The organism is Corynebacterium sp. HMSC077G07 (assembly GCF_001809225.1).
In the GTDB taxonomy this organism is placed as follows: Bacteria; Actinomycetota; Actinomycetes; order Mycobacteriales; family Mycobacteriaceae; genus Corynebacterium; species Corynebacterium jeikeium_D.
Genome location: NZ_KV796550.1, coordinates 110,767 through 226,109, shown reverse-complemented (window position 1 = coordinate 226,109; position 115,343 = coordinate 110,767). Strand labels below are relative to the sequence as shown.

The 115,343-nt window shown below is 59.3% G+C and carries 97 protein-coding genes, 1 tRNA gene and 1 pseudogene (1 of these 99 running past the window's edge); 43 read left to right on the top strand and 56 right to left on the bottom strand.

Annotation, left to right across the window (positions count from 1 at the left end):
• A protein-coding gene (locus HMPREF2562_RS10645; RefSeq protein WP_070429048.1) for a dipeptidase crosses the window boundary here: on the top strand, nt 1–471 show its 3' end. It extends 915 nt beyond the left edge of the window; only the last 471 of its 1,386 coding nucleotides appear in the window; its start codon lies beyond the left edge, outside the window; its stop codon occupies nt 469–471.
• Nucleotides 472–710: 239 nt separating this feature from the next.
• Nucleotides 711–1,265 carry a 2-isopropylmalate synthase gene (locus HMPREF2562_RS10640; RefSeq protein ID WP_048731724.1) on the top strand — a complete coding sequence of 185 codons (555 nt, stop codon included), beginning with the start codon at nt 711–713 and terminating at the stop codon, nt 1,263–1,265.
• A 151-nt stretch (nt 1,266–1,416) separates the two neighbouring features.
• On the opposite strand, the gene HMPREF2562_RS10635 is transcribed toward HMPREF2562_RS10640, so the two are convergent.
• The 3 genes from HMPREF2562_RS10635 to HMPREF2562_RS10625 form a co-directional block, all read right to left on the bottom strand.
• A complete protein-coding gene (locus HMPREF2562_RS10635; RefSeq protein ID WP_011273191.1) occupies nt 1,417–2,628 on the bottom strand; it encodes an IS110 family RNA-guided transposase in 1,212 nt (403 codons plus the stop codon).
• 293 nt (nt 2,629–2,921) lie between these two features.
• Nucleotides 2,922–4,688 carry a metal ABC transporter solute-binding protein, Zn/Mn family gene (locus tag HMPREF2562_RS10630; RefSeq protein WP_222865187.1) on the bottom strand — a complete coding sequence of 589 codons (1,767 nt, stop codon included), beginning with the start codon at nt 4,686–4,688 and terminating at the stop codon, nt 2,922–2,924.
• Nucleotides 4,685–5,494, bottom strand: a complete 810-nt coding sequence (locus tag HMPREF2562_RS10625; protein ID WP_035006260.1) for a metal ABC transporter ATP-binding protein — start codon at nt 5,492–5,494, stop codon at nt 4,685–4,687. Before HMPREF2562_RS10625 ends, HMPREF2562_RS10630 begins: the two co-directional genes overlap by 4 nt.
• Before the next feature lie 283 nt (nt 5,495–5,777).
• On the opposite strand from HMPREF2562_RS10625, the gene HMPREF2562_RS10620 reads away from it, so the two are divergent.
• Genes HMPREF2562_RS10620 through HMPREF2562_RS10595 form a run of 6 tightly spaced genes read left to right on the top strand, consistent with a single transcriptional unit; the run spans nt 5,778 to nt 12,479 of the window.
• Nucleotides 5,778–8,915: a Na+/H+ antiporter subunit A gene (locus tag HMPREF2562_RS10620; protein WP_083276335.1), complete on the top strand. Its 3,138-nt coding sequence runs from the start codon at nt 5,778–5,780 to the stop codon at nt 8,913–8,915.
• Nucleotides 8,912–9,427, top strand: coding sequence for a Na(+)/H(+) antiporter subunit C (locus tag HMPREF2562_RS10615; RefSeq protein WP_048760372.1), 516 nt, complete (start codon nt 8,912–8,914; stop codon nt 9,425–9,427). Before HMPREF2562_RS10620 ends, HMPREF2562_RS10615 begins: the two co-directional genes overlap by 4 nt.
• Complete coding sequence (locus HMPREF2562_RS10610) at nt 9,417–11,120, top strand: Na+/H+ antiporter subunit D (protein ID WP_049193797.1); 1,704 nt, start codon at nt 9,417–9,419, stop codon at nt 11,118–11,120. Before HMPREF2562_RS10615 ends, HMPREF2562_RS10610 begins: the two co-directional genes overlap by 11 nt.
• Nucleotides 11,120–11,725: a Na+/H+ antiporter subunit E gene (locus tag HMPREF2562_RS10605; protein ID WP_070429375.1), complete on the top strand. Its 606-nt coding sequence runs from the start codon at nt 11,120–11,122 to the stop codon at nt 11,723–11,725. Before HMPREF2562_RS10610 ends, HMPREF2562_RS10605 begins: the two co-directional genes overlap by 1 nt.
• On the top strand, nt 11,722–12,132 hold the full coding sequence (locus HMPREF2562_RS10600) for a monovalent cation/H+ antiporter complex subunit F (protein ID WP_069358944.1): 411 nt from the start codon (nt 11,722–11,724) through the stop codon (nt 12,130–12,132). Before HMPREF2562_RS10605 ends, HMPREF2562_RS10600 begins: the two co-directional genes overlap by 4 nt.
• Nucleotides 12,129–12,479, top strand: a complete 351-nt coding sequence (locus HMPREF2562_RS10595) for a monovalent cation/H(+) antiporter subunit G (protein WP_069358945.1) — start codon at nt 12,129–12,131, stop codon at nt 12,477–12,479. The genes HMPREF2562_RS10600 and HMPREF2562_RS10595 overlap by 4 nt, the downstream gene beginning before the upstream one ends.
• A 122-nt stretch (nt 12,480–12,601) precedes the next feature.
• On the opposite strand, the gene HMPREF2562_RS10590 is transcribed toward HMPREF2562_RS10595, so the two are convergent.
• The 4 genes from HMPREF2562_RS10590 to HMPREF2562_RS10575 form a co-directional block, all read right to left on the bottom strand.
• Entirely contained in the window at nt 12,602–13,825 is a 1,224-nt protein-coding gene (locus tag HMPREF2562_RS10590) for a glutamate--cysteine ligase (protein ID WP_069358946.1), read from the bottom strand.
• Between the two features lie 17 nt (nt 13,826–13,842).
• Nucleotides 13,843–14,400, bottom strand: coding sequence for a hypothetical protein (locus tag HMPREF2562_RS10585; RefSeq protein ID WP_070549995.1), 558 nt, complete (start codon nt 14,398–14,400; stop codon nt 13,843–13,845).
• 224 nt (nt 14,401–14,624) lie between these two features.
• A complete protein-coding gene (locus tag HMPREF2562_RS10580; RefSeq protein ID WP_222865233.1) occupies nt 14,625–15,551 on the bottom strand; it encodes a LytR C-terminal domain-containing protein in 927 nt (308 codons plus the stop codon).
• 42 nt (nt 15,552–15,593) lie between these two features.
• Nucleotides 15,594–15,941 (bottom strand): DUF3263 domain-containing protein, encoded by a 348-nt coding sequence (locus tag HMPREF2562_RS10575; RefSeq protein WP_224783754.1) that lies wholly within the window; start codon nt 15,939–15,941, stop codon nt 15,594–15,596.
• 195 nt (nt 15,942–16,136) lie between these two features.
• Here HMPREF2562_RS10575 and HMPREF2562_RS10570 point away from each other — a divergent pair, with 195 nt between their 5' ends.
• Both HMPREF2562_RS10570 and HMPREF2562_RS10565 read left to right on the top strand, forming a co-directional pair.
• Nucleotides 16,137–16,718 carry a peptide deformylase gene (locus tag HMPREF2562_RS10570; RefSeq protein ID WP_070429378.1) on the top strand — a complete coding sequence of 194 codons (582 nt, stop codon included), beginning with the start codon at nt 16,137–16,139 and terminating at the stop codon, nt 16,716–16,718.
• Between the two features lie 3 nt (nt 16,719–16,721).
• A complete protein-coding gene (locus tag HMPREF2562_RS10565) occupies nt 16,722–17,894 on the top strand; it encodes an N-acetylglutamate synthase, CG3035 family (protein WP_049193790.1) in 1,173 nt (390 codons plus the stop codon).
• Between the two features lie 46 nt (nt 17,895–17,940).
• Here HMPREF2562_RS10565 and HMPREF2562_RS10560 read toward each other — a convergent pair whose 3' ends face one another.
• Entirely contained in the window at nt 17,941–18,768 is an 828-nt protein-coding gene (locus HMPREF2562_RS10560; protein WP_222865185.1) for an RDD family protein, read from the bottom strand.
• A 121-nt stretch (nt 18,769–18,889) separates the two neighbouring features.
• On the opposite strand from HMPREF2562_RS10560, the gene HMPREF2562_RS10555 reads away from it, so the two are divergent.
• The 3 genes from HMPREF2562_RS10555 to HMPREF2562_RS10545 all read left to right on the top strand — a co-directional run bounded on the left by HMPREF2562_RS10555 (nt 18,890) and on the right by HMPREF2562_RS10545 (nt 20,853).
• A complete protein-coding gene (locus HMPREF2562_RS10555; protein WP_038626705.1) occupies nt 18,890–19,687 on the top strand; it encodes an exodeoxyribonuclease III in 798 nt (265 codons plus the stop codon).
• A gap of 242 nt (nt 19,688–19,929) precedes the next feature.
• Nucleotides 19,930–20,493, top strand: coding sequence for a MarR family winged helix-turn-helix transcriptional regulator (locus HMPREF2562_RS10550; protein WP_016421518.1), 564 nt, complete (start codon nt 19,930–19,932; stop codon nt 20,491–20,493).
• Between the two features lie 42 nt (nt 20,494–20,535).
• Nucleotides 20,536–20,853 (top strand): hypothetical protein, encoded by a 318-nt coding sequence (locus HMPREF2562_RS10545; RefSeq protein ID WP_210384456.1) that lies wholly within the window; start codon nt 20,536–20,538, stop codon nt 20,851–20,853.
• Nucleotides 20,854–20,890: 37 nt separating this feature from the next.
• Here the strand turns inward: HMPREF2562_RS10545 and HMPREF2562_RS10540 are convergent, their stop codons facing one another.
• Nucleotides 20,891–21,394: an NUDIX domain-containing protein gene (locus HMPREF2562_RS10540; protein WP_049189483.1), complete on the bottom strand. Its 504-nt coding sequence runs from the start codon at nt 21,392–21,394 to the stop codon at nt 20,891–20,893.
• 135 nt (nt 21,395–21,529) lie between these two features.
• Here HMPREF2562_RS10540 and HMPREF2562_RS10535 point away from each other — a divergent pair, with 135 nt between their 5' ends.
• The 4 genes from HMPREF2562_RS10535 to HMPREF2562_RS10520 all read left to right on the top strand — a co-directional run bounded on the left by HMPREF2562_RS10535 (nt 21,530) and on the right by HMPREF2562_RS10520 (nt 27,700).
• A complete protein-coding gene (locus HMPREF2562_RS10535) occupies nt 21,530–23,188 on the top strand; it encodes a hypothetical protein (RefSeq protein ID WP_070429380.1) in 1,659 nt (552 codons plus the stop codon).
• A complete protein-coding gene (locus HMPREF2562_RS10530) occupies nt 23,185–24,264 on the top strand; it encodes a glutamate ABC transporter substrate-binding protein (RefSeq protein WP_070429381.1) in 1,080 nt (359 codons plus the stop codon). The genes HMPREF2562_RS10535 and HMPREF2562_RS10530 overlap by 4 nt, the downstream gene beginning before the upstream one ends.
• Nucleotides 24,261–26,735 carry a serine/threonine protein kinase gene (locus tag HMPREF2562_RS10525; protein ID WP_070429382.1) on the top strand — a complete coding sequence of 825 codons (2,475 nt, stop codon included), beginning with the start codon at nt 24,261–24,263 and terminating at the stop codon, nt 26,733–26,735. Before HMPREF2562_RS10530 ends, HMPREF2562_RS10525 begins: the two co-directional genes overlap by 4 nt.
• 113 nt (nt 26,736–26,848) lie before the next feature.
• Nucleotides 26,849–27,700, top strand: a complete 852-nt coding sequence (locus HMPREF2562_RS10520) for a L,D-transpeptidase (protein ID WP_070429383.1) — start codon at nt 26,849–26,851, stop codon at nt 27,698–27,700.
• A gap of 251 nt (nt 27,701–27,951) precedes the next feature.
• On the opposite strand, the gene HMPREF2562_RS10515 is transcribed toward HMPREF2562_RS10520, so the two are convergent.
• Nucleotides 27,952–29,148 carry an acetate kinase gene (locus HMPREF2562_RS10515; protein WP_049193781.1) on the bottom strand — a complete coding sequence of 399 codons (1,197 nt, stop codon included), beginning with the start codon at nt 29,146–29,148 and terminating at the stop codon, nt 27,952–27,954.
• A 5-nt stretch (nt 29,149–29,153) separates the two neighbouring features.
• Nucleotides 29,154–30,479, bottom strand: coding sequence for a phosphate acetyltransferase (gene pta / locus HMPREF2562_RS10510; protein WP_224783755.1), 1,326 nt, complete (start codon nt 30,477–30,479; stop codon nt 29,154–29,156).
• Nucleotides 30,480–31,206: 727 nt separating this feature from the next.
• On the opposite strand from pta, the gene HMPREF2562_RS10505 reads away from it, so the two are divergent.
• On the top strand, nt 31,207–32,595 hold the full coding sequence (locus tag HMPREF2562_RS10505; RefSeq protein WP_049169886.1) for an FAD-dependent oxidoreductase: 1,389 nt from the start codon (nt 31,207–31,209) through the stop codon (nt 32,593–32,595).
• A 33-nt stretch (nt 32,596–32,628) separates the two neighbouring features.
• On the opposite strand, the gene HMPREF2562_RS10500 is transcribed toward HMPREF2562_RS10505, so the two are convergent.
• From HMPREF2562_RS10500 to HMPREF2562_RS10475, 6 genes are all read right to left on the bottom strand, one after another.
• Nucleotides 32,629–33,399 carry a sirohydrochlorin chelatase gene (locus HMPREF2562_RS10500; protein WP_049169883.1) on the bottom strand — a complete coding sequence of 257 codons (771 nt, stop codon included), beginning with the start codon at nt 33,397–33,399 and terminating at the stop codon, nt 32,629–32,631.
• Nucleotides 33,400–33,454: 55 nt separating this feature from the next.
• Nucleotides 33,455–34,756, bottom strand: a complete 1,302-nt coding sequence (locus HMPREF2562_RS10495) for a sulfate adenylyltransferase subunit 1 (protein ID WP_070549993.1) — start codon at nt 34,754–34,756, stop codon at nt 33,455–33,457.
• Complete coding sequence (gene cysD / locus HMPREF2562_RS10490; protein ID WP_070429385.1) at nt 34,756–35,682, bottom strand: sulfate adenylyltransferase subunit CysD; 927 nt, start codon at nt 35,680–35,682, stop codon at nt 34,756–34,758. The genes HMPREF2562_RS10495 and cysD overlap by 1 nt, the downstream gene beginning before the upstream one ends.
• A gap of 119 nt (nt 35,683–35,801) precedes the next feature.
• Nucleotides 35,802–36,566 (bottom strand): phosphoadenylyl-sulfate reductase, encoded by a 765-nt coding sequence (locus HMPREF2562_RS10485; RefSeq protein ID WP_048734528.1) that lies wholly within the window; start codon nt 36,564–36,566, stop codon nt 35,802–35,804.
• A gap of 250 nt (nt 36,567–36,816) precedes the next feature.
• The gene (locus tag HMPREF2562_RS10480) at nt 36,817–38,523 is read right to left on the bottom strand and encodes a nitrite/sulfite reductase (RefSeq protein WP_016421533.1); all 1,707 of its coding nucleotides are present in this window, start codon (nt 38,521–38,523) and stop codon (nt 36,817–36,819) included.
• 143 nt (nt 38,524–38,666) lie between these two features.
• Nucleotides 38,667–39,692, bottom strand: coding sequence for a sulfite exporter TauE/SafE family protein (locus HMPREF2562_RS10475; protein ID WP_049193775.1), 1,026 nt, complete (start codon nt 39,690–39,692; stop codon nt 38,667–38,669).
• A 253-nt stretch (nt 39,693–39,945) separates the two neighbouring features.
• Between HMPREF2562_RS10475 and HMPREF2562_RS10470 the strand changes: the two genes are divergently transcribed.
• Both HMPREF2562_RS10470 and HMPREF2562_RS10465 read left to right on the top strand, forming a co-directional pair.
• A complete protein-coding gene (locus tag HMPREF2562_RS10470; protein WP_049189473.1) occupies nt 39,946–41,451 on the top strand; it encodes an FAD-dependent oxidoreductase in 1,506 nt (501 codons plus the stop codon).
• A 64-nt stretch (nt 41,452–41,515) separates the two neighbouring features.
• Nucleotides 41,516–42,019, top strand: a complete 504-nt coding sequence (locus HMPREF2562_RS10465) for a phosphoribosyltransferase (RefSeq protein ID WP_048734520.1) — start codon at nt 41,516–41,518, stop codon at nt 42,017–42,019.
• Between the two features lie 93 nt (nt 42,020–42,112).
• On the opposite strand, the gene purT is transcribed toward HMPREF2562_RS10465, so the two are convergent.
• The 6 genes from purT to HMPREF2562_RS10435 form a co-directional block, all read right to left on the bottom strand.
• Nucleotides 42,113–43,333 carry a formate-dependent phosphoribosylglycinamide formyltransferase gene (gene purT, locus HMPREF2562_RS10460; RefSeq protein ID WP_070429386.1) on the bottom strand — a complete coding sequence of 407 codons (1,221 nt, stop codon included), beginning with the start codon at nt 43,331–43,333 and terminating at the stop codon, nt 42,113–42,115.
• Between the two features lie 116 nt (nt 43,334–43,449).
• Nucleotides 43,450–44,481, bottom strand: coding sequence for a nucleoside hydrolase (locus HMPREF2562_RS10455; protein WP_049189472.1), 1,032 nt, complete (start codon nt 44,479–44,481; stop codon nt 43,450–43,452).
• A gap of 96 nt (nt 44,482–44,577) precedes the next feature.
• Entirely contained in the window at nt 44,578–45,834 is a 1,257-nt protein-coding gene (locus HMPREF2562_RS10450) for a glycerophosphodiester phosphodiesterase family protein (protein ID WP_070429387.1), read from the bottom strand.
• 192 nt (nt 45,835–46,026) lie between these two features.
• Nucleotides 46,027–46,665: an LppP/LprE family lipoprotein gene (locus tag HMPREF2562_RS10445; RefSeq protein WP_048734507.1), complete on the bottom strand. Its 639-nt coding sequence runs from the start codon at nt 46,663–46,665 to the stop codon at nt 46,027–46,029.
• A gap of 162 nt (nt 46,666–46,827) precedes the next feature.
• A complete protein-coding gene (locus HMPREF2562_RS10440; RefSeq protein ID WP_069358963.1) occupies nt 46,828–47,412 on the bottom strand; it encodes an LppP/LprE family lipoprotein in 585 nt (194 codons plus the stop codon).
• A gap of 272 nt (nt 47,413–47,684) precedes the next feature.
• Nucleotides 47,685–48,974, bottom strand: a complete 1,290-nt coding sequence (locus tag HMPREF2562_RS10435) for an adenylosuccinate synthase (RefSeq protein WP_016421542.1) — start codon at nt 48,972–48,974, stop codon at nt 47,685–47,687.
• A 51-nt stretch (nt 48,975–49,025) separates the two neighbouring features.
• On the opposite strand from HMPREF2562_RS10435, the gene HMPREF2562_RS10430 reads away from it, so the two are divergent.
• Together HMPREF2562_RS10430 and HMPREF2562_RS10425 are read left to right on the top strand one after the other, a co-directional pair.
• Entirely contained in the window at nt 49,026–49,970 is a 945-nt protein-coding gene (locus HMPREF2562_RS10430; RefSeq protein ID WP_224433541.1) for a hypothetical protein, read from the top strand.
• Nucleotides 49,971–50,103: 133 nt separating this feature from the next.
• Entirely contained in the window at nt 50,104–50,796 is a 693-nt protein-coding gene (locus HMPREF2562_RS10425; RefSeq protein ID WP_070549992.1) for a DUF1707 SHOCT-like domain-containing protein, read from the top strand.
• 57 nt (nt 50,797–50,853) lie between these two features.
• Here the strand turns inward: HMPREF2562_RS10425 and HMPREF2562_RS10420 are convergent, their stop codons facing one another.
• The 11 genes from HMPREF2562_RS10420 to clpB all read right to left on the bottom strand — a co-directional run bounded on the left by HMPREF2562_RS10420 (nt 50,854) and on the right by clpB (nt 64,892).
• Nucleotides 50,854–52,257 (bottom strand): FUSC family protein, encoded by a 1,404-nt coding sequence (locus HMPREF2562_RS10420; RefSeq protein WP_070549991.1) that lies wholly within the window; start codon nt 52,255–52,257, stop codon nt 50,854–50,856.
• 97 nt (nt 52,258–52,354) lie between these two features.
• A complete protein-coding gene (locus tag HMPREF2562_RS10415) occupies nt 52,355–52,765 on the bottom strand; it encodes a DUF3151 domain-containing protein (protein WP_016421545.1) in 411 nt (136 codons plus the stop codon).
• A 132-nt stretch (nt 52,766–52,897) separates the two neighbouring features.
• Complete coding sequence (locus HMPREF2562_RS10410; protein ID WP_049169856.1) at nt 52,898–54,115, bottom strand: glycoside hydrolase family 76 protein; 1,218 nt, start codon at nt 54,113–54,115, stop codon at nt 52,898–52,900.
• A 69-nt stretch (nt 54,116–54,184) separates the two neighbouring features.
• Nucleotides 54,185–54,856 carry a TrmH family RNA methyltransferase gene (locus HMPREF2562_RS10405; protein ID WP_038626765.1) on the bottom strand — a complete coding sequence of 224 codons (672 nt, stop codon included), beginning with the start codon at nt 54,854–54,856 and terminating at the stop codon, nt 54,185–54,187.
• The gene (locus HMPREF2562_RS10400) at nt 54,843–55,688 is read right to left on the bottom strand and encodes a lysoplasmalogenase family protein (protein ID WP_070549990.1); all 846 of its coding nucleotides are present in this window, start codon (nt 55,686–55,688) and stop codon (nt 54,843–54,845) included. Before HMPREF2562_RS10400 ends, HMPREF2562_RS10405 begins: the two co-directional genes overlap by 14 nt.
• 98 nt (nt 55,689–55,786) lie before the next feature.
• On the bottom strand, nt 55,787–56,347 hold the full coding sequence (pyrE, locus tag HMPREF2562_RS10395) for an orotate phosphoribosyltransferase (RefSeq protein WP_049169851.1): 561 nt from the start codon (nt 56,345–56,347) through the stop codon (nt 55,787–55,789).
• A 51-nt stretch (nt 56,348–56,398) separates the two neighbouring features.
• Nucleotides 56,399–58,429: a type III secretion system chaperone family protein gene (locus HMPREF2562_RS10390; protein ID WP_070549989.1), complete on the bottom strand. Its 2,031-nt coding sequence runs from the start codon at nt 58,427–58,429 to the stop codon at nt 56,399–56,401.
• 188 nt (nt 58,430–58,617) lie between these two features.
• Entirely contained in the window at nt 58,618–59,448 is an 831-nt protein-coding gene (locus tag HMPREF2562_RS10385) for a sulfurtransferase (RefSeq protein ID WP_049169848.1), read from the bottom strand.
• Nucleotides 59,449–59,713: 265 nt separating this feature from the next.
• Entirely contained in the window at nt 59,714–61,252 is a 1,539-nt protein-coding gene (locus HMPREF2562_RS10380) for an HNH endonuclease signature motif containing protein (protein ID WP_070429391.1), read from the bottom strand.
• A 226-nt stretch (nt 61,253–61,478) separates the two neighbouring features.
• A complete protein-coding gene (locus HMPREF2562_RS10375; RefSeq protein WP_048734476.1) occupies nt 61,479–62,126 on the bottom strand; it encodes a GNAT family N-acetyltransferase in 648 nt (215 codons plus the stop codon).
• Between the two features lie 186 nt (nt 62,127–62,312).
• Nucleotides 62,313–64,892: an ATP-dependent chaperone ClpB gene (gene clpB / locus HMPREF2562_RS10370; protein WP_070549988.1), complete on the bottom strand. Its 2,580-nt coding sequence runs from the start codon at nt 64,890–64,892 to the stop codon at nt 62,313–62,315.
• A 360-nt stretch (nt 64,893–65,252) separates the two neighbouring features.
• Here clpB and HMPREF2562_RS10365 point away from each other — a divergent pair, with 360 nt between their 5' ends.
• Nucleotides 65,253–66,140 carry a fructose bisphosphate aldolase gene (locus HMPREF2562_RS10365; protein ID WP_038626781.1) on the top strand — a complete coding sequence of 296 codons (888 nt, stop codon included), beginning with the start codon at nt 65,253–65,255 and terminating at the stop codon, nt 66,138–66,140.
• Nucleotides 66,141–66,271: 131 nt separating this feature from the next.
• On the opposite strand, the gene HMPREF2562_RS10360 is transcribed toward HMPREF2562_RS10365, so the two are convergent.
• The 3 genes from HMPREF2562_RS10360 to HMPREF2562_RS10350 all read right to left on the bottom strand — a co-directional run bounded on the left by HMPREF2562_RS10360 (nt 66,272) and on the right by HMPREF2562_RS10350 (nt 68,558).
• Complete coding sequence (locus HMPREF2562_RS10360; RefSeq protein WP_070549987.1) at nt 66,272–66,883, bottom strand: DedA family protein; 612 nt, start codon at nt 66,881–66,883, stop codon at nt 66,272–66,274.
• Between the two features lie 109 nt (nt 66,884–66,992).
• Nucleotides 66,993–67,610, bottom strand: coding sequence for a trimeric intracellular cation channel family protein (locus HMPREF2562_RS10355; RefSeq protein ID WP_016421558.1), 618 nt, complete (start codon nt 67,608–67,610; stop codon nt 66,993–66,995).
• Nucleotides 67,611–67,715: 105 nt separating this feature from the next.
• Nucleotides 67,716–68,558: a nitrilase-related carbon-nitrogen hydrolase gene (locus HMPREF2562_RS10350; protein WP_070549986.1), complete on the bottom strand. Its 843-nt coding sequence runs from the start codon at nt 68,556–68,558 to the stop codon at nt 67,716–67,718.
• A 143-nt stretch (nt 68,559–68,701) separates the two neighbouring features.
• Between HMPREF2562_RS10350 and HMPREF2562_RS10345 the strand changes: the two genes are divergently transcribed.
• The gene (locus tag HMPREF2562_RS10345) at nt 68,702–69,019 is read left to right on the top strand and encodes a hypothetical protein (protein ID WP_070549985.1); all 318 of its coding nucleotides are present in this window, start codon (nt 68,702–68,704) and stop codon (nt 69,017–69,019) included.
• Nucleotides 69,007–70,569, top strand: a complete 1,563-nt coding sequence (locus tag HMPREF2562_RS10340) for an alpha/beta hydrolase (RefSeq protein ID WP_070549984.1) — start codon at nt 69,007–69,009, stop codon at nt 70,567–70,569. Before HMPREF2562_RS10345 ends, HMPREF2562_RS10340 begins: the two co-directional genes overlap by 13 nt.
• Nucleotides 70,570–70,677: 108 nt before the next feature.
• On the opposite strand, the gene HMPREF2562_RS10335 is transcribed toward HMPREF2562_RS10340, so the two are convergent.
• From HMPREF2562_RS10335 to dnaK, 4 genes are read right to left on the bottom strand one after another with little or no spacing between them, the layout of a single operon-like run.
• Nucleotides 70,678–71,088, bottom strand: coding sequence for a heat shock protein transcriptional repressor HspR (locus tag HMPREF2562_RS10335; RefSeq protein ID WP_016421562.1), 411 nt, complete (start codon nt 71,086–71,088; stop codon nt 70,678–70,680).
• On the bottom strand, nt 71,088–72,284 hold the full coding sequence (gene dnaJ / locus HMPREF2562_RS10330; protein WP_005511752.1) for a molecular chaperone DnaJ: 1,197 nt from the start codon (nt 72,282–72,284) through the stop codon (nt 71,088–71,090). Before dnaJ ends, HMPREF2562_RS10335 begins: the two co-directional genes overlap by 1 nt.
• A 59-nt stretch (nt 72,285–72,343) precedes the next feature.
• A complete protein-coding gene (grpE, locus tag HMPREF2562_RS10325) occupies nt 72,344–72,931 on the bottom strand; it encodes a nucleotide exchange factor GrpE (protein ID WP_070549983.1) in 588 nt (195 codons plus the stop codon).
• A gap of 2 nt (nt 72,932–72,933) precedes the next feature.
• The gene (dnaK, locus tag HMPREF2562_RS10320; protein WP_016421564.1) at nt 72,934–74,775 is read right to left on the bottom strand and encodes a molecular chaperone DnaK; all 1,842 of its coding nucleotides are present in this window, start codon (nt 74,773–74,775) and stop codon (nt 72,934–72,936) included.
• A 516-nt stretch (nt 74,776–75,291) separates the two neighbouring features.
• On the opposite strand from dnaK, the gene HMPREF2562_RS10315 reads away from it, so the two are divergent.
• Complete coding sequence (locus tag HMPREF2562_RS10315) at nt 75,292–76,041, top strand: YcnI family protein (protein ID WP_070549982.1); 750 nt, start codon at nt 75,292–75,294, stop codon at nt 76,039–76,041.
• Nucleotides 76,042–76,264: 223 nt separating this feature from the next.
• Here the strand turns inward: HMPREF2562_RS10315 and HMPREF2562_RS10310 are convergent, their stop codons facing one another.
• A complete protein-coding gene (locus tag HMPREF2562_RS10310; protein WP_070550000.1) occupies nt 76,265–77,323 on the bottom strand; it encodes a chymotrypsin family serine protease in 1,059 nt (352 codons plus the stop codon).
• A 379-nt stretch (nt 77,324–77,702) separates the two neighbouring features.
• On the opposite strand from HMPREF2562_RS10310, the gene HMPREF2562_RS10305 reads away from it, so the two are divergent.
• Nucleotides 77,703–78,479 (top strand): enoyl-CoA hydratase, encoded by a 777-nt coding sequence (locus HMPREF2562_RS10305; RefSeq protein ID WP_070549981.1) that lies wholly within the window; start codon nt 77,703–77,705, stop codon nt 78,477–78,479.
• A gap of 268 nt (nt 78,480–78,747) precedes the next feature.
• Here the strand turns inward: HMPREF2562_RS10305 and HMPREF2562_RS10300 are convergent.
• Nucleotides 78,748–78,978: pseudogene (locus HMPREF2562_RS10300) on the bottom strand (AMP-dependent synthetase); the annotation flags it as partial.
• Between HMPREF2562_RS10300 and HMPREF2562_RS10925 the strand changes: the two are divergent.
• Nucleotides 78,944–79,342, top strand: a complete 399-nt coding sequence (locus tag HMPREF2562_RS10925) for an NAD(P)-binding domain-containing protein (protein WP_070549979.1) — start codon at nt 78,944–78,946, stop codon at nt 79,340–79,342. The pseudogene HMPREF2562_RS10300 and the gene HMPREF2562_RS10925 sit on opposite strands and share 35 nt — an antisense overlap.
• 22 nt (nt 79,343–79,364) lie before the next feature.
• Here HMPREF2562_RS10925 and adhP read toward each other — a convergent pair whose 3' ends face one another.
• Entirely contained in the window at nt 79,365–80,426 is a 1,062-nt protein-coding gene (adhP, locus tag HMPREF2562_RS10290) for an alcohol dehydrogenase AdhP (protein ID WP_070549978.1), read from the bottom strand.
• A gap of 373 nt (nt 80,427–80,799) precedes the next feature.
• Between adhP and HMPREF2562_RS10285 the strand changes: the two genes are divergently transcribed.
• The 3 genes from HMPREF2562_RS10285 to HMPREF2562_RS10275 all read left to right on the top strand — a co-directional run bounded on the left by HMPREF2562_RS10285 (nt 80,800) and on the right by HMPREF2562_RS10275 (nt 86,340).
• Entirely contained in the window at nt 80,800–84,183 is a 3,384-nt protein-coding gene (locus tag HMPREF2562_RS10285; protein ID WP_070549977.1) for a heterodisulfide reductase-related iron-sulfur binding cluster, read from the top strand.
• A 263-nt stretch (nt 84,184–84,446) separates the two neighbouring features.
• Entirely contained in the window at nt 84,447–85,553 is a 1,107-nt protein-coding gene (locus HMPREF2562_RS10280) for a histidine kinase (RefSeq protein ID WP_246819349.1), read from the top strand.
• Nucleotides 85,554–85,686: 133 nt separating this feature from the next.
• Nucleotides 85,687–86,340: a response regulator transcription factor gene (locus tag HMPREF2562_RS10275; RefSeq protein WP_016421571.1), complete on the top strand. Its 654-nt coding sequence runs from the start codon at nt 85,687–85,689 to the stop codon at nt 86,338–86,340.
• A gap of 140 nt (nt 86,341–86,480) precedes the next feature.
• Here HMPREF2562_RS10275 and HMPREF2562_RS10270 read toward each other — a convergent pair whose 3' ends face one another.
• From HMPREF2562_RS10270 to HMPREF2562_RS10260, 3 genes are read right to left on the bottom strand one after another with little or no spacing between them, the layout of a single operon-like run.
• Nucleotides 86,481–87,080 (bottom strand): hypothetical protein, encoded by a 600-nt coding sequence (locus tag HMPREF2562_RS10270; protein ID WP_016421572.1) that lies wholly within the window; start codon nt 87,078–87,080, stop codon nt 86,481–86,483.
• 8 nt (nt 87,081–87,088) lie between these two features.
• Nucleotides 87,089–87,763, bottom strand: coding sequence for a hypothetical protein (locus HMPREF2562_RS10265; RefSeq protein WP_005511744.1), 675 nt, complete (start codon nt 87,761–87,763; stop codon nt 87,089–87,091).
• Nucleotides 87,764–87,808: 45 nt separating this feature from the next.
• Nucleotides 87,809–88,402 carry a hypothetical protein gene (locus HMPREF2562_RS10260; protein ID WP_016421574.1) on the bottom strand — a complete coding sequence of 198 codons (594 nt, stop codon included), beginning with the start codon at nt 88,400–88,402 and terminating at the stop codon, nt 87,809–87,811.
• A 518-nt stretch (nt 88,403–88,920) separates the two neighbouring features.
• On the opposite strand from HMPREF2562_RS10260, the gene HMPREF2562_RS10255 reads away from it, so the two are divergent.
• Complete coding sequence (locus HMPREF2562_RS10255; protein ID WP_049191052.1) at nt 88,921–89,112, top strand: hypothetical protein; 192 nt, start codon at nt 88,921–88,923, stop codon at nt 89,110–89,112.
• A 50-nt stretch (nt 89,113–89,162) separates the two neighbouring features.
• On the opposite strand, the gene HMPREF2562_RS10250 is transcribed toward HMPREF2562_RS10255, so the two are convergent.
• On the bottom strand, nt 89,163–89,930 hold the full coding sequence (locus tag HMPREF2562_RS10250) for an FMN reductase (protein ID WP_049171746.1): 768 nt from the start codon (nt 89,928–89,930) through the stop codon (nt 89,163–89,165).
• Nucleotides 89,930–91,051, bottom strand: coding sequence for a CE1758 family FMN-dependent luciferase-like monooxygenase (locus HMPREF2562_RS10245; RefSeq protein WP_070546015.1), 1,122 nt, complete (start codon nt 91,049–91,051; stop codon nt 89,930–89,932). Before HMPREF2562_RS10245 ends, HMPREF2562_RS10250 begins: the two co-directional genes overlap by 1 nt.
• Before the next feature lie 303 nt (nt 91,052–91,354).
• Between HMPREF2562_RS10245 and HMPREF2562_RS10240 the strand changes: the two genes are divergently transcribed.
• The 3 genes from HMPREF2562_RS10240 to HMPREF2562_RS10230 all read left to right on the top strand — a co-directional run bounded on the left by HMPREF2562_RS10240 (nt 91,355) and on the right by HMPREF2562_RS10230 (nt 95,394).
• Complete coding sequence (locus HMPREF2562_RS10240; protein WP_016421578.1) at nt 91,355–91,891, top strand: YceI family protein; 537 nt, start codon at nt 91,355–91,357, stop codon at nt 91,889–91,891.
• A gap of 148 nt (nt 91,892–92,039) precedes the next feature.
• Nucleotides 92,040–93,410: a pyridoxal phosphate-dependent aminotransferase gene (locus HMPREF2562_RS10235; RefSeq protein ID WP_370449407.1), complete on the top strand. Its 1,371-nt coding sequence runs from the start codon at nt 92,040–92,042 to the stop codon at nt 93,408–93,410.
• Nucleotides 93,411–93,954: 544 nt separating this feature from the next.
• Nucleotides 93,955–95,394: a YibE/F family protein gene (locus HMPREF2562_RS10230; protein WP_070549975.1), complete on the top strand. Its 1,440-nt coding sequence runs from the start codon at nt 93,955–93,957 to the stop codon at nt 95,392–95,394.
• On the opposite strand, the gene HMPREF2562_RS10225 is transcribed toward HMPREF2562_RS10230, so the two are convergent.
• Both HMPREF2562_RS10225 and dcd read right to left on the bottom strand, forming a co-directional pair.
• Nucleotides 95,391–96,773 carry a UDP-glucose dehydrogenase family protein gene (locus HMPREF2562_RS10225; RefSeq protein ID WP_049171751.1) on the bottom strand — a complete coding sequence of 461 codons (1,383 nt, stop codon included), beginning with the start codon at nt 96,771–96,773 and terminating at the stop codon, nt 95,391–95,393. The two genes, HMPREF2562_RS10230 and HMPREF2562_RS10225, sit on opposite strands and share 4 nt — an antisense overlap.
• Before the next feature lie 201 nt (nt 96,774–96,974).
• On the bottom strand, nt 96,975–97,556 hold the full coding sequence (gene dcd, locus HMPREF2562_RS10220; protein ID WP_005511764.1) for a dCTP deaminase: 582 nt from the start codon (nt 97,554–97,556) through the stop codon (nt 96,975–96,977).
• Nucleotides 97,557–97,822: 266 nt separating this feature from the next.
• Here dcd and HMPREF2562_RS10215 point away from each other — a divergent pair.
• Together HMPREF2562_RS10215 and HMPREF2562_RS10210 are read left to right on the top strand one after the other, a co-directional pair.
• Nucleotides 97,823–97,893, top strand: a tRNA-Gly gene (locus HMPREF2562_RS10215).
• A 173-nt stretch (nt 97,894–98,066) separates the two neighbouring features.
• Nucleotides 98,067–100,457: an MMPL family transporter gene (locus HMPREF2562_RS10210; protein WP_049171753.1), complete on the top strand. Its 2,391-nt coding sequence runs from the start codon at nt 98,067–98,069 to the stop codon at nt 100,455–100,457.
• 121 nt (nt 100,458–100,578) lie between these two features.
• Here HMPREF2562_RS10210 and HMPREF2562_RS10205 read toward each other — a convergent pair whose 3' ends face one another.
• From HMPREF2562_RS10205 to HMPREF2562_RS10195, 3 genes are read right to left on the bottom strand one after another with little or no spacing between them, the layout of a single operon-like run.
• Nucleotides 100,579–101,220, bottom strand: a complete 642-nt coding sequence (locus HMPREF2562_RS10205; RefSeq protein WP_070549974.1) for a response regulator transcription factor — start codon at nt 101,218–101,220, stop codon at nt 100,579–100,581.
• Nucleotides 101,217–102,386 carry a sensor histidine kinase gene (locus tag HMPREF2562_RS10200; protein WP_049171757.1) on the bottom strand — a complete coding sequence of 390 codons (1,170 nt, stop codon included), beginning with the start codon at nt 102,384–102,386 and terminating at the stop codon, nt 101,217–101,219. Before HMPREF2562_RS10200 ends, HMPREF2562_RS10205 begins: the two co-directional genes overlap by 4 nt.
• A 56-nt stretch (nt 102,387–102,442) precedes the next feature.
• The gene (locus HMPREF2562_RS10195) at nt 102,443–103,774 is read right to left on the bottom strand and encodes an MFS transporter (RefSeq protein ID WP_083295732.1); all 1,332 of its coding nucleotides are present in this window, start codon (nt 103,772–103,774) and stop codon (nt 102,443–102,445) included.
• A 184-nt stretch (nt 103,775–103,958) separates the two neighbouring features.
• On the opposite strand from HMPREF2562_RS10195, the gene HMPREF2562_RS10190 reads away from it, so the two are divergent.
• From HMPREF2562_RS10190 to HMPREF2562_RS10180, 3 genes are all read left to right on the top strand, one after another.
• The gene (locus HMPREF2562_RS10190; RefSeq protein WP_005510532.1) at nt 103,959–104,438 is read left to right on the top strand and encodes a universal stress protein; all 480 of its coding nucleotides are present in this window, start codon (nt 103,959–103,961) and stop codon (nt 104,436–104,438) included.
• A 196-nt stretch (nt 104,439–104,634) separates the two neighbouring features.
• Nucleotides 104,635–104,829: a DUF2613 domain-containing protein gene (locus HMPREF2562_RS10185; RefSeq protein ID WP_005510537.1), complete on the top strand. Its 195-nt coding sequence runs from the start codon at nt 104,635–104,637 to the stop codon at nt 104,827–104,829.
• Between the two features lie 29 nt (nt 104,830–104,858).
• Entirely contained in the window at nt 104,859–108,470 is a 3,612-nt protein-coding gene (locus tag HMPREF2562_RS10180) for an alpha-(1->3)-arabinofuranosyltransferase domain-containing protein (RefSeq protein ID WP_070549973.1), read from the top strand.
• 6 nt (nt 108,471–108,476) lie between these two features.
• Here HMPREF2562_RS10180 and HMPREF2562_RS10175 read toward each other — a convergent pair whose 3' ends face one another.
• On the bottom strand, nt 108,477–109,757 hold the full coding sequence (locus HMPREF2562_RS10175; protein WP_049171762.1) for an acyltransferase family protein: 1,281 nt from the start codon (nt 109,755–109,757) through the stop codon (nt 108,477–108,479).
• Between the two features lie 196 nt (nt 109,758–109,953).
• Here HMPREF2562_RS10175 and HMPREF2562_RS10170 point away from each other — a divergent pair, with 196 nt between their 5' ends.
• A complete protein-coding gene (locus tag HMPREF2562_RS10170) occupies nt 109,954–111,114 on the top strand; it encodes a cell envelope lipid trafficking protein PgfA (RefSeq protein WP_048734381.1) in 1,161 nt (386 codons plus the stop codon).
• 82 nt (nt 111,115–111,196) lie between these two features.
• Nucleotides 111,197–113,029 (top strand): MmpA family trehalose lipid delivery protein, encoded by a 1,833-nt coding sequence (locus tag HMPREF2562_RS10165; protein ID WP_070549972.1) that lies wholly within the window; start codon nt 111,197–111,199, stop codon nt 113,027–113,029.
• Here HMPREF2562_RS10165 and HMPREF2562_RS10160 read toward each other — a convergent pair.
• Complete coding sequence (locus HMPREF2562_RS10160) at nt 113,009–114,187, bottom strand: glycosyltransferase family 4 protein (RefSeq protein WP_070549971.1); 1,179 nt, start codon at nt 114,185–114,187, stop codon at nt 113,009–113,011. The two genes, HMPREF2562_RS10165 and HMPREF2562_RS10160, sit on opposite strands and share 21 nt — an antisense overlap.
• A gap of 93 nt (nt 114,188–114,280) precedes the next feature.
• Between HMPREF2562_RS10160 and HMPREF2562_RS10155 the strand changes: the two genes are divergently transcribed.
• Nucleotides 114,281–115,144: a class I SAM-dependent methyltransferase gene (locus tag HMPREF2562_RS10155; protein WP_224783725.1), complete on the top strand. Its 864-nt coding sequence runs from the start codon at nt 114,281–114,283 to the stop codon at nt 115,142–115,144.
• Nucleotides 115,145–115,343: the final 199 nt, after the last annotated feature.

Below are 115,343 nucleotides of genomic sequence, written 5' to 3'. Positions count from 1 at the left end.
ATTGTGACCGGAATCGACTGCCCACCAGCGACCAATGCTGTCAACGCAATTTCATCGACTGCTATGGCGCACATCAACTTCCGCATCCCAAGCGGCGTCGACCCGGCCGAAGCACAGGAGGCACTGGAGAATCACCTGCGCGCGCATGCTCCGTGGGGCGTGAAGGTGACGGTCGAGCGCGACGAGCTAGCGAACCCATTCCGGGCCAATGTTGAGGGCAAGGTTGTGCAGCTGGTTGCCGACAGCCTGTCGGCCGCCTACGGCAAGGAGACGGCAAGCATGGGCGAGGGAGCCTCGATTCCGCTGTGCGCCACTTTGCTGGAGGCCGTACCAGGTGCTGACATCGCACTCTACGGTGTGGAAGAGCCACAGGCCCGCATTCACTCGGCTGATGAATCGGTCGACCCGAACGAGATTCGCGACATCGCTATTGGCGAGGCGGTTTTCCTGGCCTCTGTCAACGGAATTTAACGGGGACAGCAAAGAATCCACCAAAGATATTGATTGAATGACTTGTGTCACATCTTTTACCTGTAGTAAGGTTCCACCCATGCAGCAGAACATTCTTATTCGAGTAGCGAAGGCTACGAACCCCGGTGGAGGCCGACAGGACTGACCCCTCCACACGGGGTCTCTGGCCGCAACTTCTCAAAGCACTTGGTTGGTCCGCCACTCACAGCAAAAGCAACTAAGCAAAGGACCAGAAAAGAATGTTTCCCACTCGCACCCAGAAGAACATGTCCACTTCGACGACGTTCACGGGCAAGCGCCCTTCGTTGGAGCACCAGGACGACGGCAATGTGCGAACTTATTCCGACGATCCATTTAGGGCTCGATTCGGACATCGCCTGCCTCGAGGCTTAAGGCAAGAAGCTCGTGGCATGAACTGGCAGAAGTTCAAGGACACCTACTCCCCCACGAGCGGCCCGGTTCAGATCAAGAATTTCGAGGCAACCCGCGGCACCCTGGGGCGCTGGAATTTCAACGCTGACTTAACACTGACCGACAAGGACGACCACACCCACACCTTCACCCAGGAGATTACCGCTATGGGGCCGGTGTCGGCTTGCACTAATCTGCTGGCTGATGCAGGTTACCGCGTGGAAATCGTGGAATTCCACCAGTTCGAAATCTTCGAAGCTACCGCTACCTTTGTCTATGCAGGCCACAACAATGACCATGTGTGGACCATGGGCTTCGGCCAGACTCCGGAGGCTTCCGTGCTCTCCGCTTTGGTCTGCGCTGCTAACCGCCTGCATGGGTAGGACGCGGATGCTGCTCGTTTAGTAAACGGGGGGTGTCCCTATGTTTTTGTCAAGTGCCAGACCGATGTTGACGAGCACAGTCTTGGGAGTAGTTTCTTAGGCGTGCCTAGGAGCCGGCCAGCGTGTGCTGGTCGGCTTCGTCTTTGGGGCTTTATGCGGCGACGGGGCGTGGCGGGATTTCGCGGAAGAACTCCTTGTTTTTCAGCATCGCGTAGATGACATTGCATCGGCGTCGTGCCAGGCAGATGACTGCTGCGTTGTGGCGTTTTCCTTCAGCGCGTTTGCGTTCGTAATACCGCCGTGACGGTTCGTGGCTGCGGATAACTGCGAATGCGGAGTAGAACAAGGCGTTTTTCAGTCGTTTATTGCCTGACCGTGCCGGGAATTCACCTCTGATCGACGAACCGGATCGTCTAGTCACGGGTGCTATTCCAGCATAAGCAGCTAAGTGGCCAGCACTAGCGAAGTCGGAGCCATCACCGATCGCAAGAAGGATCTGCGCTGCGGTCTTGATGCCGACTCCGGGCATACTCATCAAGACCTCACAAAGAGGGAAATCAGCGAGCATCTCTTCAACCTGCTCAGCAATGGTGTTTCGTTGCTCTTTGAGGGCCTGGATGTTTGCAGCCAGTTGAGGAATTACTAACTCGGCGGCATCGCTTCCAGGCACGGTGACTGTTTGAGCTTTCAGCGCTGTAAAAATGTCGTCTACCAGCGGGGTGGGGTCTTTACGTGTGCGCTTGATCATCCAGTTCAACACTCGTTGGTATCCGGCTCTTTTTAGCCCCTGCGGTCCCTTGTAATGGATCAATAATTCCAGGATCGGCGTGCGAGTCAGGGTGCTACCAGCAAAAACTCGTTCCAGGCTGGGGTAGATCTGGGTGAGGACACTGCGAAGCCGATTGACAGTGCGAGTGCAATCGCGGGCGATGTCATCATCGAAGCCGGACAGCATCTTTAGGGCGGAGAGTACCTCATCATTGCGGTCGACGGCACGTAGCGTGTGGGGCATTGTGCGGGCGGTGTCGGCGATGATGAATGCGTCGCGTTTGTCTGTTTTTGCACGTCCCGGATAGAGATCTGCAGCTTTGCGCATCGCAAGACCTGGCAGGTATCCGACTTCGCAACCGCAGTCCCGGGCTACAGCAATCGGTAGTGCGCCGATGGTGTTGGGTTGGTCGACGATCACGAGCACGGTGCCAAGCTTCTGAAGCTGGTGAAAAACGCCTGCTAGTTCGGATTCGAGTTGAGGCAACGGTTTGTCGAAGACCTTGTTGCCATCACGGTCTAAGGCGCAGGCGTGGTGTTCAGATTTGCCGACGTCTAACCCAAGGAATATGTCGATGGAATGCTCCGGAGACATGATGAGCTCCTAGAAAACGAGATGGGTATGGCGTTGTTCCAGTCGCTGGTGTCATGACCTTCGTTGCAAGCACCCACGTTACAAAGAGACCTAGTTTAAAACTGGCCGTGTCCCTATCAGCTGTCATCGAAGTCCTGGCACCCGGCGGCAACACCCCCCCCCGGATTATGGAAACTACAGGGCAGGTAAGCCATACCGGGACCAGCGACTATCCCCATTATCGGGGACACTCACAAGGTAACGGGAATGCGACCGGGGAAGCCCAACGCATGTGGGCCTCGAGCATTCGCGTTTTAGCGCTTCAGCCCCGCGATCATGGTCTTCAAGTTGCTGCGCAGGAAATCCTCGTAGGTTCCCGCGACCGTGCCCGGCTTGCCGAGCTCATCGGAGTGCAGTGGCTCGTCGAAGATCGGAATCCCGGCCTCCTTCGAGACGGTCTTCATGGGGCGCGTATCCACGTTCGACTCCACGAACAGGTGCTTCGGGCGCTTGTCCTTCAGCTGGCGCACGAGGTGTCCGATCTGCGCGGGGGAGCCGTTTTCATCCGTGTCGATCTGCCAGATATACAGCTGCTCCATGCCGTAGGTGTCGACCATGTATTGGAAGGCATGTTCACTGGCCACGAGCACACGATCCTCCTTCGGCAGCGCACCGATCTGCTCGCGGTAGTCGGCGTCGATGCTCTCCAGCATGGCCTTGTACTCCGCCCCCTTCTCCTCGATGTGCTCGGCACGCTCGGGCAGGGCCTCGGCCAGCGCCGCGGTCACGTTCTCGGCCATCGCGATGCCGACGGTCGGGTCCAGGAAGGCGTGCGGGTTGATCTCCTGATTGCCCTTTTCGTCCTTGAGGTACTTCGGTTCCACGCCCTTGGTGGCCTCGACCATCTGGGAATCGTCCAGGCCCGCGGTGTTTTTCAGTTTCGCGAGCCAGCCGTGCTCACCGCCCTCGAGGTTCAGCCCGTTGTAGAACAGCAGGTCGGCGTCGCTCGTCGCATCCAGGTCCGCGGGCAGGGGGTCGTAGTCGTGCGGGTCCGTGCCGGTCGGCACGAGGTTATGGACGTCCACCGCCTCGCCGCCGATCTCCTCCACCAGGTCCGCCAGCAGCGTGAAGGTGGTGACGACGTTCAGCTGCTCACCGTCTGCCTTCTCCTCCGTCGAGAAGGTCACGGCCCCGAACACGAGGGCACCGCCCACCAGGAGGGCCAACAGCGCGGCCAGTGGCTTATTGCCCAGCGAGCGAGCAATCAGTCCCTTGCCTGGCGCGAAGAGGAAAGCCAGCAGGAACAGCGCGCTGGCGGTCAGCACGATCGTCACGCCGGAGGACACGTTGTAGCTATAGCTCAGGAACAGCCCCACTACGGAGCTGAGCGCCGAGATCGCCACTGAAAGCCCGATCATCACTCCCAGCCGGTTCGTCAGCAGGTACGCCGCCGACGCCGGAGTGATCAGCAGGGAGACCACCAGGATCACGCCCACCGTCTGCAGGGAAATGACCGTCACCAGCGTGAGCACCACCATCAGCCCGTAGTGGATTGCCCGCACGGGCACGCCAGCCGACTGCGCCATGACGGGGTCGAAGGTGCTGAGCTTGAGCTCCTTGTAAAAGACCAGCGTGAGAATCAGCACGGCAGCGGCAATACCGATCGAGAGGTTGCGGTCGGCGTCCTGAACGGTCAGGACGTTGCCGAAGAGGATCTCCGTCAGATCCGTCGCCGTCTGCGCTTTCGCCATGAGCAGCACGCCGATCGCGAAGAAGGTGGAAAAGACGATGCCGATCGCCGAATCGTTCTTCACAGTGGAGCGTTCGCTGATCAGCCCGATCGCCAGTGTGGCGAGTAGACCCGCGACCACCGCCCCGAGGAAGAGGTTCGTGCCGAGCAGGTAGGAGGCCGCGACCCCCGGTAGTACGGCGTGCGAGATGGCGTCGCCGATCAGGGCCATGCCGCGCAGCACGATGAAGCTGCCGACGATGCCGCAGGCCACGCCCACGATCACCGAGGTGATCAGCGCTTTTTGCAGGTAGCCGTGGCTGAGTAGTGAGTCGAGGAACTCCGCGATCATGCTGTCTCCTCCTGGAGGGCTGCCTGCCGTGGCGTGGGGTGGGCTGGTGCTGACGGCTCGCGGATGACGAGCGCGCCGAAGGCCTTCTGCAGCACGTCGGGGACGAAGACCTCCTCGGTGGGACCCGCCGCGACGAGCTCGCCGTTGAGGACGATGAGGTCGTTGTAGTAGCCGCGCACCGTGTTCATGTCGTGGTGCACGACGACGACGTGCTTGCCCGCGTCCGCCATCTGCCGCAGCAGGGTCACGATCGTCTTCTCGCTGGGGACGTCGATGCCGACGAAGGGCTCGTCCAGGAAGATGTACTCCGCGTCCTGGACGATGGCGCGGGCAAAGAGGACGCGCTGGAACTGTCCGCCCGAGAGTTCGCTGATGTGGCGGTGGCGAAAGTCCCACATGTCGACGTCCTTGAGAGCCTGGGTGGCTGCTTCGCGTTCGGCCTTGCCGGGGCGGTGGAAAAGACCCAGGCGCGGGTAAGTGCCCATCAGGACGGTGTCGAAGACGCTGGTGGGGAAGTTGCGGTCGAGGTCAGAGCGCTGCTCGATATAAGCGATTGCGCGGCGCTGCTCGGCGGGGGCCTTGCCGTCGAGGGTGACGGGGTAGCCGGCAGGGGCGCCGGTGGGGCCTGTGCCGTGGACGTTGTGTTTGTCCAGGATCTGGAGCATCGCCTTCATGAGGGTGGATTTGCCTGAGCCGTTGGGGCCGATGATGCCGTGCATGCCGGGGGAGTCGAGGGTGAAGCTGATGTTCCGAATCGCGGTGTTCGCGCCGTAGCTCACGCTCAAGTTCTGGACGCTAATACTCATGGCAGCCAAGAATAGTGGTCAGTTCAATGAATCACCAAGTTCAATGTATTGACCTTTGGGGTGGGGTGGTGTTGGGGGCAGTAATGGCACTGATTTGGGGCTTGAGCAGTCAGCCGCTCAAGCCCCAAAAAATGCCCAACTTCCGCCCCCCCCACAACTCACCCCCAAATTTTCACTTTCCCAGAAACAATTGACCGTTTTCACACACTCGGTTAACACCGCTTCAAATGCTTAAGTCCCTAAAACGGGGTTGCATGAACTGGCGTGTTCCAATCATTATGGAATAGTGACTTCTCTCCTGTGCATCCTGTTCGTTACGGCAGCGCTTGCACCATGGACGATTAAGTGGCTCGGAACCCGCGGGTTCCTCGTACTCAGCCTCCCGCTGGCAGGCGGTGCCATCTACACCGGCACCCATCTCGTTCGCTTAGCTCTAGACAATGGCAACGGGGAAACTTCCGCACTCACGCAACCCGCCGTCACGCATTTTTCGTGGATGCCCATTATCCACTTGGATGTAAACCTGCGATTAGGTCCTATTGAATCGCTCTTCGGCACGCTGGTTTTGACCATCGGCTTTCTCGTACTGGTGTACTGCTCCGGTTACTTCATCAACCCGCCACTCGGCAAACGTCGCCGCGTAGGTTCCTTCGCAGCCCAAATGATCGCCTTCGCTGCGGCGATGTACGGCCTGGTCATCAGCGACAGCATCATGCTGATGTTCGTCTTCTGGGAAATTACCTCGGTTCTGTCCTTCCTCCTGGTGGGCTACTACGCCGAGCGCGCCTCCTCCCGTCGCGCAGCAGGCCAGGCGCTCCTGGTCACGACGCTGGGTGGCCTCATCATGCTGGTCGGTATCGTTCTGATGGGAGTGACCACCGGTTTCTGGAACTTCTCCGAACTCACCGCGCCTGGCGCTCTGACAGCGGCACAGCTGGACTCCACGGCAGTATCCACGGCCGCAATCCTGCTGGTCGTTGGTGCGCTGTCGAAGTCCGCTATCGCGCCCTTCCACTTCTGGCTACCCGGTGCAATGGCCGCCCCTACCCCGGTTTCTTCCTTCCTGCATTCGGCAGCGATGGTCAAAGCCGGTGTGTTCCTGGTTGCCCGGCTCGCGCCGACCTTCAATGACACCAACGCGTGGCAGCCAATCATCATCCCGCTCGGCCTCTTGACCATGATCATGGCCGGCTGGATGGCCCTGCGCCAGAAGGATCTCAAGCTGATTATGGCGTATGGCACTGTCAGCCAGTTGGGATTCATCATCACAGTCGCGTCGATAGGCACGCGTGCGACGATGCTGGCAGCCCTGGCACTGACGCTCGGCCATGCCATGTTCAAGGCCGCGCTGTTTATGGTCGCGGGCACAATTGACAGGCTGACTGGTACGCGCGATATCCGTGAGCTCTCTGGGCTCGGTAGAAAGTCGCCGCAGTTGCTGGTGATTTCGATTCTCGCCGCTGCATCGATGATGGGTGTGCCGCCGTTCTTCGGCTTCGTCGCCAAGGAAGCTGCGCTGGAGGCCACGCTCAATGCTGATCCGCTGCATGGGATGCCGTCGGTGTTTACCACCATTGGCCTCGTCGTGGGTTCGATTCTGACCGTAGCGTACTCGCTGTACCTGCTGCGCGCCGCGTTTGCGACCAAGTCCAGCACCCACGCCAGCGGCGGTGGCACTTCCCCTGCCGTGGCAGAGATGGATTCCCCGACGTGGGATCAGATTGGCCCGGCTTGGCTGTTGGCGCTGGCAGGTTTGGTTTTCGGCCTGGTTCCCCGCGTCCTCGACTCGACTATCTCGCCCTACCTCACCAATGCCTACCCGAATGCGGAAGCAGAATCGCACCTGGCTCTCTGGCACGGTTTCACCCTTCCTCTGGCGCTGACAGCCACAATTCTGATCACAGGTGGCATCATGCACTGGCAGCGCAAACTGGTGCGTCAGCTACAGTTTGAACAGCCGGCTCTCGGTAGTGCCGATGCGCTTTACGACGGCATCCTGGACTTGGCCCGCCGTCTTTCTCTCCGTGCCACTGCTGCGACCCAGCGTGGTTCCCTTCCGTTGAATGAGGCGGTCATTTTGCTGACCCTCATCGTGCTGTCCATCGGTGCCTTGTTGCTCGGTGAGCGTGATGAGCTCCGGATGGAACTGTGGGACTCTGCACCGCAGGGCGCGGTCGCGTTGATTATGATCATCGCGGCTTTGGCCGCCACCCAACAGAAAAACAGGCTCTCCGGTGTCATCCTGGTAGGTGTGACCGGCTACGGCTTGGCCATTATCTTCGCCATGTACGGTGCACCTGATTTGGCTCTGACGCAGCTGCTGGTTGAGACGGTCTCAATGATTGTTTTCGTGTTGGTGCTGCGCACGCTCTCGCCGCGGGCACCGGCATCAAATCCGAGGTGGATACGACACCGTGCATGGCTGGCCATCGCAGTCGGTGTCACTGTCCCAGTGTTGGCCGCCTACGCTATGGGCTCCCGTCGTACTGAGCCAATCTCCGGCGACATTCCGCCGCTGGCTCACGACATTGGGCACGGCCAGAATGCGGTCAACGTACTTCTTGTCGATATCCGCGCCTGGGATACCTTCGGTGAAATCACCGTGCTGGTGATGGTGGCGCTGGGGATTACCTCGCTGGTATTCCGCACGCACACGATGCACATGCGCTCAAAGATTAAGCCACAGCGGAATCGTGCTCGCCGCAACACCCGCTGGTTGAACACCATCGATGAGTCCGGTGAAGCCGAGCGGTTGCGCTACCCAATCATGGTTCTGGTGGCATCGCGCGCGCTCTTCCCCGCCATGATGGTGGTTTCCATCTACCTCTTCTTCGCCGGCCACAACGATGTCGGTGGTGGCTTCGCAGGTGGCCTCGTGGCTGCGCTGGCACTGACCATGCGTTATCTCATCGGTGGGCATCGTGAACTGGCAGCAACTCTGCCAATTCCTACCGAGGTACTTCTCGGCGGCGGTCTGCTGGTGTCGGCTCTTAGCGCCGTATGGCCACTGTTCGTGGGTTGGGCTCCGCTGACTTCCTGGTACGGCTCGCGGGAAATTCCGCTGCTCGGCGACGTCACCGTTGTCTCCCCTATGCTCTTTGACCTGGGTGTGTACATGATTGTCGTTGGCACGATTGTCTACATCCTGCGCAGTTTGGGCGGCGGCATCGATGCTCAGATAAACCTTCGCGCTGAGCGTGATCGTTCACGTCGTGTGAATCGAGCCGCACTCGGCCAGTCCCGCCAGCTGCGTAGCAAGTTGGCGGCGGCTAAGCCCGCAGGTGTTAAGTCCGCAGGCGCTAATCCCGCAAGCGTTAAACCTGCCGGCACTAAACCCGCAGACTCTGCCAACACAGCCACCTCAGAGGCTTCAGAACCGACAGCCCCAGCTAGGACCGAAGGAAAGGACACACACCCGTGATTCTCAATTTTGTTCTGTTAGCAACTGTCGGCACGCTGATTGCTACAGGGGTGTACCTGTTCCTCGATCGTTCGTTGACCAGGATGCTCATGGGACTGTTGCTGATGGGCAACGGTATCAACCTGCTCATCCTGCTTGGCTCTGGTTCGCCGGGACGGCCACCAATTTGGGATAGGGAATCGCTGGTCAGCGATGCTCAGGCAGACTCACTGCCCCAGGCCTTTATCCTCACCGCAATTGTTATTTCCATGGGCATGACCGCATTCCTGTTGGCTCTGCTCTATCGCCAGCACCGCTACCGCATCGGCGATCACGTGCAAGATGACCACGAGGACCGCAGCCTGGCAATGCGTCGGGCCAGCGACCCATCAGCTGCTCCGGACCACGACAAGTCCGACGATCCCACCACCGGTCGTCCCACAGAGGCCGGCGATAGCTTCGGTCCGGCCAGTTTCGAAAAGCCCGTGACCCCGCCATCAAACTCCCCAGGAGGTGACGACGATGACGACTGAGCAAATAATTCTGGCACTAATTCCGCTGCCTATCATCGTCCCCGCCGCCACCGCCGCAATTGCTCTGCTGCTGGCACGTTTTCCCAAAGCACAGCAGGCGATCGCGCTAATCTCGCTCGGCAGCCTGCTGGGAGTCGCCAGCGCCTTGGTGTATCTCATCTACGCGCACGGCGTCCACACGGTCCAGGTGGGCGGCTGGGACGCACCAATCGGCATCACGCTCGTAGCCGACAACCTCGCAGTGTTGATGATCACCGTCTCTCAGCTGGTCCTCTTTGCCGTGATGTGGTTCGGCATCGGCCAGGGTATTAGCGATGGTGACGAAGATGAGCCGATCTCCGTCTTCGTTCCGACGTACATGCTGCTCAACATGGGCGTCTCCATGGCCTTCCTGGCCGGCGATCTGTTCAACATGTACGTCGGCTTCGAGGTTCTGCTCGTAGCCTCCTACGTGTTGCTCACGCTGGGGGCATCGTCGTCACGCATTCGCGCAGGCGTGTCGTATGTGATGGTCAACATGTTGTCCTCGATGGTGTTCCTGCTGGCGATTGGCCTGGTTTATCAAGCGGTCGGCACGGTGAACTTCGCACACATTTCCCTGCGCATGGAGGACATCCCCGATGGCACCCGCACCGCGATCTTCGCAGTGCTGCTCGTCGCCTTCGCAGTGAAGGCGGCGGTGTTCCCGCTGTCGGCGTGGTTGCCAGACTCCTACCCCACCGCACCGTCGATGGTTACCGCGGTCTTCGCGGGGCTGCTGACGAAGGTGGGTGTCTACGCGATCATCCGCACGCGCAGTGTCGTTTTCCCAGACGGCAGGCTTGACGACGTCCTGATGTGGGCTGGCCTAGCGACAATGCTCATGGGCATTCTCGGTGCCATGGCCCAAAATGACATTAAACGTCTCTTGTCTTTTACGCTGGTATCCCACATCGGATACATGATCTTCGGTATTGCCGTCGGCAATACGCTGGGACTCGGCGGCGCGATTTTCTACATCGTCCACCACATTCTGGTGCAGACGGCATTGTTCCTGGTGGTCGGGCTTATCGAGCGCCAGGCGGGCTCGTCCTCCCTGCGCAGCCTCGGTAGCCTGGCCAAGACGTCGCCGCTGCTGGCGTTGCTATACCTCGTGCCCGCGCTCAACCTCGGTGGTATCCCACCGTTCTCAGGCTTCCTGGGCAAGGTCATGCTCATCGAGGCCGGCGCACAGAACGGATCCGCCACCGCATGGATTCTGGTTGCGGGATCTATCATCACCAGCCTGCTGACCCTCTACACCATGATTCTCGTCTGGTCGAAGGCCTTCTGGCGCGACCGTTCCGACGCCCCCGAGGGCGACACCGTACTTGCGCAGCCAGCCGCGCTCCGGGAAAGGACTCAGATGGTTGCTATCGCAGAGCGTGACGACGTCGGCAAGATGCCACTCGGCATGGTGATGCCGACGGCCCTGCTGGTGATTGCCTCTGTGGGGGTTACCGTTCTGGCCGGGCCACTGTCCAATGTGGCTACCGAAGCGGCAAGCAACGTCGCGAATGTTGATGAGTACCGCGCAGCGGTCCTCGGTATCGACTCGGCCGATGACAAGGGCCTGGAGCAGCTGGAAAACCCAGGCCGCACCAAGAGCCCATGGAAGTCGGATTCAGCGACCGAACGTGCCACCAGCACGCTGGAAGGAGCAGGTGAAAGCTGATGAGTAAAGCGCGCGCCAAGGTGGCTGCAAAGCGACCACCACGTATTTCAATCCTGCTCTTCTTATTCACAGTGATTATTTGGGTCATGCTGTGGGGCGAGGTGACATTTGCCAATGTGCTTTCGGGAATCCTGGTAGCCACGTTGCTCAACCTCGCCATGCCTATCCCGCCAAACAGCGCGCTGGACATCAACTTCGGTGGCATGGTGCGACTGTTCGGTTCCTGGACAATCGACTTTGTGAAGGCCTCAATCAGTGTCTCCTGGCTGGCCATCCGACGAGCTGATCCACCACCGACGGCCATCATCAAGGTCCCTATGCGCACCAATGACGATATTTCGCTCACGACTGCAATGGCACTGATTAACTTGCAGCCGGGCGGAATCATCGTGGACATCGACAAGCGGGAAAAGACGCTGACCATGCACATTCTCGACGCGTCGTCGACGAGCAAGGTAGCCGAGCAAATCAACCAGCTGACTCGAATCGAGCGTCGGGTTATTCGGGCGTTTGAAAACCGCGATGTCAACGAGCAACCGACCAAGTCGGTGCCAAGTGACAACCAGGTGAGCAGTGACAAGAGCAGCGAAAGGAGTAGCCGATGAACCCGGAAGTTTTTAACACTCTGCTCGGAGTGGCTGCCGCAGGCTATTTCATTGCGGTGATGATTACCCTCGGGCACATGATTGCCGGTCCAAACTCGCTGGACCGCCTGGTGGCGCTGGAGTCGACGACTGCAATGCTGCAGGGCATGCTCGCTGCGTTCATGGCCTGGAGCTTGGACACTTCGGTGGTCTACCCAATGCTCATCATTGCGCTGCTCGGTTTCCTGTCTTCGCTGGCGGTCGCCAAGTTCCGTGTTCCGGATGACGGAAAGCAGCCCGCAAAGAGCTCCCGGAAGGGTGCGACGAAAGCAACCGGAAAGGTCGCCACAAAGAAAACCGCACAGAAAGCGGCGCCTAAGGCAACACCGACAACGGCTCCGAAAACAGCGAAGGGAGAATCCAAATGATTCTCGTGGCAGACATTATCGCCATCACACTGATTCTCACCGGAATGCTACTGTGCGTTGCAGCGTCCGTGGGATTGATACGCTTCCGCGACACCATCAGTCGGATGCACGCATCCTCCAAGCCACAAACACTGGGGCTAATTTTGACGCTGTCGGGCTCGCTTGTACACGTCGCCACGCACGCGTCAGCTCACACAACTACTAGCAGTGACTTGGCTCTGTTGACCCTGATTATCCTGTTTGCTCTGGGTACATCGCCGATTGTTAGTAACCGCGTTGGCCACGAGGCGTTCAAGGAGAGGCTCGTCGACGAGGACAGCGTGGCCCGCGATGACAGCCGGGAATAACGAGAGGACAATGGCCTTAAGTCACTGACTGGGTTTATGACAAAGTGACTAGGTTTATGCACCTCAAAAGTGCTATAAGCCTAGTCACTATTTTTGTCTAGGCACACACCGCTTAACGACGGCTAGTCGCTCACCTGCTCGTGGAAATCTGCAGGCGCTATCGGATGCCCGGCGCGCAGTTCCTGCACTGCAAGATCCACAGCGGCCCGCCACGGGGTGTGGCCAATGCGCTCTTCGTTCGCTCGTACGTCGTCCTCGGTAGCCATGGAAGGCAGCGCCCCGGCCGCATCCGCCACAGTGCGCTGACGCTCGTATGCCGCGCCCATTTCCACGATGTTGTTGACGAATTCCAGTTCGGCTCGGCAGCCCAGTTCGTCGGCAAGCGGGGCGAGCTGAACCACAAGCTCACGGAGTTCATCGCGAACCCACCGCTCGTCGGTATCGCGATTGACGATGACCAACGCGTCCATCCCGTAGCGAGCGGCGCGCCACTTGTTTTCGGCGATGTGCCAGGACTGCAGTGACGGTAGTTCCTCGCCAGCCTCCCACATGCGGTCGTAGTAAACCGTCAGGCAGTGCGTCAATGCCACGATAGCGGCGAGTTCCTGCAGGTTAGAGGTAGCGTCAGCGACACGAATCTCAATGGTGCCGTACTTTGATGCCGGGCGAATGTCCAAGTGCATCGAGCCGGTGTGATTGATGACGCCGGAGCGGGACTGGTCGTGCATGTAGGACTCCCACTCGGGCCACGTGTAAATCGCCGGCGGCTGACCCGCGGTGGGAAGCTGCTGGTAGAGCAGGCTTCGGTTGGAAGCGTAACCCATGTCCTCGCCGTTCCAGGCCGGTGAGGAGGCAGACAGCGCCAACATGTGCGGCAGCTTCGTTGCCAGAGCCTGAATAATCGGCCAAACGCGTTCGGAGTCTTTAATGCCTACGTGGACGTGGACTCCCCAGATAATCATCTGGTTCCCCCACCACTGAGTGCGGTTGATGATTTCGGAGTAGTGCCCCTTGGCACTGACCTGCTGAGCAGTACCGCGGGCGAACGGATGCGAGCCCGATGACCACACATCCACCCCAACGCGGTCAGCGGCGTCGAGAACCATATCCAGCTGGCTTTGGAGCTCCGCTACGGCATCGGGCACGTTCATGTGCACACCGGTGACGAGCTCTACAGTGTTGGCGAGGAACTCGCGCTGGAGCCCATGTCCGGGATGCTCCGCATCGATGATGTCGAGCACCTCGGCGGCAGCGGGGGCGGTGTCGCGCGTTCGTCGGTCAACGAACGCCACTTCCCATTCCACTCCCAGAGATGGCTGCGCCGATCCGGAAAATTGCTCAGTCATACCGCTATTTTTTCACACTAGGAGTCGTTTTCCTCAGTTGGCTCCGTCCAGGTGACGGTTTTTGCGCAGGAGGCAAGGTCACCGTTGGAATCGACAAGCGCAACTGTGGTGAAACTGTCTTCATCCACCTTGGACGGAACGTTCCAGACATCTGCATTCCGTTTGTCATCGACGTGCACTTCGCCGATGACACCTAACCCCTCAGCTGCGGGACTGCCTATGCCACTGCAGCCAGATGCACCGCGCGCCTGCACTGTGTACTTACCCTTATCCAAGGTAGTGAACTGACCTTTTTCGTCGGAAAGACCCATCCACCCCTTGGCACTCATGACCTGTACAGTTGCCAGCATTTTCATTGATCCGTCGTCGTTTGTGCGGATGAAGTTATAGGCGCTGACTCGCTCGGTCAGCTTCGGTGCAGCCGGATCTACGCTCACTGGCGCAGTGCTTGACGACGCGTCCGCGTTCCCGTCTTTGTCACTGCTGGATTCAACCCCTGAGCAGGAAACCAACAGTGTTGCAGCACAACCCAACGCGGTGGCGACAGCAACGCGACGACGCATTACGGCGAACATAAAAACCTCACAGACCTCACTGGCTACTAGCAGAATACTAGTACCCCTTTTTCAGCCGTGATCTGTTTGAGACTGCAAAATATGCAAAAGCCCCGCCTAAGCCATGAAATGTGTGGCTTACGCGGGGCTTGGGAAGCTATGGGAGGGCTTCGTACCACGGTGGCAGGTCTTGACGCTTAGGCCGCAGACCTTAGTGAGAGACCGAAGTTCGGTGGGCCGGGAGTCTAGTGAGCCGGGTCAGTGGCGACCACGACGATTCCCGCCGGAGCGTCCCGGAGACGGTCATCGCGAGGTGCGGCTTCCCAACCGTTGTCGTGCGCGATCTGCTCAGCAGCGGCCTTTTCCTCTTCGTTCCTCGGGTCGAAGTAGACGGTGGTCTTCTCCCACACACCCATCTTCTCTTCAGGAGCGTTGCCGGTCTCGCCGACACCCCAGCCCTGCTCGCCCATCTGCTTGGACAGGTCATCGGCAAGGCCCACGACCTCAGAGTTGTTCAGGACACTGACCTTGACAGTCTTGCGGTCAATCTGTGGCGCTTCGTTGGCCTCATCCTGTGCCGGCGGATTCTCCGCGGGAGGAACCGGTTTGCCTGGCTCGTTTGCCGGCGGTGGCAGGACCTCGCCGTCACCATCTCCAGCAGCACCATCCTTTGCCGGATCACTGCCGTTGGCCGAGTCAGCAGGCGCACCAGAGTCAGCCGGAGCGGATGCCGAGGTGTCATTCTGGCCGGTGTTCTCAGCATCGTCGCCACGCGTGCTGAGTGCGTAGGCACCGTAGGCGACCAGGCACACGCCGATAGCGAGCAGCACGATAGCGAGAACGCGCATGTAGCGGCCATCACCGGCACCGTCGCCGATGTCGCCGTCATCAGCACCATCAGCAGCTGCGGAATTGCTAGCAGCAGCCCGAGAGCCAGCACCGGTAGTGGCGGCAGCGGTAGCACCAGCAGCGGCTGCGCCAGCGGCCGAGGCCGCAGATCTGGGAGCTGCGTGTTGAGCATCCGACGGCTCGGAGTACGCGTGAGCGCCGCCAGCGGCGGGAGCCTCCGCGTAATCGCTGTACTCATCGAAGTCGTCGTAGTCGTCATCGAGTCGATGACGGCCCGGACGCGGCGAATTCTGAGGGTTTAGTTGGTCAGACACATCCCACATCCTATATGTTCTGCCGCCGAACCGTGAAGTGAAACTTGAACCTTATGCGTCGTGGTTGTCCCGCACGGCGCGCAGCCGATGAACCAACACGGGTTCGGCTGCTTCGGCTGCTGGAGAGTCGAGAAGTCGCGAAAGTACCTGGTGGTAGCGGATTGTGTTGTTTCCAAAGTCCTCGGCAAAGCGACGCCGAATTGCCTCCTGCCGCGCACCGGCCATACGCGGTCCACGGCGGGCAACTTTCAGCCATTCTTTCTCAAAATCCAGCATTTTCTGAGCCAAAACGGGTTCAATGCCGCTGGTATCACCCACGAGTCCGAGATGCTCGGATGAGTCAAGCCGCCGCTCGGCCTCAGGTTCGTGGCTGCCACCTATGGGCTTCTTGTTCACCACTTTCCGCACCCCGCTTTCCTTCTCGCTCGCCCTGATCCTCTATTCTGCACGACACTGTCTATGCAGATACTTAGTGAAGATACATCGTCAGATCTAGCCACCCAGCCTCACCTACGCCCCACCTACAACTCCCTGACACAACTCAGGCATCACCAGGCGATTTAGAAAACATGGACGCCGAGTAGAATCAGCGGCATGACTATCCGTCCCATTGTGATTGCCGGAGACCCCGTTCTCCACACTCCTACCCAGCCGGTGACCGAGGATGCCTCCGAGCTGCGTGAGCTCATCGAGGACATGTACGAAACCATGGACCGCGCCCACGGTGTGGGGCTGGCTGCCAACCAGGTGGGTGTCGGCAAGCGTCTGTTCGTCTACAACTGCCCCGATGACGACGATGTCTGGCACCGCGGCTGCGTCATCAATCCGGTGCTGACCACCAGTGAAATCCCGAAGACTATGCCTAACGACGACGGCTCCGATGACGAAGGTTGCCTCTCTGTGCCCGGCCTGTCCTTCCCCACCAACCGTGCGGAGAAGGCTGTTGTCACCGGCCTGGATGAAAACGGCGAAGAGGTCCGCATCGAGGCCACCGGTTTCTTCGCCCGCTGCATGCAGCACGAGGTCGGCCACCTGGATGGGTTCCTCTACACCGATTGCCTCACCGGTCGTTGGAAGCGCATGGCCAAGAAGGAAATCAAGCGCGCCGGTTGGACCGAGGGCGGCCTGACCTGGATGCCGGGCGTGGATCCGGATCCGTTCGGCCACGAGGATTAGATCGTGGCGGATAGGCAATTGGAGTCGTCGGCAAGCGAAAATGCAGCACAGAAGCTACCGATTTCCCGCTGGGGCGTCGGTGAAGTGGCGGTGGGACGTCGTGTCATTGTGCGGCACGCGCTGACCGATGAAGAAGCATTGGCCAGCGGCAAGAAGACTACGGACGTCATTGGGCATGTGCTCAGCATGGATCCGTTCGTCGTGCGTCCGCAGGTTCGTGCTGGCGTGCGTGCCGACGAATCCGTGGCAGCGGTGGACTTTAGCGATAAGCACATTTTGATTGTGAAGGCCCTGCCGGATCATCCGGTGCGCAATTCGGATATTCGCGCCGTGGAAACTGCGACAGCGAAGGCCTTCCCGGGTATCGCGCATGTGGTGGAGTCGGGCTGGCTGCTGCGAGCCGGCGATGGCATTACGGAGCGTTCCAACTCCGCGCTGCCGCTCGAACCCGGAGCCAGCACTCAGCCGGTGCCGTTGGAGAAGATTAAGTCGTTTTACGATTCCCACGATTTGCCGGTGCGGATTGCGATTCCGGATAGAATCGCCAAACCTGCACAGGCGCTGGTCGCGGGGCCGGAGTGGACGGTCGGGCCGGACATTGTGGTTATGACGCGCTCACTCGATGGGGATTTGCCGCCTGCTGAATTGGCAGCTGAATCGCACAGCGCCGTACAGGTGCTTGATGAGCACAGCGCCGTACAGGTGCTCGATGAGCACAGCGTCGAGCTTGCAGACGTGCAGGTGGATATCGCTGATCAACCTGACGACGACTGGCTGGGGCTCTACCATTTCCGCGGTACCACGCTGCCCGAGCATGCACTACAGCTTCTGCGCAATGAAATTGATGGCCGCATGTGCTTCGGACGCCTGCAAGTGCCTGACAACAATGCGCCTGAAGGCATACGCACGGTAGCCATTACGCGCGGCACGCTGACCGAATCGGACGACGGCCGTGTGTGGCTCGGGTTCTCCGCTGTGGAAGTCGCAGCCGATATGCGCCGCCGAGGACTTGGCACCCTACTGGGAATTCACATGATGCACTGGGGCACACAACACGGGGCAGATTCTGCATATCTGCAGGTATTGGGCTCAAATGAGGCTGGCATTGCGCTGTACCGGACACTCGGTTTTACCGAGCACCACCGGCACCGCTACGCGGAGCTGACAGGGGCTTAGGGGCCGGGGGTTACGTTTCGGCCCTGCGCTGCTCGCCCTGATTGCCCTACTTCCCGCGCTTAACCCTTTTAATCCGCTTCAGCTGCTTGCCCTGCTGCTCTTTGCTACCCATGCGATTGCCCATGCGGCGCTGCCCACGCGGCAGCTCGCGCGTCTCCGGCTTTTCCACCACACGGGTGTGGACCGAGAGTTCATGACGACCTCTCCCCAGCGGATCGCGTGAGGCAGCCATTGCAATCCAGCCGGCCAGGCCCGCAGAGACAAACCAACCGGCGACCGGAATCATCGACGGCAGAATCCAGGCATTGCGCACAAAACCATCGCGGGCTGAGACTGGCATCCCGTGTGCACCTTCGATTTTCATGCCCATGGCGTGTTTACCCGGCGACCCGTCGAAGATGGAGTCCCCCGCCACGCGGTAGAGGTAAAAACCACCGGGACCGAGGAAGAGGCTGATCAGCATCACCATTACGCCGCTGTCCGATGTCCCCACGATGCTAGTGAGAACTGCAATGGAGGCAATCAATGCAGTGTAGATGACAGAATCCACCAACAGCGCACCACCACGACGTGCCACTGAGCCATTGGCCAGATTGGGGTCAAAGCCCAGGTGTACTGCCATTTGAGCGGTCAGCGGCGCGACTTTGGGATTAGCACTGAGCTCACCGAAGGAAGACACCCCATAGCTAGCGGGGTACCCGCTTTCATAGCCGACCGGAATGTTTGCTACCGGATATGGCACTTCCTGATACGGCATTGCCGCATCGTACGCCGCATATGCGTCGTGTTCCCGATAAGCGTTCCTGCCACTACTACCCAGGTAATCCGTCGGACTGTACTCGCCGCCGTAACGGCGATCGTCCCAGTTAGCCAACCTCGAAACTCCCTTTCCTACCGGGCTTCCGCCCACCTTATCCGTTTTTGTCCGCCTATTTTGTCACTGCTTTGTTCAACGCATGAGGCCGCCGTTTCGTTCCCCTTTTACAATCGTTGATATGCGAATCTGTGTCTGGAACGTCAATTCGGCTCGAACTCGCCTCGACCGAATGGTGGAAATGCTGCGCCGGAATGACATTGATGTCCTGGCCGTCCAGGAAACCAAGTGCAAGGACGACCAATTCCCCACCGCTGCTTTTGAAGAGCTGGGATACCAAGTCGCCCACCACGGCCTGAATCAGTGGAATGGCGTTGCCATCATCTCCCGCGTCGGCCTTGAGGACATCCAGGCAGAGTTCCCCGGTCAGCCGGGTTTCAACAAGGACCCCGACGCAACTCCCGCATTGGAGGCCCGCCATATCGCCGCTACCTGCGGTGGCGTGCGCGTCCATAGCCTCTACATCCCGAACGGCCGCGACATCACCGACCCGCACTTCGAGTACAAGCTCGAATTTCTGGAGCGGCTCCGTCAGCACATCATCGCCACGCTTGACGACGACCCGGAGGCCACCTTCATGATGGGCGGCGACTTCAACATTGCCCCGACCGACGGCGATGTCTGGTCAATGGCAGCCTTCGCAGGGAAAACACACGTCACACCGCCTGAACGCGCAGCTTTCTATGCGCTGGAGCAGGCGGGCATGAAGGAAGTAACTCGCCAATTCACCCCAAACCAGTGGACCTACTGGGATTACAAGGCTGGCCGCTTTTTCAAGGATGAGGGCATGCGCATCGACTTCCAGCTCGCCTCCCCCGACCTCGCGGCAAAGGCGTCCGCCGGATTCATCGACATCGAAGAGCGTCAGGGCAAAGGCGCATCCGACCATGCTCCGGTGATTGTGGATTACGAAGTGTAGATAAACGGGCGGAAAAGCGCGTAGGCCTAGTTCCTACTAGGGGGTGTCGCTGGGGCCGTCGTAAAGCGGAGTCTTTGCTGCCAGCCCCTAAAATCAGGGGCAGAAATGGGCGATAAAGCACCCGCACAACACTTATGAGTCTAACTTTTTGTTCAATCTACAAATTTTCACCACAGAAAGTTATTTCGACGATATAAGGTGTTTATTCAGAACATCAATTCATTACGTCGGGAAGGAAGATCATGACTTCTGCACGCTCCCCTCAGCGCACCACTACCCCGGAGCCAGCGAGCGGCTTCCCCACCGCGGATGACTCGACTGAGTCCGATGAATCCCTGCGCGAAAGCGTGCAGAAGATTTCCATCGGCCTGTATGACTTCCTTGCGTCGACTCGCCGCCTCGGTGAGCGCCCGAATGCCAGGATGGACATTTCCCAGTCGGAAATGGAAGTACTGCACTTTATTTCAACCCACCCGGGCTGCGGCGTATCCGACATTGCACGCCTGCGTTTCCTGCGCCCGTCCAACGTTTCGGCAACAGTTCGCCGTCTACTCGACAACGGACTGATTGAACGCGAGAACAATGCAAAGGATCGCCGTGCGCAGAACCTCTATGTCTCCAGCGATGGCGAGACGCTGCTGGAGCAACTTATCGACCACTGGGGTGCGCTGGTGTACGAAATTGTGCGGACAATGTCGCAAAAGGACGTTCGTGCGCTCATTAAGGCACTGCCCTCGCTACTGAAGCTGGCGGAGCACTCGGAAAGCTATGTTGAGGAGCACCAGCGCCGCCAGGAGCCGTTCTAAAAGCGCGCCGCCAAGCCCTTCTTACTAGGTACGATGATGCTTATGGCTATTACTTTGAAGAAGGCAAAAGACGTAAAGACCGCTCCGCTCGTGGCCACTGGCCTCATCGGCGGCTGGCTCACCGCTCGCGAAACAGGCATTCGTCCGCTCGGTGGCGCCATCTTGGGTGCCGCCGGCGCATACGCAGCACGCACCTGGAGCGCAAAGACCGGCGCCCTGGGAGCCGCTGGCCTAGTGGCCGCCTACCTCGGCGCTTTCGGCCTCTCACACCCGCTGGCTAAGAAGATTGGCGCATGGCCGTCTGTCCTGACCGTCACCGCGCTGGCCGCTGGCGCGGCAGCAGTTGCCGACTCCAAGTAGTCGACGCAGAGAGCGCCGGTAGGTGCGAAGCCGACACCTAGTCAAGGGCCTCCAGCAGTTTCTCGAGGTGCGCGCGCACCCGGGGCCACGATTCCACAAAAGGCGGCAGCAGATCGAGGCTGTCGACGTCGTCAAGCGGAATCCAGCGCAGCTCTAGAGACTCTTCGTTCGGATTCGTCTCCAGCTCTTCGGCAGCTAGTGCGTAGACCGTGTGGTACTTCCAGCCGCCGGCGAGCTCGGGGCGGTCCGGATCGGCCGGGAAGGGCCCGGTGGTGACCTGCGTGTCGAGGATGCGAAGCTGATGCTCCAGCAGCCCAGTTTCCTCAGCCGTTTCACGCAGCGCGGTCGCCTCAGGAGTCTCATGAGAATCACAAGCCCCACCAGGAACACCCCACGTTAGGGGGAACGATGTCCAGTCAGCTCGATACTGCATAAGCACCGTGCGCTGAGGGCTCACAATCAGCAGCCCTGCAGCTCCGAAGCGTCCCCAGCAGCGCGTACCGTTGGGGCCGGCCGCCCAACCATTTCCATCCTGAAGCATGTCTCCACCCTACGCCAGATACCCTTGTGTTTTCCGTCACAAGCCCGAGCGACTAAGATTTGCAAGGAACTAACGTTGCTCTGAGCGGAGAGATTGTCGCAGGCGACTTCGGTCACGTCGGAAGGACACGTGCACATGGGTGAAACCACTTCAAGTGCGCCTCATTCCCGCGCCCACGACAAAAGCCGAAACCCATTCCACCGCAAGAATCGCGCTCCACGCCGAACTCGTTTCAGCGGTCGCACCACTCCCGGTGGCGAAAGCTTAGACATACACACTGCGGCTCAGGCGGCAAAGGAATCGAAAGATACTCCCGCCGCCACCCCGGCTCCCGAGAGCGCGGCACCATCAACTGCTCTGGACACTACAGAGTCCTCGGCTAATGCCCCAGCAACGGCCGCAACCCCAACAGCCCTGGCAGACTCTCCGCGCGATACAGACCTGCGCGTGGATGCCCTGGAGATTGGCCCGCGCAACCGGAGATTGACACGTTTTCTCGGTGAGCGCCTCTATGACAAGCTCGGCCCGTCGGCCACGTATGTGCGCCGGTCAGCGTCATTTTTGATAACGTCACCGGGCCGATTGACCATAGTCGCCCTCATCCTCATCGTCGCTATCCTGGCAGCCGGCCTATCCATGTGGCAAACAACCTCGCAACGCCAGCAGCAGCTCACCCGAATTTCGCAACTGAGCGAGCCGATGGCCAATGCCTCGCAGAATCTCTATGCCTCGCTGACGATTGCCGATGCGTCCGCCAACACCGCTTTTTCCCGCGGCACACTCAACAGCAGCCAGGACTTGGTCAGCAACTTCGACGATGTCATCGCACAAGCATCCATGTCCGCTACCCGCGCAGCTACGGGCATTGAAAACGTCGATGATCCAGAGATGAAGGATGTCGCGACTGTACAGCGACTGTTGCCGGTCTACACCGGCATGGTCGAGACAGCTCGCGCGAATGCGCGCCAGGGCAACCCCGTCAGTGTCGCGTACCTCGCCTCTGCCTCAAACTTGATGCAGGTCCAGATTCTGCCAGCTGCAAAGTCGCTCTACGAACGCACCAGTACCACGACTAATGAGGAGCAGCGCGAACTATCGAAGCCACCTCTTTTCCCGATGTCAGGCCTGGCAGCGGCAATTTTGATGCTGCTAATCACACAGTGGTGGCTGACTCGCCGCACCGGTCGACTATTCAACGTCGGCCTGTTTGGTGCAACCATGCTGATGGCCATCGCACTTGTCGGTGTGGGAATCGCCACCACTCAGCCGTGGCAGTCTAACTCCCTCTTCGGAGAGCAGCGCCCGGACGTTCATGCCCTAACCCAAGTACGCATTGATGCCCAGCAGCTACGCGCCAGCGAAACCCTCGGCTTAGTGCGCCGTCAGCCCGCGGATGCGGAGTCCTTCTCGCAGTCGGTGCGCACCCTGGTCGGCGAGCTGGAAAGAGTGGACACCAACGCGCCGGACGACGATGTCAGAGCCGCTATCCACGGTATCTACAGCTGGGAGTCCGGCCACAACCTGATGATGGAGCACTTGAGTTCAGGCGACTACGCCGGTGCGGTTCGCATCGCGACCGATGTGGATAATGCCAGCTCGTCGGCGACTGCGTTCAACCAGGTCGATGAGTCGCTACAGAATTCCATCGCCGAGTCCCGCCTGACCGCCCGTGAGAACCTCGACCAATCCCGTCGCGCTATCGCGGCACTATCCCTCGCCACGGTTACGCTGACCGTCATCGCGGCAGTTCTGGTTGTTTTCGGCTTCCGACACCGGCTTCTGGAGTACCTATGATTGTTTCGTTCTCCCCGTCGCTCCACAGTCTCGCCGGTTGGCGGCGCGGGGCCGTCCTTGGTGCACTCGCCATCGCCGGGCTCACCGTCAGTGCCTGCGCGACCGATTCGCTTGCCGACGATCCCTACTCGCGCACAATCCTGGAGGCCACCGGTGACTTCCCCCTGCCACCGGGCGCGTTCTACGACAAAGCCTCCTCGAGGAAGCCTGCGGCAGAAGCCAACACCCCAGATCTGTCCACACTCGCCCCCGATGACCAAACACCGGAAGAGCGAATCCCGGAGATTTACCAGCGCGGCCGCATCATCGTTGGTGTTGACCAATCATTGAACCTGCTCAGCTTCCGCGACTTCAGCAGCGGAGAGCTCTCGGGGTTTGAAGTATCCCTGGCACAAGAGATTGCCCGGGACATCTTTGACAATCCCGATGCTGTCGAGTTTCGGTTCGTCGACAGCAACGAACGCACTGCCGCACTCGAAGACGGCACTGTCGATGTCGTTTTGCGCACTATGACGGTCACCGATGCCCGGCGCGAAAGGGTGCTGTTCTCCACACCGTATTTGACAGCACGAGCTGGAGTTCTAGTCTCTTCGCCGGGTGGCGATGCTTCCCCCGAGGACGTCGAGGACGGTCGCATCTGCGTTTCCCGGGGATCCACTACCGAGGATTTGATTCGACGGCTCTCGCCGAACAATACGCTGCTGTTGGTCGGTAACTGGTCGGACTGCCTCATTTCACTTCAAAACAGCCAGGCAGAGATTGTCGTTGCCGATGACACCATCCTCGCTGGTATCAACGACCAAGATCCGGCTACCGCCATTGTCCAGCGGGGCTTGAACGAGGAAAGCTACGCGGCCGGTGTATCCAAGGGGAACCCAGGCCTAGTTCGCCAAATCAACGCGACCCTGGAGCGTATGGCCAGCGATGGCACCTGGCAGTCCCTCTACGACACTTGGTTCGGCCCCTTCCTGCCAAGCGGTACACAGCCATCGCCACAGTACGGCGACGATGAAGACATACTTGGAATCTCCCCCACACCGGAAGCTGCTCCAGAAGGCGAGGTGGATAACCGATGAGCGACGAAAACCAGTTCTCCGAACAAGCCCAGCAATCCGAGCAAGCCCAGCATCCCCAGTACACGCCGGAGCCCCAGGAGGATGCTCACGCAGAGGCAGAGGCAGCTGCCACTCAGGCCGTCGCCTTCGACCCATTCGCCGATGAAGACGACGAACAAGAGCCCGGCACTGCCGCTGTCGCCTTCGACCCTTTTGCGGACGATGATGACGATGACGAAGAGTTCGATATCGCCGAATTGTTGGGGCGCGGGGGCTCGTCGTCAAGCGCGACGACCCAACCCGGCGCCCAGACGCCAGATCCGTCGATGGCCTCGCACCGGAAAGCGTTGGAGGACTTCCGCCGGAGGCGATCGAATGCACACCGCGGACGCACTGTCGCCGACGGCATGGTGCACCTGCCGTACATCACAACGCAGGATCCGCGCGATGCAGTAATGAGTGATGAGAAGATTCGAGCGACGAATAAGCCGGCGCCGAGCCTGAAAGCCGGCGATATCGTGGCGGATCAGTACGAGATCGTAGGCCCGATTGCCCACGGCGGGCTCGGCTGGATTTACCTGGCGATTGACCACAATGTCTCGGATCGTTGGGTCGTGCTCAAGGGCATGATGGCAGCGAAAAACGAGAAGGATTTCGCCGTAGTCCAGGCGGAACGCGAGTTCCTCGCGGAAATCTCGCATCCGGGAATTGTGAAGATCATCAACTTCATCGATGAGACGGACGCCAACAGCGCCACCGGCTTCATTGTGATGGAGTACGTCGGCGGCCCGTCGTTACGCAAGCAGCGACGGAGCTACCCCGACGGCGTCATGCCCTGTGACCTGGCGATTGGCTACATCCTGGAGCTGCTCCCCGCGCTGGATTACCTGCACTCGCGCGGCGTTGTCTACAACGATTTGAAGCCGGACAACGTGCTGCTCAGCGAAGACCACGTCACGCTTATCGACGTTGGCGCGGTCACCGGCATCGGCGCCTACGGCCATATCTACGGCACGCCCGGTTTCCAGGCGCCGGAGATTGCCACGACGGGACCAACGATTGCCAGCGATATCTACACAGTCGGCCGCACGCTGGCCTCGCTGATTCTGAAGTTGCCGGCGACCAACGGCGTCTACGACCCGGGGCTACCCTCACCTGTCGAAGAGCCTCTATTCCGCCGTTTTTACTCGCTCTACCGCTTCCTACTACGCGCTTGCCACGAGAACCCGGAGGCTCGCTTCGGTTCTGCCGAAGAGATGAGTGTGCAGCTCATCGGCGTATTGCGCGAGATTCTGGCGGTGCGCGACGGCGTGCAATTCCCGCAGGCGGTGTCGAATTTCTCGCCGCAGCGTTCCACGTACGGCACCAAGCACCTGGTGTTCCGCACCGATCAGCTTGTCGACGGCATCACCCGCGGCGTGGAAATCACTCCGCAAGAAGTGACCTTCGCGCTGCCTGTACCACTGATTAACCCGACAGATCCGGGTGCGCGCATCTTGAGTGCCTCGTCATTTACGGAGCCCAACGAACTTATCGAGGCACTGACCAATGCTCTGTCCGAACCCGAGTATGGTTCTTCGGTGGAAATTCCACTGGGCATCGTGCGTGCGAAACTGGACCTCGGATTAATTGATGAGGCCCGCGACAGCCTCCGCGATGTCTCTGAACGTTTGCAGCGCGATTGGCGTTACCACTGGTACGAGGGCGTGACTTATTTGCTTCTCGACCAATTCAACGATGCCCTCGCCTCGTTCCACCACGTGCTGACGATGCTGCCCGGCGAGCCCGCCCCGAAGTTGGCGCTGGCAGCGACTCTCGAGTTGATTCAACAGCGCTTGGGCATCGCCAACGCATCTCTCCTCGAGCCCGCTGTCGCCCGCGCCGCCGCGAACTTGAGCAGCGCGCTGGATAATGTCGCTGCCGATACGCCCGAGATCTTCTCCCCCGCCTGGGCCAGCGAGTCCCTGTCGCCTCAGACCATTCGTTTCAACACCCTGCGTCTCTACGCCGTCGTGTGGGCGGCCAACCCGACGACGGTATCCTCCGCCTTCGGGCTAGCTCGTCAGCTGGCCTCTGAGCGCCAACACGAAATGGCTATCTCCCAGCTTGACCGCGTACCCGGTAACTCCCGTCACCATCGCATGGCACGTTTGACGACGATTCTGATGCTCACCTCAGGGATGCCCTCCGAGTTAACTGAATCGAGAATTCGCCGTGCTGCGCGTCGTCTGGTGGAGCTGCCGACGAATGAACCGCGCATGCCACAGCTACGCATCGCCGTGATGGCGTCCGCGCTGAACTGGTTGCGCAGCTCGAACCTCGACCATGCAGCTAGCTCCAATGGTCTTTTCGATGCGCCCTTTACCGTGGCCGGCCTGCGTGAAGGATTGGAAAAAGACTTACGGATGCTGGCACGCTCTTCGCAGTTTCCGCGACACCGCTACAACTTGGTGGATATCGCAAATCTCATTCGGCCACGGACTTGGCGTTAGCTCTCTAACAGCTCCTTACCGAACCTGGTCAAACATGCTGTTGTGGGCCTGAGCGCCACCCCAGAATTGGTGAATAAAGAGAGAATTGCCTTTCGTGGTTTAAGATATCCTCTATGTTTGCCTCTTCGAAATCCTCTCTCCGCAGCGCTAAGCGCGTAATTATCAGCGCTGCAGCCCTCACCACTGCCTTTGGTATTGGGTCCGGCACTGCCGTTGCCCTGCCGGTTTCCCCAGACCTGCAGTCGCTTAGCCAGAGTGTTCGGGACCTCAAGCTGCCGGAGATCTCGACTCTGAATTCGGGCGACCTTGCCCCTGAGCTCTCTGAGGTACTGGATTCCTCTTCGGTGAAGCTGCCGGATTCGGTCGTCGCTCTGATTAATGAAAACTTCAAGTTCGCTGAAAACAACAAGCAGGTGGCGGACAAGGTCAAAACTCAGCTGCTGAGCGCCATCGACAGCCTGCCGTTGCCAGCCGCACAGAAGGCCGAAGCCACCCGCGTTGTCAACGAGATTTTCGGTTTGCTGGGGGGCCAGGACGAGCCGTCGCAGCCTGAGCCGGCGCCTGCCCCTGCTCCACAGCCAGAGCAGAAGCCACGCCCTGAACCACGCCCAGAGCCAAACAACCCGTGCCCGCCGAACGCCCGCGCATGCGTTGACCTGGCTAACCAGAAGACCTGGCTGCAGGAAAATGGCAACATCACCTACGGTCCGGTGCCAATGTCCTCCGGTATGCCAGGTTACGAAACCACCCGTGGCCACCTGAGCGTTACCCGCAAGGTCCGCGATGAGTGGTCCCGTCCTTACAACGGCCCGATGCCGTTCTCGGTGTACTTCACCAACGACGGCGAAGCTTTCCACGAGGGCTCTGTTAATCAGATGTCCCACGGCTGCATCCACCTGAACCACGATGATGCTGTGAAGTACTTCGATACCCTGCAGGTCGGCGACGGCGTCTACATCTGGTAGTTAGCTGCGCTGATGCGTTGAAACGATGACCGGGTGACTGAGCCTGTTGAGGCATAGGCGCAGTCGCCCCGGCGGTGAAAAATGAGCTCGCCCCACTAGAGTCTTCCAGTTTGGAGGACAGTGGGGGCGAGCTCATTTTTGTTGAGTTTTTGTTGAGTTACAGTCGCGGATTCAACAGGTGAGGTACACGGCAGCCGTCGATTACGGGTTACCGCAACCCTGCCTACTCGTCAGGGTTCCGGTCCAAAGAACTAGTCCACGAAGCTCATTGCGTAGCGGGCAATGGCCAGTTCCTCATTGGTCGGTACCACGAAGACCTTGACCTTCGAGTCATCCGCCGAAATCAGACGTGGGCCGTCATTCGGCTGGGAGTTGAGCTCGTCATCAATTTTGATACCGAAGTTCTCAAGCTCAGCCATCGAATCACGGCGGATACCGACGTGGTTCTCACCGACACCGGCGGTGAAGGTGATGGCATCGAGACGACCGAGAATCAGCATGTACGAGCCGATGTAGCGGCGCAGCTGGTGAACATACATCTGGTATGCAGCCCAAGCATCCGGGTCGTGGTCATCCATGCGCTCCTGCAGGACTCGGAAGTCATTGACACCAGAGACACCCTTCAAACCAGACTGGCGGTTGCACAGATTGTCGATCTCATCGATGCTCATGCCGTTGCGGTAGAGGTGGAAGATGACGCCCGGGTCAATGTCACCGGTACGAGTGCCCATCATCAGACCAGCCAGCGGAGTCAGCCCCATCGAGGTATCCACCGCCTGGCCACCTCGGATAGCCGCACACGACGCACCGTTACCCAGGTGCAGCGTAATCTGGTTGATTTCCTCTGCCGGCTTATTCAGAAGGTCCGGCACCTGCTTGGAAACAAACTCATGCGAGGTGCCGTGGAAGCCGTAACGACGGATATCAAACTTCGATGCGACCTCTGCATTTAGCGGGTACAGAGCAGCAGCTGGCGGCATGGTGTGGAAGAAACCAGTGTCGAAGACGGCGACGTGAGGCACGTCCGGAAGCAGCTTGCGAGACTCTTCGATGCCTACAATATTGGCCGGGTTGTGCAGCGGCGCCAGCGGAATAAGGTCGCGGATCATGCCCACGATCTCGTCGGTAATCAGCTCCGGTCCAGAGAACAGGCGACCACCGTGAACGACGCGGTGACCGACGGCGGCAATATCCACCGACTCCGGACCAACACCGTGCTCATCCATCAGCTCGAACGCGCGGTCAAGGCCACTGGCATGGTCAGCGATAGGCTCAGTGATTTCAATCTTCTGTCCGGAGAACTTCAGATTAATAATGCCGTCTTCTTCACCAATGCGCTCCACCAGACCGGAGACATACGGCGGCTGCGTTGAGTCCTTCTCTGGATCTACCAGCTGAAACTTGATAGAGGAGGAACCGGAGTTCAAAACAAGTACGTGACGGGACATAATAATTAGTTTCCTCCAGCCTGAATAGCGGTAATTGCAACCGTGTTGATGATGTCCGGCACCGTGGCGCCACGAGAGAGGTCGTTGACCGGCTTGTTCAAGCCCTGCAGAATCGGGCCGATTGCCAATGCACCACCACAGCGCTGGGCAATCTTGTAACCGATGTTACCGGCGTCCAGATCCGGGAACACGAAAACAGTTGCCTTACCCGCAACGGAGGAATCCGGCATCTTCTTCGCAGCCACAGACGGGTCAATAGCGGCATCGAACTGCAGCGGACCATCGACAGCGAGGTCCGGGGCCAGCTCCTTGGCCTTGGCCAGACCCGCCTTCACACGGTCAACATCCTCACCTGTGCCGGATGCTCCAGTGGAGTAGCTCAGCATGGCGACGCGGGCGTCGATACCGAAGGAAGCTGCAGTCTCGGCGGATACCACCGCGATTTCACCCAGCTGTTCCGGAGCCGGCTTCGGCAGCACCGCACAGTCCGCAAAACCCCACAGCGAGTTGTCCATAACCATGAGGAACAGCGACGACACCGTGGAAGCCGACGGCTTGGTCTTAATGATTTGCAAGGACGGACGAATGGTGTGCGCAGTTGTGTGGGCTGCACCGGACACCATGCCGTCGACAAGCCCGTTGTGAATCATCATCGTCGCAAAGTAGGAGATGTCCTGCATCGTCTCACGGGCCTGCTCCAGCGTGACCCCCTTGGCCTTGCGCATCTCTGCGAACTGTTCCGCGAACTGCTCAACATATTCGGAGGTCTGTGGGTTCCAGAGATGGGCGGCGTCGATGTCAAAACCAAGTTCGGCGGCGCGCGCCTTCATAGCATCCGGGTCACCGAGGATAGTAAGCTCACAGATGTCCTCGCGCAGGAGGTAATCAGCGGCCTCAAGAATGCGGTCATCATCCCCCTCTGGCAGCACAATGTGGCGCTTATCAGTCTTGGCGCGCTGCAACAGCCACCACTGGAAACGCTGTGGAGTCATCACTGCGGTGACCTCGCGGCTTACGACCTTGCGAAGCCCCTCAGCATCGTCAACGGCAACAACGGGAACGTCGAGATCGAGAGTCTTAGCAGCCTCGACTGCTTCCTCCCCTGTGAGAACAACAGCGAGTACCTCGCTGTGACGCTGAGCTGCACTGCTGAGCGCCAAACGAACGCGAGCCTTTGCGGCCTCTGTGTGACAGCCCTCGCCACCAGCGACAACGATGACACCGGCACCGGCGACGGTGGCGATGCGGAAGTCAAAATCGAGGTTGCCGGAGCCGGTCAGAACAGCCGCCCCCTCGTTAGCAGCGCGGTCGTCCTCAACAGCACTGACGATGGTGTCAAGCGCGGATTCCGGATCCACAACAACCTGATCCACAGTGGCGCCGTGAGCCCCACCGACAGTGTGGAGGCAACGTGCCCCACCCAGTGCCTCAGACAATGCCGTAATGACATCCTGTAGATCGTCTGCGCGGTCCACTGAAGTAATCAGGACTGCGGAGTTGTTGGTGGACGCTTGGGCGTTCTTATCGCTCACCGACGTTCCTTTCTCGCACTGCGCTTAATCGTTGACTTATTTGAACGTTGACTTGGCTCGAGCCATTGGACTGCCGGAGGCTCAAGATCATGCTGAGCTTCCAATCCCGCTGAGTCCCAAATCATTATTTTCATCTTATTGTGAGTCACCTTACATCTCACGACGGACTCAAACCTCTTTGGTTACCCCTGGTAGCCACACTTTTCCCCACAGATTCCAACAATTTTCCCGCATAATCGCGGGTTTTATGCGGTTTTTCTAGTGAACTATCCCAAATTCCCACATTGGACGTGACTAAGGTCACATTTAGTTTTGTACGCCTTCAAAAGCATCTCACCGATGATGTGATGCTCGCCTCTCGATTTTTCGTAAGTTATCGCTACGATTGGGGGCGCTACCATTGGGAATGTCGAATAAACCGATAGCTCACCAATAACTCCTTTCCCCCACGAGGTCACCGCTGGCAGCTACTTACGCCGCGGTCTCGTGGCCGTCGTAAAGCATTAGAGAAAGAAGGACACGCTTCATGAATCGCCCGCTCCGCGTTGCCGTAATTGGCTCTGGCCCGGCCGGTGTTTATGCTTCCGATGCACTGATGAAATCCAGTACTGACGTGGAAGTCGATCTGTTTGAAAAGATGCCGGCTCCATTTGGTCTAATCCGCTACGGCGTCGCCCCCGACCACCCACGTATCAAGGGCATCATTATGGCCTTACACCGTGTGATGGAAAAGCCGGAGCTGCGCCTGTTTTCCAACGTTGAGTTCGGCAAGGACATCACGCTCGACGAATTAAAGGAGCATTACGACGCCGTCATCTTCGCCACCGGTGCCGTCGGCGACCGCGCGCTGCCAACGCCGGGTGCGGATCTGCCGGAGCACTTTGGTGCTGGTGAATTCGTGGGCTTCTACGACGGCAATCCACTCTTTGAGCGCACCTGGGATCTCTCGGCGGAGTCCGTGGCCGTCGTCGGAGTCGGCAACGTCGCGCTGGATGTCTCCCGAATCCTGGCGAAGACCGGTGAGGAACTGCACGTCACAGAAATCCCGGACAATGTCTACGAGGTTCTGAAGACAAATAAGGCCAAGGAAGTCCACGTCTTCGGCCGCCGCGGCCCGGCACAGGCCAAGTTCACCCCGCTGGAGCTCAAGGAGCTCGACTACTCACCGAACGTCGAGGTCGTTGTCGATCCGCGCGATATTGATTACGACTCCGCATCCGAGATTATGCGTCGCAACTCCAAGATCACTGACCAGGTCTGCACCATCCTGGAGAACTACGCCATCCGTGAGCCAAAGAACGCACCGCACAAGCTCTACATTCACTTCTTCGAGTCGCCAGTGGAAATCCTCAGCGAGGAGGGTACCGACGGCCAGCAGCATGTGACAGGCTTGCGCACTCAGCGCATGGAATACGACGGTGCTGGCGGGCTGCGGCCGACCGGCGAGACCACCGACTGGAAGGTCGGCGCTGTCTACTCCGCCGTGGGCTACCGCTCTGATGCGCTGCCGGGTATCCCGTTCGACAACGTGAAGAATGTCATTTCCAACGTCGGTGGTCGAGTCATCGAATCCGACAACACCGAGGATGAAGCAGCCGAGGCCATCACTGGCCTCTACACCACCGGTTGGGTTCGCCGCGGACCGGTCGGCCTGATTGGTAATACCAAGGGCGATGCCAATGAGGCCGTAGCCAATCTGCTGGCCGATGCCGCTGAGGGCAAGAAATTCAACCCGTCGAAGCCGGAGTTGTCCGCTGTCAACGAGCTGCTGGAGTCCAAGGGTATCGACTACCTGGACTGGGAAGGTTGGCACAAGCTCGATGCTGCCGAACGCACCGCCGGCGAGGCCGAGGGTCGCGAACGCAAGAAGTACGTCGAGTGGGATGAGATGGTCACCCACTCCAAGGGCGAGTAACGGCGAGTAACTAGGACGGATAAAAAGCGTCGGCTACGCCACTACCTTCACGTCCGTGTACGCGGCGCGCGAGTCCCAGCGGCAGCACACAATCGGCGCCAACAGCTCGGCCAATGGCTCACCAAAAGCCACCTGACCAGCACCGTCGGCAGCGCCTGCATCGATGACTCGATCCCACAATAGGCCCGGCGCGGTAAACAGCGGCACCACTACGAGTCCGCGTCCGCGCTTGGCCGCGCGCTCCTGCGCCGCGGCCACAGCATCGGCTCCCTTGATTTTCTCAGGACCGACCACGAATGCCGCGCTCACATGTCCCGGCAGCATCCCGCCAAGGTTTGCCGCAAACTGGTGCACCGCCGCATTGGCATCCTCATCAGAGGAGCCGACCCCCATCACCAGCGCATCGACCGGCCAGGAAAAAGATGCATTCTCCGCCGCTTCGATGATTCGCTTTACGACGGCGCGCTTCGTGCCGTCGCCAAGCCCGAGTCCTTCAGCCACTGTGATGTCAACACCATGCCGATCGCAGAGTCGAACCTGCTCGGGAACGTCGACTCGCGAGTGGAACGCATCGGTGAACAGCAGCGGTACAGCCAGTGCCTGAGTCTCGCCGGCAGCGGCGAGCTCGGCACATACGGTATCCAGCGAGGGCTCGTCGAGGTCCAGCCAGGCGAGGCGAATCTGAGAGGGCGCATCCAGGCGGGTGAGCGGCATCTTCTCGCGCACGAGCGCGACCACGTCTTCGAGCACCGGTTTGGTCTCTGAGTGCCGAGAACCGTGCGCAAGCAGAATCAGTGCGGTCATCGATGGTCTCCTCAGGCTCGCTAGCTGTGCTTTCTGGTTTCTCTACCTGGCGGCTCTACTGGGCAGCGCCACGCACGAGGCCTGCGGTGAGGGTGTCACCGGTGCCCGGCTCGATGAGCAGGAATGCACCGACACGGCCACCGACGCGGTAGGCATCGACCGGCAGCGGCTGTGCGACCTCGACGGTGATCTCCGCGACGTCGTTGACTGCAAGCTGATCAGCCACACCGGTGGGCTCACCGGTTTCGATATCGATGAGCGCATCGACGGAAGCGATACGACCACGCACCAGTGCGGCACCATAGCGCACCTCTACGACGCGACCGACTGCCAACGGCTTGTCTGCAAGGTGGACGGCCACGGCGGAGAAACGGCGCACGTCTTCCGGGCGCGTGCCACTGATGAGGTCGCCACGGGCGAGGTCGAACTCGGCATCCAGGCTGATGGCCACCGACTGGCCGGCCACGGCCTCAGTGACATCCTCAGCTGCCACGGTGGTCTTCGTGACCGTAGCCTGACGGTTGGCGTCTACGGAGACAACATCGCCCACACGCACGCTACCTGCGGCGATACGGCCGGCGTAACCACGGTATTCAGTGGCGTGATCGCGAATGACATAGTCGATGGGCAGGCGCAGGTCAGCCTCGGCATCGGTTTCCAGGTCGGCACCGATGTTGAGGTTTTCCAGCAGCTCCAGCACGGTCGGCCCCTCGTACCACGGAGTGTGCTCAGAAGAATCGACAATGTTGTCGCCGACCAGAGCCGACACTGGAACAACGAAGGTGTTCTGCAGACCCAGGCGCTCTGCTAGTGCTGCCACATCCGACTCAATGGCGCGGAAGGCCTCTTCGCTGTAGTCCAGTAGGTCAATCTTGTTGACTGCGAAAATCACGTGGCGAACGCCCAGCAGACCGGCCACCGTTGCGTGACGCTTGGTCTGCGTCACGACGCCGTTGCGCGCGTCGATAAGCAAAACGACGGCCTCGGCGGTGGACATACCGGTGACGGTGTTTCGGGTGTACTGCTCGTGACCTGGGCAGTCGGCGAGGATGAAGGAGCGGACGTCGGTGGCGAAGTAGCGGTAGGCGACATCGATGGTGATGCCCTGCTCACGCTCGGCCCGCAGACCGTCGACCAGCAGCGACAGGTCCGGGTTTTCCTGACCGCGCGCCTGTGAGGAGGCGACGACGGCCTCGTACTGGTCAGCGAGGATATTCTTCGTGTCGTGCAGCAGGCGACCGACGAAGGTGGACTTACCGTCGTCGACGGAGCCAGCGGTGCACAGGCGAAGAGTGCGACGAGCGCGAGTGGCGCGGTCAGCGGAAATCAGGGTAGCTGGGGAATTTGGCTGGCTCATCAGAAGTAACCTTCCTTCTTACGGTCTTCCATGGAGGATTCGGACAACTTGTCATCTGCGCGGGTAGCGCCGCGCTCGGTGAGCTTGGATGTGCGAAGTTCCTCCATGACCTCGGCAATAGTGGTGGCAGTCGATTCGACAGCGCCGGTGCAGCTCATGTCACCGACAGTGCGGTAGCGGACAGTGCGAACCTCGAGGGTCTCGCCGTCGCGGGGTCCACCCCACTCGCCCGGTGCCAGCCACATACCGCCGCGGTTGAACACCTCACGCTCATGGGAGAAGTAGATGGGCGGCAGTTCGATGTCACGGGCTTCGATGTAGGCCCAGACGTCGGCCTCGGTCCAGTTCGAGATCGGGAAAACGCGGACGTTCTCTCCGGCGGCGTGGCGACCGTTGTAGAGCCCCCACAGCTCAGGGCGCTGACGGCGTGGATCCCAACCTCCGAAGGAGTCGCGGACGGAGAACACGCGCTCCTTTGCGCGGGCCTTCTCCTCATCGCGGCGGGCGCCACCGAGAACGGCATCGTAACCACGGTTGGCAATGGTCTCCACCAGCGGCACTGTCTGCAAGGGGTTGCGGGTGCCGTCGGCACGCTCGGTGAGCACGCCGCTGTCGATCCAGTCTTGGACCTTGGCTACGTGCAGCTTGATGCCCGGCTGAGCGGCAATCTTGTCGCGGAATTCAATAACTTCGGGGAAGTTGTGGCCGGTGTCGACGTGGAGCAGCTCCAGCGGGATACCCGCCGGTGCGAAGGCGCGCTTGGCCAGCTCGAGCACGACGACGGAATCCTTTCCGCCGGAGAAAAGTAGTGCCGGACGGTCGAACTGACCGGCGGTCTGGCGAATAATGTCGATGGCCTCGGCTTCCAGCTCGGCAAGCCGCGGGTCGAGGCGGTTTTGTACGGAAACGGTGGTTGAGCTAGTCATGGGGGGTTCTTTCTGTTGGGGGCTGTGTTGGCTGTTGCAACTGCGCTGTTTTGGCTGATATCGGTTATCGGCAGGTGGCTAGTGGCTGGCGGCAAGTAGCTGTCTGCTAGCCGCTCGAACTAGAGGTGCAATCCGCACTCAGTCTTCTCGGAGCCCGCCCAGCGACCCGAGCGCGGATCCGCACCCTCTGCCACTCGCGCGGTGCATGTCGCGCAGCCAATCGACGGGAACCCCTGTTGCGTCAGCGGATGCACAATGAGGTCGTTGTCCTCGATGTACTGGGCAACATCCTCATCTGTCCAGGTGGCCAGCGGGTTGAGCTTGATGCGACCAGTCTTGTCGATTTCCAGTACCGGCGTGTGTGCGCGGGTCGGCGCGTCGACGCGCTTCAGACCTGTGACCCAGCCCTCGTAGGGGCGCTTCACGGCAGACAGCGGCTCGACCTTCCGCAATGCGCAGCATCGCGTCGGGTCGGTCTTGTACAGATCGACGCCCTCTTCGGCGTCCTGCTCGGCGCGGGTGCGCTTCGGCTCAATCGACAGCAGTCGGTTGTCGTAACGCTGTGCGACCTGCTCTGCCACGTCGAGGGTCTCCGGGAAGTGGTAACCGGTATCCAGGAAAATCAGATCTGCCTCCGGCGCGTGCCGAGCAGCCAGTTCCGCCAACACTGTGTCCTGCATCGACAGGGTCACGGCCAGTGGCGTGTGCAGGTGCTCCGCACCCCATTCCAGTACTTCCCCAGCAGTGGCAGTCTCCAGCTTGGAGCCCCACTCCAGTGCGAGCTCAATCAGACGGCGAGCAGTTTCCGGGTTGTCCAGCGCGTCTTCACGCGCGAGCGCCTCCTGAGTCTTAATGACCTCAGCGGTTTTCAGTCCCGTGCTCATGACGCCACCTTTCTATCGATATGTCCGTGCAGTTTCACTGTGAATACCCGGCAGCATTCGCGGCATTGCCAGGCGTAATCGGTTTCCAGGTCGGGCCACAGATCATCACCGCCGCAGTAAGGGCAATGCATCACCGCACCCCGGTTCGGATTGGGGTGTGCGCTTCGGCCACCGATCCCCAGTCGCGCTGGCGTCTCGTCTTTTTCGCTTGACGACGGCCCCTGCGACCGAACCCCATTGGGAGATTCACTCACTTCAGGTCCTCCTCATCAGCGCGGACAATCCACTCGCGGAACTGTTCACCCTCGTGGCGCTGCTCCTTGAAGTGATTGACGACGCGCTCGATGTAGTCACCCAGTTCTGCCGAGGTGACCTTGTGTCCGCGAACCTTGCGGCCGAAGTTGGCATCGAGCCCCAGCGAACCACCGAGGTGAACCTGGAAACCCTCGACACGGTTGCCCTCGTCGTCGGTGACAATCTGCCCCTTGAGTCCGATGTCGGCAATCTGCGTGCGGGCGCAGGCATTCGGGCAGCCATTGAGCGCAATGGTGATTGGGACGTCGAGGTCACCGAGGCGTTCCTCCAAGTCGCCCACCAAATCAATTGCGCGCTGGCGCGTGGTGACAAGTGCGAGCTTGCAGAACTCTAGGCCGGTGCAGGCCAGGATGCCCCGTCGGAAAGCTGAGGGCTTGGCAGACAGGCCAATTTCGTCGAGTTCTGCGAGCAGGGAGTCGACCTGGTCGTCGGCGACGTCGAGGAGAATGAGCTCCTTCATCACGGTGGTGCGGACGCGGGAAACACCGTGGCGCTCGGCGATGTCGGCGAGTTTGACCAGATCAGAGCCCGGAACACGGCCAACAGCGGGCTTAACACCGACGTAGTTGAGACCGTCGGCCTGCTTGTGCACGCCGATGTGGTCACGGTCGCCTTCGAAAGGTTCGGGTGCGGGGCCGTCGATAAGCTTGCGGTTGAGGTAGTCGTCTTCGAGTACCTGGCGGAACTTCTCCGCGCCCCATTCGGCAACGAGGAACTTCAGACGCGCACGATTGCGCAGGCGACGGTAGCCGTAGTCCCGGAAGATGCGGCACACGCCCGCCCATACCTCGGGAACCTCGTCCTCTGGGATCCAGGCGCCGAGACGCTGGGCGAGCATCGGGTTGGTGGAGAGACCACCACCGACCCAAACGTCGAAACCGGGGCCGTGCTCTGGATGATTGACACCGACGAAGGCAACGTCCTGGACCTCGTGGGTGACATCGAGACGCGGGGAACCGGAAACTGCCGACTTAAACTTACGCGGTAGGTTGGAGAACTCGTCGCCGGAGAGGTACTCCTCCTTGATGCGGCGGATGGCGTTGGTGCCGTCGACAATTTCATCGGCCGCAACACCGGCAACCGGGCTGCCTAGAATAACGCGGGGAACGTCGCCGCAGCCAAAGTTGGTGTCGAGACCAACTCGCTCAAGGCGGTCCCAGATCTCCGGCATATCTTCGACGCGAATCCAGTGCAGCTGGACGTTCTGGCGGTCGGAGAAGTCCGCAGTGTCGCGGGCGAAGTCGCGGGAAATCTCGCCGATGGTGCGAATGCCCTCGGTGGTGGTCTGGCCACCGTCGAGGCGGACGCGGAGCATAAAGTACTTGTCCTGCAGCTCGGCGTTGGTCTTCACGCCGGTGTGCTCACCGCTAAGCCCCTGCTTGCGCTGGGTGTAGAGGCCAATCCACTTAAAGCGAGGCGCTAGGTCCTCCGCGGGGATGGAGTCAAACCCCTGCTTGGAGTAGATGTCGATAACACGCTGCTTAACGGCGATGCCAGCATCTTCTTTCTTAATGCGCTCGTCGTCGTTAAGTGGCTCGCGGCCGTCGATAAGCCACTGCCCCTGTGGCTTCGGTGCGCGCTTCTTACGTCGGGTAGCCGCTGCGGAAGCTGGACGCTCGGCGGTTTTCGTAGGAGAGCTCATGGGGAATCTACCGAATCACTTTCGTTTTGTTCTCGTTGACCGAATTAGTTTCTAATCTTTATAGACCGTTTGGTCTACGTTGCATTGCAGGCAACATTAGACCGACCAGTCTGGCTAGTGCAAGCCGGGACACGCTCGGATACCTAGCGGACTTCCGCTTCGCCCACGCGGACACCGTTTTTCGCACCCACTTTGACACCTTCAGAAGCATCCTCGGCCCCGGCATCAACCGAAGCGGGTGATGGAGATCCAGAACTAGGCACATCAGCCGAGGAAGACTGAGAAGTCGGCTCAAGTTGGACCCGCTGACGCAGCCCCGGAAGAGTGTCGTGCGAACGCGCCCACAGCACCAGCACAACGACAACAAAAGCCCACACGAGCAGCGCTGTCGTCAGTACGCCCCCAGAAACCAGCGACGAAAACAGAGTGCGAATATTCAGCCCCACCAACACGCCGCCGATCGCAATCCCAAGCAGCCGCGGATTAATGCGCCCCACCAGGTACGCAGCCAAGGGTGCCGCAATCACACCACCGCACAACAAACCAATTACCGGTGCGGCATGCTGAGTGAATTCCTCCCGCAGCTTGGGCAAAAAGCCCAGTACAGCCGCCAAGGCAACGAGAAATTCCGCCGCAGAGACAGTACCGATAATCTTGCGCGGCTGGTCAGCCTCAGCGCCGAGCAAAGTTGAGGTGGTAACAGGCCCCCAACCACCGCCTCCAGTGGAATCAAGCAGGCCACCAAAGAGCCCCAGCGGAGCGAGCTTCTTCGCCCCCCAGGCCTTCTTCTTGCGCTTAACATTGGCCAAAAAGGCGAAGCGGATAATCACCCACAGACCGAGGAAAAGCAAGATTGTCGAGGTCACAGGCGTCGCGGCATCACCGTCGAGATTCGCCAAAAAGGTCGCACCAATAAAGGCACCGATAGCACCCGGCACGCCAAGACTCAGCGCGCGTCGCCAGTCGACATTGCCGAATCGCCAGTGTGAAATACCGGAGGCCAGTGTCGTACCCACCTCTGCTACGTGAACCACCGCCGACGCAGTGGCAGCACTACTACCAGCGACAATAAACAGCGAAGTAGCGGTGACACCGAAAGCCATCCCCAGAGTGCCGTCGACTAATTGCGCGCCAAGGCCGATTAGCACGAAGACTATGAGTTTTTCCATGACAAGCCCTTCCCCGCTTACCCAACCAGAGCCTGCCGTTGCCACGATGCTCGCACGACGAGCCCCTTTCAGAGCTCATTCAGCAGAAGCGATGCGCAGCAAAACCCTCTCAAGCCAAAGCAGTGATTCTTGCGGTGTTTTGTGTTTGCTTTTTGTAGACCAGTTTGTCTATATTCTGTTTCAGCAAGCATAGACCGGTTGGTCTACGATAAGCAATCGCGACAAAGAAAACGTAGAAAAAGGATTCCACCCAATGACCAACGACCAGACTGCAGCCCAGAACACGGCCGCTTCCTCACTGCCCGATCTCGCCAACTCCACCACGCCACTGCGTGTAGCCGTGGTTGGCTCGGGCCCGGCCGGCATCTACGCCTCCGACGCGCTGATGAAGTCCGGCCGCGATGTCGCCATCGACCTCTACGAGCGCCTTCCAGTGCCGTTCGGCCTCATCCGCTACGGTGTTGCGCCAGACCACCCGCGAATCAAGGGCATCATTAAGTCCCTCCACCGAGTGCTGGACAAGCCGCAGGTTCGACTGCTGGGCAACGTGGACGTCGGCAAGCAGGTCAGCGTTGATGAACTGCGCCAGTTCTACGACGCCATCATCTTCGCCACTGGCGCGACCGGCGACCGCGATCTGAACATCCCGGGCTCGGATCTGCCGGAGCACTACGGCGCCGGTGAGTTCGTAGGTTTCTACGACTCCCACCCGGAGTTTGCTCGCGAATGGGACCTCTCTGCTGAGTCGGTCGCTGTGATCGGCGTCGGTAACGTGGGTCTCGACGTCGCCCGTATTCTCGCCAAGACTGCCGATGAGCTGCACGTCACCGAAATCGCCGACAACGTCTACGACGGCCTGGCAAAGAATGCCGCCCGCGAAGTCCATGTCTTTGGCCGTCGCGGTCCGGCTCAGGCAAAGTTCACTCCACTGGAGCTGAAGGAACTGGACCACTCTGACACCATTGAGGTTGTCGTGAATCCGGAGGACATCCAGTACGATGCCGCCTCCGAAACGTCCCGTCGCGAGTCCAAGATCACCGATCAGGTCTGTACGATTCTGGAAAACTACGCCATCCGCGAGCCAAAGGGCGCCCCGCACAAGCTCTTCATCCACTTCTTCGAGTCCCCGGTCGAAATCATCGGCGAGACCGGTGAAGATGGAGTACAGCACGTCAGCGCTATCCGCACCGAACGCACCGAACTCGACGGCGAGGGTGGCGTCCGCGGCACCGGCAAGTTCACCGAATGGCCGGTCGGTGCGGTCTACCGCGCAGTCGGCTACCGCTCCGACGCAGTCACCGGCGTACCGTTCGACACCGGCACGCACACCATCCCAGATGCCGGCGGCCGCGTGCTTGACGACATCGACGGCAACCACATCCAGGGCCTGTACACCACCGGCTGGATTCGCCGTGGCCCGGTCGGCCTAATCGGTAACACCAAGGGCGATGCCAACGAAGCTGTCGGCAACCTCATCGCCGACTGGGAGGCAGGTCGCCTGGCCGCACCTGCAAAGCCCACGCATAACGACGTCGACGAGTTCCTGGCCGACAAGGGCCTCCAGGTCACCACCTGGGAGGGCTGGCACGCACTCGACGCCGCCGAGCGTGCCGCGGGCGAAGCCGAAGGCCGCGAGCGCAAGAAGCTGGTCGAGTGGGCTGACATGGTTGCGGCCTCCACGGTCGTCGCAAAGCAGCCAGATGCCGATGACGTGGCCGAAGCTGTGCACGAAGCTGTTGTGGAGACCGTCGCGAGCTAGCGCATCGGGTCTAACCGGACAGTTGATTGTGCACGTCAGTCGATCTTCGGATTAGAGTTAATACATGGCTTATCATGCAGACTCATCCAACCTGGACGTCAAGGAAGTTCTGACCTGGGAAGGCTTCGGCGTCGCCTCCCGTGAACTGGCACAGCAGATTGTCGACTCGGACTTCGACCCGGAGATTATTATCGCCGTGGCCCGCGGTGGCCTGCTGCCAGCAGGCGCACTCAGCTACACCATGGGCGTCAAGCTCTCTGACGCCATCAACGTCGAGTTCTACACCGACGTGGCGGAGACCCTGCCGGATCCGGTTCTGCTGGAGCCGCTCCTGGACATCGAATCGATTTCCAACCGCCGCCTGCTGGTCGTTGACGATGTGGCCGACTCCGGTCGCACGCTGCATCTGGTGCTCGACCTGCTCAAGAAGCACGGCGCTGAAGTCCGTTCCGCTGTGCTCTACGGCAAGTCCCGCTCGGAGATTGCACCGGACTACGTCTGGAAGCACACCGATGACTGGATCGTCTTCCCCTGGTCGGCCGAGCCACCGGTACAGAAGTCCAAGTAGATCAAGTAGCTTACGCACCACAGCGGGCACAAAAAAGTGCGCTGCAGCGTTCCTTTCCCAAGCAACACCAGCAGCGCACACTAGGTCGTCGAACTACCCCAGTTCGACGACCTTAATCTTTGATGCCGCCTCCGATGCGCGCTCACGAGCAGCATCGACAGAATCCGCGGTCGAAACAGCAACACCCATGCGGCGACGCGGGCCGGCAACCGGCTTACCAAAGATACGAATATCGGTCTCCGGAATAGCCATGGCCTCCGTCAGCCCGGTGTAACCCGGCTGCTCGATGTCAGCACCGCCGTAGACGACAGCGGAGGCTCCCGGGGACACCAGCGTGACGTCGATAGGCAGACCCAACACTGCGCGCGCGTGCAGCTCGAACTCGGAGAAACGCTGCGTACCCATGGTGACCATGCCGGTGTCGTGCGGACGCGGGCTGACCTCGGAGAACCACACCTCATCGCCGCGGACAAACAGCTCGACGCCGAAGATACCGCGACCGCCCAGCGCGTTGGTGATGCGCGCGGCGACAGAGCGAGCATTGTCCAGGGCGTTTTCGCTCATGGCAGCCGGTTGCCAGGACTCAACGTAGTCACCATCCTGCTGACGGTGGCCGATGGGCTCACAGAACCACGTTGCCCCCTCGCCGGTCTCCGGATCCACGGAGCGCACGGTCAGCAGCGTGATCTCATAGTCGAAATCGACGAAGCCCTCCACGATGACGCGACCGGACTCAACGCGACCGCCACTCATGGCGTAATCCCACGCGGCCTGGACATCCTCCGGCGAACGCAGCGTGGACTGTCCCTTGCCCGAGGAACTCATGACCGGCTTGACCACGCATGGGAAGCCAATCTCATCAACAGCTGCGGTGAACTCATCAAAGCTGGAGGCGAAGTGATAGCGGGAAGTCGGCAGCCCCACCTCTTCCGCAGCCAGGCGGCGAATACCCTCTCGGTTCATGGTCAGCTGAGTCGCCCGTGCGGTCGGAATAACGGTGACGTCCAGCGTCTCATCTTCCTCGACCTCTGCCAGCACCTCGGTTGCCAGAGCCTCAATCTCAGGGACGATGAAGTGTGGCTTGACCTGGAGAATCAGATCCCGCAGTGCACTGGAATCCGACATATTCAAGACGTAGGCGTGGTGAGCGACCTGGTGTGCCGGTGCATGCTCGTAGCGATCGGCAGCGTGCACCTCAACGCCAAGACGCTGGAAAGCAATGGTCACCTCCTTGCCGAGCTCGCCAGAGCCGAGCAGCAGAACTCGCGTTGCTCCCGGCTGGTACGGGGTTCCGGTGACTTCAGGGGTGAACATCGAGATAAATTCGCTTTCGTCTACGGCACATACGCTGCGCAACCAGCAGCTGTTAAATTGATTGCCTCCAGCATACGACAGCGAGCTGATTCACCGCGGCGGGCACGGGCGGGAACCTAGCGCGGGAACACCCGCTGGAACTCAGCCAGCGCCACCTCACGGTCAGCGGCCAGGACAACATTCGCCACCGCTCCGGCTGAATCCTCCACCACCTGGCCGCGGCGTGCTGGCTCATCTGCAAAGGTTCGCTTATCGACGCCCACGAGACGCATCTTCTCCACTTCCCCGGTCACCGCACCGACGGCCACCATCGCGGCAAAGAGGTCATGAACCTGCGCCTTGTAACCGACTCCAACTCCCTGGTGGAACTCAAAGTAGAACTTCAGTGAGCGACGCAGAACACGCAGTAGCTCCGGGTTCATACCGGCATCTCGCCAGGATTCAATCTCAGTATCACTAATGGTGATGGTCTCGGTGACATTGAGCGGAACCAGCGTCGGCACCGGCGCGCCTGCGGCGGTGGCGATGCTGCGCACGGCATCCTCCGGGCGCTCGACGGCCACAGCGCCCGCGGTGCCGAAGACCTCGATGACCGCGGTGGGGTCAACCCAGAAGTTCCATTCCGCAAACTCGGTAACGTTACCGTGGTACTCCACAGCACCACCCATAATGGTCACGCCGTCGAGCTCCCGCATGAGTTCCGGGTACTTCTTCAAAGCGGCCACGTAGGTGGTCATAGGGCCAGTGACCAGCAGGTGCACCTTCTCCCCCGTCGACCGTGCCTGCTCGATGACCTGGCGCCACAGCGCCAGCGGATCCGCCGCTCCTGCGCGCCCCGGTTCGTAGATGACGGCCGGTGGCGCCAGGTTGTAGCCCAGCCCGTACGGGCCATGAGTCTCAGGCGTGGTGGTCAGCTCACGGTCAGCGGGCCCCTCGAAACCGCTGACGACCGGAACCTCCGGACAACCACAAAGATTCAGCATGTACTTGGTATTACGGGCAGACCATGCCGCAGTGGTGTTACCACCTGCGCAGGTCACACCCACCAGCTCGATCTCGCCTGCGGTATGCAACCCCGCGAGGTAGACGAGAGCAAGACTGTCATCGATACCCGTGTCAACGTCGGCAAGCACTTTCAAACGCGTCATAAGGTCAAGTGTGACACGAAACACGCTCAGCCCGCAGAGCTAAACACGGGCAAAACAGGGATACAGACGAGTTTCCGCTGGTGCTGGCCGGGTTTACTAGTTCGTCGACATCGCTGCATCACCCACCGGAGCAGGCTCCGGCAGCGGCATATTCAGCTCGGCCAAGACCTCGCGCAGTCGCGTCGGGTAGTCGGTGATGATGCCGTCGACACCAGCGGCAATTTGCTCGCGCATGGTCTCCTTTTCATTTACGGTCCACGGCACCACCTTCATGCCGGCCTCATGCGCACGGGAGATTAGCTCCGGCGTGGCGACCGGGTGGTAGTCAGCATCTGACGGTGTCTTGCCGTAAGGAATGCTGTGCGTCGGTGAGAGCACCTGCACGCCGAGCTGCTTGGCGGCCTCGATGATGTCGCCATTGACCTCGTCGTAATTGACATCGCCAATCCAAGGAGAATCCTTCTTCCAGGTGGTCTCGTCCCACAGCATGACCAGCGGAATCTCCGGGTTCCGTTCCGCGACCAGCGGCAGCGAGCGCCAATCGAAGGACTGAATCATCACACGATTAGCCACACCCGCGCGGTCAATCTCGTCGAGAATCACATCGACGAACTCCTGCGGTTCTGCCGAGTCAGCGCGCTTTTCGCCCTCAATCTTGGTCTCAATGTTGAAGTGGATGTCCTGGTTGTCCTTAGTCAGCTCGAACAGCTCCGGCAGGGTCATCATCCTATTGCCCTTGATTGGCTCCGCATCCGGAAAGTCCTCGAGCTTCTTGTCACAGACCAGGGTTTGTACCTGCTCATAGGTGAGATCATGCACGAGCTTGCCGACGTACGGGTACTGCGGATCCCCCTCCGTCACTGGCTCGGTGTCCGAGCACTTATCGTCTTGGATCTCCGGATCGTGCCAGACCATAGGCACGCCATCCTTCGTCAGGACGATGTCCAGCTCCAACGTCGTAACGCCCAGCTCCAACGAGTTGATCATCGCCTGCTTGGACTCCTCCGTCCACTCACCGCGACCACCACGGTGCGACTGCAGATCAAAACCCTCCGGCAGCTTAGCCATCGCAGCCGGCCGCACATTCGCGGCCGCATTCAGCTCAGCAACCTGCTGCTTTTCAAAGGTCTTCTCTTCGCTCGACGTAGTGCTGACCGCGCTTGCACTGCTTGACGACGATGCCGCGTCGTTGTCTGCATCATTGCTGCAGGCTGCAATAGGAGAAATAGCAAACGCGCCCATAGCGATGGCCGCGATTGCGCGGCGCGTGCCGTGGACGCGTGAATTCTGAGGCTGCTCGCTCTGCTTGGTCCGTTCGTCAAACATGGAGTCAGATGAGTTGCGAGAAGACATGGCCGGTGATTTTCCTCTTTGGGCGTAGTATTAGCGACTTCATAGCGACGGCGCAGTACCGACAACACAGTGTCGACAAACTACCGTCGGAGGTTTACGGAACACAGAAATCTAGATGAAAACTGTGTGGCGCGCCACTACTTTAAAACGGCCTGACAGCACTCGCATCTGGAGAGAGTGCGGGGTGAGCGTTTAATTTCCCTCTGCTTTTGGAATCTCGCCTTCTTGAGCGACCTCTGACCCATCCCAGGAGTACGTAACGGGAGCGTTGTACTGGTCTTTAAAGGCGAAGGCACCGCCGTCTTCGATCATTTTATTGACATCGAAGAAATTGACGGTCACAGTTTTGCCATCGCCCTCGACCGAGTTGATTGTCTGCGGACCACCGGCGGTACCCACGTACTCGCCCTTATGAAACAGCAGCACTGCACCAGCGGTAGTTGAATGCGTAATTTCATTCTGTACTGCTGAGGCAAAGGTCAACTCGCTGGTGGTATCCCAGTTCGTATCGTCCGTGACTGTCCAACCGCTGCCATTGCCACCTTCCATTGAGTTCAGGTCGGCAACCGCTTCTTCGAAAGCCTCTTCCTGGGTTGGCGCAGAAGAACCCCCATCGGAGTCGTTGTCATCGACATCCGGATTGGGGGTATCTGCACTTTCACTGTCATCCTCGACAGTGGTGGTCGTAGTGATGGTCGTCGTTTCTTGATCTACCTGAGAAGCAGAGGTCGGTGCTGCGGTCTCATCAGTGGAGCAACCGGACAAAGCCACTACACCTGCGACCGCCGCGCTAACCAGCATCGACCCGCGACGAACTGAATGACCACTCATGGCTGGAACCTCTTCTGTTCTCTCAAGTTTTCTCAAGCACTGCGCTACGACGGAGCATTACTTTCTCATGTCCGACTCTGAATTGAGTTTACTTGGGAAAACTCAAGAGACCCCGGGAGTGTCCAAGAATTTTCGAAAGCTCTCGAAAATTCTCGGGAGTCCTTAGGAAGCGGGTGTCGCGCCGCCGGGAATCTTGCCCTCGTGGACGACGTGATCTCCGTTCCAGAAGAAGTGAACATTAGAGGTGAACTTGGCCGCATCAGCGTTCGGCGCACCTGCGGCCTCCTGGGCCTCCCAGTCGTGGTAGATGACCGAGATGTTCTTACCATCAGGGGTCGGCGTCACCTTGTTGATGTGCTGAGGCCGGTCAGAGTCCGTACCAATAAACTCACCCTTGTGGAACATCAACAGCACAGTGGAGGACTGAGCGTTGCCCTGCTTGGCCTGATCTGCGAGAGCAAAGCTCAAATCGCTACACGGGCTGAAGTTGGAGGTGCCAGTGTACTTCCACCCATCATGGTTGTTCGGACGCTCCCTGTTGACCTTATCCAGGGCCTCCTGGATTTCAGGTGCTGCCGGGTTCGGGGTACAGCTATCTGCCTTCGCCGGAGCCGGTGCCGGCACTGGGGCCGGTTCCGCCTGAGCCGCGGGAGCTGCAACGGCTCCACCTACTGCGGAGAAAACCATCGCGCCGGAAAGTACGGCGGAACTTGCCAATCGTTGTACTCGGTGTCCTGTGTTTTGCATGAAAACCACACGCCTTCTGTCGTTTGGACTTCTGTCGTTGGACCACGCGGTGAGGCCTACGATACAAAAATGACTCTGGGATGCCAGTGTCAACTGACAATTCCCAGAGCCTTCTCGTGGTTAGCAAATGTTCTTTTTTACAGCAGCCAGCAGTTTCGACACCGAAGATTTTTTATCTAACAGTTCGATAAAGCCGGGTCGAAAGCCGGACTATTTTCCGGCTAGTTCGCCACTGCCCCCCAGGCTAAGTACCCAGCGCTAGTTGCCCAGCGCTAGTTGTCCAGCACATCGTGGACAACGATGGTCTGGTCACGACCCGGGCCAACACCGATGTAGGAAATGCGAGCGCCGGAGAGCTCCTCCAGGCGGTTCAGGTAATCCTTGGCCTTGTCCGGCAGCTCATCGAAGGTGCGGCAGCCAGTGATGTCTTCGTCCCATGCAGGCATGGTCTCGTAAATCGGGACAGCGTGGTGGAACTCCGACTGGGTGAGTGGCATTTCGTCGTGACGCACGCCATCAACGTCGTAAGCGACACAAATCGGAATCTCGCCGATACCAGTCAGGACATCCAGCTTGGTGATGAACAGATCCGTGAAACCGTTGACGCGCGCGGCGTAGCGAGCCAGCACCGAGTCGTACCAACCACAGCGGCGCTTACGGCCGGTGTTGACTCCGACCTCACCGCCGGTGGTCTGCAGGTACTCGCCCCACTTGTCGAACAGCTCCGTCGGGAACGGGCCAGCACCGACGCGGGTGGTGTAGGCCTTCATGATGCCCAGCACCGAAGTGATCTTCGTCGGGCCGATGCCGGTGCCCACGCAGGCACCACCAGCGGTTGGGTTCGAGGAGGTCACGAACGGGTAGGTGCCGTGGTCGACGTCGAGCATGGTGGCCTGGCCGCCCTCCATGAGGACGTGCTTGCCGGCATCCAAAGCCTGATTGAGCTCAAACTCCGAGTCGATAATCATCGGGCGCAGACGATCGGCGAAGCCCATGAAGTAATCAAAGACTTCATCCGGGTCGATAGCGCGGCGGTTGTACAGCTTGACCAGAATCTGGTTCTTCTGAGCCAGCGAAGACTCAATCTTCTGGCGCAGAATCGACTCATCCAGAATGTCCTGGACACGCAAGCCCGTACGGCCGACCTTGTCGGCATACGTCGGGCCGATACCGCGGCCAGTGGTGCCGATAGCGCGCTTACCCAGGAAGCGCTCGGTCACGCGGTCCAGCGTCTGGTGGTACGGAGCAACCATGTGGGCATTGCCGGAAACGCGCAGGCGGGAGGCCTTTGCACCGCGAGCTTCGAGGCCATCAATCTCGTCGAAAAGCGCCTCGAGGTTGACCACACAGCCGTTACCGATAATCGGCACCGCGTTTTCCGACAGCACACCCGCCGGAAGCAGCTTCAGCTCATACTTCTCACCGCCGACGACAACGGTGTGGCCGGCGTTATTGCCACCGTTGGGCTTGACGACGTAGTCGACGCGGCCACCGAGAATATCGGTTGCTTTGCCCTTGCCCTCGTCGCCCCACTGGGCACCGACGATAATGATTGCGGCCATAGTCCTACTTCAACTCCTGGGATTGCAGACGACGCATTAGAGTGTAGTCCTATGCGTATTGTTGTGCTGCAGTGTGGCCCCGATGTACCCGCGTTTTCCCAATTGCTCCGCCAATCATGGTCTACATCAGCACCGTCCACACCATCAGCACCAGCTACTCCGGCACCACCCGCCTATGCGCTTCACGACGTCGCGATGATCCCCACCCGCAAGGAGCTGGCTTTCATCGACGACCTGGCCAAGGACGTACTGCCTGTCGATACAGCTCCGACGCCGGAGGAAATCTCCAAGCAGAAGAAAGTCGACCACTTAGGCGCTCCGCAACCCGCTCCGCAAAAGCCGAGCGAGCCGTTACGAATTGTGGTCGTTGGCACCGACGCGGCACTGGCTACCGTGGCAACCTACCTGATGCGCAAGAACCTCCTGTGGATTGAAGTGGCACATGTCCCCACCGCGCCCTCGACCGCGGCCAAAAACTGGGGCATCGAAGGAGGAGAAGGGCTCGATGCGGCGGCCGCGCTCACACGCCCGACGACGCCAGTGCCGCTGATTCGCGACGACACCGGCCACGCAATTGTTGGTTACGCCCTACTGACAGAGCCGGGAATTACCGGAGTGTCCTCGGCAAACGGGTTTACTGGCGAGGTCTATGTCGACGAGCATCAGATGTTCTCCGGCACATCCACCGGCCTGCAGATTCGCCCTACCCCCGATGCCCCGGGCATCGTTGCGGCCGAAGTTCCGGCGCCGGATGCGGAAAACGGTAACGAGGGTGAGAGCGGCAAAGGCCTGCTGAGCCGACTCGGATTGGGGCGCGGTGGCCGTCGTAAAGCGAAAGAAGCCCCGGCCCGCGAGCTACACCGTCCGATGACGGGTCGGGCAGTTCAAGTTGGTGGCCTGGGCTTCCGATATGTGCGCGATGGCGTGGAGTCACGAAAGCCGAGAGAGAAGACAACTCTGTACCGACACCTTCGCGACTTGCAGATTGTGCACTAACTGCGGCGGGCAATAGCCACGGTCTGCCTGTGCGAAAGTGGCGTGCATGAAAGTGACCTGCGCGAAAGTTCGAGTACAGATAACATTTGGGTGTTAAAGCCACTGCCCGCCACTGCCTCGATAGGACAGCATCATGACTGACAACACCCCACGGCTACGCGCTGGCGACCAAGCCCGCCACACTGCGCTGGAACGCTTGGAATGGGCATTCCGCGATGGCCAGATTGACTTTGCGGAATTGCAGGAGCGCACCGAGAAAGCCCAAAAGGCGACGTACATCGATGAGTTGCCCGCATTGACACAGGACTTGTCGCTGCCCGCGAACCTGGCCGAGCCGACTCCACATGCGCACCCAAACCCTAACCTGCGCCCGAACCTACACAGCGTCCCGGACGAGCACCATTCGGTGGCACCGAATGCAGCCAACAATCATCAACCAGCTCGGATTGATAGCTCCGCCGCGGCAACTGGTTCGAAGCTCTCCATCGGCATCTTCGGCGGCACCGACAAGAGAGGCCCATGGACGTGCGCTCCCACGCACACCACGGTGGCGGCCTTCGGCGGGACTGGCTTGGATTTCCGCGAGGCCATCCTGACCGCGGAAGCTACTGTCGTCAACATTGGCTGCGCCTTCGGTGGAGTCGACGTCATTGTCCCCGACCACTACCAGGTTGATGTCGACGTGCTGCCCATCTTCGGAGGCACGGATGTTACTGGAAACCCGGGACGTAACCTTCCTGCTCCTGGCGCAGGACAGGCTCCGAAGATTATTGTGCGCGGCTTCGTCGCTTTCGGTGGCGTCGAGGTCAAGCGCGTACCGCACTAGAGCACGCTGCAGTAGCAAGTGCGCCTGGCGAGCCACTACTCGCCCACGCCTCACCGGCTACTCGTCCCATACCTCCGGTGGCATTGCTGGGAACGGCGTCGTCGGCGGCAGCGTTGCCACAGCTGAACGTCTGGACAGGCCACACACCTGCAACAGGTCCACCACCAAGGAGCGGGACTGCGCAAACACAACCTGTTCCGACAGCGTTGCGTCCTCGATCACGCGCGGGTGCATTTTCGCCGCTAGACGACGCAAGTACCGAACCACGTCTTCAAGCTTGACCTCTCCGGATCCCTCGGAAAGCTGAGCGATAGCGATGTCGCCGGACTCGAAAGGCAACTCGCCCCACTCTGGGATTCGGCGCACGGCGGCTTCGTCGTCAAGCACATGACTGACCAGACGCGTACCTTCAGACACGCCGAGAACAAGTGCGCACAGTTCGGACGAGAAGTCGATGTGGTCCTCACGTGCTGTGATAGCGCGACGCGCGAGCACACGGATGTTGCGCATGGCGTTGTCGACGGGATGAACCATACGTGACAGCGAGTGGATTCGATCCCGGGAGCGCCAGAGCAACGGCGAGATACGGACCTGCTCGCCCGCGTCGGCGACAGTGCGGTCCATCAGCGAGACTTGCGCCTGCATGGAGCGCACCACGCTCAGTGCGGTGCGGATGCGATCGGTGTCGCCCTCTTTCATGCCGATGCCGATGTCATAAAGTACATCTGCACCCATGTCGAGGACCTTGGCCACCTTGCGGCGAGCACCCACCAGCGGGCTTCGCGGCAATATCATGAGCACAATAATGCCCACCACACCACCGACGAGAGCATCGATCATTCGGTAATAAGAACCAGCGGTGCCCGGCGGAATAATGGTGGCGATGAGCACGGCTGAAGATGCCGCTTGGTTGACCACAAGCGGTCCTCGACCGACAAACACACCGATGACCATGGCGACGAACACACCGACGGTCAGCTGCCAGATACCCGAGCCGAGGATGGAGATAATCACATCACCAATGCCGACTCCCAACGAGGCACCGAGCACCAACTCCACAGAGTGCTTTAAGCGAGGACCTGCGGTCATCACGTTGAGGCTGATGAAAGCGGCCATCGGCGCGAAGAACGGGTTGGGGTGCCCCAGTACCTCAAGTGCGAACCAGTAGGCCAACCCAGCGGCTAACGTGGCTTGGACAATGAGCATCCAACGGGAGCGCACACGGTCAATCGCATGGAGGAAACGCGTGCGGGGCCTCACTTTCTGACGCAACTTGTTTGCTGCGCGGGAGGCCGGATGTAGGTACGTATTGCGAAAATCTTGGAAATCCGGGCGCGGATTATCCTCGACGAATTGCGTTTCCTTAGCTTCGACGAGGTCGTCGACATGCGCGGGAGCAAGGTCCTCTAGATTCCTGGCAGCTGCGGCATCCTTATCTTCCCCACCAGCTATGCCAGCCATGCCGAAGTCACCATCCTCATGTAAAAAACTGTGCGCTTTTTATGTACCCGTTGTGCTGTTGTGCACTCTTATGTGCCCGCTGAATCTCTGTGCGCGATTAAAGACCCAGTTCTGGCAACGCGGATTCATCACTGTCACGCAGCAACGCCATCATGCGATCGAATTCATCATCCTCGCCGATAGCCTTAGCAGCCTTAGCCAACGCTGCGAAGGCGCGGAGCACACCACGATTCGGCTCGTGCTCCCACGGAATGGCTCCGAACCCCTTCCAGCCGTTTCCACGCAGCAGGTCCAGACCGCGGTGGTAACCAGTGCGAGCGAAGGCATAGGCCTGAATCTCCTGGCCCTCGGACAAGGCGCTTTCAGCCAAATCCGCCCAAGCCTGGGAATCGCGCGGGCATGCGCGAACCACGGCCTCCGGGCTTGCGCCACCGTTGCGGGCAGCAACGGCCTCGTCAAGAACGGGGAGCTTCACGGGAGCAGGAGCCATCATGTCATTGAGTTTCATGCGTCCTATTGTGCCAGGCATCACGTGGCGATGGCAGGGGCTCAGTAGGTGACTCCCTGTTGGCAACGGCGGGCACAGCGCGGTGGTACAACGTCGGCAAGCGCCAGATGACGACCAACTAGCGTTCCCCGACTACTCCGGGCAGCTCGGCTTCGTCGAATCCAACGACTCACCATTTTCCAGCTTGGTCGCAACAAAATCGGCCACTCGGGCGCACGCTTCCATCAGCATCCAACCCGACAGTTGGACAGAGAGGTCACGCTCCTTAATCGCCGAACCGCGAACCGCGCCACCGACTGATTGCGCAACCGAACCGCCCTGTGGGAACTGAGCATTATCGTTCCAATCTGCGGGGAAAAGCGGCAGGCCATCAACCTCGAGGCGGTGGTACCAGCACTTCTCCCCCGAAGCCAGAACCAGTCGGCGAGCAATGCGAGCTGCCGCGCGATTCATGCGATTGTCTCCAGGCAAACGCACCGCCGCATCGGCGAGGTATCGCACCAGGATGCCGTTGAACAGACCACCATCGCCGCCACCGGCACCGGCGATAACATTGTCGGTGGTCGCCAAATCCTTTGCCACCGCGTGGATGAGGTTTTGCACGCGCGTGAAATACTTCGTCGCCTGTTCACGCTGGCCGTGCGCCCGAAGCGCAAGTCCCACTTCGAGGCAAGCGCCAATCATGACACCCTGGTTGTACGTAAACATGCCCTTCTGCACGACGGCACCTGCCATGGACAAGCGAATGCCGTCGTAGAGCAGCCCTGAGTCCGACAGGAGGTTGGCGTAAACCCAATCGATAAGTTCCTCTGCCTCCTTGATACGACCAGCCCGGGCCAGAGCGATGGCTGCAGGACCGTTCGAGGGGACGTTGAAAAAGAGGTCCTGCTCACGCCACGGCAGCACACCCGTGGACTCCTGCCGACCATCGCCCAAGCATGAAATCAGCCGTGCTGTCGTCTTCTTGGGCACCGATGCGCCGAGGACAGCGTCGGCACGCCCGAGCGCCAACGCCATCCACGCGCGATCGTCGTAGTACTTGTTCTTGGTCAGCAGCGTGAGGTTGCGAATGCGGATACCCCGAGTGGTCTGGCGGATAGCGCGGTACTTCTCCTTAGAAGGCACGCGCTTGGCTGCGTCTACCAGGCAGTCGAGATACTGCGCCTGCCACCAGTAATGCCAGTTGATGAAGACCTTATGTCGAAGCGGCGCGGGCCAGGAAGCCATTGCCAAATTCGTGCCCGGAAGACCCCACAGCTTCGCCGCATGACGGTTGCGAATCGCCTGTTCAGCCACGTCCGCACGATAGGCCCACGTTTCGGCCTCCGGACGCGACATTTTTAGAACCACTGGCTCTCCTTAAAACGGCTGCGAAACAGCTCTAAAACAGCCTTCGAAATAAAACACCTAAGCAGACAATTACCAGGCCGCGGTGATATCTGCATGAGTACGAATCCAAGAGTGCATGGCAATACCCGCCGCTACCCCCGCATTTATCGAACGCGTCGAGCCAAATTGGGCAATCGACACCGTCAAATCCGCCGCCTGCTGTGCTTCTTCAGTCACTCCCGGCCCCTCCTGGCCGAAGAGCAAAAGACAACGCTCGGGCAACTCAACGGTTTCGATGGGTACGGAGCCCGGCACATTGTCCACGGCCACGACAGCCAAATCATGCTCGCGCGCCCAGCTAATGACCTCCGACACCGTCTCGTGGTGCAGCAAGTGCTGGTAGCGGTCAGTCACCATCGCGCCGCGACGATTCCAACGCTTGCGCCCCACGATGTGCACGGCCTCCACCAGGAAGGCATTTGCGGTGCGTACCACGGTGCCAATGTTGGAGTCATTCTCAAAATTCTCGATGGCGATATGCAACGGATGACGACGCTTATCCAGCTCCGCGACGATAGCCTCCATCGTCCAGTAGCGGTAGGCATCGACGACATTACGTCGGTCGCCCTCATCCAGAAGCTGCTCATCGTATTCTGGGCCGGTCGGCCGGGGTTCGTTCGGGTGCTCCTGCTCCCACGGCCCCACCCCGACACGAGCCTCAAACCATTCCGTCGGCCCCTTCCCGGGCTCAGGCGCGGTCAAGAGCCAACAGCCCCTCGACCAGGAACAACTGCGCCACGGTGTAGGTGTCCATCACTGCCGCATTCAGAAGCTTGCCGACGACGCCCTCCTCCGCAAACATCTTTCGAGCCATCAGTAGCGTGTCGGAGACGAGGAACAGGTTGCCACCGTGGCCGAGGCCGTAGGCGGCATCGGCAATCGGCAGGCCGGTCTGCTCATCAGTACCGACAGCACCGGCACCCTCCAGCAGCGCCGGGTCATCGGCCAGTGCGGAGGTCACAGCCAGCAGCGGACCGTAGCCAACAGCAGCGGGCAGCGCCTCGGGCTTTACAGCACCGACCAGCGGTACCGAACCAGCCCACAGTGGGAAGCGAATGGCAGCACGCAGCGCGCTAATCCGAGCTCCGGCACGCCACAGCAGCACGTGGTAGGCAACCTGGTTAACTGCGAACGGCACAGAACCGCGGTTCAGGTTCGGCTTATTCGGCATGAGAATCAAGTCGCCCAGCCAACCGCCGGCGAGGCCGATGAGCAGGGTGGTCGTCGTAAAGCGAGACGTCTCGTGGCGACGGCGCCAAACATTGGCCGCCAACAGTGGCATGAGGACAGTCTTGGAAACTCGACGTGGAGTCTCCCAGCCGAAGGCACTGGAGACAACGTTGACCGCACTGGCGGCGATATAGCCGGCACGTTCTGGGGCACGGCGGGTGTCGGAGCTTGCGCTGGCGATACCGCCGAGTGCGCCGAGGCCCTCGCCCGTGCGACGCACAAACATGTCAGCGACGGTTTCCTTGGTGCCGGGAAGTTTGGTCGTGGTGAGCTTGGACAGGAGTCCTGCGCGCTTGGTGGTCATGGGGATGTTCCTCTTTCGTGGGACTGCGTTGGGGCGGTGAGCTGGGTGAGGCTCGGCGAGCAGGGTGAGGCTCGGCGATAGCTCTAGCGCTCAGATTCTTAGGCCAGACCCAAGTCATCCAAACCGAGCAGGTAACGGTAGTCCAGGCCTTCAGCCTTGATGACCTCGTCGGCGCCCGTCGCGCGGTCAACCACCGTGGCGACACCGACAACCTCAGCACCGGCCTCACGTAGTGCAGCGACGGCAGTCAGCGGCGAGTTGCCCGTGGTGGTGGTGTCCTCCACAACCAGGACCTTCTTGCCTACAATGTCCGGTCCCTCGATGCGGCGCTGCATGCCGTGCTTCTTGGCTTCCTTACGCACCACAAAGGCATCAATTGGACGCCCTTCGGCGTGCATGACAGAGGTAGCCACCGGATCCGCGCCAAGCGTCAGACCACCGACGTGCGCGTAGTCCCAGTCTCCAGTGAGCTCTCGTAGCAGAGAACCAATCAGACGCGAGGCCTCATGATGTAGAGTGGCGCGGCGCAGGTCAACGTAGTAATCAGCCTCACGTCCAGACGACAGCGTGACCTTGCCATGAACAACCGCCAGCTCCTTGACCAGCTCGGCCAAACGCTGCAGCTTCTCCTGATTGACATTGCTCGTGTGGATGCTCATCTGAGGTTGTCTCCTAAATAAACGACTGTGTGCTCAAGGATATGTCTGGTTCTACTCGTCCGCGGAATCAGGGGTTACGCCCTTGTCCTCGGACATAGATTCGGTGGGGTCGTCGCTGCTGTCGAGGTCTGGGGCGGCGTCGGTAAAAATACTGGCGGGCTTCACATTTGATCGCACCACACGCCCCTGGCTCGAGCGCATCCGGCTATGTTCGGGGTCCTCCCCAAGCGCAGGAATCTGCTGGCCAGAATCTCCAATGTCCTCCGACTCGCCAACGTTTGCACCCATCTTTCGTGCCGTCGACCGCGAAGGCAGCGCCGTCGGATCCAGCGGTATATCCCGCGTAGGGCGCCACGACGAACCGTCAATCGCCTGCACCACCGTGGGTTGTGCATTGCTTTGCGACGGCCACTGCGAATCATCCGTGGTTGCATCCGCGGTAGCAGCGGACGAGGACGAAGGAGAATCTGCGTAAACAATTTCCTCAACGTCCAGCGGCTCTTCACCCTTGCTATTCTGCGCGCTGTGACTCTGGGCATGCCCGTTCTGTGAGCTGTGATCCTGCGATTCGTGGTTAGCAGAACCGTTGCGACGCTGATCTGGTACCGCGTGCAAGTGCCCACGCCCGGTTCCATCCGAAATCAAGGAACCAGAGTCAACGGACTGCTCGGTGAGCTGCAAACGAGTGGGATCCCACTGATTAGTGTCCGGAGCGACGGTTTCGCCTTCCGCCGGTGGCAACCTGCGCGCAATGTCGGAGAAGTCCGACAGCGATGCCAGTGCACCGTCCCAGTCCTCTGGCACTGAATTATCAATCAGCTGAGCCAAGGACCAGGAGTTTTCGGACCACATGCGGGTAATGGCCGGGTGTACGTCGGCAAGCATGCGGGTTGCACGGTCGTCGAAGATGCGATGAATGAGCTCTGGGTCGGTAGCTGCGACTACCAGGCCGGCTTCGGTAGCTACGTGAGGCAGCGTCGTGCCGCCGCTGCGGCGCAACTCGAAAACCTCATCGCTGGATACAGAGCGGCGGATGGCGATGGTGGTGATGCCGCCGACATCGGCGAGGTGCATTTCCCGGCCAAAGGCGAAACCGGAGACCACGGCCTTGGCATCGCCGTCCGGCGTACGCTGCCAGTACGACGGCAGCTCATGGTCCACACGGTTATAGACAGAATTACGTTCCTGCGCCCAGGCTTTCCGCAAGTGACGCACACGGCGACCGCTGATACGTCGACGGATAGGGGCCACTGATTGCTGCTGAGCGCGCTGCGGTTGCGCGGGCTGGGTGGACACAGTGGGCGGGGTGGCCTGGGTGGCCTGGGTGCGCGCCGCACGATCGGATGATTGCGGCACTTCGTCAGTCTCGGCATTTTCGCCGGGCACAGCCTCGAATTCTGCACCGTCAACAGTTCCAATGCGAGCGTCAGGAGCAGTGGTGCTGTTGGCATCTATGGCACTGGTGTTGTCCACTAAACCTGTCTCGGGCTCATCCGTGGTATCGGTATCTTCAGCAGTCACCGACTCGGCTGGCTCCATGCCAGGCCCTGCTCCAGATTCTGTGCCAGACTCCGCGCCGCTTCGGAGAGTCACGTCCGTTCCCGCATTCAGATCAGCTGCTGCTTCCGATGTTTCGGCAGCACCCGCGTCTTCTGTTGCTTCGGGCATTTCAGCAGTGGCCGCCGGCTCGATTCCCGAGACAGATTCAGGCTCCGTCGGTGTCTTTTCTACAGCTGAAGTCCCCAGTTCTGTCGTCGAAACCTCAGTTTCAGAATCAACTTCAGCGGCGCTATCAGTCTCAGCGGCAACCTCAGAGTCAGCGTCAGCTGCGACATTCGGTCTCGCCACAGAAGTTGTCTCGGGGCTGCCTTGCTCCGAAGAATCCGACTGTTCGGACACAACATCTTCTGCCGCCACACCGGTTACTTCGCCGGTGGAGTCCGAGGGCTCGTCGTAAAGCGATGGCGATGACGGAGACGCCACAGCAGTCTCACTTGTGCTGCGACGGCGGCGGTCGACAACGAACAGCGCGACTGCGGCGATGATGAGAATCGCTGCGAGGGTGAATACTAGGGGAATCATTAATCTCCTAGCTTAAGCCAGAAGCCGTTCTATTTGGTCAGCGACAAGATGCCGTCCCCCGTCTGGCGCAATGCCAATGCCCGAGGAGAGAGCGTACGGGACTCTCTAGGACGGTAAAGGGCGAGGGGCAAAAGCCACATGGACGGCACATCTGGGGCCCTGGGGCGGTCGCCCTGGCCCGGGCCCGCTTAGAAGCGGACGATAGGCAGGCTCGGATTGCCAGCCCACTGGGACCAGCCACCGACATACAGAGAGGCCCCCGTGATGCCCGCTTCTTCCATAGCCTGAATGAACAGCGAGGAATGAAGACCGGAACCGGAGTAGACCGCTACATTGCGACCGTCTTCGATACCGACGGAGGCAAAGCGCTCACGGAGCTGCTCAACAGGCAGGAAGGAGCCGTCGGCATTTTGCAGACTGCGAGCCGCCAGGTTCACAGCACCCGGGATGTGACCTGCCTGCAGATCGACGCGCTCACTACGACCTTCAAAACGGCTGGGCTCACGCGCATCCACCAAAATTCCACGCTCAGACCAGGTGCGTACGTCATCGAGGCTGGCAACAGGCATATTGCCTTCACTCACCGCAATCGTTCCAGGCCGCGGCAGATTTCCGGGCCCGAAGGCAGTCTCGTTTCCATCTGCTTCCCAAGCAGCTAACCCACCGGTGAGGACACGCACATTCTCCAAACCTGCCCAGCGCAGAATCCACCAAGCACGTGACGCGAACAGTCCATCGCCCGCGTCGTAGACGATCACGAGATGCTCCGAGCGGACTCCCCATCGACGGACGGCATCGCGCACACGCTCGATATCCGGCAACGGGTTGCGACCAGCTTCTCGGCTTGGAACACCTGCTAGGTCCAACTCGGGATCACAGAACACGGCCAGTGGGATGTGAGCCGTGGCGTAGGAGTCATATGGTTTTTTAGCACGCGACCAGCGTGCGTCAACGACGACGATACGACCGCCGCCGGCAATCTTGTCACGAAGCTCTTGTACCGAGATGGATGTTGTCATAATTCCGGATTCTAAATCGATTGACTTGGTAGCGCGATATGTACGTTATTAAAACTAGGAGCTTGGGAAGGTGCATGAAGACGCTGCTCACCTGGCCGTTTTCATCTCAGGCACAGGCCATGGAATCGGCTGTGCCACCGCAGAAAAACTGCTGCACTATGCCGCCAGCATCGGCACCCCCCTTTCCTCAACCGCTTTATTAACACAAAGCTGACTACGAAACGGAAGATCAGCCTCTAAGCCAGGCCTCGGTCTCCCAATCCGACTACCCACCGGGATCCGGCCCCATCTCGTCATTGCCATCCACTGTGTCCCCCGCCCGTTTCTCTCGCGCTTTACGACGCAACCAGCGCCCCGGGCTATCGAACGTATCGGGGTCCTCATTGGATTCCGCTTTCCGGTTTCCTTCCTCGTCTTTCGGGGGCACCCAGACCACACGATCAGTAGAGGCCTGCTCACACTCCCCGCTAACCCCGTCCCCTTCGTCAGTTCCTAGAATCTCCGCCACCTCATCCGGCCGGAGCGTCCACCAAGCATTTTCATTACATCGAGCATCGTCGATCTTTCGATGCGTACCCGGATCCACCAACGTGAGATTATCCAGGTCAGTGCCACCACCGGAAGCCCACGACTGCACATGGTGAACATCGCACATAGCTCCCGGAGTGCCCATGCCCGGCGCGGAGGAACCTCCTTCCTCTCCAAGAAGGGCCAGATACTGCGGCAAAGTCCCCAGCCTGCGGGACCGACCAAAATACAAGGTCTGCCCCTCATTCCCCAATACTTGGAGGAACGAATTTCTATCAACCATCTGTTGCACGGCCTGACTAATGGAAATTCGCACTCCCGCGTCTGAGACCGCTTTGCCCGATCCAGGAAGTACAAAATCTTTCCCCTCAGGCAGGGAGACTCCAGCTAACGCTGCCACATCTGCGATATGCGCGACGGTGACCACCGATGTCGTCCCCCGCGCCGGCTGAAGCTCACCGCCTGGTTGAAAGCCCCCGTTCACCGCCGCTTCCACGGCATCATGGAAACGCTGCTCCGGATTCCGCTGGTCATCGGCGCCTTCTTCGAGTAACCCACCAGGCCGCGCATGATCTGCCTGCAGCCTTTTGAGCACCGCCGCAAACGAAGGCGTAACCACACCGCTCAACCGGCTCATGCCGTCCGGCCCCTGAGCACCGATTTTTAGACTTCGTTTCCGAGCGCGGTCCTCATCCGTATACGGGTCATCAACCCCCAACATCGCCCGCAGGCGGTTCGGCAATTTATTGAGATCATCAACACGGATTTTGTCCACTAAATCTGAAATGTGCTTGTCCAGCAGCCTAGACAGCTGTGCATGCTCCGTTGCCGGCAGCTCCCGAACGGCTTTGTCAATCTTCGCAACAGCATCCGCACCGACAACACCTTCCTCAACCTTCTGACGAAGGTTCGGCATTCGCACATCCTCATTCGCCGGAGCAAACGGATCAACATTCCTACTCAGACGTCCGACGACATTGATACGCTGCCTCGCTTCTGCTCGCGAGATTCGCATCTCCTGCGCTAGCCACGCGATCCTTCGGTGCTCCGCGCTGGGCATCCGCCCCTTCATAGTCTCCACATAAGTCGCATCAATTACTGCGAGTCGTTTTCGCGCTTTCTCAATCGACTTATATGCGTCGTGCGCATGATCCGGTGCAAGTACTTCGAAGTTCTCCACGATGACTGTCGACAGAGCTTCAAACTGCGCAACCGCATCTAAAACCTGCGATGTCGAAAGCGGTCCACCGCCGTTTGACGCCGATGGTGTAGACATTTCCCCACCCCCCCTTTTAAAACGCTAGCAATCCGAATCCCCAAATGGACTAACTAATTTCCCTCCCCCACATTATCACACACCCATTCGACACCCGACAACCCCCTAATTCAACTTTTTCGAACCTTTTTCCGAAACGCTGCCACGCTCCTGACCTAAACACCCCACCACCCGCGCAGCCCCCACCAACCCGCGCAGCCCCCACCAAAAACTGCACGCCGAAAACCTAAAACCGCACCACCATCACATCATGGTCCGGGAAGCTCGAGCGCCCCACTAGCTCAAATCCCGCCTTCACATAGGCTTTCGCCGCCCGCGGGTTGGCATCATGGACAGCCAGACTAACCCCCGGGTACCCCAGCTCACGCGCATACTCAAGGAGTCCTGCAATCATCGGCTGCGACAGCCTGCGCCCAACAACACCCGGACGCAGCGCAATCGCTACCTCAGGAATCCGATTTTCCACAAACCCGTACCCCGGATCGTCCTGCGTAAACGTACGCAGCCAGGCCGCCCCCACCGGCACTTCATAGCTCTCGTGCTCTTCGCTTGACGACGAATCCCCGCGCTCCAACCATTCCGTCTTAATGGCGGCCGCACTGTAGGTAGCCTCGCGAGAAACCCTCGGTTCAAATGGGTCAGTGCGGGTCATGTCGCTACTGAGCGACTCGAGGTCAGCGTCGTCAAGCGAAGTGGCGAAAAGGATAACCCCGCCCTGACTCGCGTCCCACTGGTCGACGTACTGACGCCTCGTGACTACATAATCTTCCGGCAGTGGCTGACTTTCATCTCCGAATGTTTCCGTTAGTTCGTCCATCCAGGCAATGAAGGGGAGGTCGGAGTCTGTCGCTGGTCGCCACTGAAAGTTAGTCATATTTGCGCACTATACCGGCGCACTCCAGACTGACCGGAATGCAACAAGCACACACGGTCGGTCACAAGACACATAAACCCGGACAATAAAGGCACAAAAAAGGGGCGGTTCAGGAGAAAACTCTCTCAAACCGCCCCAACAAACAGACAACCTGCTCAGCAGTTATCGCCCTGAGTATCAGGCGCCCTAGATTCGGGCTACGCCATCCTCGTCATAGCCGACAACCTTCAGCGACTCGCTATCGTCAGCAACCGTGACCTCTACGCGGTCACCATCGCGAACATCACCGGCGAGCAGTCGACGTGCCAGCTCATCGCCGATTGCCTTCTGCACCAGACGACGCAACGGACGGGCGCCGTAGGCCGGGTCGTAGCCGCGCTCCGACAGCCAATCCAGTGCCTCATCGGAGACATCCAGCACCAGACGACGTGCCTCCAGGCGTTCTGCCAGGTTGCGAACCTGAATGTCCACAATGCCGCGCAGCTGCTCGGAGGTCAGCGGATCGAAGATCACTACATCGTCGAGACGGTTGATGAACTCCGGCTTGAAGGCCATCTTGACCGCATCCATGATCTGCTCATGCGTACCACCAGCACCGAGGTTGGAGGTCAGAATCAGAATCGTGTTTCGGAAGTCCACGGTTCGGCCCTGACCATCGGTCAGGCGACCCTCATCGAGCACCTGCAGGAGCACATCGAACACGTCCGGGTGAGCCTTCTCGACCTCGTCGAAAAGCACGACGGTGTACGGACGGCGACGAACAGCCTCGGTGAGCTGACCGCCAGCGTCGTAGCCGACGTATCCGGGAGGAGCACCAATCAGACGAGCGACAGAGTGCTTCTCGCCGTACTCGGACATATCGATGCGCACCATCGCACGCTCATCGTCGAAGAGGAACTCCGCCAGCGCCTTGGCCAGCTCTGTCTTACCAACGCCAGTTGGACCGAGGAACAGGAAGGAACCAGTCGGACGGTTCGGATCGGCAACACCCGCACGCGAACGGCGGACGGCATCGGAGACAGCCTCCACAGCGGCATTCTGACCAACAACGCGACGGCCGAGGTTGAGCTCCATTTCGAGCAGCTTCTCGGTCTCACCCTGCATCATCTTGCCAGCCGGGATACCCGTCCAGGCGGAGACAACCTCAGCGACTTCCTGAGGCGTGACCTCCTCCTTGAGCATGGAGTTTTCCTCTGCGTCAGCGACCGATTCCTCGGCGGCCTCCAGCTTCTTCTCCAACTCAGGGATGCGTCCGTAACGCAGCTCTGCGACGCGCCCGTAGTCACCTTCGCGCTCAGCCTTTTCGGACTCAGTGCGCAGGGCATCGAGCTCTTCGCGGACGGAGCGGACATCATCAATCGAGGACTTCTCGTTCTGCCAGCGAGTCTTCAGAGCGTTGAGCTTCTCGCGCTCATCTGCAAGTTCCTCACGGAGCTTGTCCAGACGCTCCTTCGACGCGATGTCAGTTTCCTTCTCCAGGGCCATTTCCTCGATTTCGAGGCGGCGCACGATGCGTTCCGCGGAGTCGATTTCCTCCGGCGAGGAGTCAATCTCCATACGCAGACGCGATGCGGCCTCATCAACCAGGTCGATAGCCTTATCCGGCAGGAAGCGGGATGTGATGTAGCGATCCGACAGCGTTGCTGCAGCCACTAGCGCGGAGTCTTGGATACGAACACCGTGGTGGACCTCGTAGCGCTCCTTCAGGCCACGCAGAATACCAATGGCGTCCTCAACGCTCGGCTCACCGACAAAGACCTGCTGGAAACGACGCTCCAGCGCAGCATCCTTCTCGATGTACTTGCGGTACTCATCCAGGGTCGTCGCCCCGACCAGCCGCAGCTCACCACGAGCCAGCATCGGCTTAATCATATTGCCCGCATCCATCGAGCCATCACCCGTGGCGCCAGCGCCAACGATGGTGTGAATCTCATCGATGAAGGTAATAATCTGACCGTCGGACTCCTTAATCTCGTCCAGAACCGCCTTCAGGCGCTCCTCGAACTCACCGCGGTACTTCGCACCGGCGACCATAGAGCCCAGATCCAGGCTCATCAGCGTCTTGCCCTTCAGAGATTCCGGCACATCACCTGCAACAATGCGTCGTGCCAGCCCCTCTACAATGGCCGTCTTACCAACGCCCGGCTCACCAATGAGCACCGGATTGTTCTTGGTACGACGACTCAAGACCTGTACCACGCGACGAATCTCCGCATCGCGGCCAATAACTGGGTCAATCTTGCCCTCACGTGCCCGCGCGGTTAAGTCCGTCGCATACTTTTCCAGAGCCTGGTACTGCTCTTCTGGATTCTCCGTTGTTACCTTCCTCGATCCACGCACACTAGTCAGCGCACCCTTTAACGCCTCGGCAGTAGCACCCGCCGACTGCAGCACAGTTGCCGCCTCCGACTGGCCAGTTGCTACACCGATAAGCAGAATTTCCGTGGAAACGTACTCGTCTCCCAGCTCCCCCGCCAGCTCCTCGGCGGCGTTCAGAGCATTAACGGCGTCCCTATTAAACTGTGGGTTCGCCATATTCGCCCCGCTTGCCGACGGGTACCCCGCGACCAACTCCTTAGCGCGGGTCAAAACCCCGGAAGGATTAACGCCCGCTGCTTCAAGCAGTGGAGCCGCAATACCCTCCTTTTGCTCCAGCAGTGCTACCAGAATGTGCCCAGGCCGGATATCCGGGTTACCCGCGCTGGTCGCGGCCTTCATAGCTTCCTGGAGAACTTCTCCAGTCTTAGTTGTTGGTGTAAAACTCATAACTTGCGCCCCTTTGACTCAACTTTGTCATTCACTACCCATAACGCACTCAGCCTTGAGTCTGTTCCACTCAACTTCAAATTTTTCAATTTCCCGACCGTGATTCACACCACACCTATAGCAAAAAGGATTGAGCTCGGCAGCGTCGTTAAGCGTAGTAGCGCGCCGGAAAGCACTAGAAAACGTTGGAAAGCTCCAGAAACCACGTGCGAACACACTCCGACACACCGCCCGACGTCCTCACCAGCACACTCCCGCCGGATTCAACTTCCCCCATGTGAGTGATGGGTGGACAGCGCACTCATACTGTTTTGGTTACCCTAGTAGGTGACATTCCTTCATTCTCACGAAAGGACTCGAATGAACATCGAGCAGGCACGTCAGATGACTGAGGGCAAGGGCTTCATCGCCGCTCTCGACCAGTCCGGTGGATCTACCCCGAAGGCGCTGCGCCTGTACGGCATCAACGAGGATCAGTACTCGAACGAAGATGAAATGTTCGACCTGGTTCACGAGATGCGTACCCGCATCATCACTTCCCCGTCCTTCAACTCTGAGCAGATTATTGGCGCGATTCTCTTCGAGCAGACCATGGATCGCGACATCGAGGGAATCCCGACCGCTCAGTACCTGTGGGAAAAGAAGGGCATCGTCCCGTTCCTGAAGACTGACAAGGGCCTGGCAGACAAGGAAAACGGCGTTCAGCTTATGAAGCCGTGCCCGGGCCTGGATGAGCTGCTGGAGCGCGCTGTCGCTAAGGGCATCTTCGGTACCAAGATGCGTTCCTTCATTGCCGAGGCAAACGAAGAGGGCATCAAGGCCAACATTGCCCAGCAGTTCGAGTTCGGCAAGCAGGTTCTGTCCCACGGTCTGGTTCCGATCCTGGAGCCGGAGGTCGACATCAACGCTGCTGACAAGGCAGAGGCTGAGGACATCGTCCTGCGCGAGCTGCTCGCTGGCCTGGATGACCTGGCTGATGACCAGAAGGTCATGATCAAGGTTTCCATCCCGACCAAGGATGACCTGTACAAGCCGCTGATTGAGCACCCGAAGGTCATGCGCGTTGTCGCCCTGTCCGGTGGCTACGAGCGCGAGGACGCCAACGAGCGTCTGTCCCGCAACCACGGCATGATTGCTTCCTTCTCCCGTGCACTGTCTGAGGGCCTGTCCGCTCAGCAGTCCGACGAAGAGTTCAACGCAACCATGGCTGAGTCCGTCAAGGGCATCTACGAGGCTTCGATTTCCTAATCGTCCGCGCTGTGCATTTGCGCTTGTGCGCGCCTCTAGGTAGTCGCTAGCGCAATTAAAAACTCCCGCACCAGGTTTTCTTGGTGCGGGAGTTTTTCTGTCGGCGCCTCTGCCCTTACGACAGCACCGTCCTACACCGAGCGCTTCGCAACAGCTGCTTTACGACGCGCATTCACACCACCAATGACAACCGGTAGCACGGAAATTGCAATGACCAGCAACATGATCTTGTCGATGGAACTGGTGATTCCCGGAATGTTGCCCAGCAGCACACCAACAGCGACCATACTGGCGACCCAGCCAATCGCACCGGTGACATTCCAGCCGATGAACTTTCCGTAGGGCATATTCGCAGTGCCCGCCGCCAGCGGAACGTAGGTGCGCACAATGGGAACAAATCGCCCCAGCACCAACGACAGTGGTCCGTACTTGGCAAAGAACTTCTCGGCCGCTTCCAGCCGATTAGTTCGGAGCACCTTGGCATTGTCGCTGAACAGTTTGCGGCCGAAGGAGTGGCCTAAGAAGTAACCGACTTGATCACCCAGCACCGCGGCAATAATACCGATAACCAGCACCTGCCAGGTGTGGACATCTAGCTCTGACCTTAAGACGGCAGCAGTGACCAACAGCGAGTCACCGGGCAGAAAAGGAAAGAGCACACCGGACTCAATAAAGATGATGAGTCCAAGCCCCGCAAGCACCCAAGGGCCAAACCCCTGGAGTAGAGCTTCGGGGTCTCCGATACCGGAGAGGAATCCAGAAAATCCATAACGGCAATCTTTTCAGCAACAACTATCGATTCTGCTGAGCTAATTAGAGTATTTTGCTGAGAGTTTTTCTGGGTACTGTGTTTTAATCGCGCCCCTGATAGTCAAATACCGGCAGCGACCAGCCACGCCAAAGCGCCGCTAGTCGAATGAACAGTGCGGACAGCACCGCACAGATGATGTTGATGTTCTCGTGCAGGCCAACCATGTCGAGCACGTAGTAAAGCGTCGCCGCGACGACTGCGATGGAGGCATAGAGCTCCTTTTGAAACACCAGCGGGACGCGGTCACACATCAGGTCGCGGAGCACACCTCCAAACGCACCGGTAAGAACGGCGCCGACAATAGCGATGATGACGCCGTGCCCCATTTCCATGGCCACGCGGGCACCAATGATGGAAAACGCCGACAAACCGATTGCGTCAGCGACCAAGAACACGACCCGGAAGTGCTTCATCAGGAAGTCGGCCAACAGCACCGTGATCAGTGCTGCACCGACAATAACCAGCAAATATTGTGGGCTTGCAACCCACACCAACGGATAGTGACCGAGAATGACATCGCGCAGGGTACCGCCGCCGATAGCAGTCATGCACGCAATTGTTGAAACTCCAAAGAGATCCATGCGCATTCGACCGGCCGCTAGTGCGCCGGTGACGCCTTCGGCCGTAATTCCGATGACCCAGAGGATGTGGAGCAGCATGATAAGAAATATAAAGGACTTCGCCCGAATCGGTAGAACTATAGGCTAATATCCCGCAATCTTCGCCCCCTCGGCTCGGCCCGCTTCATTGCTTCCCGGCTAGCCCTAATCGCGAATCTCCAGCACCGGAATCGAGCGGCGAATCCGCTCCACCTCCGCTATATCCACATCGGCCACAAGCAACTGCGGGTCGTAGCCCGCCGAGGCAATGACTCCGCCGTCCGCATTGACCAACATGGAGTGCCCCGCGCCGGTCGGCCCCTCATCTTTCCCCGCGGCCTTCGCCCCACCAGGCCGGGCTGCATCGACTGCCGCAATCACACAAGTGCTATCCAGTGCGCGTGCCGACACCAGCGTCTGCCACTGCCTTACCTTGCCCGGGCCATCATTCCACGATGCAGGCAGCGCGATGACCTCTGCGCCCAGGTTGGCCAGTTGAATGAATTGCTCCGGGAACCTGATGTCAAAGCATGTCGCAAGACCGAGGGCGACCGACAATCCGTCGGCAAGCGGGACATCACAGACCACGTGCGCATTGCCCGGCGCGACAGTATCCGATTCGCGAAACCCAAAAGCGTCGAAGAGGTGGAGTTTGTCGTAGAACTCGACACCGGGGCCGTCCTCATCACGCCAAGCCAGAAGCAGCGAATTGAAGACGCGGTGCATCGTCTTACCGTCGCGCTCCACTTCATCTGCCGGCCGGAACATGCCGACCACCACGCTGATTCCGGCATCGTGAGCGGCCTGCGAGACCTCCGCTACGAACCTATCGCTGCTGGACTCCGCCACGACATCCAGGCGACCGGAATTGAACGCCTTCATCGTGGCCTCGGGGAAAACCACCAAATCGGCGTTGTCCTGTGCTGCCCGCGCGATAGTCACCTTCACCGCGTCCAGATTCTCTTCAACCGACGCTGACAATTCCAACTGAGCCAGTGCAATACGCATGCCTAAATGCTACCGACTACCCCGGATTGACCGCCCTGAAGTTATCCACAGCGCGGCTTCCTGCGTTGCTTCCGCTCAGAGTTATCCACAGTTCGCTGAAGATGGTCTTCCGCTGCCTTACTCCACCCAGCAGAATCAAAAACATGGCCGAACACATCACAGTAAACCCAGCTCAACTATCCGCCTTAAGTCGTTCCTACCAGCAGATTTCCACTCGTATTGATGGCCTTTCCACCATCGTCGCAGCTGCCCCAGGAAGCGCCGAGCTCACCTCTGCCCTGCCCGGTTCACGGATTGTCCCCGCTGTCTCCACTACTTGTGGGAAGTGGTCGGAATCATTGCTTGCCGCGTGCACAAACATCGACGTTATTGCGCAGGCTGCCGATGCCCTCGCTGTCAGCGCTCTCGCGCACGAGCATGACCAGTCCGCCGCCTTGGAAAAGCTGTCATGGTCACGGTAGGCGAAGCACTGCTGTGGCATGTGGATTCGCTGGAGACGCTTGCCCGGGCACTGCGTTCCGGGGCACGCGCCCTCGCCGATTCCGCCGACAGTTCCCAGGGCGCACTCAACGCGCTCTCAGAGGACGACTTCGCCGGCGACAACCGCAGCGCCGCCGAGATTTCTGTCACCCACAGCTCCACGCGTCTACGCCGGAGCAGTGTCGCGCTCGAACGTCTCGCCGCCTGCTGCAGCGACACCGCCGCCATGCTTAACGACGTCATCCGCGAACTTACCGACGCGGTAAACCAGGCAACCAACCTGGGATTTCAGGTGAACCTGGTTTCTGGTGCGGTGACTCCGCCGGAGGGCATGCTTTCTACGATTGCGCGCAGCCTCGTTCATCCCAAAATTCCTTCCGGGCCTTTCACCATGGCCGAATGGCGTGCAACCTCGCAGCTTCGGATTCAGTCGGCTTTGGCTGAACTCAACCGACTCGATGAGAAGGCGGCGGGCGCAATCTCAGCTCTTTCACCACTGGTGGCAAGCGGAGTTAGCGGCTCGGGTAGATTGCAGCCATCACAGGCTGGCAGTGGTACTGGCAACCCTGCTGACAGAGGGCTTGACGGTGGTTGGGACTTGGAAGTTGGGAGCGGATTGACTGGGGCGTATTCGAGTAGACCGCTATCGGAGATAGACGCTGCCATGTCCGCTCGCGCCCGGTCTTTGGGGCTGCCTCCTGGACAACTATTGGAGTCCTCGCCTGGACATTCTGCGATTGCGTTCGGTGACGTTGAGCGAGCATCGACTGTGATTACTCTCGTCCCCGGCACCAGCTCTAGCGCGGAGGACGCTAGCAGGCAGTTCGAGCGCGTAGCCGCGACCTTCCACGCCGCCGGTGAAGATCCGGAGGATGTGGCGGTGGTGTTGTTTTCCTATGACGCGCCACCCGACCTCCGTGAGGCCATACGCACCGAGTATCACAATTTTGCCGCTGAGCGGCTGCAGCATTTGCAAGCTGGTTTGATTGAGCGTTCCGGTGGCGTCGATAGTGGTGACACTGCGATTGCCGGTGGCCTTACTAGCCACGGCACGTCTTCTACTCAGCGGCACGTTGTCGCCGGCTATAGCTATGGGGCGACGGTGGTCTCGCAGGCTTCCCTTGGTAGTGGCCTCTACGCGGATAGGGTGCTGCTCATAGCTCCGCCAGGTGTTGGCCCCGGACTGGAGCGCGCAAACGACATGAAACTACTCAAGCCGGACGGCACAGTCCGACCCGAAGATGAAAATAGCCACCGTGTGGCAGTGGCGACGTCCCCGATGGACCCCATTCGTATTCCTGCCGAACTGGGGATTCATGGGAAAAACCCAGCGGATAAGGATTTCGGCGCGTACGCACTCAACCTGAGTGAGCGTGGCCTGTCCATGCGAGACTTGGCCGAATTCATGGTCACTCCCGTGCAGGATATTCCTCAAAAGTATCGGCACATCCAGGGCAACCCACACATCGAACACTACTTTGACGACGAAGTTTTCACCCGCGAGGCCAACCGGTGGCTAACTGACAGCTGACCGGTCTCTCAGATCAGCGGTTGCGAATCCACGGCCCAAATTAACAAGCCAAAAGAAAACGGACTAACCAGGCGACGCTGGTTAGTCCGTTCACTCAGCCGTGTGGGATTACCTTTCCCCACCGCGGTTGTCTTTGTGCCGGCGTCGTGTGCGCGGCTCCCACATCACCACTGCCGTAGAGCGTGGGACGTGAACCAGTTCGCCTCGCGAACGACGAGCCTGTGCCTTTGCTTGATAGAGCTGCTCTCGCAGTTCTGCATTTTCCTGCTCAAGCGAATCCACCCGCTCAGTCAGGTCGATGATGGCCTTAATACCGGCCAGGTTGACGCCGTCTTCCTGACTCAGACGCTGAATCTCACGCAGCAGCGCCACATCGCGTTTGGTGTAGCGCCGACCTCCGCCGGAGGTTCGCTGCGGAGTTACCAACCCGAGTCGGTCATAATTGCGCAGCGTCTGCGCATGCATGCCCGCGAGATTCGCGGCTACGGATATGACATAGACCTCAGTGTTGTCGGACATTATTTCGCACCTGCCCAACCCTCACGAGGATTGAACCCGCTGGCACGTTCCGCTTCGACGTAGGAGCGCAATGCCGAAGTGGCATTGTCGTCCAAATTGGTCGGCACCTTCACACGCACGGTTACCAGCAGGTCACCCGGAGTGCCATTGCGCTTCGGGATTCCTCGACCGCGCACACGCAGTGTTCGGCCATCGGCTGTGCCAGCCGGGACACGCACGCGAATCTTGTCACCCAACGTCGGCACGGTAATGGTGCCGCCGAGTGCGAGCTCGCCGAAGCTCACGGGCACCGTGACCTCAAGGTCGTTGCCGCTGCGGGTGAAGACTTCATCCGGGCGAACATGAACGGTGACAAAGAGGTCACCGGCCGGACGTCCCCGCAGTCCCGCTTCACCTTGGCCCGCAAGACGGACCTTCTGGCCGTCCACCACACCTGCGGGGACGCGAACGGTGATGGTACGACGGCGGGTGGTCACACCGGTGCCGTTACACTGCGAGCAAGGGTTCTCGATACGAGTGCCCTGGCCACCACAGTCCGCACACGGACTGGAGAAGCCGAAGGCCCCCTTTTGCTCCTTGACATATCCCGAACCATGACAGGTGGTACACGTCACCGGTGAGGTTCCCGGCGCTGCACCCGAACCATTGCAGTTCGTGCATGGCGACGGGTTGGTGAGCTGCAGCGGGATGGTGACACCTTGGGCAGCCTCGCGGAAATCGAGCGTAATCTCTGTCTCCACATCCGCACCACGGCGGGCCTTCTGCCGCCCGGCAGCACCAGCGCCACCATTGCGGTTTACGAAGCCGCCCAGGAAATCACCTAGGCCACCTGCACCACCAGCATTGCCACCGAATCCGGCACCTCCGCCGAAGAGATCCGACACGTCGAAGTCGAATCCACGTGCACCGGCAGCACCGGCTCCGCCGGCACCTGCGGCACCGGGGAATCGGAAACCACCTGCGAGAGCTGCACGCAGCTCATCGTATTCGCGGCGCTTGTCCTCGTCACCGACCACCGAGTATGCCTCGGAGATTCGCTTGAACTTATCTTCAGCGGCCTTGTTACCCGGGTTCTTGTCCGGGTGGTTCTCCCGGGCTAACTTGCGGTAGGCCTTTTTAATCTCGTCGAGTGACGCAGACTTAGAGACGCCCAAGTCAGCGTAATAGTCCTTATCTGCCCATTCCCGTTGAGTCATGGTGCATCTCCTCCTTTCAAAAAACTAATTCAAAGAAATCTGCGTCACTTGTGTCTCCGCTACTGCGGATCGCCGATGATTACCATCGCCGTACGGATGACACGGTCATTAATGCGGTAGCCCTTGCGCAGCACATTGGCTAGAACCTTGTCATCCCCTTCGGAGAGATCCTGGACAGCCTCGTGGATGTCCGGGTCGAATTCCTCTCCTGCAGCACCAAACTCCTCAACACCCTGTGCGGTCAGCACGCCGCGGAACTTATCCGCGAAAGCCTTCAGCGGGGTGCCGTCTGCCAAGTCGCCGTGCTCTTCAGCCCGGTCGAGGTCATCAGCCAAAACCAGCAGTTCTCCAGCCAGCTTTGCCTTTGCCTGTACGCGCTCGGTCTCACGGTCTCGGTCAACTCGACGACGGTAGTTTGCGAACTCCGCCGACAGGCGCTGCAGGTCCTCCGTACGCTCATCCAACTCACGCTGGATGGCTGCAACTGGGTCTGCAGCTTCCTCCGCGGCGGTGTCGCCGGCGGCATTTTCGGTCGCCGGCTCCACGTCGTCGTCAAGCTTGGCCTGCTCGAAGACCTCGTTGACCTGATCGGCCAGGTTGGCCGGCTCCTCCGGGGTGGGCTGGTTTCCCTGATCCTGGTCAGTCATTCTTACTTGTCCTTCTCATCCTCGTCGACGACCTCAGCGTCAACGACGTTGTCGTCAGCGTCAGCGGCCTCAGCACCCTCGGCTGCGGTTGCACCCTCAGCTGCCTGAGCCTCGTAGATAGCCTTACCCATCTCCTGGCTCTCAGTGGACAGCTTCTCGACGGCGGACTTGATGGCCTCGATGTCGGAGCCCTTCAGAGCCTCGTCGACTTCCTTGGCAGCCTCTTCAACGCGGTCGCGGATGTCCTGGGAGACCTTGTCCTCGTTCTCCGATGCGAACTTGCGGGTCTGGTAAGCCATGGACTCAGCCGAGTTGCGGACTTCCTGCTCCTCGCGGCGCTTCTTGTCCTCGTCAGCGTGCTTCTCAGCGTCCTTGATCATCTGGTCAATCTCCTCCTTGGAGAGGCCGGAGCCGTCCTGGATGGTGATCGTGTTTTCCTTACCAGTGCCCTTGTCCTTAGCGGTGACGTGGACAATGCCGTTGGCGTCGATGTCGAAGGTGACCTCAATCTGCGGGACACCACGCGGCGCCGGAGCGATACCGCCCAGCTCGAAGGAGCCCAGCAGCTTGTTGGCAGCAGCCATCTCACGCTCACCCTGGAAGACCTGAATCTGAACGCTCGGCTGGTTGTCTTCAGCAGTGGTGAAGGTCTCCGAACGCTTGGTCGGGATAGTGGTGTTGCGCTCAATCAGCTTGGTCATGACACCGCCCTTGGTCTCAATACCCAGCGACAGCGGGGTGACGTCGAGCAGCAGCACGTCCTTGACCTCACCGCGCAGAACGCCGGCCTGCAGAGCAGCACCAACTGCGACAACCTCGTCCGGGTTAACACCCTTGTTCGGCTCACGACCACCGGTCAGTTCCTTGACCAGCTCAGAGACTGCCGGCATACGGGTGGAACCACCGACCAGCACGACGTGGTCGATGTCGGAAACCGGAACATCAGCGTCAGCAATGACCTGCTGGAACGGCTTACGAGTGCGATCAAGCAAATCGGAGGTGATGCGCTGGAACTCAGTACGGGACAGGGTCTCGTCCAGGAACAGCGGGTTCTTGTCAGCATCAACGGTGATGTACGGCAGGTTGATAGATGCCTGCTGCGAGGAGGACAGCTCAATCTTGGCCTTCTCAGCAGCCTCACGCAGACGCTGCAGAGCCATCTTGTCCTTGGTCAGGTCGATGCCGTTGCTGGACTGGAACTTCTCAACCAACCAGTCAACGATGCGCTGATCCCAGTCATCGCCACCGAGCTTGTTGTCACCAGCAGTTGCGCGAACCTCAACAACACCGTCGCCAATCTCCAGCAGGGAAACGTCGAAGGTACCACCACCGAGGTCGAAGACCAGAATGGTCTGCTCCTTGTCGGACTTCTCCAGGCCGTAAGCAAGTGCAGCAGCAGTCGGCTCATTAACAATGCGCAGAACGTTCAGGCCAGCAATCTGACCTGCTTCCTTGGTCGCCTGACGCTCAGCATCGTTGAAGTAAGCCGGAACGGTAATAACCGCATCAGTGACGTCGTCGCCCAGGTAAGACTCAGCGTCGCGCTTCAGCTTCATCAGCGTACGAGCGGAAATCTCCTGCGGAGTGTACTTCTTGTCATCGATCTCGATGCTCCAGTCAGTACCCATGTGGCGCTTGACCGAACGAATAGTGCGATCAACGTTGGTGACAGCCTGGTTCTTAGCGGACTGGCCAACCAGGACCTCACCATTCTTTGCAAATGCAACCACCGACGGAGTGGTGCGCGAACCCTCAGCGTTCGCAATCACCTGAGCCTCGCCGCCCTCGAGGACGGAGACACAGGAGTTCGTCGTACCCAAGTCAATACCAACAGCGCGTCCCATGATGAATACCTTTCTAGAAGAGTAAAAGAATTGCCCTTAAGTCTTACGCGCTCAAGTCTGCATTGCCGTAGAAAATCTGTCAAGCAAACTTGAGTGTGTCCGACTCAATGTTTGTCATGCTGTGCAACGGACTATGGGGCAAAGTTATTCCCACCCGACTCAACTTTTCTAGAAAAATCTCCATCATCGCAGGTCATCGCGATAAAAGACTTTTTTTAAAACTATATTCTAAAGCCACTCACGGTAGCCGACAGCGCAATTTTCTATACAAAATTCTGTCTTTGTCCTCCAGGGGGAAATTTCTTAGCACTAGCCCTGGGAACTTTCCTGCAAAGCGAACCGACTAATCCCCTGACGTGTTTTGCAGCCACCGGCTCATCAACAGGCCATGTCCTTGTTAACCCCATGGCCTGACACCAAATCAGCTCTGGCGGCTCCACTAATACATGTCTAACTTCTCCCCCACTTACGGGGCGATTGAGCCAAGAATTCATCCCACTTATTCAGGAGTTTTTCGTGCCTCAGAATGCACAGCGACACCATTTCCCCTTTTTCCGTGGGCTCGCAGTAGCGTCGGCAAGCGCCGCACTAACCCTCACCTTCCCCGCCATTGCATCCGCACATGTGCATGCAACCCCGTCGTCTGCGCCAATTGGCGGTTACGCCGATCTGGCTTTCGGTGTCGGCCATGGCTGCGACGGTTCGCCAACGGCGAAGGTAGAGTTCACCATCCCGGAGGAGTTCGAAAAGGTCACGCCAAACGTGAATGCGAACTGGGATGTCACAAAGGAGTCGACTGGCTCCAGTGAAAATGAAAAAGTACAGAAGGTCATCTACACCGCAAAGGCGCCACTGCCGTCAGACCTGAAGGACTCTCTGACGCTCAGCGTGAAGGTGGCTGATGACGCGAAGCCGTCGACGGTTAAGGTGCCGACACTGCAGACCTGTGAAAAAGGGTCGATGAACTGGGCTGAAAAGGACCACGATAGCGATTACCCGGCCCCAACCGTGGACCTGGTTGAGAAGTCGGAGGACGATGAACATAGCCACGGTCACGACCACAGTCACAGTCATGACCACGGCAATAATCACGGCACCGACGAGACAGAGCACAGCGATAACCACTCGGATGACATCGAGCATTCCGCAGCTGCCACCAGCGAGGATTCCAGCAGCACGCTTGGCGGCTGGGGCCTGGGACTCGGCCTCGTGGGCGCGCTCACCGGTATTGCCGCATTGGTAGTTTCACTGCGCAAGCGAGGCTAAATCGCTTTGACGTTCCTTGAAGAGCTTTCCTGCTTTCACCGACACGGACGAACCATTGAATTTTTGAAACGGTTTTTCTAAGCGAATAAGGATTCAAGGGTCTGGTTTCCGATAGTTAATTGGAACCAGGCCCTTTCATCATTCCGCGACCAAACACCCTCTGCTAGAAAGCTACCGGCCCTCCGGTCCAACCCATGAGGAGCAGCTCAACCTAGCGGGCGAGTCACTGGAGAATGGTCAAATTAAACTGCTTAATCAACGGAGATAGAGCTGCGGCACCATTTGAAATTGCGTCATGAGGGAAGCCGTAACTTGTCATCCCCACTGCATAAATCCGGTTTGGGTCTTCTGGATCCACAGCCCAAACTGCCCCGCCAGAATCGCCATGGTCCGAAATATTTCCGAAGCCGAACATGTAGCTCCCCACAGTCTCTTTGTAGGGGCCACATGAAAGCCCACTACGGTACCCAAGACGGCAAACGCGAGGTTGTTCTTGCTCAAGCCATTGAGGACTTGCCCAGCCCGCTAACTCCGCACCCTTGAGCATGGGAGTGCCGTGAACATACTTAGGGTCAACAGTCAACTCAATCAATGCATGATCTGTCGGATTGTTCTTAGCCTCCAGATCGAGCGAACTCCAGACAAATTGTCCGACTTTATAGAACTTCCCTTTTTCATCCTCTACGTATACGTTGTCTCCCTTGTTCCCGCAGTGCCCAGCACTTGTAATGTAGTGTCGCCGGGGTTCATCCTTGTTGTACACCCACCACGCAAAAGAACAAGATGAAGTCGAATCATCAGCACCCTTCACAAGAAAGCGAGCTCCCGGCGCAATAAGCGCTGAGTTTTCGAGGAACTCCCATCCTTGACTATTGCGGTAGATTTTCTCATTCTCTGGATTACTAGGCTCCAGCTTGGTCGAACCATCACCCATCCCCTCAACATCGGTGCCCGATTCCGCTGTACCGATGTCTGATTTATCGGCACTATCACCGGGTTTTTCCATCCCCGAACTGGGCGCACTAGTCGAAGATTGGCTGTCATCGCCCTGAGACTGCTCTGCATTTTCTCCCTGCGAAGTTGATGTTGCAGAGCTTTCTCCGACCCCCATAGCGTTTTTCAAAGAATCTGCATCACATGCAGTCAGCCCCACTGCCAGCAAAGCCGCAATTGTTGAAGCCCAAACTCGTTGCTTGAATGACTTACCCCTCTTACCGTTTCCCTCGGTGACCAAACCGACACTCGATGATGTAAGCGAGCGTGTCTCCATTTCCGGATTCATATCAATACTCCTGTGGCGCTTAGTCATTTCACTCGATGGACCCCACATATGCCCGCGGATGCAAACTTTTGCGTAGGTTTTCGGTCATCTGATGAGCTTTTGTCGCGATTGGACTGTTAGCTTCGTCGTAAGTATAAGAAGAAACCTTCCATTTGGCATCAAAAGGTGAATGAGTTTTCGGCACTTTCTTATAACGTCGTTACTCCAGCTCCGCCCATAAGACGCCACAAAAAGATTCCCGACCACGCTGACCTATCCTGCCGCCGCTGTCCCATCCAGGAAAACACCGATGTAATCGCCGTAAAGCTCCACCCGAATCTGGTCTCACGGGTAACCTCGCTTACAACCTGATTTCTATTACCGCTTTGGAGACACGAATATGTCCGATTACGAAAACATCCTCACCGAAACCCGAGGTCGCGTCGGTATTATTACCCTGAACCGTCCGAAGGCGCTGAACGCCCTCAACCACAAGACCATGGAAGAGATCGGCGCAGCAGCCACCGCTTTCGACAACGATGCAGGCATTGGCGCGATTATCATCACCGGCTCGGAGAAGGCGTTTGCTGCAGGTGCGGACATTAAGGAGATGGCGGACAAGTCCGGCACCGAGATGTACGTCTCTGACTGGTTCGCACGTTGGGATGTCCTGACTTCCGTCCGCACTCCAGTTATCGCCGCCGTCAACGGCTACGCACTGGGCGGTGGCTGCGAGGTCGCCATGATGGCGGACTTCATCATCGCTGGCGCTAAAGCCAAGTTCGGCCAGCCTGAGGTTAACCTCGGCATCTCTCCGGGTATGGGCGGCTCGCAGCGCCTCACTCGCGCGATCGGCAAGGCCAAGGCCATGGAGATGTGCCTGACCGGGCGCATGATGGGTGCCGAGGAGGCCGAGTCCGCAGGTCTCGTCGCCCGTATCGTCGAGCCGGAAGCGCTTCTCGACGAAGCCCTGAAGGTCGCCGACACCATTGCGTCGAAGTCGCTGGTTGCCACTACCCAGATTAAGGAACAGATCAACCAGGCCTACGAAATGACGCTGTCGCAGGGACTGCTCTTTGAGCGCCGTACCTTCCACTCCCTGTTCTCCTCCAACGACCAGAAGGAAGGCATGGCCGCGTTCTCCGAGAAGCGCAAGGCGAACTTCACTAATTCCTAAGAGTGCGCGGGGGCGCGGGGGCGCAGGCGTGTGCGTGCAGGAAGTGCGGGGTGCGGGACGTGTGCGCGGTAAATGTCGGCGCGAACGCCCACCAGCGCACCACACGCACGTTTTTGCCAGCTTTTTGTAGGAAGTAGCGCCGAATTCGCGGTTACTTCCTACAAAAAGCTGGCAAAAACATTTCAAGGGGGGGGGAGGCAAGGCCGCACCGGGGCCAAGACCGCCCAGGGAGGGGCCGACGCTGACCGCCGACCTCCCGCCTACCGCCCTACCCCTTCAGACCGGGGAAGTCAGTGTCCGCGTACTCGGTCGAGGCCTTGGACTCGCCGCCATCACTGGCATGGATCTCACCTTCGCGTTTACGCAGGTCAACACGGCGAATTTTGCCGGACACCGTCTTCGGCAGTTCGTAGAACTCAAGGCGGCGAATCCTCTTGTACGGCGCCAGATTGTCGTGGCAGTACTTGAGGATCGACTCCGCCACCTCAGCGGACGGCTCGGCGGACGCCACCAACCCCTGGGAGGCCACCGGAACCAACTCCGCAGAGTCCGTAACAACGGCGGACCTCGCCAAGCGATCCCCAGGGGCCCACATCGCCAAGACGCTAAACCACGTCTCCTATGAAGAACTGATTAGCGACTACCGAACCCCGGAAGAGATCGCCGAGGGCGCACCGCGCCGAGCAATCGCGGTCATGTCGACTGACCCGGCGGCCCTCGAGGCCGCACGAGCAACAGTCGAAGCCTTCGGATTTGAACCCGTGCCCGTTGACGTGAGCGTCGGCAAGCGATTTAGGCCCGACGGCGACCTTTTCGGAGTGTGGCTATCTGCAGATCAGATGAGGCAGGCGGTCGAGGAATAGAAGCGCCAACTAACTCCTGGGGCTAGTAGCGAATGGCCATGCGACCATCGATCTTGCCCTGGCGCATCAGCTCGAAGACGTCATTAATCTCATGCAGCGAGCACTCCTTAACGGTCGGCTTGACCAGCCCGCGGGCGTAGAAGTCGAGAGCCTCGGCCATATCCTGGCGCGTGCCGACAAGTGAACCACGAATAGTGAGATTGCGGAAGACAATGTCGAACACACTCGCCGGGAACTCCCCCGGCGGAAGGCCATTGAAGACAATGGTTCCATCGCGGCGCGCCATACCAAGAGCCTGGCCGAACGCATCCCTATGGACAGCAGTGACCAGAATGCCGTGAGCTCCACCATCGGTATAGGCCTGAACCGCCTGGACCGGATCCTCATCCTTGGCGTTTACCACGAACTCGGCACCCCACTCCTTTGCGTGGTCGAGTTTGTCTTCCGCGATATCCACGGCGATTACACGCATACCCATCGCCTTGGCGTACTGGATCGCCAAATGCCCCAATCCACCGACGCCGGAGACCACCATAAACTGACCCGGCTTCGTTTCGGAAACCTTGAGGCCCTTATATACAGTCACGCCGGCGCAGAGAATCGGCGCAGCCTCCAGGTAGTCCACGCCCTCCGGTATGCGAGCGGCATACCGCGTGTCGACCAGCATGTACTCGCCAAAGGAACCGTCCTGGGTATAGCCGCCATACTCGGCGTCGTTGCACTGAGTCTCACGACCGGTCCGGCAGTACTCACAGTCGCCACACGCGGACCACAGCCATGCATTGCCGACAATGTCACCCACGCTGACCGAATGCTTTCCAGGACCGAGCTCGATCACCTCACCGATTCCCTCATGCCCCGGAATGAAGGGCGGCTCCGGCTTCACCGGCCAGTCCCCCTCTGTCGCATGCAAGTCAGTGTGGCAGACGCCGGAGGCAATCAATTTCACGAGCGCCTGATTCAGCCCCGGCTTTGGCAGATCGACGTCGCGAACATTGAGGTTTGGCCCGAATTCATCAACAACTGCGGCAGTGAACTGGGAGAACTGCCCAGAACGGACACGGTCTGGCTGCACGGAGGTCATAATCAATCAACTCCTTGACTGGTCGGAAAACAACTGACGTGCAACCCCACGCTTTTTAAAAACGGTTTGCATTAGTATATTTCGTTTCGTTTGTAAAACTGTGGGGCGCAAAAGTCAGCATACAGTGACGCACGCCACACTGTAAACCCTTATTTTTCTAATGAAACATATTTAGAGCATGATCAGCGGACGGAATTAAGAAACCCATTCGTTGCGAAAATCGCCGAAAACGCGCAGGTTACACCGCATAGCCATGATTTCAGCACTAATTACGGCGTTAGTTATGTACACGTCCTTGGCTCGTGATACAACTCACAAGAGAACTATTTTCACTCAGCCATCACCCTGGCTGAGCCAGCCTAGAAGGAACATTATGAGCGTGCTCAACCTCGCCGCAGCGACGGCTGACACGGCGATTCCGGAATCTACCGGATTCACCGTCGCAGTCGGCGTTATTGGCGTCCTGTTGTCCCTGCCCTGCTGGTTCATCTTTATCAAGGGATTCACCCATATGGTGAAGACCATCATGGTGGGCCAAAAGACATACGGTCACACCGGTGAATGGGGAACCCGTATTTGGACCATGATCCGAGAGATCGTCGGTCACACCAAGATGGCCAAGAAGCCCGGCGTTGCTGTGGCTCACTGGTTCGTCATGGTGGGCTTCCTCCTCGGCTCCCTGGTGTGGTTCGAGGCTTACATTCAGACCTTTTGGCCAGCCGGTGGTTGGCCAATCCTCAGGAATCTGACAGCCTGGCACTTCATCGACGAACTGCTCGGCCTGGGCACCACCCTGGGTATCCTGGCACTGATTCTCGTCCGCCAGACCAACCTGGGCAAGGAACGCCTGAGCCGCTTCTACGGCTCCAACGCCAAGGCTGCCTACTTCGTTGAGGCCGTCGTCCTCATCGAGGGCCTGGGCATGATGTTCGTCAAGGCTGCCAAGCTGGCTACCTACGGCGACCACGGTCACACTGGCGCCGAGGTCTGGACCTGGGCGAACTTCGTCACCGGTGGTATCGCACAGATTCTGCCGGCCTCCGAAGTCATGGTGTCCATCTTCGCGCTGATTAAGCTGCTGTCCGGTATGGTCTGGCTCTTCGTTGTTGGCCGCAACCTAACTTGGGGTGTCGCATGGCACCGCTTCCTGGCGTTCGCCAACATCCTGCTCAAGCGCAACGCTGACGGCTACAACGCCCTCGCTGGGGCTAAGCCGATGACCTCTAACGGCGAAATCCTGAACCTGGAAGAGGCTGACCCGGAGGTTGACTCCATGGGCACCGGCGTAGTCACCGACCACTCCTGGAAGGCTCTGCTGGACTTCACCTCCTGCACCGAGTGTGGTCGCTGCCAGGAGCAGTGCCCGGCATGGAACACTTCCAAGCCGCTGTCCCCGAAGCTGCTGGTTAACCAGCTGCGTGACCACGCTTACGCTTCTGCCCCGTACCTGTTGGCTGGCGAGACCATCGAAACCGCTCGCGAGGGCGAAGGTGCTGGCGCAGCACTCCTGACCAAGCCGCTGGTTGGCGACGGCGACGAGGGCATCATCGACCAGGACGTTCTGTGGTCCTGCACCAACTGTGGTGCCTGTGTTGAGCAGTGCCCGGTTGACATTGAGCACATCGACCACATCGTTGATATGCGTCGCTACCAGGTCCTGGTGGAGTCGGACTTCCCGACCGAGCTGGCTGGCCTGTTCAAGAACCTTGAGACCAAGGGCAACCCGTGGGGCCAGAACGCTTCCACTCGCGCCGACTGGATCAATGAGGTCCGCAAGGAAGGCGTCGTTGTCCCGATTTGGGGCGAGGATGTCGAGAGCTTCGACGATACCGAGTACCTGTTCTGGGTCGGTTGTGCCGGTGCTTACGACGACAATGCGAAGAAGACCACCAAGGCTGTTGCAGAGATGCTTTACACCGCAGGTGTGAAGTACGCTGTGCTCTCCCAGGCCGAGGGTTGTACTGGCGACTCCGCTCGCCGTGCTGGTAACGAATTCCTCTTCCAGATGTTGGCTGAGCAGAACATCGAGCAGCTCGACGAGGTCTTCGACGGTGTGCCGCCTAAGCAGCGCAAGATTGTCGTCACCTGTGCGCACTGCTTCAACACCTTCAAGAACGAGTACCCGGAGCTGGGCGGACAGTACGAAGTTGTCCACCACACCCAGCTGCTGAACAAGCTGGTTCGTGCTAACCGCCTGCAGCCGGTTGCTTCGGGTCAGGGCCGCCAGGTCACCTACCACGACCCATGCTTCCTGGGCCGCCACAACAAGGTATTCGAAGCTCCGCGTGAGCTGATTGGCGCGTCCGGCGCCAACCTCGTCGAAATGCCACGTAATAAGAACACCGGCTTCTGCTGTGGTGCTGGTGGCGCTCGCATGTGGATGGAAGAGACCATCGGTCAGCGCATCAACGTAAACCGCACCGAAGAGGCTGTCGGAACCGGCGCTGAGGCAATTGCCATCGGCTGCCCGTTCTGTAAGACGATGATGAACGATGGCGTCAACAACGTCATCGAGGACGACGAGAAGAAGCCGGAGGTCCTGGACATCGCCCAGATGCTCCGCGACTCCGTGAAGGTCGACGGCGAGCTGCCGCAGGCACGCGAACCGGAGTGGATTGAGCAGCCGGAGCGTGGCTGGGTCGATCCGAAGAAGGCTGAAGAGGAAGAGCGTCAGCGCCTCGAGGAAGAGGAAGCTAAGCGCAAGAAGGCTGAGGCTGCCGAGAAGAAGAAGGCAGAGAAGGCTTCCGCTGCCGGCGCTGGTGCCGCAGCTGCTGGTGCTGCTGCAGGCGCTGCCGCCAAGGGTGGCGCTCCGACTCCGGGTGGTGCTCCGAAGCCGGGTGGTGCCAAGGGCGGCGCACCGACCCCAGGTGGTGCCAAGAAGGGCGCTCCGACTCCGGGTGGTGCTCCAAAGCCAGGCGGTGCCAAGGCCGGCGCACCAACTCCGGGTGGCGCCAAGAAGGGTGCTCCTGCTCCGGGTGGCGCTCCGAAGCCAGGCGGCGCCAAGGCCGGCGCCCCGGTTCCAGGTGGTGCAAAGGGCGGCGCCCCGACCCCAGGCGGTGCCAAGAAGGGTGCTCCAGCTCCGGGCGGCGCTCCGAAGCCAGGCGGAGCAAAGGCCGGCGCACCGGTTCCAGGTGGCGCTAAGAAGGGCGCTCCAGTTCCGGGCGGCGCCAAGGCCGCTAAGCCGGCCGCGCAGGCAGAGCCAGCAGCTGCAGAAACCGAAGCTCCGGCTGAGGCTCCGAAGGCAACCAAGGGCGCTCCGATTCCGGGTGGCGCACGCAAGGGTGCCCCGGTTCCAGGTGGTGCTAAGAAGGCAGCCCCGGCCGCCAAGCCGAAGGCCGAGGAAACCGCTCCCGCCGAGGACACCGCTGCTGAAGTAGCGGCCACCGAGTCCGAGCAGCCAGCAGCTGACCAGCCAGCAGCTGAGCAGCCGAAGACCGCATCCGGTGCTCCGGTTCCGGGCGGCGCACGCAAGGGCGCTCCAATCCCAGGTGGCGCACGCAAGGCCAAGCCAGTCGCTAGCACCCCTGCCCCGGCAGCAGAGGAAACCGAAGCTCAGGAGGCTCCTGCTCAGCCAGAGGCAGAGCAGGCTCCGGCGCAACCAGAGGTTACCGAACAGCAGTCGGCGGAAGATGCCACCTCCACCGAGCAGGCCACTGAGACCCCAGCCGAGGAGACGCAGGCGCCGTCGGCAAGCGCTAAGAACCTTCCGCGCAACCAGCACGGAGTTCCGCTGCCAGGATCGGCGCGACGTAAGTAGCGCTCGCTAAGTAAGCAGGAATCCGCCCGAGAGGTTATTCTTCCCGGGCGGATTTTTTGTGCTTTACGACGATCCCTGCGCCACGGCATTAATCATGCAAATGGCACTCTCAACCGCACTGACAATATATTGATTACTGCATATTGATTACTGCATCCCGTTAGAGATGACCGCGTTGTGGTGTGGAAAGAGGTCTTGGCGTAGTGATTAAGAAATCGCTGTCACAGATAAGGGACTTTCTGAGGACTCCGGGGTCAGTGGAGATGGTCATTGCGCTGGTTCTCACGGCTCTCGATGCGCTAGTTTTCCGCGAGAGCAACTCTGATCTGTTGTTGCCGACCATTATCGGTGGCCTTCAGGTCATTCTTGTTGCAGTGGCGACCTATCTGCCACTTTTTGCCATGGTGGTTGTCCCAGCGAATTTCTTGGCATTGACTTTCCTTCCCACAGAGCAGGCTCCAATGCAGATTTTCTGCGCGCTTCTCATCGTGGAAGTGATGCGTGCTAACAACAACAAGATGCCGGCGAGAATCACTGCGTTGCTCTTGTTGGTGATCTCAAACTACGACGTCAACACAAGTACTTTCGCACGTGACCATGTCGCGACCTTTGTGACAACACTGCTTTTTGTAATTGCCTACGCCATCGGCATGATGCGCAGTCGCTACAAAGAACAACGCCGGCGGGCAACGATTGAATCTAACCGCGCTCTGGAAGAGCAACGCCTTGAGTTGGCGACCGTACTGCACGACTCCACTGCCAAGTCCTTTACTCGCGTAACCATGCTGGCGCAGGCGCTCGCCATCGAGCGAGAAGGGACCGATGAAAAACTTGAAGAATCCCTGGAGGACATCGCAGAGACCTCCCGAGAAGGCCTGCTACAGCTTCGCCAGTTGCTTTCATTGCTGAAATCAGCTGACGACGAGAGTTCTTTGACCTCCGCTATCGGCCAGGATGAGCGAGTCCCCAGCATGAGCAGGGTGCTTCAACAGGCCAAGGATGAACTGCAGGAAGCTGGGTTTAACGTTTCGCTGGCCACGAAGATTGAAACCGAGCCCTCTTTGACGCAGATTTCAGAGGTTATCTCGCCGGCGCTGTCGGAGTTCTGCACGAACATTCAGAAGTACGGCGAACCGCAAACGAACGTTCACATTCTGGCGCTGAGCAACGAGGAAGATGGCTTCACGCTCGACATCAGCAATCAGATATCGAAGGCGCTACCGCATTTTCTGCCGCGGGCGATGCTCTCGAGCGGTTTGGGGCTTTCCTCACTGCATCGGCGAGTGCGACCATGGGACGGTTCCATCACGTCAGAACGAGAAGGAAATGTGTGGAATTGCAAACTCCACATGCCACCTACCAACCAGTAGGTTACGCTAGCGTAAGATTGATGTAGTAGCCGCCTGTGACGAAGATATCTCTCGAAAAGTCCTGGTTAGCGTAGTAATATCACACGATGACAGATATTGTTCGGTTTTTATAACTTCTATGAAAGGTTCGCGGATGTCTGACATTAAGGTTCTCATTGTCGATGACGACCCACTTGTACTCTCGACGCTGCGAACCTATTTCAAGAAGGCACCGCATATCACCGTGGTCGATGAAGCCAGCGATGGCCACGAGGCTCTCAACATTATTGCCCGTGGTGGCGTTGACGTAGTTTTGACCGATATTCATATGCCTAACATGGACGGCGTTGAGCTACTTGAGCGCATTAAGAAGGTGGAGAATCCACCGAAATTCATCGCTATCACCTCATTTGATACCGATGAAACAATGCTGAAAATCTTGAGTCTCGGCGGAAATGGCTACATTCTCAAAACTGCCCGCCCGGAATCCGTCATTGGCACCGTTGAAGATGTTTTCCAGGGCGGCACCGTCATCTCACCGATTTCTGCGACTCGGCTGATTAAAACCCTGCCGTCCCGCAACATTTCCTCGTACAAGATCACTCAAGCCGAGCGAGAGGTTCTCGGCCTGATCTGCCGCGGTAAGTCAAACCACGACATCGCCAAGGAACTCGGCAAGTCGCCGGGCACTATCAAGAAGCACCTCTCCAGCATGTTCAATAAGTTTGGAGCTACCTCTCGCCTGGACCTGGCGCTGAAAGCAATAGACGCAGGCTTCCACCCGCCGGCATCCGCTGCCGCAGAATAACCAGGGGCTCTGAGATTTGGCCGGTTAGCGGCTCTGAATTGAGCCTTTGCAGGCCCGAGATGGATAGCAAAAAGGGGCATATTCACTTTCGCGAATATGCCCCTTTTACCCGTGCTGAGTGTGGAGAGAGAACTGTGTAACTACTGGATGGTCACCTCGACATGTCGCTCGCGCGGAGCCACACCGAAGTAGGTGCGCCCAATTGGCTCCCACGTCTTCGAGTTGGCGTTGCAGCGAACAGTCTGTCCGGCGAACTCGTCAACCAGGAATCCCCAGCTCAGACGACCAGTTTCACCCTTGCGCACTTCGTACGGTCCGATCTTCTGCCCGAGGCTCCAAACCATCTCTCGGGAGTATTCCCAGGAGTACTTGCGGTTGAGCTCCTTACTGACCTTCACACTGACAGAGATATTGGTCCACCACTTCTTGGTCTTGGACTCCTTGATGGTCTGCGTCAGCGGAATCGGCTCATCACCGATGTCATTCTTCGTAGAAACAACGCCCTCAACGTCGTAGCGAGAGCCGGTGATTTCCACGAACTCAGCCACCGAACCCGGAGCTTCACAAGTGGTTCCCGGTGCCGGACCGCGGTCAACTGCCGCCGGCTTGGGCACTGGTACCCACTCCTCCGGCGCGAACGGTTCACCGGCTCCTGGATTCGGGGCGGCCACCGCTGTCGGAGCACCGAGTCCGAGCGCAAAGACCGTCGTCAAGCACATGGCGACAACACGCTTTTTCATAACTGCTCCTAGTCGTTAATCGTGGCGGATGCCGGGCCGCCGTCACCGGAGTTACCGCTGACAGGCGCCCACTGCTGACGGTGCTCGCCCTCCTTGGTGGTCTTGTGCCAGACCACGAAGCGAGTCGACGGCCCCTTGCCGTTGTACTCACCGAAGTAGGGCTCACCGCGCCACAGGCCGGTCTTCTGGTCACAGGTGCGAACACGGCCAATGAAGGACTTCATGTGCACGCCGTAGTCTGCGCGAACGGTCTCACCGGGGTTGACGGTCACCGGGCCCAGCTTGTCGCCAACCGACCACTGACTGACCTCGACGATGCCGTACTTGTTCTTCACCCCGTGGAGGAACACGTCCCACATATTTCCGGAGCTCATGGCCTTCACAGACTCGTTGACTCCCTCTGTCACCTCGAGGGTGTACTGAATAGGGCGGTCAGTGCGGTTGGTGAATGAGTTAGTGCCATTGTAGCGGTCCCATTCGTCGGTAATCCACTGTTCCCAGGGGTGACGCTTGGCATCCTTGACCGGGTCACATTTATCCGTATTGGTGAAACCGGTGTGGTGCTCATCCTGGTCAGGGGTCTGGGTCAGCGGGGTCGCCGCGGCCTGTCCAACGATGCCTGGTGCAAGAAGACTTGCACCCATCACCGCGCAGGCCAGGGCCTTCTTTTTCAGGCTCAACATGGAGAAACTTCCTTCTGCTTCGAGGCTTTAGGGGCTCTGGCCGTCTTAAACGGCGTACTCCTTGACCTGCGGAGCAGCACCGTCCACGGAGCGGTCAGCTTCGTTGGCGCGCATGGAAACGCGAATGTGACGCTCCTTCGGGATGGTGCCCCAGTACGGACGACCCGCGTCAATCCACTTTCCGCCCTTACAGGTCAGGTGAGTACCTTCGAAGGACTGATTCAGGAAGCCATACTCCAGAACACCGGTGTAGCCGGGCTTGACAGGGTACGGGCCGAGGGTCTGGCCAACTTCCCAGGTCTGAGTGGACTGGTAGCCGGCGCTAAAGGTGACATGGAAGAGCTTGAGCAGGTCGAAGTCGACCGAACCGCCGACGTTCCAGGACTTGGTCTTGCCCTCCTTCAGGGTCTGGGTCAGCGGCAGGTCGGTGTCGCCGTAGTTAGCGACAGTCGCAGTACCTTCGACCTCGAACTTCGAGCCGGTGATCTTCAGGGACTGGCCGGACTGGCCTTCAACGGAGCAGGTGCCACCGACGGTGCCCGGGGTAGGGGCTGGGGCAGCTTCCGCCATCGGGGCGACAGCCAGCGAGGACATGGTAACCAGGGCTGCAATGGAGCCGGAGAGCAGGGTCTTCTTCACGGCGAAATCCTTTCAGGATGTGACGAGCAACTCGTAAGGAAATACTTGAACTGACACCTGCAAAGGTAAGTCGAAATTCAGCGTTTTGTAATGGAAAATTTTCGACTGACTTTACGACGGCCGCAGCGATTATCCACATAGTAAAAATGGAATCCCACCGATTTCTGTCACGCGAAAATACGACATCTAATTGACCCTGACCAGCAATTATGGGCGCAACAATAAGATTTCGTCGATCAATTTAAACGCATTAGAACTACGCCTTTTGAACCAATTCAAAAATGCCTCGGTCGGCCACTTGGTACTAGACAATCAACATTTCGGCCACTAGCCCACCTACATAAAGACACCAGAGAGTAGCCGAATGGCCACCCCCAGGCGCGGGCAGGTAGAGAGACCTCCACACTTCACACTCTTGATTAAATAGTTATGATTTCTTTATTAATCACTGGCGAAGTCCGGCAGTCCACAAAGCCCTGACACTTTGCCGAGGCAGATATCTTTCGGAGTACTACCTAATGTTTCGACGCACTTCCGTTCTTGCTACCACCATTGCATCCGCAGCACTTTCCCTGAGCGCGCTGACCGGCGCTCCGGCCGCTACCGCAGCACCGACAGCTACAACCAGCAGCGACGACCTGCAGGTTAAGGAATACGCTCTTTCCGATACCTTCTCTTGCGACTACTACAACCTCCCGTGGTGCCGCTAAAGAGCGCTGACCCCCTACCCCTCCTCTGCCGCCCCTTCACGTGAGCGCGGCTACTTCGCGGTGCCGTCGAGCCCCTCTAGCAGTGTGGCAAAATCCGTGACATTAGTATCCACCCGCGTGTTTGTACTGCGTCGCTGGTTCGGCTCGCCAACACCCCGATTCCCCTCGCTGGCCCCGCCCGCTGAATGCTCCGCACCCTTTTCTTCAGCTTCGTTCCCAAAATCTGGACCAAAACCGACTACGGCCGAGCGAACACCGACAAGGTACTCGGCAAGCTCACGAGCTGCACGCACCACGCGATTATTCATCTCCGCGCCGGACACTCCGCCGGCGCCATTTCCGGCACCATCGCCAGCACCAAAGTCCTCAGTGGCTGCAAATACAGCAGTCGGCATAACCGTGCCGCGCAGGTAGCTAAACAGCGGACGCATCGCATACTCCAGCACCAACGAATGTCGTGCTGTGCCAGCCGTCGCAGCAATAATGACCGGCATGGAAGTCAGCGCATCCTTATCCAGGGCGTCGAAAAACATCTTGAACAACCCAGAGTAGGACGCTGCGAACACCGGGGTCGCGGCAATCAATCCATCAGCACCGCTGACAGTATCGAGGGCGGCGCGCAATTTTTCGTCGTAAAGCCCTGTGGACATCACAGTGCCGAGGCTGACAGCGAGTTCGCGCAGCTCGACGTACTCAACTTGGACCCCCTCGCCACGCTTGGAGACCTGCGCCTCGACGGCCTCCGCGATGCGGTCGGCAAGGATGCGCGTGGTTGATGGATCGGAAACACCGGCACTTACGACGACGAGCTTTTTCACTACTGATTCCTTTCAGCCGGGCGGACGAGAAGGTGCGGGGAATCTGCGCCCTCGGCAACCAGCGAGGCATGCGTCGGCGGGTCGGAAGGCACGTGCGCCGGACGGCGGCGCTCGAACTCTTCACGCAGGACCGGAACGATTTCGGTTCCCAGGATTTCAACCTGCTCCAACGCCATTTCCAGCGGCAGGCCGGCGTGATCGATAAGGAAAAGCTGACGCTGGTAGTCGCCAACGGCGTCTGCATAGCCCAGGTAACGTTCGATGATTTGCTCAGGCGTGCCGACGGTCAGTGGAGTGATGTTCTCGAATTCTTCCAGAGATGGCCCATGTCCATAGACCGGGGCATTGTCGAAGTATGGGCGGAAAATCTCCTTGGCCTTCTTCTCCGTCTCAGCGGCGAAGACCTGACCGCCAAGCCCGACGATTGCCTGATCAGCAGCACCATGACCGTAGTGCTCATAGCGCTGGCGGTAGAGATTGACCATGGCTGTGGTGTGCTCGATATTCCAGAAAATGTGATTATGGAAGAAGCCGTCCCCATAGAAGGCGGCCTGCTCAGCAATCTCAGTGGAGCGGATTGAGCCGTGCCACACGAAAGGTGCTACACCGTCGAGCGGGCGCGGTGTGGACGTAAATGACTGCAGCGGAGTGCGGAATTGACCTTGCCAATCCACATTCTCCTCACGCCAAAGGGTGCGCAGCAGGTGATAGTTCTCGATGGCCAGCGGAATTCCCTTGCGAATATCCTTGCCAAACCACGGATAAACCGGCCCGGTGTTGCCGCGGCCCATCATCAGATCAATGCGACCTTCGGAAAGGTGCTGGAGGTAGGCGTAATCCTCGGCGATGCGCACGGGGTCGGTGGTGGTAATCAGCGTTGTCGAGGTCGACAGAATCAGATTTTCGGTCTGTGCTGTGAGGTTGGCTAATAAAATCGGCGGATTCGCCGGTGCCACAAACGGTGGATTGTGGTGCTGGCCAGTAGCAAATACATCGAGGCCGACCTCTTCAGCCTTCTTCGCTAGGGCGACAGTTGCCTTAATGCGCTCATGTTCAGTAGGGATTTGTCCAGTCGTGGGATCTTTTGTGACGTCGCCAATTGTAAAAATTCCGAATTGCATAATTCTCAATCCTAAATAGCAGTTGTTGACATGTCAACGCCTGTTATGCTGGGCATAAGCACTTAAAACGACTCCATATGAACCGCCTCCAACCAAAGGAGCCTCGCCCAGCCATGACAAAACCCCGAACCGATCGCCCGACCGGATGTGCGCTTCTAAAAAATATTCGGCATTTTCTTTGACCTTTGTTGACACATCATCACATCTAGAGTTATCGTTGACACGTCAACACCGGAAGTTGGTTCCGGCGGACAAAAATACTTCGAAACATTCGAGATACTTTTAACTTTTAGGAGATTCACTATGGCTCTTCAGTCTGGCAACTACGTTCTTGATGCACAGCACTCCACCGTTGGATTCACCGTTCGTCACGCAATGATCACTAAGGTCCACGGTCAGTTCACTGAGTTTGAGTCCGTTATTAATTTTGATGCCGACAAGCCGGAGAATTCCACGGCAAAGGCGACCATTCAGGCGAACTCCATCAACACCAACAATGAAGAGCGCGACAACCACCTGCGCTCGAAGGACTTCTTCGGCACCGACGAAAACCCAACCTTCGAATTCGTTTCCACCGCTATCGAGCTCCAGAGCGAAGAAAAGGCCACCGTTACCGGCGACCTAACCATCAACGGCATCACCAAGCCGGTCACCCTGGATGTCGACATTTTCGGCTCCGCTGAAGACCCATGGGGTCAGACTCGCGTTGGCTTCGAGGCAGCCACCAAGATTGACCGCACCGATTTCGGCATCGATTACAACGCTCCTATTAAGACTGGCGGCCTGCTCCTTGGCAACGAGATTTCCCTGCAGATCGACGGCTCCGCAGTTAAGCAGTAACTAGCAGCCAGAACCCCAGCTGCCCGCACCCCAGTAAAGCGTCCTGCATCCTCATGCAGGGCGCTTTTGCGCAATCAATGTGCAATTAATCTGCCCCCGCTGTGAGAAAAGCATGGTGCGGGAGCAAAAAAGTGGCATGCTTAGACAGGTGAGTTCCAGTAAAGACACTTCCCAGGGCACCGAAACCACCAACGAGACAACGCAGGACGCTCAGGCTGCGCAGGCCGCTCAGGCCGAGCAGTCCCGTGCTGCCCGTGTTGCCGCCCGTCGTGGAAACATCAGGGCACCTCGCCGCACTCCACTGAAGACACTGGACCAATCCTCCAAGCTGCAGAACGTCCTCTACGACATTCGCGGTCCGGTGACTACTCTCGCCGAACAGATGGAGGCCGACGGCCACCGCATCATGATGCTCAACACCGGCAATCCGGCAAAGTTCGGCTTTGATGCACCTGACACCATCGTGCAGGACATGGTCCGCGCCCTCCCCCACGCACAGGGCTACTCCGAGTCCAAGGGTATTTACTCCGCACGCCGTGCCGTCGTCACGCGCTATGAGATGGACCCGGACTTCCCCCGTTTCGACGTCAACGACGTCTGGCTGGGCAACGGCGTCTCCGAGCTGATTTCCATCACCACGCAGGCGCTGCTCAACGAGGGCGATGAGGTCCTCATTCCAGCTCCGGATTACCCGCTCTGGACTGCAGCAACCACCCTCGCCGGCGGCAAGGCCGTCCACTACACGTGCGATGAGGAGAATAACTGGGCCCCGGATGTCGAAGACATTCGCTCGAAGGTGACGGATCGCACGAAGGCGATTGTCATCATCAACCCGAACAATCCGACCGGCGCGGTCTACACACGCCAGACACTCGAAGCCATCGTCGATATCGCTCGTGAGCACTCACTCCTGCTGCTTTCCGACGAAATCTACGACCGCATCCTCTACGACGATGCAGAGCACATTTCCACTGCCTCCTTGGCCCCGGATTTGCTCTGTATCACCTTCAACGGCCTGTCCAAGACCTACCGTGTGGCCGGCTACCGCGCTGGCTGGATGGTGCTGACTGGCCCGAAGCGCCACGCAGAGGGCTTTATCGAGGGCATCAACTTGCTGGCCAGCACCCGTCTATGCCCGAATGTCCCTGCTCAACACGGCATTCAGGTGGCACTTGGCGGCTACCAGTCCATCGAGGACTTGATCTTGCCAGGCGGTCGCCTTCTGGAGCAGCGCAATGTCGCCTACGAGGGACTGACCTCAATTCCAGGCGTGAGCTGTGTAAAGCCGATGGGCGCCATGTACGCATTCCCGAAGCTGGATCCGAACGTCTACGAAATTCACGATGACGAGAAGCTGATGCTCGACATCCTGCGTGAAGAGAAGATCCTGATGGTCGGCGGCTCTGGCTTCAACTACCCGACGCCGGATCACTTCCGGATTGTCACCCTGCCATGGGCACGCGACCTGAAGGAAGCTATCGAGCGCCTGGGCAACTTCCTGGTCAGCTACAAGCAATAGCAGTACTTAGGGTTGCGCACGCTATTGGTTCTGCCCTTCTCACATATCGATGCGCTATTCACTTATGGACACACTGGAGCGCATCGATGAGTGAGCATTGCATCGATAGGTGGGCCATAGCGCTAATGACCACGGCCCGGCACGCCGGAATGGCGGTACGCCTTCCGGTGCTGGTGCAGCGATTAGGTTATTAAGGGTGGGCAGGCACTCAAAAGATTCAATGAACTCTGACAACCAGCAACCTTTTCGCGTTGCTCCGGGTTCCGACATAGGTGCGCATCTCGACGTACTGAAGAACTCGAACAGCGGCTCCCCTACCGGCCGGTTCCGGGCTGTCAATACCGCGAATCAACCCAACTCTGCAACCTCGGCTGCCCCAGCACGACATGCAGAACCAGCCGCACATTCAAAACCAGCACCGGTACGGCAAAACGAACCTGCACAAGCCAAACCAAAACCAAAGAAACCGCGGCACAACCCCACAAGAGCACGTCGCTTACTGGCCACAGCTCTCACAGTTGCTGGTATTGCCACTTTCCTCGCAGTGATTGGTCTCTGGCCATCGGGTGAAGCTCCGAGCCCAGGGCCGGGATTCCTGCAGTCACAGACGTCAGCTGCAGAGACGGTTAAGGGAACCGTCGTAAAGCACAGCGTCGGCGCGTGCAATTCGCCTGACAACGGACGCGTCTTCGATGACCAGCCGCGGCCAGGACTGGCGGCCTCCCTCAATGACCCCGCGGCGCCGAAATGCCAGCTCTCGGTCATTGAGCTGACCTCGGGCCCAGACGAGGGCAAGAAGACGCTTCTGGAGGCATCCGGCCTGCCCGGAGAAATCGAGCTGGCGGAGGGCGACAAGGTCGTCCTGGCAATTCACCGTCCAAACGCGGCCGGTACCGGAGCTGTCGACAATGGTGCCGTGCCGGATCCGGGGTTGATGACACCGGCTCCCGGCGTTGTTCCCGCGCCTGCCCCTGAGGGCGCAGAGGGTGAGCCTGCTCCTGATGCAGAGGCTCCGGCACCAGCTCCAGCCCCGGAGCAGGAACCAGCACCTGAATCCGGTGCAGAAGCCCCCGCTGCCCCCGCTGCCCCCGCAGCTCCTGCTCCCGCGGCCGACACTAATGTCGTCGACCTCGCACCTCATCAGGTTGTCGACACCGCTAGCATCGGCAACACCTACACCTTCCTGGACATGGATCGCACCACGACGATCTGGTTGTGGCTCGGCGCAGCGGTGCTGCTCATCATCCTCGTCGGCATGACTCGCGGAGTCTTGAGCCTCATTGGTCTTGGCATCACGCTGGCCGCAGTGATGGGATTCCTGGTTCCGGCACTGCTACGCGGCGGCGATCCTGTGGCCTTAGCCATCACGGCGGGCGCGGCGATTCTCTTCCCAGTGCTCTTCCTCGTTCATGGCATCAATTGGAAGTCAGCTTCCGCACTGGCGGGAACACTCACCACGATGGTACTGGCGGCGGGCCTGGCCAACCTCGCTATCTCCACGTCGCAGCTACGTGGTCTCGGCAACGAGGACAACCTGCTCATTCAGCTTTACCTGCCTGACGTCTCCGTCACAGGTCTGCTTCTGGCGGGATTCATCATCGGCGCGTTGGGCGTGCTTAACGACGTCACCATCGCCCAGGCATCGACCGTCCAGGAGCTTTACGAAGCAGCTCCGCGGTCGCGCCCTATGGAGGTCTTCCGCTCGGCAATGCGCGTCGGTCGCGATCACATCGCGTCGATGGTCTACACACTGGTACTGGCGTACCTCGGCACCGCACTGCCGCTATCGATTTTGTTAAGCGTCTCCGACCGGCCGCTGATGCAGTCGTTGACCTCCGATGTCGTGGCCACAGAGCTGCTGCGTTCCACCATCGGTGCGGTGGCTTTGGTACTCGCAGTGCCGATTACCACCCTCATCGCCGCCTATACCGTGGCCCCGGAGGGTATGAAGTTTCCGAAGCGCTCGAGGGCAGCTAGCATTTAGCCGCGGCCGAGGCAGGTGACATCCCAGCCTGCGGCACGCCACTGATCTGCTGGCAGGCAGTTGCGGCCGTCGAGCACCGCTGCGCGCTTGACCAGCTTCTTCGCAGCCACCGGGTCGATGTCGCGGAACTGCTGCCACTCGGTGGCGACGACAACCATCTCCGAGCCTTCCAGAGCTGCTTCGATGCTCGGTGCATACTCCAAGGTCGGGAAATTCTTCTTGGCGTTCTCCATGGCCTGCGGGTCATAAACAATCACCGAAGCGCCCGCCAGAGACAGCGAACCGGCAATCGACAGCGCCGGGGAGTCACGCACATCGTCAGAGTTCGGCTTGAAGGCCGCACCCAGCACCGTCACGGTATGGCCGAGCAGCGAGCCGCCGAAGCTGGCGCGCACCAGGTCAACGGTCTTTTCACGGCGACGCATGTTAATTGCATCGACCTCGCGCAAGAAGGTCAGCGCCTGGTCAACGCCCAGCTCACCGGCGCGGGCCATGAATGCGCGGATATCCTTCGGCAGGCAACCGCCGCCGAAGCCCAGACCCGCGTTGAGGAAGCGGCGGCCAATTCGGGCGTCCATACCGATAGCGTCGGCAAGCGTAGTGATATCCGCACCTGTGACCTCACAGATTTCGGAGACCGCGTTGATGAAGGAAATCTTGGTGGCGAGGAATGCGTTTGCCGACACCTTCACCAGCTCTGCGGTGGCGGTGTCCGCGACGATAAGCGGAGTCTCGCGCTCGAAGATAGGGCCGAAGCACTCGCGCAAACTGGCCTCGGCAATCGATTCGACCTCCTGACCCGCACCATTGAGGATCATGCCCGGCTTCTGGGTGCCCAGCACCACACGGTCCGGCTCCAGGGTGTCCTTTACCGCGAAGCCCTCGCGCAGGAACTCCGGGTTCCAGGCGATTTCGAGGCTGGTGTTCTTCAACTGCTCATCACCGGCTTCGGCGCGCTCACCAATCATTTTCGCAGCCAGCTCCTGCAGGCGCGGTGCGGTACCGACGGGCACAGTGGACTTACCAAACACTAAATGCTTGCCGACGACGCGCTTAGCCAATTCGGTAATGGCGGCGTCCACATAGCGAACATCGGCGGCGTACGAGCCCTTAACCTGCGGAGTTCCGACACCTACGAAGTGGACGTTCGCAAATTCAACGGCTTCGTCGTAGTTAGTGGTGAAACGTAGTCGCCCCGACTCAACGTGCTTCTTTAGCAGTTCGGGCAAGCCAGGCTCAAAGAAAGGAACTTGGCCTGCGGACAATGCCTCAATCTTGGCGGGATCAACATCTACGCCGAGAACCTCGTGGCCTAACTCCGCCATCGCCGCGGCATGAGTGGCGCCTAGGTAACCCGTACCAATAACCGTAATACGCATAAGGGCTATTATTTATCGAAAGATAAACGGCCATCAAGCCGATTTAACCCTTAAATGGTGTGAACTAAAGGCCCATATTTAGGCTTTTCACCTGCGAAAACTCTTTATTGAACAATTGTTTCCATTTCTTCACCGAGAATTCACTCGGGGCTATTCACAATTCATTTATATTCCGAGTTCATATCCCGAGTTTCAGGTGCCTTATTCCTCATCGCGGAAGTTCAGGTACGCACGCGACGGCGTCGGGCCGCGCTGCCCCTGATACTTCGAACCGAGCTTGCCGGAACCGTAAGGCACCTCTGCCGGCGAGGACATCTTGAACAGTGCCAGCTGGCCGACCTTCATGTTCGGCCACAGTGCGATAGGCAAGTTCGCCACATTGGATAGCTCCAGCGTGATGTGGCCTGAAAACCCTGGGTCAATAAAGCCGGCGGTCGAGTGCGTTGCCAGGCCCAGACGCCCCAGCGAAGACTTACCTTCCAGGCGGCCTGCTAGGTGCGGAGGAATAGTGAAGTACTCCAAGGTCGATGCCAGGACGAATTCGCCCGGGTGAAGAATGAAGGGCTGCCCTTCTGGAACCTCGTGCGGGGACGTCAGTTCTTCCTGCGGCAACTTCGGATCGATGTGCGTGTACTGCGAGTTGTTAAAAACTCGGAAGAACTTGTCCAGACGCACGTCGATGGACGAAGGCTGAATCATCTTCGGGTCAAAAGGATCAATGCCGAGATGGCCGGAGCCTTCGGCATCGATAGCGGCACGAATATCACGATCTGAGAGCAACACATAGACCAGCTTAACCGCTCTGTAATACACAGCGTGTGCGGGTTACAGGATATGCCCGCACTGAATCCCCCGGGAAGGACTGGATAAGGTCCTACAAGGAGATCAGCGATTAACCCGAAAAGACGGACAGAGGGGTCTTCAAGACCAATTTTTTCGACACGAATCGAGAGTGCTACATTGAAGTTACAGAGGGCGACTGATTGCCTGCATGCCACACCTACTGTGCCAATCCCGTGGCGTGCTTTTAATCATTCCGCCTACTGTGTGCCGATGTAGTTCAATGGTAGAACTCCTGCTTCCCAAGCAGGCGGCGCGGGTTCGATTCCCGTCATCGGCTCCGCCCAATGAGGCTCAGCGTCAAGCTGAGCCTCATTTTTGTTTCCGCTGTTTTCAGCTACATCCCGCGGTACCACAACAACCAAACAACTCCGATTAGCACATCCGAGTAACACTCTTGCACAGCACAAACCCATTAGAAACTACTTCTGAAATCATGTAAGTGTTACTGCTATGGCTTCCTTTTTGTACAAAATCGGTAGATCCGCTTATCTTCACCGCTGGCGATTCCTCATTGTATGGCTGCTGCTCATCGCGGGCATGGGTACCGCGACGGCAACGCTGTACAGCGGCACGTCTGAGAACTTCACCTTTCCCGGCCTTGAGTCAGTTGAAACTCAAGAAGAGATTCAGCAGCGCTTTGCCACCGATGAAGATCAGCTAAGCGCACCCACGGGCACTGTGGTCATTCAAGCTCCAGAAGGCAAGACCCTCGAGGACCCAGCTATTGCAGGCGAGGTCGATGAGCTCGTCGCCGCAATGCGGAGCACCGAAGGGCTGACGAAGACCGAAGAAATTGTCCCGCCCATCATGGCGGCTGAGGGGATGAAGCAGCAGGCCATCCCGGCAATGCAAGCTCAGGGATTCCCTGAGGAGCAGATCAATTCGAACCTGGAGGCCGTCTCCCCACTGAGTGCCGATAAGACCACCGGCACCATTTCCGTGACTTTCGATGCTGCGACCAGCATGGATATCGAAAGTGGAGTCCGGGATGCGTTCACGGAAACCGTCGAAAAGCACAAGGGCGATCTGAACGTCGCCTGGTCCGGTAACGCGTTCCAAATGAGCGAGATTTCCGCCACTGCGGAGATTATCGGCATCATCGTGGCCGCAATCGTGCTCATTGTTGCCTTCGGAAGCTTCGTCGCCGCTGGACTGCCGCTGCTGTCGGCTGTCATCGGCCTGGGAATTGGCATGGCGGGCATCTTCGCCGCCACCGCTTTCACCGACACCATCTCCACCATGACACCGACGCTGGCGTCGATGATTGGTCTGGCTGTCGGCATCGACTACGCGCTGTTTATCGTGGCTCGCTTCCGCAACGAGCTGGTTGCACACGTCGATGGCTCGAACCTTGAGCCGAAGGAACTGGCCGCCGAGCTCAAGAAAATCCCACGCGAGGAGCGTGCACATCTGGCGGGCCTGGCCGTCGGCAAGGCTGGTTCCGCAGTGGTATTCGCAGGCCTCACCGTGCTGATTGCTCTTGCGGCACTGTCGATCATCAACATCCCGTTCCTGACCGCAATGGCGCTGGCCGCAGCATTTACCGTCGCTATGGCGGTGCTCGTTGCCATCACGTTGCTGCCGGCTATTCTCGGCCTGTTCGGCACCAAGGTTTTCGCCGGTCGCGCGCCATTTGTGAAGGCACCGGACCCGGAGAACGACACCCCGACCATGGGCCTGAAGTGGGTCCGCATCGTGCGCAAGCGTCCGCTGGCGTTCGTCCTGGGCACGGCAGTTGTCCTAATCCTGCTGGCCATCCCGGCTACCAACCTCCGTTTGGCCATGCCTTCTGACGGCATGATGGCCAAGGGCACTCCTAACCGCACGGCCTACGAAATGACCGAAGACGCTTTCGGCCCCGGCCGCAACTCCCCGATGATTGCGCTGGTGGACTACAAGGATCTCGCCGCACCGGAAAAGCAGAACGCCATGATGGCTGCCCTGACGGAGCTGCAGAGCGTCGATGGTGTGGTAAATGCTCAGGTCATCGCCACCAATGGCAATCCGCAGGATCCGAGCGATCTCGGTGATGCCGCCCAGGTTCTAATCACCCCGGCGTACAGCGCGACCGATGACCGCGCTGCTGACCTGCTGCAGTCCATCCGCGATACAGAGGACAAGTACAACGAGGACACGGGCGCCCGCTACTCCATCACCGGTGTTTCGCCCATGTACGAGGACATCTCGCAGCGGCTTTCCGACGTGCTGTTGCCCTACATCGGCATCGTGCTGGTCCTGGCCTTCCTGCTGTTGATGCTCGTCTTCCGCTCCATCTGGGTACCACTGGTGGCAGCTCTCGGCTTCGCACTGTCTGTGGCCGCAACCTTTGGTGTCACGGTGGCTCTGTGGCAGGAGGGCGCCCTGGGCATCATCGATGACCCGCAGCCGCTGATTTCCTTCCTGCCGATCATGCTGATTGGTATCGTCTTCGGCCTGGCCATGGACTACCAGGTGTTCCTGGTTACCCGTATGCGTGAGGGCTGGGCGCACGGCAAGACAGCTGCTAATGCAACGTCCAACGGTTTCAAACACGGTGCTCGCGTGGTCACCGCTGCGGCACTGATTATGATTTCGGTGTTCGCCGCCTTCATCCTGATGGATGAACCGTTCATTAAGGTCATGGGCTTTGCCCTGGCAGCCGCAGTTCTCTTCGATGCCTTCATCGTCCGCATGACATTCATCCCGGCCATGATGTTCCTGCTCGGCGAGCGCGCCTGGAAGATTCCGCGCTGGTTGGACAAGATCCTCCCATCCGTGGATGTGGAGGGTGAGAACCTCAATAAGCAGTTCGGAAATGCTGAGGTGACCACTACAACTGAGGTAGCTACTGAAGCCAAGTAGCACCAGCTAGACAGCCATAAGCCCCGCCTCGACTCCAGTTTCGGAGGAGTCGGTGCGGGGCTTTTGCCTACGTGCGGGGCTTTTGCGCGGGCACGGTTTATACCAAAGACAACGGCAAAGCCTAAGTCGATGGCGCGGTATATCTCAGCCACCGCAATACTGCTTTGACACGACGGTTGTTATCTTCCGGTTGGAAGCCGAGCTTCAAGAACACATTCGCCACATGTTTACTCACAGCGCCTGCGGTTAGTACCAGGCGTTTTTCTATTTCCTTATTACTGAGTCCCTGCGCCATCAGGTCGAGCACTTCGCGCTCACGTGGAGTCAGCTCGGCGATGCCGTCCTGCTTTGCGGCCAGTAGCGTCGCAACCACTTCAGAATCGACCACGGTACCGCCACCACGCACTTCTTCCAGCGCCGCAACGAAGTGGTCGACATCCGAGACGCGTTCCTTAAGCAGGTACCCAAAGCCACTATGCTGCAGCAGGCGATCCAGGTAGCTGGCCGCCACGTATTGGCTGAGCACCACAACCGGCTGGTCGGGGTTGTCCTTGCGAAGTGTGGAAACCGCGAGCAGTCCGTCGTCACGCATGTTCGGCGGCATCCGGACATCGGTGACGATGACATCGAACGCCTGCTCTTCGGCGGTGGCGAGCAGCTGATCTGCATCGCCGACGGCGACAACCTCGTGCCCCAGCGCCCGCAGCAGGCCGGTCAGCCCCTCGCGCAAGAGTACGGAGTCCTCTGCCAGCAGTACTTTCATCGCGTCCTTCCTTGGCGAATCGGCAGTTCCAGCAGCAATTGGGCTCCACCGTCGGCGTTGGTGAGTTCCACGGTTCCACCGAGCGCCGCCGCCCGTTCGCGCAGGCCCGCAATGCCGGTTCCACTGTCATGCTTTACGACGTCTACAGCGTCCGCACTCGATGGTTTTTCCAGGCCTTCGCCATTGTCGTGCACAGTGACCGTAAGCGTACCCAGATGGGACACGAGCGCCTTCTTCGGAGCCTGAACCGCGAGAGTGATATCAGCTCGATCGGCATGGCCATGCTTGGTGGCGTTGGTCAGCCCCTCCGCTGCGCAGTGGTAAGCGAGCAGCGCTGTGGTTTCATCAATCGGGCCGAAGTCGGAGACACCGTCCTCACGAACAGAAACCTCCATGCCAGAGTGCGCTGCCAATTCCTCTACTGCTGCGACTAGGCCATTTTCGAAAAGCACTGGCGGGGCAATGCCAAGCACCACGGAGCGCAGCTGCGCAAGAGCCTGCGTTGCATTGCGGTCGGCGGCGGAGAGTGCCTCGGCTACCTTTTCCTCAGTCTTACCCATGCGAGCAGCGGCAATGTTGAGCTTCAAGGCGGTCAGGTGCTGCTGCGGACCGTCGTGAAGCTCGCGCTCAATGCGACGGCGCTCGCCTGAGAAGGAGTCAATGAGCACATCGCGGGACTGGCTGACTTCCTCGCTGGATGGTGCGAGGATGACGCGGGAGAGCCAAATGGACAGCAGGCCGGCACCGAGGTTGATGGCGATGGTCAGCACCAAAAAGACGATGGCGAAAACCCAGGCAACACCGATTTTCTGTGTGGGGTCTGTCAGAGTCCAGCTGAAAAACTCCACTTCATCAACCAGGAATGGTGCGCCAAAAAGTACACCAACAGTGAACCCGCCGCCGACCCACGCTATGAAGGTGACAAAGCCAATGGCCAACTGGACAAGCAGGTTGACGAAGTTGCGGATGTCGAACCAGCGATTGGTCACGCGGTTGGCGATTGGGGTGCCGGACCACGATGCTGCCCAGCGGGAGAGCCAATCGGCACCGCGGCCAATGAGCGGAATCCAGGGCAGAAGAAAAGCGGAGACAATCAATCCCGGAATGAACAGCAGTCCGAGAATAAAACTCCAGGCCAGCGCGATTAAATTCGTTTTCTTTGTCATAGGTTCAAAGCTAAGTTGGCCCGTGTCCAAATACAGTGGAGCTAACTCCCCTAAATTCAGTCGAGCTGAATACGTCCCGGCTTCTTTTCGCCGATACCTCGATCGGCCAGTTCGTCATCAATGTACGTTGGCCGACCGACAATCAACCCAAGCACTGCTAGCACCACCGTGGTGCCAAGCAGCACGACCAGAATCGGCGTCCACGCTTCCGTCGTTCCAGCGGCCACACCCACCAGGAATGGCCCGACTGCGGAGAAAATGTAGCCGATTGGCTGCACGAAGCCGGACAGTCGCGCGGTCAGCTCATGGCTGCGCGTGCGGCCCGGAATCAGCGCGATGGCCATGGGGAAACAAAAACCACCTACACCCAGCAGGAATGCAGCGCCAATGGCGTACCCCACACCAGTTTCCGCCGCTCCCCGCTGGTCGATCAGAATCATCAACGCATACCCGAGGAAGAAAAGGCAGCCGAGACCAAAGGCGACGTAGGACATGGTGCGGAGCCGTGTAATCAGCGGCGGCATCAGCAGTCCGCCGATGATGCCCAACCCTTGAACAATCATGGACGCTGCAGTGGCTATGTTTACGCTGATGCCTGCGTCGATAAGCATTTTCGGCATCCAGCCCATGAGCACGTAGGCGTTCATCGACTGCACGCCGAAGAAAACTGCCAGCGCAATGGCTGTCGGTGACTTCCAGATTGGTGTGCTTGCCGAGGCACTGACCGGCGCCTTCGGGTAGTCGAATCCGATGCGTGCACACAGCGGCAACCACACGACGAGCTGCACCAGGGCGGTGATTGCCCATGCGGCAAGCGCCCAGCGCCACATTTCGATACCACCTGCAGATGTCTCGGGAGAATCGCTAATCAAAAATGCCGTCGCCGGCCCCAGTCCACCGCCGAGGGCAAGCATGCTGGAGTACAGCATCATCAGCACGACCGTTTGGCGACCGCCGTGCACCTTAATCCACGCAGGTAGCAGCACATTTCCCAGTGCAATGCCCGCAACCGACAACGCGGTAAACAACAGGAATAGCCAGATGCTGCTCACCCACGGGCGCACCGCAAGGCCGACGAATAGCAACGTCGCAGACAGTGTAAGCGCGCCGCTTAAGCCCATCCGCTTGCCGACGGACACCGCGGACAACCCAATCGCGAAAAACGCGAGCCCCGGAATGGCCGTAATCAGACCACCAAAGGCGGAGGATGCGCCGAGGTCGGAGAGGAGCTGATCGAGCACCGGACCAATCGACGCAATACTCGGGCGCAAGTTCAGCGCCGCAACGATTACGGCGATAACAAGAACGGGAACGCTGAGCGCGATGACATTCTTCGAGGCCCCAGAAGCTTTTGGTTGAGGTTGCCCTGGATTTTGTTCTGCTGCCATAACAATGGACGTTACCGCTTCCTGTTAATGACTCTCTATCTGATTCAAGCCGCTCGTTCGGAGTAGCTTTAAAGATTGACGTACTCGATGTCGCTGTTGTCCTATCCTGGACTACAGCGACATCTCTTTTTCTGTATCTATTGACAGTCTTTCGGCTATCTCTGACGTAAGGATTGAACTGAAAATGGTTGAACCGATTTCTGATTCCATGCTCATTGCCTATGACGGCTCCGACGAAGCCAAGCGGGCGCTGGCCTACGCCGGAAAACTGCTGCGCGTTAAGAAGGCCTACATTCTGACGGCCTGGGAGCCTCTACAGCGTGCTGCAGCACGCACTGCTGGCGCCTCTGGCATGATGCAGCCCGACTGGGACGCCACTACTGAAGACGGCGATCCCGCTCACGACGAGGCCGTCCGTATTTGCCGTGAAGGTGTGCAGATTGCCGCTGAGGCCGGCTTCGTCGCGGAGCCCTACTTGGTAGAGACTGAAACTACTATCTGGTCGGCCATCGTCGATGCAGCTCACGACCTCGATGCGGGCGTGATTATCTCCGGCACTCGTGGTGTGACTGGCTTGCGTGGTCTGTTTACCGCCTCGACCTCTGACGCGTTGCTGAAGAATGCTGGCCGCCCGGTCCTCGTCGTTCCGGGGGAAAAGGAATAATTTCTAGAAAATTTTTAAAAACTTACTTAGCTGATAGAAAATGGGTTAATCTCTCAACTAAGAAAACTCAATGACCGCTGAAACCACCCAAAGTTCAAGGCAGGGAGAGATTCCCAGCTGTTCCACTGGTTTACAGAAGTCACAGAGTGTAGTTTTAAAAACAGTATTGACTTAATGCACACGAGGAGTCCTCAACATGGCATACGAAACTGATTCCGAGCAGCGTCGTAGCGTTGGCCCTGCCCTGGCCTCGGCGCTCATTGGCGCCCTTCTCGGTGGTGCCGCTATCTTCGGCATCGGCCAGGCTCTGACCGAAGACCGAATTCCGGAAGCACAGGCTGTTTCCACCGATGACGCTCTGCTTGGCGGTGTCGAGTACGGTCAGCGTTAAGCCCTTAACGCTAACCCTCCTTTAACGCTATGCCCACCTTTGTTCGAGCGCGTAAGCGCGTGCTTGTACCTTGGTGGGTTTTGCTGTGCCTGCTGGCATTCATCCAGTCCCCCGGCAAGACTGTCGCTGACACAAAGCACGACCTGACAGAAGACCCCATCGGGTTTTTGTCCGCCTCGCTCAACATGTGGTCAGACACCATGCCACTGGGACAGCTCCAAAACCAGGCATATGGCTATCTCTTTCCACAGGGCACATTCTTCGCGCTGTTCAGCTTGCTGCCCGATGTCCTAGCGCCCGGCTGGATCATCCAGGCGCTGTGGTGGAGTCTTACTCTCTGCTTGGCTTTTACCGGCGCATATCGCGTGGCTGAAGCTATAAGCGTCGGCACGCATACCTCTCGCGTACTGGCGGCGTTGTTGTACTCGTTGTCGCCGCGGGTGATTACGACGTTGGGCGCGATTTCGTCCGAGACCTGGCCCGTAGCGCTGGCACCGTGGATTCTGCTTCCGCTCCTGCGGGTCGCGGCCCGGCGCGAGGAACTGCCCTGGCGTGCGACTGCCCGTGCCGTATTGCTGTCCGGTCTAGCGGTACTGTGCACTGGCGCGGTCAATGCGGTCAGTACAGCTGCGGCTTGCATCCCCGCAGGTCTGATGCTGCTCTTCTTCGCTTTTACGGGGCCTCGCCGCGGGCGTGCGTGGGCGATGCTCGGCGGTTGGCTGGCTGCGTGTGCAGCGGTCAGCATGTGGTGGATCGTGCCGCTACTACTGCTGGGCAAGTACTCGCCACCGTTTACGGACTACATCGAGTCCTCCGGCGTGACCACTCGTTGGTTGAGTCTCGGCGAGACACTCCGCGGCTCCACTTCGTGGACCCCGTTTGTCTCTTTCGAGCGAGTCGGCGGAAATGCGCTGGTCGCGGAGCCCATCCTCATTTACGCCACTCTGGCTGTGGCGGCGATTGGTCTGCTTGGCTTGGTCATGCGCTCACTGCCGCTGCGTCGGATGTGGCTGATGATGCTGCTCATCGGGCTTGTCATCGTGGCGGCCTGGACGGAGCCATTCGGGCTGGTGTGGGAATCGGCTCGAGAGGTGCTCGATTCCACGCTCGCAGCAGTACGCAACCTGCACAAATTCGACACAATTGTGCGCCTGCCACTTGTTATCGGCTTCGCTCATGCGACAGCCCAGCTGCCATGGCCGTGGCGAGAGTCGGCGAACGAGCACAAGAACGAGCCGGCGAGCGATTCAGCAGCCACTGGCTGGCAGCAGTGGCTGCACCCTGAGAAGCACCCGCGCGCTATCGCATCGATGCTGGTTCTGGTGGTTATCGCCAGTGCCACCGCCCCTGCGTGGAGCGCCCGCCTCGCTCCGGCAGGCGGTTTTTCCGAGGTTCCGGGCTACTGGCACGAAGCTGCCGACTGGCTGAATGAGCAGGGCGAGGACACCCGCACGCTGGTGATGCCGTCATCTCCGTTTGCTGATCAGACATGGGGCAATACTCGCGACGAACCGCTCCAGCCGCTTGCCGACGTGCCCTGGGCCGTCCGCGATACCGTGCCACTAGTGCCCCCAGAGGCGATTCGCGGCCTCGATGGTCTGCGCAATTCGCTGACTCGGGGCCGTGAGGTACCGGCGCTGGATGCCACCCTGCGCAACAATGGCATCGGCTATGTGCTGGTCCGCCACGACTTGAGAGTTACCTCGAGGGGCGATTCACTGCGTGCCATCACCTCCACGCTGCAGGACTCCCCGACCATGGAAAAGGTGGCGGAGTTCACGGACGAGGACGGCCATACCGCTATCCAGATCTGGGGCGCGGGCCCGAAGGAGCTGCGCAATCGGGCCCTTTCGCCGCGGTTGGTGGACACTACACAGGTACCGCTGGTCGCCGGTGGTCCTGAAGTGCTCCCGCGGCTTGATGAGGTCGATTCCGATGCCCCGGTGCGCATCCTGTCTGGTAAGAACGCCGGCACTGTCACCGACACTCCCGCACGCCGCGGCCGCAACTATGGTGAAGTCGTCGGAGCGGAGTCGGCAATCCTGGCCGAAGACGAGGACTCATATGTCCGCAACCTCGTTCCGGACTACCCCGTCGCGGGACTGCCACTGACGCAGACAGCAACGGGTCGCGCCACAATTGAGGTTTCATCGTCGGCCTCTGAGCCATACAACGTCGGTGGTGCATCGGCTGACCACTCGGTCAACGCAATGCTCGACGGCGACACCTCCACCTGGTGGGAACCCCTGGCGGGCAAGAGTCAGGCTGAGTGGGTCAAGCTGTCGTGGAAGGAACCGACCGATAACGCAGTGCTCAGCCTGACCGGTGCTCGCGTTCCGGCGCAACTGCGCATCCAGACCGATACAGCTTCCAGCTCCGTACAGTTGGTCCCGGGTGAGACGACCCGCATTCCGCTGCCCGGCGGCAAGACCACATCTGTGCTCATCACAGCAAAGATTGCTCCTGTGGGGTTTGCTATCTCCGAGCTAGGACTGGTGATTCCAAAGCGGGACACTGGCTTCGACGCATTCGAATCCAGCAACCCCGATTCCGATGAAGAAGCGGAGCTTTCCGCCGAGGATATAGCGGAGGACCTCACGCCGGTTCGTGTCCCGGTGGTACCGAATTCCTCGTCGCTGGCTCAGCGTTGGGTCTTTGGCCAGGAGATTCACGAGGGCACGCTGGTGCGCCTGTTCACCGTTCCGAAGCCGGTAAAGGTGAAGGTCGATGCTGATACCTGCCGCAGCAGCATCGGAGACCCGTGGGCCAGCCTCCAGCGCGGTGACGGTTCTGATCACCGCGGGCTGACCTGTGGTGAAGAGATTGAGCTCTCGCCGGGGCCATGGCGCATCGATGCCAAGTCCGATTGGGTATCGCTCACCTCGACTGACTACTTCGCACCGTCAGCTGAGCAGCAGAAAGCCACGCCAATCGACCTGAACAATCCCATTGAGGCTGCCGACCACGATCGCATCGTGTGGCTGCCAATCTCTGTCAATGCTGGCCACGAACTTCGTGTCGGAGGTGCCGCCATGAAGCCGGTAACGGTCTCTGGTTGGCAGCAGGGTTGGACGATTCCGGCTGGAATTGGTGGTGCAGTCGAGCTGACCTATCCACCGCAGCAGACCTGGCGTACTGGAATCCTCGCAGGCGGCGCACTCGCAGCTGTGTACGCACTGGTCGCTGTGGGGCTGGCTTTCGCTTGGCGACGATTCGCTCTCACCGCCCCGATTTCCGCATCTTCGCTGGGCAATGACTTGCCGCGGGCGGCTTTTGGCATTGCGGCTGCCGCGACAGTGACCCTGGTATCCAGCTGGCCTGGCGTGGTCGTTGCCCTCGTGGTGGTTGCCGCTACCCTTGGTGCGGTTTTCTGGGCACGGAAGCGTGGGGACGTCGTCAAGCCATGGCTGAACGTGCGAAATGCACTAATTGTGGCGCTTGCTGCGATGATGTCGATTGCGGGCTTGGTGCTGGCGGCGAACCCATGGCCAAAGGATGACTACGCCGGTGCCGGCTGGCCGCTTCAGTTACTGCTGACGGCGGCGCTGACAATCGTGGCGTGCTGCTCGATGCTTTCCGGTGGCGGTGCTGATGACGACACCGACAGAGATGCTAGCGACACCGACAACACCGCTGATTAAAAGCCGTTAGCGGTTGACCCAGACGCGTGCGAAGAAGCGGCGGGCAGGTTCCTCGACGAGCGCGTAGGAGGCGGCGGCCACCGGAATCGACAGTGCGACCGTGACAATGGTGACACTGAGCAGATGTCCGGTGAACAGCTTCACGCCAAGCAGCGGGAATGCAATGGAGAGCATCGCCACGTGCCAGAGGAAGATACCGTACGACCAGCGCCCTAGCGCCTGCATGATGGGGTGTTCAAGGAAGCGAGACTCCGGCGCTATCGTCCAGGGGCCGATGATGGCGGCACCGAAGACCAGACCGCACAGCAGGCGGCGGGTGAATTCCCAGTTGGTGAGCTCGACTAGCCCTTCGGGACCCAGGTAGGAAGCCAGAACCAGCGCACCAACGGCGATCGCCAGCCACAGCGAACGGCGGCGTGCCCAGCGCTGCATGGTCTCCACCTTCGCGCGGGCGGCATCGGTATCGACGCCCTGGAGCGATTCCAGCTCGGCGAGAATCATGCCAGCTGCGAACCAGGAAAAGTAGGCAATCGGCTGAATATGCGGGTTAACGCCTTCTGGGTACGGCAGTGGCAGGTAGGGCCAGCCGAAGCTCAAGATCGCAAGCAGGGAAATTGCCACTATGCGGCGCCCCTGCTGGCGATGCGGGTCCAACCGGCTAAGCCCAATGGCAAACAGCGGCAGCGAGATGTAGAACGCGACCTCCACCGACAACGACCACAGGTGCGTCAACCCACCGTGCAGCGAGCCGGAGAAATACACCTGTGTCAGCGTCAGATTTGTTAGCCAAATCTTGAGATCCGCGCCGCGCCCCACCGGCAGTGCGATGAGCACAATAAGCACTAGCACCCAGTACGCGGGCATAATGCGCGCGACGCGCTTCTTGTAGTACTTCGCCCAGCTCTTCTTCCGTCCGCCGTCGGCATCGGACAATGCTTTACGACGGGGAATTCCGCCGTAACCCGAGCGGTGAGAACGCCACAACAGGAATCCGGACAGCACGAAGAATACGGCCACGAAGAAGTCGAAGCGGCCGAGGATGCGCTCCCACAGGGCTCCCACATCATGCCCGGTCTGGAATGCGACGTGCGTGCCGATGATGCCCATCGAAGCCACAGCTCGCAGGCCCTCCAGCGAAGGCAGGAAGCCTGGGCGGAATGTGGTGGCAGAGCTCGATGCAGTGCTGGATCCCGAGCTGGATACAGTGTTCGGCGTAGAGTTCGGCACAGAGCTCGACACTGTGTCTTGCCCAGCGTTTGGCGCTGCCGCATATGCCTTGGACGTCATAGTACTTTCTTACACGGATACCGGAATGAGTAAAATCACTTGTATTTTATTATGAAATAAGTCCTGTTCAGGCCGGTTTTTCCAAAACTCTTTTGTTTTCCCGACAAGTTATTTTTAAAAAACACACCACATAACTCCTAACTTCCTGCTAGGTTTTGCAGCAGAAAGTTACGTACAGTTAAAGGACTATCCACTGATGAAGAGAACTCTCGGACATGCACTGATTATCATCGGTGCTGCATTGATTGTCATTGCCGTCCTTCTGCCAACCTTCCTGGTGCCTCGCCTCCGGGTCATCCCACTTGACACTGTGAGCGATACCATCACGGAGGTGCGCGACGGCACTCTGTTGGACTCCAGCCAGCTGGGCAAGAATGAGCCAACGCCAAACCGCAAGAATGACCCGCGCTGCAAGGCAGAGACGGACGAAGAGAAGCGCGATCTCCCGGTCCACTGCTTCATCAACGACAAGACTCCGATGCAGTCGAAGCGCCACGTTGAGATCGAGGAGCCGGCTGACGACAAGATTGCAACTCTCCAGGTCGGTACCACTCTGCTGCGCGATGACCGCGAAGAGCCGAAGAACCTCATCAATGCGACCCTCGACCGCATCACCGTCGACCGCAGCACTGCGTACCCGGTAGATGACCCGATCTCCAGCGTTGCTATTAACGCACCGCAGGGTGGTTCGGACACCAAGCCGCCGACGTTCACCCGTCCGGGCATCCAGTACCAGTTCCCGTTTGGTGCTGAGAAGAAGTCCTACCCGTACTACGACGTCCAGGCGATGCGTAACTTCGAGATTGACTTCGTCGGTGAGGAAACTCAGGATGGCGTCAAGGTTTACAAGTACTCCATGACCATTCCGCCGCAGAACCTCTACGAGTCCCTGACCGAGCACTTCACTCGCGACGGCCGCAAGCTCACCGAGGCTGACAAGTCCTCGCTGGCTTCCATGCGCCTGAGCTTCCCGGCTCACAAGTGGGGTCTGGAGGGTGACGACGACGTCGAGCTGGATCGTTACTACACCAACGTCCGTACTGTCCGCGTCGAGCCGACTTCTGGCGTGATCGTCAACGGTACTGAAGAGATGTTCATGTTCTACGCCAAGGACGACAAGGAAGCTGAAGAAATTGCTTCCAAGGCTGGCCGTGAAAAGGAAGCCAAGGAGCAGAACCGTACCGCGATGAAGTACACCGCTCAGTGGGACGAAGGCTCCAAGGGCCGCCAGATGGACCGTGCTAAGGAAGCCCGTAAGTCGCTGACTATCGGTGGCACTGTCGCACCGTGGATCCTCGGTATCCTCGGCCTGGTTCTCATCGTGATTGGCTTCCGTGTTCGCAGCAAGTCTGCCTAAGACGCCGAACTACGGTGCCTCAAGGCTCTCGCTTACCCTAAGTTTCACTGAGGAAAGCGAAAAATAATTTAATATAGGGCACGTGACACAACGTTTCCGCACTACTCTGACCCAGTCGGCTCGCTCTCATTCGGAGCGAGTCGCCTGGGTTTTTGTGTTGTCGTGGATTCTCCTGCTGACCGCTGCCGTGTGCTGGCCGCTCTTTGTGCCCCACAAGGCCCCGGCCGATGGTCGCTTTGGGGCACCGATGTTTCTGCTGCGCGACATGGTCATCCCCAATCACCCACCGCTTACCGACGCAGCCCTGGGACTCGGCCCCGCTGCGGCACGAGCTGTTCCGCAGGACACCGCACTGTGGGCACTGGGCTACTTTGTGGATGCCAGCCATTGGGTGCGCTTCGGCATGGTGGGCGCCTGTTTGATTGGTGGTCTTGCAGCTGCTGAGCTCGCCCGCAGGTTCACTCGCCACGGCTCGGGCACCAGTAGCGCATCCGGTGCGGGCCTTGTACCCATGACTCCGAGCTTGGCCAGCCAGCTGATTGCACCGACGATGCTGCTCTGGAACCCGTTTGTGGTCGAGCGTTTGCTCCAGGGACAGTGGTCACTGGTCATCGCCGTATTGCTGCTTCCGGCAGTTGTTCTGGCAACGCAGATGGGTAGTGCCTTGTGGCGCACCAGCGCAATTGCCGCTGCGGGTCTCACGCCGACCGGTGCCCTTTTGGCTGGTATCACCGGCATTGTTACCGCTCGCAATAACCGCGACCGCGCTTGGATTGTGGCCACAACAGTAGCGGTCAGTTCACCGTGGCTAGTGGCATCTTTGCTGAACCCGAGTGCAGCTGGGTCCTCCGATGCGGCTGGCGCTGCCGCATTTGCGGCCAGAGCAGAGGCACACGTCGGCACGCTCGGCAGCCTGTTGGGATTGGGTGGCATCTGGAATAAGCAGGCTGTGCCACTGACGCGCGAGGTTGGTTTTTCGGCGATTATGGTGCTGGCACTCCTGGTGCTTATGGGTCTGGGATTCCGTCGTGCCTGGCATTCGCAAGAGCGCTGGCGGGGGCTGATTATCACTGGCGCCACGGCCATCATGCTCGTCGCTCTCGCCGCAACAACGCCGGGCATTTTGATGATGGGTTGGGCGCTGGAGCACATCCCGGGCGCGGGCCTGCTTCGTGATACGCAAAAGTGGATCGCGCTCGCCGTCCCCGCCTATGTCATCCTCGCCGCAAGCGGTGCGGAATACCTGGCACGCCGCGCTCGCGGGACCACCGCCAACATCGGCCAGTGGTTGGCTACTGGCGTCAGCGCGCTCATCATCATCGCCGCTGTCCCCACGCTGCCCGCCGATGTCGCTCCACTCCGCCCCATTCCGTCATGGGAAGGATGGTCGGCGGTTTCCGGTGTGGTCGCGCTTGACGACGATCGCGTTGCGGTTCTACCTGCCGGTTCTTACCGCATTATTAATGGGCGTCCTGTCCTCGACCCGGCTACGAAGATTTTGCCCGCTCCGGTGGTGAGCTCCGGCGAACTGATTGTCTCTGGGCAGTCGGTGTCTGGCGAGGGAGCCACAACCGTTGAGCGCACGCTGCTCGGTGGTGCGAAGAGACACGAGGAGCTTGAGTCTGCGCTCCAGAGTCTTCGAGACCAAGGCGTTGGCTGGGTCCTAGTGGAGAATTCGCCCGGCAACTTCGGCGACTCCGCTGACATTGTGGCAGCGTTAGACCCCGTCTATGAAACACCTGACCTGCAGCTATACCATGTCCCCGGTGTAATCGAGCCGGCCACACAACCAAGCCAGGGGGCCTATGCAGCTGCGTGGACAGCCTTTGGAATCTGGACTCTTTGCCTACTCGCTGGGCTGCTGGCGGGACTACTGACTGGAGTAATGGAAGCGCTACTGCCCCGCCGCAGGTAGCAGCTTGTCCAGTGTTGGGTTTTCCAAGACATTCAGAACTGCCTCACCGGTCTTGTCCCAGCCAAATTCCGCGGCACGGGCGACGCAGGCCTTGGACATTGCGCGATGCAGTTCACCGTTATCGAGAATCTGTCGCGTCTTGGTAATTAGGTCCGCTTCATCGCTGGCCAGCAGGCCAGTTTCACCGTCGTTGACCGAATCGCGCAAGCCCGCCGAGGAACGGTAACCGACCGTCGGCACGCCGTGCTGCGCCGATTCGATGACGGCGAGCCCCCAGCCCTCCTTGCGCGAAGGCATCAGGTGCAGACACGCCTTGGAGAGGATGCGGTGTTTATCCGCCTCGGTGACCTGCCCGTGGAATACCACGTGGTCCGAAACGCCCTTGTCACGGGCATATTCCACCAGGTTGTCGTGCCACCATCCCGAGCCAATAACATCGAGAATCGCACCTGGACGATCTTGTACAAGATCTGCAAGCACATCGATGGCGTGCTCAATCTGCTTATGCGGAACCAATCGCGACAGCGTCACCAAATGCGGTGCTGGACCGTCGCACTCGGATAGGTCCGCCATGATTTCGGTCGACTGCAACTCCTCCGGAATCGGGTCCACACCATTGCGGATTACCGCGATGCGCCCCGGCGACACTCCGAGTTCTACCAGTTCAGCGGCACTTGGCTCGGAAACGGTGATGTAGCGGCAGCGGCGGTGAATCATCGGCGACAACCGCGATTCGATGAACCACCCCAGCTTGCTGATAATCGGCCCTGCCACTGGCCACTGCTCACGGTGGCAGTGATGTGTCAGCAGCACCGTCGGCGCGCCGGAGAATATCCGAGCGAAAAAGGGGACGCCATTTTGGGTATCGACCACGACATCCGGCTTGCCGCCGAGCACCTTGGCAATTGGGCCCACGCCAAATCGCGCACCCAGCATCGCGGTCCAGGATCGCACGTAGACGGAGAAGTTTCCACCAGCGCGGGAGAAAGTCACGCCATCACGACGCGAAAGGGCTGGTGCGCCTGGGTAGTTGGCCGTGCGGAACACCACAGTATGGCCTTGGTCGGCAAGGTAACCTGCGACGCGCTCCAAATAGCGCTCACTACCTCCACCTTCGGGATGGCCGGTGTCGCGCCAACACAACAGTAAGATTTTCATAACAATATGAGCCTAACGCTCGGCGCGGCTTTCGTTGCCGCTTTAGCTCAAATCCATACTCCCAAACCCAACCAGTCCATTAGATTGTTTGACGTGACCAGCTTTCGCTTTCCCGCTTTTATCGTCCCGCCCGCTCTGAAAGAGCTGCGCAGCTTTGCTACGCTGTCGCGCTCATTCGGGCTGCTCAACGACTTCAAATACGAGCAAACCGATCCCGATATCTTCTACGGGCACCTGGCCGAGGACACCATCGGTCTCCTAGAAGGCATCGCAGCTGGGGCGGATGGTGCGGCGGGGTCGGCGGACACCGGGGAGACAACGGGCGCGTCGTCAAGCGTTACGACGAATACCGCACTGCGCGGCAAGCGCATTCTTGATGTCGGCGGCGGCCCCGGGTACTTTGGCCGAGCATTTGCCCAGCGTGGCGTGGAATATTACACCTGCGAACCCGATGTGGGCGAGATGGCGGCGGCGGGTATCAAGCTGGAGTCGTCGGTACGCGGATCGGGGCTGGAACTGCCGTTTCGCGATGACGCGTTTGACCTGACGTACTCGTCGAATGTCGCCGAGCACGTGCCCGAGCCATGGACGATGGGCGAGGAAATGCTGCGTGTAACCAAGCCGGGCGGACTGGTCGTTTACTCGTACACCATTTGGTACGGCCCGTTCGGCGGCCACGAGATGGGGATGACGCATTACCTGGGTGGCGACCGCGCGCGGCGCATGTATGAGAAGAAGCACGGCAAGCGACCAAAGAACTACTTTGGCGAGTCCCTGTTCAAGGTCGGTTGCGGTGAAGGATTGAAGTGGGCGCGCGCTGCCGCGGAGGCCGGCGACTGCGAGCTGCTGGCCGCTTTCCCGCGCTACCACCCGTGGTGGGCCTGGTGGATGGTGCACGTGCCGGTGCTGCGCGAGTTCGCGGTGTCGAACCTGGTGTTGGTGCTGCGGAAGCGGTAGGGGTGAGGCTGAGCCACAAGGTGGGTGCCGCGCTTGACGCTTGGTACCTGAGAACTACCTCCGCGTGTGCGGAGAAGTGACCGGCGGCGAGGCTTATATCCCACTTGCTCGGGAAATACCTCCGCGTGTGCGGAGAAGAGAGCGCGCTGCCACGGTACACGCCTTTGACCTTGGAAATACCTCCGCGTGTGCGGAGAAG

Coding starts and splice junctions, on each gene's coding strand:
- HMPREF2562_RS10640 (WP_048731724.1), top strand. CDS start 711: ATGTTTCCCACTCGCACCCAGAAGAACATGTCCACTTCGACGACGTTC.
- HMPREF2562_RS10635 (WP_011273191.1), bottom strand. CDS start 2,628: ATGTCTCCGGAGCATTCCATCGACATATTCCTTGGGTTAGACGTCGGC.
- HMPREF2562_RS10630 (WP_222865187.1), bottom strand. CDS start 4,688: ATGATCGCGGAGTTCCTCGACTCACTACTCAGCCACGGCTACCTGCAA.
- HMPREF2562_RS10625 (WP_035006260.1), bottom strand. CDS start 5,494: ATGAGTATTAGCGTCCAGAACTTGAGCGTGAGCTACGGCGCGAACACC.
- HMPREF2562_RS10610 (WP_049193797.1), top strand. CDS start 9,417: ATGACGACTGAGCAAATAATTCTGGCACTAATTCCGCTGCCTATCATC.
- HMPREF2562_RS10605 (WP_070429375.1), top strand. CDS start 11,120: ATGAGTAAAGCGCGCGCCAAGGTGGCTGCAAAGCGACCACCACGTATT.
- HMPREF2562_RS10600 (WP_069358944.1), top strand. CDS start 11,722: ATGAACCCGGAAGTTTTTAACACTCTGCTCGGAGTGGCTGCCGCAGGC.
- HMPREF2562_RS10595 (WP_069358945.1), top strand. CDS start 12,129: ATGATTCTCGTGGCAGACATTATCGCCATCACACTGATTCTCACCGGA.
- HMPREF2562_RS10590 (WP_069358946.1), bottom strand. CDS start 13,825: ATGACTGAGCAATTTTCCGGATCGGCGCAGCCATCTCTGGGAGTGGAA.
- HMPREF2562_RS10585 (WP_070549995.1), bottom strand. CDS start 14,400: ATGTTCGCCGTAATGCGTCGTCGCGTTGCTGTCGCCACCGCGTTGGGT.
- HMPREF2562_RS10580 (WP_222865233.1), bottom strand. CDS start 15,551: ATGTGGGATGTGTCTGACCAACTAAACCCTCAGAATTCGCCGCGTCCG.
- HMPREF2562_RS10570 (WP_070429378.1), top strand. CDS start 16,137: ATGACTATCCGTCCCATTGTGATTGCCGGAGACCCCGTTCTCCACACT.
- HMPREF2562_RS10555 (WP_038626705.1), top strand. CDS start 18,890: ATGCGAATCTGTGTCTGGAACGTCAATTCGGCTCGAACTCGCCTCGAC.
- HMPREF2562_RS10550 (WP_016421518.1), top strand. CDS start 19,930: ATGACTTCTGCACGCTCCCCTCAGCGCACCACTACCCCGGAGCCAGCG.
- HMPREF2562_RS10545 (WP_210384456.1), top strand. CDS start 20,536: ATGGCTATTACTTTGAAGAAGGCAAAAGACGTAAAGACCGCTCCGCTC.
- HMPREF2562_RS10540 (WP_049189483.1), bottom strand. CDS start 21,394: ATGCTTCAGGATGGAAATGGTTGGGCGGCCGGCCCCAACGGTACGCGC.
- HMPREF2562_RS10535 (WP_070429380.1), top strand. CDS start 21,530: ATGGGTGAAACCACTTCAAGTGCGCCTCATTCCCGCGCCCACGACAAA.
- HMPREF2562_RS10530 (WP_070429381.1), top strand. CDS start 23,185: ATGATTGTTTCGTTCTCCCCGTCGCTCCACAGTCTCGCCGGTTGGCGG.
- HMPREF2562_RS10525 (WP_070429382.1), top strand. CDS start 24,261: ATGAGCGACGAAAACCAGTTCTCCGAACAAGCCCAGCAATCCGAGCAA.
- HMPREF2562_RS10520 (WP_070429383.1), top strand. CDS start 26,849: ATGTTTGCCTCTTCGAAATCCTCTCTCCGCAGCGCTAAGCGCGTAATT.
- HMPREF2562_RS10515 (WP_049193781.1), bottom strand. CDS start 29,148: ATGTCCCGTCACGTACTTGTTTTGAACTCCGGTTCCTCCTCTATCAAG.
- HMPREF2562_RS10505 (WP_049169886.1), top strand. CDS start 31,207: ATGAATCGCCCGCTCCGCGTTGCCGTAATTGGCTCTGGCCCGGCCGGT.
- HMPREF2562_RS10500 (WP_049169883.1), bottom strand. CDS start 33,399: ATGACCGCACTGATTCTGCTTGCGCACGGTTCTCGGCACTCAGAGACC.
- HMPREF2562_RS10495 (WP_070549993.1), bottom strand. CDS start 34,756: ATGAGCCAGCCAAATTCCCCAGCTACCCTGATTTCCGCTGACCGCGCC.
- cysD (WP_070429385.1), bottom strand. CDS start 35,682: ATGACTAGCTCAACCACCGTTTCCGTACAAAACCGCCTCGACCCGCGG.
- HMPREF2562_RS10485 (WP_048734528.1), bottom strand. CDS start 36,566: ATGAGCACGGGACTGAAAACCGCTGAGGTCATTAAGACTCAGGAGGCG.
- HMPREF2562_RS10480 (WP_016421533.1), bottom strand. CDS start 38,523: ATGAGCTCTCCTACGAAAACCGCCGAGCGTCCAGCTTCCGCAGCGGCT.
- HMPREF2562_RS10475 (WP_049193775.1), bottom strand. CDS start 39,692: ATGGAAAAACTCATAGTCTTCGTGCTAATCGGCCTTGGCGCGCAATTA.
- HMPREF2562_RS10470 (WP_049189473.1), top strand. CDS start 39,946: ATGACCAACGACCAGACTGCAGCCCAGAACACGGCCGCTTCCTCACTG.
- HMPREF2562_RS10465 (WP_048734520.1), top strand. CDS start 41,516: ATGGCTTATCATGCAGACTCATCCAACCTGGACGTCAAGGAAGTTCTG.
- purT (WP_070429386.1), bottom strand. CDS start 43,333: ATGTTCACCCCTGAAGTCACCGGAACCCCGTACCAGCCGGGAGCAACG.
- HMPREF2562_RS10455 (WP_049189472.1), bottom strand. CDS start 44,481: ATGACGCGTTTGAAAGTGCTTGCCGACGTTGACACGGGTATCGATGAC.
- HMPREF2562_RS10450 (WP_070429387.1), bottom strand. CDS start 45,834: ATGTCTTCTCGCAACTCATCTGACTCCATGTTTGACGAACGGACCAAG.
- HMPREF2562_RS10445 (WP_048734507.1), bottom strand. CDS start 46,665: ATGAGTGGTCATTCAGTTCGTCGCGGGTCGATGCTGGTTAGCGCGGCG.
- HMPREF2562_RS10440 (WP_069358963.1), bottom strand. CDS start 47,412: ATGCAAAACACAGGACACCGAGTACAACGATTGGCAAGTTCCGCCGTA.
- HMPREF2562_RS10435 (WP_016421542.1), bottom strand. CDS start 48,974: ATGGCCGCAATCATTATCGTCGGTGCCCAGTGGGGCGACGAGGGCAAG.
- HMPREF2562_RS10430 (WP_224433541.1), top strand. CDS start 49,026: ATGCGTATTGTTGTGCTGCAGTGTGGCCCCGATGTACCCGCGTTTTCC.
- HMPREF2562_RS10425 (WP_070549992.1), top strand. CDS start 50,104: ATGACTGACAACACCCCACGGCTACGCGCTGGCGACCAAGCCCGCCAC.
- HMPREF2562_RS10420 (WP_070549991.1), bottom strand. CDS start 52,257: ATGGCTGGCATAGCTGGTGGGGAAGATAAGGATGCCGCAGCTGCCAGG.
- HMPREF2562_RS10415 (WP_016421545.1), bottom strand. CDS start 52,765: ATGAAACTCAATGACATGATGGCTCCTGCTCCCGTGAAGCTCCCCGTT.
- HMPREF2562_RS10400 (WP_070549990.1), bottom strand. CDS start 55,688: ATGACCACCAAGCGCGCAGGACTCCTGTCCAAGCTCACCACGACCAAA.
- pyrE (WP_049169851.1), bottom strand. CDS start 56,347: ATGAGCATCCACACGAGCAATGTCAATCAGGAGAAGCTGCAGCGTTTG.
- HMPREF2562_RS10390 (WP_070549989.1), bottom strand. CDS start 58,429: ATGATTCCCCTAGTATTCACCCTCGCAGCGATTCTCATCATCGCCGCA.
- HMPREF2562_RS10385 (WP_049169848.1), bottom strand. CDS start 59,448: ATGACAACATCCATCTCGGTACAAGAGCTTCGTGACAAGATTGCCGGC.
- HMPREF2562_RS10380 (WP_070429391.1), bottom strand. CDS start 61,252: ATGTCTACACCATCGGCGTCAAACGGCGGTGGACCGCTTTCGACATCG.
- HMPREF2562_RS10375 (WP_048734476.1), bottom strand. CDS start 62,126: ATGACTAACTTTCAGTGGCGACCAGCGACAGACTCCGACCTCCCCTTC.
- clpB (WP_070549988.1), bottom strand. CDS start 64,892: ATGAGTTTTACACCAACAACTAAGACTGGAGAAGTTCTCCAGGAAGCT.
- HMPREF2562_RS10365 (WP_038626781.1), top strand. CDS start 65,253: ATGAACATCGAGCAGGCACGTCAGATGACTGAGGGCAAGGGCTTCATC.
- HMPREF2562_RS10355 (WP_016421558.1), bottom strand. CDS start 67,610: ATGCTGCTCCACATCCTCTGGGTCATCGGAATTACGGCCGAAGGCGTC.
- HMPREF2562_RS10350 (WP_070549986.1), bottom strand. CDS start 68,558: ATGCGTATTGCACTGGCTCAGTTGGAATTGTCAGCGTCGGTTGAAGAG.
- HMPREF2562_RS10345 (WP_070549985.1), top strand. CDS start 68,702: ATGGCCGAACACATCACAGTAAACCCAGCTCAACTATCCGCCTTAAGT.
- HMPREF2562_RS10340 (WP_070549984.1), top strand. CDS start 69,007: ATGGTCACGGTAGGCGAAGCACTGCTGTGGCATGTGGATTCGCTGGAG.
- HMPREF2562_RS10335 (WP_016421562.1), bottom strand. CDS start 71,088: ATGTCCGACAACACTGAGGTCTATGTCATATCCGTAGCCGCGAATCTC.
- dnaJ (WP_005511752.1), bottom strand. CDS start 72,284: ATGACTCAACGGGAATGGGCAGATAAGGACTATTACGCTGACTTGGGC.
- grpE (WP_070549983.1), bottom strand. CDS start 72,931: ATGACTGACCAGGATCAGGGAAACCAGCCCACCCCGGAGGAGCCGGCC.
- dnaK (WP_016421564.1), bottom strand. CDS start 74,775: ATGGGACGCGCTGTTGGTATTGACTTGGGTACGACGAACTCCTGTGTC.
- HMPREF2562_RS10310 (WP_070550000.1), bottom strand. CDS start 77,323: ATGAATCCGGAAATGGAGACACGCTCGCTTACATCATCGAGTGTCGGT.
- HMPREF2562_RS10305 (WP_070549981.1), top strand. CDS start 77,703: ATGTCCGATTACGAAAACATCCTCACCGAAACCCGAGGTCGCGTCGGT.
- adhP (WP_070549978.1), bottom strand. CDS start 80,426: ATGACCTCCGTGCAGCCAGACCGTGTCCGTTCTGGGCAGTTCTCCCAG.
- HMPREF2562_RS10285 (WP_070549977.1), top strand. CDS start 80,800: ATGAGCGTGCTCAACCTCGCCGCAGCGACGGCTGACACGGCGATTCCG.
- HMPREF2562_RS10280 (WP_246819349.1), top strand. CDS start 84,447: ATGGTCATTGCGCTGGTTCTCACGGCTCTCGATGCGCTAGTTTTCCGC.
- HMPREF2562_RS10275 (WP_016421571.1), top strand. CDS start 85,687: ATGTCTGACATTAAGGTTCTCATTGTCGATGACGACCCACTTGTACTC.
- HMPREF2562_RS10270 (WP_016421572.1), bottom strand. CDS start 87,080: ATGAAAAAGCGTGTTGTCGCCATGTGCTTGACGACGGTCTTTGCGCTC.
- HMPREF2562_RS10265 (WP_005511744.1), bottom strand. CDS start 87,763: ATGTTGAGCCTGAAAAAGAAGGCCCTGGCCTGCGCGGTGATGGGTGCA.
- HMPREF2562_RS10255 (WP_049191052.1), top strand. CDS start 88,921: ATGTTTCGACGCACTTCCGTTCTTGCTACCACCATTGCATCCGCAGCA.
- HMPREF2562_RS10245 (WP_070546015.1), bottom strand. CDS start 91,051: ATGCAATTCGGAATTTTTACAATTGGCGACGTCACAAAAGATCCCACG.
- HMPREF2562_RS10240 (WP_016421578.1), top strand. CDS start 91,355: ATGGCTCTTCAGTCTGGCAACTACGTTCTTGATGCACAGCACTCCACC.
- HMPREF2562_RS10225 (WP_049171751.1), bottom strand. CDS start 96,773: ATGCGTATTACGGTTATTGGTACGGGTTACCTAGGCGCCACTCATGCC.
- HMPREF2562_RS10210 (WP_049171753.1), top strand. CDS start 98,067: ATGGCTTCCTTTTTGTACAAAATCGGTAGATCCGCTTATCTTCACCGC.
- HMPREF2562_RS10205 (WP_070549974.1), bottom strand. CDS start 101,220: ATGAAAGTACTGCTGGCAGAGGACTCCGTACTCTTGCGCGAGGGGCTG.
- HMPREF2562_RS10200 (WP_049171757.1), bottom strand. CDS start 102,386: ATGACAAAGAAAACGAATTTAATCGCGCTGGCCTGGAGTTTTATTCTC.
- HMPREF2562_RS10195 (WP_083295732.1), bottom strand. CDS start 103,774: ATGGCAGCAGAACAAAATCCAGGGCAACCTCAACCAAAAGCTTCTGGG.
- HMPREF2562_RS10190 (WP_005510532.1), top strand. CDS start 103,959: ATGGTTGAACCGATTTCTGATTCCATGCTCATTGCCTATGACGGCTCC.
- HMPREF2562_RS10185 (WP_005510537.1), top strand. CDS start 104,635: ATGGCATACGAAACTGATTCCGAGCAGCGTCGTAGCGTTGGCCCTGCC.
- HMPREF2562_RS10180 (WP_070549973.1), top strand. CDS start 104,859: ATGCCCACCTTTGTTCGAGCGCGTAAGCGCGTGCTTGTACCTTGGTGG.
- HMPREF2562_RS10175 (WP_049171762.1), bottom strand. CDS start 109,757: ATGACGTCCAAGGCATATGCGGCAGCGCCAAACGCTGGGCAAGACACA.
- HMPREF2562_RS10170 (WP_048734381.1), top strand. CDS start 109,954: ATGAAGAGAACTCTCGGACATGCACTGATTATCATCGGTGCTGCATTG.
- HMPREF2562_RS10160 (WP_070549971.1), bottom strand. CDS start 114,187: ATGAAAATCTTACTGTTGTGTTGGCGCGACACCGGCCATCCCGAAGGT.